The following is a 115,343-nucleotide window of genomic DNA, read 5'->3' on the forward strand; positions in this document are numbered from 1 at the left end:
GAGATTGCGCTGAAATCACTGGACGAAGTAATGGCGAAGCCGTTGGAACGCCCGGAAGGTGCCCAGTTCCTGAGTCGAGAGCGGTTTAGCGGCGACATCGAGTTCAAGAACGTGAGCTTTGCCTATCCCGGCGCGGAGATGGAATCTGTCAGTGGGGTGTCGTTTACGATCAAGGCGGGTGAGCACGTGGCAATACTGGGACGGGTCGGCTCGGGTAAATCGACGCTGCAAAAGCTGGCAATGGGGCTCTACCAGCCCACCGAAGGCGCCATTCTCGTCGACGGCATAGACCTTAGGCAGCTGGATCCTTCCGAGTTACGCTCGCGGGTGGGGTACGTGCCGCAGGACGTAACGCTGTTCTATGGCAGTTTGCGCGACAATATTTTGCTAGGCAGCCCGCAATCGGGTGACGCCGCGCTGGTGCGCGCAGCAGAGATAGCGGGTCTGGCTGGCTTTGTTAATCGTCATCCCCAGGGTTTTGACATGGTGGTCAGCGAGCGGGGCGACTCTCTGTCGGGTGGGCAGCGTAAATGCGTAGCGCTGGCCCGCGCGGTGGTAAGCGAGCCGCCCATTCTGCTCATGGATGAACCCACAGGATCAATGGATCACTCCACTGAGAGCAACGTGAAAACGCAGTTAGCTGACTACGTAAAAGGTCGCACTTGGTTGGTGGTGACGCACCGGAACTCGCTGCTGTCACTGGTTGACCGCATCATAGTCATTGATAACGGCAAACTGGTAGCGGACGGGCCGCGAGAGAGTGTGATGAAGGCACTGCAGCAGGGTCAGATAGGTAAGGCCTCATGAGCGATTCACAGCAGCCCGACGACAACGTCTTACAGGTGGAAAGGACCATCACGCTTGGGCAGGGCGAGTCCGCAAATCCGAGCCTCGGGCGACGCATTGTGGACAGGCTGTTCGCACCCTGGATGGCGGATATTAATACGACACCTTACGACTGGCAGCAGGACGCGCACCGGGCATTTGTCGAGCAGCAGCCGCTGCGTGCACGCGCGATGCTTTACGGGGTGGCGATCACCGTTGTTGTTTTGGTGGTGTGGAGTGCGCTGGCAGAGATCGACGAAGTGACCCGAGGGCAGGGCAAAGTCATACCCTCGCAGCAAGTTCAGGTATTGGGATCGCAGGACGGCGGTGTGGTCACCGAGATTTTGGTGCGCGAGGGCGACATCGTCGAAAAAGGCCAGTTGCTGGTGCGGTTGGATCAAACGCGCTCTGAGTCGTCTTTCAGAGAGAACAGGGCCGAGTTCCGCGCATTGTCGGTGAAGGCCGCGCGTCTGCGGGCTGTGGTTGAGAAAACGACGTTCGAGCCAGAGGCAGAATGGCAGCAGGAGGCGCCGCGCATTGTTGCACAGGAAACTGCGTTGTACCGATCCAGCCAAGCAGAACTGCTGCTGGAGCAGCAGATTGCGACCGAGCAACTGACGCAGCGCAGGGAAGAATTTGTAGAAGTGACTGCTAGGGAAAGGCAGCTGGCACGTTCACTGGATCTCACCGAGCAGGAACTGCGCGTCACACGCCCTATGGTGAACTCCGGAGCGGTAAGTCAGGTAGAGATACTGCGCCTTGAGCGCGAGGTTAACCAGATGCGCGGCGAACGTGATCAGGCCAGCGCGCAGAAAAAGCGTATTGCGTCTGCGATTCAAGAAGCCGAACGCAAGGTGGAAGAGGTAGAGCTGGAGTTCATCAACGAGGTGCGTGAAGAGCTATCCGACACAATTACTCGAATGAACGCGCTTCAGGAGGCGGGCACTGGCCTGTCGGATCGCGTCAAGCAAACCAATGTCCGATCGCCCGTCAACGGTACCATTAAGCAGCTTTACTACAACACAATCGGCGGCGTTGTGCTGCCAGGTAAGGAGATTGTGGAGGTTGTTCCCTTGGACGATACCTTGTTGCTCGAGGTGCGAATTCGGCCAAAAGACATCGCGTTTCTCGTGCCTGGGCAGGAAGCACTGGTTAAGTTCACCGCCTATGATTTCGTAGTTTATGGCGGGTTAGACGGTATTGTTGAGCACATTGGTGCAGATACGGTAATGGATCAAGAGGGTAATCCATTCTACGAGATTTTGGTGCGTACTCAGGAAGCTGGCCTCGATGCCGACAAGCCCATTATTCCGGGCATGACGGTAGAGACAGATATTTTGACAGGCAAGAAAAGCATATTGGCTTACCTGATGAAGCCGGTATTGCGTGCCAAGCAGTATGCGCTCACGGAACGCTGATGGAGCATATATTTGTCACGGTCTCTGCCCGCTTGCGCGATCGATGGACGAGGGCTTTTCCACAGGCATTGGCTGTCGCTGACACAGCAGCGATACCACACGCCTCTGAATCACCAAGCGGTGTCGTTTGGCTCGATACCAGTAGCATGGGCGGAGATGAGGTGATGAACAGCCTCACGGAAGCTGTCGCCTTTGGTTGGCCCGTTGTCGCGATGACGCCAACCCCAGAGGAGGCGCAAGCCTTCAAGATGTTGAATGCCGGTGCAGTGGGCTATTGTCATGTAAAAGCAGTACCCGAGCAGTTGAGAGAAATCGGAATTGTTGTGCAGCACGGCGGTGTCTGGATGCCCCCCGACCTGATGCAACGGTTTATAAAGCTCTCGACACGCATTGCACCGCCCCCTCCGGTAAACACCCGAGAGCTCAATGAACTCACTTCACGTGAGTTGATGGTGGCTGAGCAAGTCGCGCATGGGGCCAGCAATCGAGAGATAGCCACCAACCTTGAGATCAGCGAACGCACTGTGAAGGCTCACCTCTCAGTCATCTTCGACAAAATGGGAGTGCGTGACAGGGTGCAGCTTGCTCTGGCTATGAACAGCGTCCCGATCTACACATCAGTTAATTGATCCATTCCGACCATAGGGTGCATTGAACCGAGCGATGTGTCCTGCGGGTTTCGGCAGCGCGTCCACCATCAGACATACTCTAATTAGAATGCATGTCCGTAAACTCGGGCACTTCTCAAGTCTCATGCAGTTCATCTGCTGCAAATAAAGCGGGTTGGCTGTTAGCACTCGGTGCTAGGCCCGGAATTTTCACTCTGAACGAATATTTAAGTTATTGATATAAATACAGAAAAATAAAAAGTGTGATCTGAATCACACTTTTCATACGGCGTTCACTCCCTGCCCAAAGGTACGATGTTGACATTCTCTCGGCGGTTTAACGTGTGGGGTGAAAGTTAAAGGAAACAGTGCAGAGATGTATCTGCACTAACGCAAGTAAAGGATGACAATTATGAGCATTGCAACTGTTGCATCAGTAATGGGTACGGCTTACGCCCGTAACGCCGACGGTGAGCTTCGCGAGATCCAACCCGGTGACCAACTTCTGGAGGGTGAAACTGTTGTGACCCCCGACGGCAGTGTTGTCGAACTCACCATGAGTGATGGCACTCCATTGATGGTTGCTGATATGCCGGAGATGACTCTGACTCAGGATCTCATGGCAGAGACAGCAACAACCCGTGAAGAAGCAGAAATCACAGACGAAACAGCACTCGCCGTTCTAGAAGCATTAGAGGGTGAAGGTGACCTTGGGGATGTCCTAGAAGCGACCGCTGCGGGTCTGGGTGGAGCCGGTGGCCCTGGCGGTGGTTCATCCTTTATCCGCCTTGGACGAATTGCAGAGGAGACATCGGAGTTTTCCGGTATCGCAGGCAGTGAAGGCGCAGTCCCAGCGGCCTTCGGTGATCCTGCGCCAGAAGTCATAGACGCAATTGATGATTTCGAGACGACGGAACAAGGTGAGCCGGTAACGATAGTTGTAGAAGCCAATGATGTTGCTCCGAACGGATCAGACGTTATCAGCATCACCCAGCCAAGTAATGGTGTGGCGGTACTCAATGCTGATGACACCGTCACTTACACACCAAATCCGGATTTTGTAGGCACGGATACTCTGACCTACACGATCAGCAGCCCTGAGGGCATCGCCATCGATAGTGCCGTGGTGACTATTGTTATCGATGCTGCGCCCCCTGCACCGGCGCCCGAGCCCGAGCCCGAGCCCGAGCCAACTCCCGTACCAGAGCCGCCAGTCGAAATACGGATAGATGATGTCACTGTAACGGAGGGCGAGATCGCGGTACAGACGGTGTCACTGTCACGGGCTTCAGATGAAGACATCACACTCAATTTCACGACCTTTGACGGCACAGCAACGGTTGACGGCGGCGATTACAACGCAGACGCAGGGGTCTTGTTGATACCTGCCGGCACGACCGAGGTAACAATCAGCACCCAGACCAATGTGGATGCCATTGTTGAAGGCTCGGAGAACTACCTGGTAGAGCTGAGCGACGCCTCTGATGGCGTAATCGTGGATGACACAGGCGTGGTGACCATCGTCGATACGCCGGTTATCACGATTAACGACGTCACCGTCGTGGAGGGTGATACCGCCTCACTGGTGATTTCTTTATCCACCGCATCTGAATCACCCGTTACGGTTGATTTCGAATCAGCCGATGGAACGGCGATCAGCGGTGCTGATTACGATCCTGACAGCGGTACCATCACGTTCGCGCCGGGTGTTACTGAGGCTCAAGTTTCTTTTTCTACTACCGATGATGAAGCGGTTGAGTCAACAGAAGCCTTTGTTGTCAACCTGAGCAACGCATCGGGTGCTGTGATCGGCGATGCACAGGGTGTGGTCACGATCTTAGACAACGATGTACCGCCTCCCCCCCCGCCCCCGCCCGGAGCCCCCGTAGCCGAAGACACTACTGTTGTGGTGAACGAAGCGGCTCTCGATTTGGTCGCCGATGGCGCTGACCTCGCACCCGGTACTGTCGAAGGCAGTAACCCTGAAAGCACAGCAGAGACGTTTACAGGTCAGTTGTCTGCGACAGACCCTGACGGTGATGCACTGACTTATGGTGCCGGCCTGCAGGAGGGCGACTATGGCACTTTACAGATCAATGCCGACGGCAGCTTTGTCTATACCCTGACCGTGCCGTTTACAAATACCCCTGCAAATGACGGAGTGCAGACAATTGAAGGCGTAGAAAGCTTCCAGTTCACGGTATCCGATGGAGCACTCACGGATACCGGCACTATCCGTATCGACGTGATTGATGACGTGCCTACCGCGCGGCTGTTTGAGGGTAACTTCGACGACGAGCGCATCGAGGTTGGTAGTCTCCAATTGATCGTGGATGAAACGCCTGGGCTTGATACTGATAATGATGGGCTAATTGAAGACACTGACGCGCCCCAGGTTTCTAGCGCCGACTTCAGTATCCTATTCGCCAACGATACCGACTCATCAACAGTATCCACCGCTGACGATGTTGATTTTGGTGCAGACGGTCCGGGCAGCGTCCAGTATGCGCTGAGCGTCAGTGCAGGTGGCGGCAATGATGGAGAGAGTGCCGCAGGCATTCCATCGGGCCTTTACGCGGTAGCAGAAGGCGGCGGTAAAGGCGAGCAAATTGGTCTGTTCAATGACGGCGGCAACGTTGTGGGCCGCGCGGGTGGAGACCAGTATTTCACCATATCGGTTGACGCTGATACGGGGGTTATCGAACTTGCCCAGACGGGGTTGTCTATCTGGCATCCCATTGGCGCCAATGCAAACGATGACGAAGTCGTCTCACTCACCGGTGTTGGTGTTACTAATGACAGAGAGATCACGGTTGAATTTTCGATTGACCTGACACAGACGGTCACTGATAAGGACGGTGACACCAGCGAAGAATCCTATAACCTAATGGAGCTGCAATCCTCGGAGCAGTTCGGGGACGTTAATGCCTTTAGCTTCAGTGACGACGGTCCGCTCGCGGTGGCGGATGAGGCCTCGGTTGGGCAGATTGGCGGGACGATTGTTATTGATGATGCACAGAGCGGCGTTTTAGCGAACGATGAGGGCGGTGCGGATAAAATTGCAAACATCGTCGGTGTTCGTGCTGCTGGCCAGGACACTACATCTGATGCGAGCGGGGGCGTAGGCGATGCGATTTCTGGTAACTTTGGCACGTTAACACTCGATCCAGACGGTCGTTACACCTATCAGTCAAACACCAATCGTGAATCCGCTGATGTTGAAGATACATTTGTGTACACCATCCAAGATGGAGACGGTGATCTTTCTACCACGACGTTGACCATTGACCTCTCAGGTGACCCTCTTACTGCAGAGACCGGTGAAGTTACTGTCAATGATGCGGGGCTTACTGGCGGCACTGATCCATCAGCTCCTGTGACTGCAAGCGGCACGGTGAGCGTTAGCGGCGGTACTAGTGGCTACACGTATGAGATTCTTTCTCCAGCCGGTGCTGTCAGCAATGGACTTGGCATTGTGAGTGTCGATGACGCCAACGGTAGCTTTGAACTCAATACAAGCAATGGTGATTTCACTTACACCTTGACGAGTGCATTCTCACACGATGCAGATCCTGTGAACGCGCTCGGGGACTTCACTATTGGCGTTACTGACGCCCTTGGTAATACTGTGGAAACCACAGTGACCGTCAACGTTACAGACGATGCACCACAGCTTGCAGCAGATGAAGATAGCGTTGCCTCTGGCTCCGCCGGTCCCGCCGCAGGTAATGTTCTTACCGGTGGCAACGACGGGCGGGATGATAATCTTACGGACGGTGTGGCGGACAACCTTGGAGCCGACGGTGGCGTTGTTGTGGGTGTTGTCGCAGGCGCTGACGCAGCTACAGATACAGAAAATGTAGACTCAGTATCGCCTGACGGCGTGCTTAACCCTGTAGTAGGTGAATTCGGTTCTCTGACGATTCAGGCGGATGGCACGTACACATATACCCGTGACTTAAGTATCAATGCACCGAACAACGAAACGGACACCTTTGTCTACACCGTCAAGGATGGTGATGGTGACTTGGAATCCACTACCCTTACCATCACGATTGCTAATAACTCTGTCGACCTCGATCTGCCAGTGGCAGTGGGTACCAATCAGACCTCGGTTGACGAGGCAGGTCTTGCAGCGACGACGTCGGCACGTGCAAATGAGTCCGAAGGTACAGCGGCGAACGAAAACGGCGAGCTGTCTGAGGGCAATACCTTCATCTATACCGCACCCGATCTGCCGGTCGAGATCACCATCGGTGGCGTTAAGGTGATAGACCTGGATGGCGTCGGTGGTAGCAAGATATCTGCAACCCCGTCAGTTACCACCGCATTAGGTGTGCTGACAGTGACTGGTTTTACAGCGGGCACTGTTAACTACAGCTATGAGCTGCTGGACAATGCTGACCACAGTGGCGGTGCTGTTTCTGATAGTTTCGAGGTTGTGGTTACGGATGTTGATGGTGATTCAGACACCGGATTCCTGGATGTGGGCATCATCAATGACGCTCCACTGGCGGGAGATGTCCTTACGTCGGTTGATGAAGACGAAAGCGTAGACATAGCAGCTGATGTGACGGCTGGCGCGGATGACGCTGAGGTTACCGCGATTAATGGTGAAACGCTGGTCTTCGCGGGTGATATCAGCGAAGCCATTGAGACGGGCGACGGCGACTCTACGCCCGATGGAAGCGTTGTTTACAATCGCTCTACTGGATTGTTTACCTACACACCCGTCCCGCAATTCCCAGAGGCGGGTGATGCGCAGGACTCCTTCACCTATACGGTGACGGATGGTGATGGCGACACTGACACAGGTGACGTCATAATCGATGTAACAGCGGTCCCTGACGCACCGACCGGAGACCTTAACGTCACAGCTAATTCGGTTCGAAACACCAATACGCAACCTTTGGAGCTTCCTCAGAATAACTTCCCTGGAATAGGTGCTTCTCAAGGCGATAACGTTATCAACGGCTCACCAGGCGTCACTTACAATGAAGAATTCACTCTAAGAATTGAAGACCTTCCAGAGACCTTCGCAAATCAGGTTGTTATTCTAAACCTCACAGCGCAGGTCGAAGGGACTTGGAACTATGACGCAGAGGGCGCCTACTTTGACGATCGCTGGTCAATTCAGGTCAACGGCGAAGATGTGGCGCGCTTCTTTTATAACGCGACACTCAACGAAAGCGATGCGACTCAGCAGATTGTTATTCCGGCAAACGCTCCAGTAGAGGAGTTCATTTTTGGCACTGCAGCAAACCCGCAGAATGACTCAATTCCCGAGATCACGCAGACTATTCAGCTGGCGGTCCAGCTGGACGAAAACTCGTCCGCTGAGGTTAGATTTGGTGCGGCAACAACACAAACTAGCGAGGCCGTTCAATTAAGTGTTGACGGATTAGCACCGTTACCGGATACACTTGAGTACACACTCGATCTCAATGCTGCCCTCCAAGGCGATACTTTCGATGGCAGTGAGAGTCTTGAGATTAGGATACAGGGCGTTCCTTCAGATGCTATTTTGTCAAGCGCCGATAGCCGGCTAACGGTATTTAAAGACTCTGATGAAAATGATGGAACCTCTATCTGGACGCTGCAGTCTTCAGAAGCACCCCTTGAAGGCGGAGAGTTAATTCTCGAAATCAATCAGGAGGCGCAGGGCAACGGCGACTTTGCCGACCCAGAATTTACTCTTGAGCTCTTCACTGTCGCAAGAGAAGAAAGCAACAATGATACAGCCGAGGCAGGCCCTTACATTGTTAGAGTCTCGGGTCAGGACGTAGATCCAGTAGGGCTACAGCCTTCGTCCGCACCTATGACCAAGTTCACGGCCGCAGCAGAGGACTCTTTACTCGGTACCGACGGTGACGATGTCTTTGCCTTCAGTCTCAGCGACGGGGGTGACGCTCCGGCGAATGTCACCATTTCCGACTTTGGCGAGAGCGGCACGGACTCACTGGATCTCCGAGACCTACTTGTGGGCGAGGAAGCGACGGATGATCTCAGCGCGTACCTGAACATCAGTCTCAGTGAAGATGGTGCTGATACCGTGATCGAAGTGAGCACCAGCGGTGCTTTCCAAGGCGGTGACAGTGACTCTGCACTGGTCGATCAAACCATCACCCTTGAGGGTGTTGATCTCGTCAGCGGTGCCGATGATGTTAATACAATCATTCAAACGATGATTGATAGCGGTACACTGACTATCGATTCCTGACTTAAGTTGGCTATGATGAATCCCCGGTGTCGTGAGGCAGCGGGGATTTTTTTAGCGACAGGGAGGCGATATGCCCTTTGTAAAACGTAATGATGTTGGTGAAATTGAGGCGATAGCAACACACGCCAGCACAGATTTCTCAGAGCAACTTCAAAGCGATGATCCTGAAGTGATTGCCTTTACGAGTGCGGTGACGCAAGATTCGCAGTCGCTAAGCGACACCGATCTGGATTTCGTGCGGGTTTTGGAAGATGTCGTTGAGCTGCTGATTGCTAAGGGCGTCATACTCTTCACCGATCTGCCGGAGTCCGCACAAGCGAAAATGCTGCACCGTCAAAAGCTGCGGGCTGAGGCGAGTAGACGCCTCAATCTTATAGGCGACGATTAACCATCAAGGTCGGATGCATCGGGCGCGACTTTCCCCACGCTGACGGCTGGACCTGCGACACCATCGACGCCTAGCTGACGCATAAAGGCTAGCTCCCTCTCTGTTCGAACGCCCTCCGCAAATACTTTGAGGCCTATCGAGTGACCTACCGTGCACAGGGTCGTCAGCAGTGTTTGGTTCGCAGTATTTTGATCGACGTCTCTTAAGAAACTCGCATCAATTTTTAAATAATCGAGTCCCAAATCGCTAATGCGGCCCAGTTCGGCCAGGTGATGTCCAACATGCTCAATACCCACTTTTGACCGATGTGAGCGCGCACATTCGACTACCGAACGGAATTTATCCATGTGCCTGAATGCCATGGACTCGGGCACCTCCAGCCATAACTTGTCAGCCAGCGTCGAGTTGATGCTCAGTGTCTTGTCGAGCCAACCGACAAAATCTGGCTCGAATACAGCAGCTACAGACAAGTTAACGCCCACAGGTTGGTCATGCTCTTTCACATGTTGCAAGGCAAGACTGACAACTTCTTTGTCCAGCAAGTAAGACATTTCTAAGCGATTAATCCATGGTAAAAAGCGTCCGGCTGACAATATCTCGCCCTCATGCTGAAGGCGCACTGGGGTCTCCATATGAATGAGGTTCCCGTCTAGGTCGGTAACCGGGTAGGTGGTCAAAGTGAATCGATGCTCGTCAAAGGAGCGATCCAGTATTTCACGCCATTCATCGAGCTGCTCTTTCAGCGAGCGCAGCTGAACATCGCCCTTCTGCACATCGATGATCTGTGATTCTCCACCTTCAGCCGAGGCAAGCAGCGATCGATCTAATCGAGTCATAATCTCGCCAATCGTTTCGCCATGCTCGTAGATGGTGCTTGCACCAGGTAGTGATCCTGCATCGTGCATATCCTGATTCTCAAGAACTTGGGCGATCGCGTTTTGGATTTCGCGTGCCGCAGCGGTGTCAGGCGCGCGAGGCGCCAGTAATGCAAAGTCAGAACCGTTCAGCCGGCACGCGACCCACCGGCTATGACCGCTTGCAATGGTATTCAGCGCCTTACCGATTTCATGCAGTACCTTGTCAATCGCGCGGCGACCGTAAGTTTGGTTTAAGTTTGCAAGACCGGAGAACCGGATAAGGCTGAGGCTGCCGGTAGAATTGACATCATCGCTTTCTAATGAGGCCTCTAGTGCCTTCATGAATGGCTCCCGGTTCATTAACTGGGTGACCTTGTCTACGTGTGCATCTCTTTGCCACTTCTCTAGGCGCCGTGCCTCTTGCTCGAGCATGGCCTTGATACGACCTGATAGGCGGTTCATTGCAGAGACGACCTGCTTAAACTCTTTGGTGTAAGGCTCAGGAATCGTGATGAAGCGCCGGTTGCCTATTGCCTCAGCTTGATCAACCACGTCATCCAAGGGGCGTAGGATGCGAGACAGCACATAACTCCCCAAAGCGCCGGCAGCCAACATTGCAACGAAAAACACGAGCGCCATCTTGATGGTGCCTTCCCATAGCTGGCGATACGCAAATTTGGAGTGACTGCGCAGTGTGATCACGCCCACCTGCTGCCAACCCTGGGCGACGGATGCAATGCCGGGTTCTACTTGAATAGGGAAAAGCGAAACAAACCAGTTGGGTGCATCGGTGATTGGTTGCGTGTCCTCTCGAAAAATCGGCACGGTACCGTCGGGTGCCTCTAGTTGGATTAACTCGTAGAATCCCGTGTCGAACTGAGCAGCCAGCGTCAATTCGAGCAAGATAAGGTCTGCACCTTGCTGCGTGAGTGATAGCGCCAAAGCATTGGCATTATCAGCGTTTTTCATGCTGAGCTGCTGCTCAAGATACGCTTTTGCTGACAAGCTACTTACAATGAAGCTGCCACCAAAGACCAGCGTCAGCAATATTACGATGGCGAGCCAGAGCTGTTTGAAGAGCGACATGCTATTTCTCCGTGAAGCGTTTATCCGAGTCCTTCGGCAGACGCGCGTGCAAGTAGGTCACGCCAACGCGATAATTTGGCCCCGGGATCTTTGGTCGCCGGTGTAGCGGCGCCCCCTACCCAGAGACCGTTACTGTTAAATCCGAACACCGGGGTAAGATCTGGTCTCAAAGACGCGGGTTGTATGCGCATCACCAGGTTGTCGAGAATTTGCGGATCAGCGTTGGGTGTTGGGTAGTACGCGAGGACCATGTGTGCAGCATGAACTTTACTGTAGGCGCCACCGATCTTCGCCTTGACGTAAGTAATGCGAAGCTTGCTCATATCCACACCGGCCAACAGCAGGGTCGTGTACTTGGCGATGCTGAAATCCTCGCAGTCGCCTTTTCGGAATGCCATCACTTCAAGCGGTGTGGCCCAGTAGTCCTTTTCTCCCCACGCCTGCGGATCCTCCATGAATCGGATACGTGTATTAAAAAAATCGTTGATGAGTACGATTTTTTCCGAGTCGCTTAGGTCCTTTGCCTGTGTGATGGTGTTGCGCCACTCGGCAACGGTATTGGCTGCGTCTTGACCATATCGCTGCGCTGCCACCGATTGCATCTTGTCAAGATCGGTGACGGCAAGTGCACACACCGTAGCCAACGCTACAGCAAGAAGCGGCATGCATAGCGCGCGCCCGATCGTTTGGCGTGATCGGAAAAGGTCTGCGAGGCTGTTTCCGGTCATTCCTTTGTACACGGACATTATCGACAGTCAATAAAGAGTGAATTGCTGAGGGAGTTTAGTCTACAAGTCCAATGTGCGCAGATTTTTATTTGCCCAAAGGAGAGTGTAATTATTTTACACACACGGTGCGTCAAAATTATCGCGGGCGACTAGTTTGGTCTATACTCAGCCAGCCTAGAGGCGGAATGCTCTCGGCTGTTGTAATCACACGCCGCAGGAGTGGCGTGTTCAGTATCAAGAAAGGGAATTTCACAATGAAGCTAAAATTTGGCGTTGTAGGCGCTCTATTCACCGTCGCTTCTGCGATATCAATACATTCATCCGCTCAAATCGCTTCGTTTGAAGAGGCGGTTAAAGAGGCTGTTGTTTATAGCCCGCGAGTGAATGCCGCGTGGTACAACCTTATGGCGACCAGCGAAGCGCGTCGAGCCGCGCAGGGCGGTTACCTACCTAGCGTTGACGTGTTTGCTGATTACGGCCGGGAGGAACGGGAGACACCGCTGATCGACTTCGGTGATTACTCTCGCGATGCAGTCAGACTTAGCGTCACGCAGATGCTGTTCGATGGCTTTGAGACCCGAGATCAAGTGCAGGCACTTGGTTTTGATCGGCTCTCGCAGTACTACCAGTTGCAAGGTGCCTCTCAAGAGGCTGCCTTGGAGGCCGCTGAGGCGTATCTTGATACGGCTCGATTCCAGCAGCTGGTTGAGTACGCGAAAGAAAATTACATTGTCCACCGGCAGGTTTACGACAAAATCGCAGAGCGCACCGGCGGTGGTGTCAGTCAAGGTGTTGACCTGGAGCAGGCGGCCGCGCGTATCGCTCTGGCAGAGTCAAATCTTTTGACTGAACTCACCAATTTGCATGACGTTTCGGCCCGCTTTCAGCGGGTTGTGGGCCAAGCGCCTGCAGACGCGCTAACGATTCCAACGGTGCCAGTTGGGATGATACCCGAAATGCGAGAAGCGGCGCTTCTGATGGCTTATGATAAAAGCCCAGAGATTGATGCGGCCATTGAAAACCTACGTTCGGCGCAATCACAACTGAATCGTACAAACGCTCCCTTCATGCCGCGACTTGATTTGCGTTATCGCAATGAGGTGGAGCACGACACCGATGGCATCGACGGACGTTTTGATATCGAAGCGATCGAGCTGGTACTGAACTACAATCTGTTCCGCGGCGGGGCCGACAGCGCGCGAAAGCGTGAGTTCTATAACCTCTACAATGCAGCGATAGAAGAGCGGAAGCAGGCGTGTATCAATGTTCGCCAGAATACCATGATCGCCTTCAACGATATTCAGGCTTTGGAAGACCAGGTTATCTTCCTTAATAATCAACTGTTGTCGCAGGATAAAACCCGTCGTGCCTATAACGACCAGTTCGATCTCGGCCAGCGCACGTTACTCGATCTCTTGGACTCACAAAATGAGTACTTCGATGCACAGCGCGCCGCAATGACGGCACGCACAAACCTCATGTCCGCCCAGGCTCGAACATTGGCCAATATTGGTATCCTAACGCAGGCGATGAGTGTGGATGGGTTTAACCAAGATAAAATCGAGGAGTTAGGGCTAGAGTATGATCGTGGCGACGACCCCAACGGCGAAGCGCTATGCCCACCAGAGCCGACTGCTGAGATGTACATTGATAAGGAAAGCCTCTTTGCCGAGCTTTACGGAGACGATAGTGGCACTGGCGCTGTAGCAGCAACGGGTGCTGTTGGTGCTCTCGCAGCTGGCAGCACTCGCTATCGTGAGGCGGGTGAAAACATTGTTGGCGTTGATCTCAATGTTTTGTTCGAGCTGAATTCTTCTGTAATAAGAAGCGCCTTCGACGAGGAGATAGCGCGTATTGCAGAGGCGATGCGCGCGAATCCCGGCGTTCAAGCTGTGGTTGAGGGACACACCGATAGCACTGGAACGGCGGAATACAACATGTGGTTGTCAGACAGGCGTGCGAACGCTGTTAAGAGTATGTTGGTTGACAAATACGGTGTTCCGGAAGCGCAGTTAAAGTCTGTGGGTTACGGACAGACTCAGCCGCGCGCCGACAACGCCACGCGAGAGGGCCGTGAAGAGAACCGCCGCGTGGAAATGTACATCCGCGACGACGGATAGAAGCACAAAGCGCCTATGCACAGAGGGCGGCCTGAGGCCGCCCTTTTTTTTGACAAAGACGTTTGAATAAACGTTAGTCGTCGACGGACATTGCAGCGATACGGCTTAGGTGACTGTAAGGTAGCCCGCTGTCTGCATGCCACCGGTTGAAGGCTGCCTGAATGAGTTTTTGCTCGCGCTGTGTGTTAGGCGACATCGTGATGTCGACGTTTGCCAAACGCAAACAACGAATCACATCGCCCGTCACGATAAACGTGTCTTTGCCCATCGTTCTCAGTAAGCGTTGTCCCGTCATTCCGCCCAAGCGAGCACCGTTACGTTTCATGTGCTTAAACAAGCCAATTAAGTCGCTTTCTGGCCAACGGCTGACGAACCTGCCAAAGCTGCCGAAATCTTTGCTTACAGACTGGATATATTGTGCGTTATTCTGAACGGTGAGGACTTTCTGTCGATTTCTAACAATACGAGGATTCTTGGCGATCTTGTCGATTTGATCCGGGGACAGCATCAGAATACGGTCCGGTGGAAATCCAAAGAACACGTCTTCAAAGTCATCCCATTTGTGGTTGATCACACGATAAACGAATCCCGCCTGGAATACGCATCGCGTCATTTCTGCTAACCAGCGGTCGTTCTGAGTCTTGGAGAGCGCTCGCTGACTTTTGAACGACGGCATTGACGCTGCCAAAGCCTTACTGCCGCCATGTCGCTGTTCGGCACGCGCTAGAATATTGTCGAATCTGTCCATGCATATCTATCGTCTATTGCTGTCATTGAGGACGCAGACTGCTGGCCTGCACCGCATGTGCAACACTAACCCGTAACTGCGGACAAAAAAAACCCGCGCCGGGGCGCGGGTTTCCAGTCTGAACTGTTAATCAGAAGATGTACTTCAGTCTGGCGCCCCAGACCTGACCCTCATCCTGATAGTTAGAGTGAGAACCGGCTAAGATGGGGGTGTCGTAGCCCTGCTGTAACGCGGCTTCGTCGAAGATATTGCGTCCGTAAGCCATAAGTTCCCAGCTATCTCCTCGGATACCTAGACGCAGATTCACCTTGGTATAGGCATCAATCACATCCAAAGGATCGTTGTCTCCCGCCGAATTGAATTCATCACGGTAGTTAACGTCACCGCTGAGGAAAAATTCCATATCATTGGTAATGGGAAGCACATAATCCGCAAAGGCAGCCGCGCTGTAATCAGATGCGTACAAAGTGGGTTCGCCAGATAAGTCATTGAAAGAGACGCCGTTGGGGGTACCACATAGGCGGTCAGCATCCAGTTGGAAGGCGTTACACGGGCCATCTCTAAAATCATCATAGGTGGCGTCTAGGTAAGCAAAATTAGCGCCGATGCGAAGGTTGTCAGTGGCTTGCCAAAGCGTATCAACCTCGATGCCGTAGATTTCGGAGTTCGCAGCATTTTTGACCGAAAAACCAATGCCTTTAAAGATCGCTGTTTGTAGATCTGAGTACTCTGTGTAGAACACAGCCCAGTTCAGTGTCATTCCACCGTCTAGCAACGTGTGTTTTCCGCCAATCTCGAAAGCATCGACCTCTTCATCGTCAAACTCAAAGTCTTCATTTGGATTCGTAGGGTCGTAACAATCCTCTATATTGAAGCTGAAGTCGGGGTTAGGGGCGCATGGAAAAGTTCCCTGCACTAGATCGCCGGGTTCACCATCGTCGGCCGCAGTGAAGCCGCCGCTTTTGAAACCTTGAGAGAAACTGACGTAAAGCATGCTGTCGTCAGTCATATCCCACTGCACAATTGCGGAAGGAGTAAGCGCGTCGGTGCTGCGATCATCTTTATAGTCATATGCGTAGGCGTTGAAGCTCGCGGCTTGAGTTGCAGCGAGGAAGAAGCTGTCGCTGGGTACACCGATGCCACTGATGCTGTCGCTCAAGAACTGCGTGCTGACGACTTCTTTCTCTTCCTCCGTATACCTGACTCCCAGAGTCAGTCGAAGAGTGTCACTGAGATTGAACGTACCCTGAGCGAATAAGGCGTAAGACTCGGAGTCCAGAGAATAAAAATGGTCACGTCCAAGTTGGTTGGGGCCGTAAAGGCCACCCAAACTCGGGTCGGCTGCTAACAGGTTCTGAGGCAACACTTCTGGTGGAGGGTTGCCAGGTGTGACCAAAGATAAGAACTCAGGGAACAGCCCATCGAAATTCGTGTCAATCATAACGCGGCTGTCAAACTCTAGATCACTTGTGTCGTAGTAAAAGCCCGCCACATAATCAAAGAATTCGCCGCCGGGAGAAGTGATCCTGATTTCCTGACTCCATTGTTCGAAGTCCTGATCATCATCACGCGAAATGAACTGAATTGGCAGCCAGTCGACATCTGCACCGTCAACGTATGTATAAGCCGAGTAACCCGTTACGGAAGTTAAAGTAACGTCGCCCACGTCCCAGTTTGCTGTTAATACGGCATTGTCGATGTCGTTGTCACTGCTGTCCGGGTTGATGCCAATTCCAATACCATCCGCTTCGGACTTACCAAACCCATTATCCTTGTAGACAGTAAAGTCATCTCCTGCACGTTCACCGAAATCCGGGAAGAACGTATCCATGATGGCATATGCGGTGCTTGCGAAGGCAGAAGCGTTTGGTACGAGTTCGGTACGCTCTGCGAGTGTGAGATACGAGCTTGTACCTGAGGCTGCGCCTATGCGCTCATAATCAGAGTTGCTGTACTTGAAGTTGAAATCAAGGACGTCACTCGGCGCCCAAGTCAACGTTAAGCGGTAACTTAACTCATCGATCGCTCCGTCGGTGTCTCCCGTAAATACATTATCAACGTATCCATCGGTCTCTCGCGAGCGGAAAGCGAGCCTTGCACCGACAGATTCGCCAATGCTGCCCCCTACATAGCCCTCAAAAATCTGGCCGCCGTTTTCCTCAAAAGAGGCAGCAATTTCTCCATTGAAGTCTTCGCCAGCGTTGGTCGAGGCTGTGGTTATATTCACTGCACCCGCAACAGTATTCCGACCGAACAGGGTCCCCTGCGGTCCGCGTAAAACTTCAATTCGCTCAACATCGACGAAGCCTGCTCGGTACTGACGACCGCGGCCCATGTAGACCCCATCGATGTACATACCGACTGATTGCTCGAAGCCCCTGTTGTTGCCAGAGCCGACACCGCGCATGTAAATATTGGTATTAACGGGCGCATCTGCTATGTGCAAATTAGGCACGTAGTCTGCAAGAGCAGCCATATTGGGGATGTTAGCATCCTGAATCTTATCGCCTTGAATCGCTGATACAGAAATAGGAACGTCCTGCAGACTTTCTGCGCGTTTTTGCGCAGTTACGATGACTTCTTCGAGCTGTTGAGCATGAATGACTGGACTGGCGGTGGCTAACGCAATAGCGGCCACCAGGGGAGCTTTCCGGTGAAACATTGACATCTTCATTCCTCGAGTTTCTTTTATAGTTATGCTGGCCAGGCGTAGAGGTTATTTCCTAGCTTTGTGCATGGTAGTTCATTGGCGTGCAGAGTAACACCCTCCGTATTTCAGGCGGATTGGCTGACTCCCACAGCGCAGGCTTCCACAGCGTGCTATTCTGATGAGGATAGTAACGAGTAGAACCTGGAACGATAATGCAACAATCGCCGGCAGGTGGTGGGAATTCTGGTGCAGGAACAGACAGCAGTGTCAGTCTGGCTGATGTCACTGCTGACCGGGCTGAAGATATATCTGCGTTGCTTGGATTTTTCCATCAGCTTGATGGAGAGGAGCCACTCGCAAGACTGATGATAGCCGGATCAGTGATTGCTGTTTCACTGATATCACTGGTGGTCACGCGCTTGCTAATCGGACGCCGTGTCAGGCATCTCGAATCTCTCATACCCAGTAAGTTCAAACCGCTACGTTGGCAGGCTCAGGACTTGGTGTCCAGCGAGGACATGAAGAACTTGTGGTGCTCCCTTTGGCGGGCCATCAATTGGGGCATCACCGCAATCTTCAGTTTGGTGGCGTTGATTGGGGTTTTAATGATTTCACCCTGGACGCTATCGATAGCCGTTAGCATGATCGTCACGGTGGTCGGCGTTCTAAATTACCTTTGGCTTGGTCTAGTCGGTTATCTCCCCAACCTTTTCACAATCCTCGTTATTCTGGTGGTGATGCGCTACTTGGTGCATCTGATAGGTTTAGTTTTTGAGGGAATTCGAACACGCCGTATTCATATCCATAATTTCTATCCAGAGTGGGCTGAGACTAGCTTCAGTCTCATTAAGCTGATGATCTTTATGCTAACAGCGGTCATCATCTTCCCTTACTTGCCCGGTTCAAGCTCTCCTGCATTTCAGGGTATTTCGATCTTCATAGGCGTACTAGTATCACTGGGCTCGACAACGGCGGTCGCGAACGTCGTAGCCGGAGTTGTTATAACTTACACCAGAGCCTTTCAGGTGGGCGATCAGGTTGAAGTGGCCGAAGTGAGAGGGCGCATTGTTGAGCGGAGCACTTTCGTTACCCGCATTCAAACGCTTAAGAACGTGATTGTCTCGATCCCAAATTCGATGGTTCTTAGTAATAACGTTATAAATTACAGCAAGAATATGGGTCAGTCAGGGCTACTCGTCCACACCACGATTACGATTGGTTATGATGTGCCATGGCAAACAGTGAACGATTTGTTGATAGCCGCTGCTGGAAAAACTGAACATGTGGGAAGTCACCCTGAACCATTCGTTCTGCAGACGTCGCTGGATGATAACTACGTAAGCTATGAACTCAATGGCTGGACCCGCAAGCCTGAGGAGCTTCCAAGAATTTACTCTAACCTACATGCCAACATTTTGGACGAGTTTCACGGGCATAACGTGGAGATCACCTCGCCGGCATTTCGTGCAATGCGTGATGGCAATGCGTCAACTGTTGCGCCGGTGATTGAACGACCCGAGCCGACGGAGGGCGATGATGCGAAAGAGCCGGCGGGCTGAAGCAGACGAGGATCGTATAGGCCGTCCGTCAGTGTTCAATAAGTTCTTTGCCGCGTAGCGCCTTGAAAAGTGGTGTGGCCTCATAATTGGGGTCTTCACCGCGCAGCTTTTGGCGCAACACTTCAAGCACCAGCTCCGTGATGGAAGCCAGCGGGTATTGGTGCACGTCATCGAGGTTCACCCAACGTAAATCTTCCAGCTCGCCGTTACCACGCAGTTCGCCGTGAAGATACTTGGAGTCCACAGTAAAAAAGCGTGCATCAAAGCGGCGCACCCGGTTCGGGGGCGTGATAGCACGGGCGAAGTAATCCAGCCTGGCAAGGTCAGGCACAAAGCCCGTGTTGTAAAACGGTGCCCAGCCTTCCGAGCGGGTTCTTATAGCCTCTGAACTGGGTTTTCCGAGAATCAGACCGGTTTCTTCGAAGGTTTCTCGCACAGCGGCCATTGCCAGGGCCCGCGCCCGAGCCGGCGATACAGACCGGGCGAGCTTATCCTCGACCTGGGGCCTGAGCGTGATCGGGGATGGCACTCGGGCATCGCCCGCATCCACCCTGCCACCGGGAAAGACATAACGCTGTGGCATGAACACGTGGTGTGAGCTGCGCATACCGAGCAAGACCTCGCGTTCTTCACGCAGGATGATGAGTGTGGCCGCATCCCGCGGTCTCAGATAGGCGTGTTTCTCTGACATCGCCTTACTCCGCGTAGCCCGGCGGTGGCAAGAAGGCGCGGTGGTGGGTTTCCAATAATCTGGCGACGGCCAAGCAGGTTTTGTCACCTAGATAAGGAGCGGCGATCTGGGCGCCAATGGGTAAGCCCTCGCTGGACAGCCCCACCGGCACTGCAGTGGCGGGAAGATAGGCATTGAGGGTTAAGCCCGACCAGCGCAGGATGTCGGTATACCGCCGCTCTTCACCGTTTACGGTCAGTCGGCGGTTGTGCATGTCTGGTGTGTGATCGTGGGCAAAGGCAGTCACGTGAGCGCAGGGACATATCACCACATCATAAGCCTCAAAGAATTGATCCCAGGCTCGTCGAGTACGCAGGCGGCGCTCGTGCTGGCGCAGCCAGTCTGCATGGCGCAATGCCACGCCACGCATCTGCAGCAGGGGTTCACTCATATCATCCGCATCAGCGGCTGTCACCGCAGCGGCAGCGGCGTCGCGCACGGCTTGGGGCATTCCTGCACCCACCGCAGCCGACAACAATTGTGTGTAGTTGTGATGGTTATGCTCGGGATCAAAGTCTGGCCTGGCGGCGAAGTCTACGTGAGCCCCCAAGTCGGCCAGTGTGTTGCCCGCGGCCTCAATGGCGGCGCGAATATCATGATCGACCGGACAGAATTCGTCGTCTGCCCAGATGGCAACGCGCAGTTGTTCCGACGCAGTGAAACTTGCTTCGGATAATTGCGCGTCCCAGGCGCGTGAATCTTCGGGTGCTGCACCCTTCATCAACTCCAGTGCTTGCTCGATGTCATCGACACAGTGGCCGATGGGGCCCACCACCGACAAATCGGATTCTGACAAAGTGTGCTCCCCGGGAGGTAGATGACCGCGTTGTGACACCAGACCGTAACTGCTTTTGTGCCCGTAAACGCCGTTGAAGTGGCTGGGTGTTCTGATAGAGCCACCAATATCGCTACCAATCTCAAGCGGGGTTAGACCGGCAGCGATGGCCGCCGCCGCGCCTCCCGAAGAGCCCCCGCAGGTGCGCGCGGTATTCCACGGGTTATTGCTGATCCCGTACACCTCATTAAAACTTTGGAGGTCCGCGCTCATAAAGGGCACGTTGGTTTTACCAAACACAATCGCCCCCGCGTCGACATAGCGCTGTACGGCGATCGCGTTGCTCCGCGGTATGTGATTAGCGCAGTCGGGAATGCCGCCAACGGTGATCAGCCCTGAAGTGCAAAAGGCGTCCTTGATCGTCACAGGAACGCCGTGCAGTGGCCCCCAATCTTCACCGCGTTGTGCGGCGACATCAGCAGCCTGTGCACGCTCCCGCGCCCCGTCTTCATCAAGCGCCACAACCACATTCAGTGATGGGTTGTGCGTCCGAATCCGGTGCAGGAAAAATTCCAGGGTTTCCTCGGCACTGCGCTGGCCAGATCGAATCTCCCTGGCAAGCGCAAAAGCGCTTTTGTAAAGTGGTGTCACCGAGCTCTCCCCATCTGTGAGTAGCAGCGAATCATACTCCAAGCAGTGGGGTGCTGCAGCGCCCTGGGGTGTGACAGGCGATAGACAGTGAAGTAGTGTCTGCAATGTCGCTGCTCCTTATGGCCCGCAGCGAGAGAGGGTTAAAGTCTTGCAATCGTTGACACAGGAGACGTCTCTGTTGAGCGTAGAGGGTGGCGGTGTATTTATACTGGGCATGGTGAGCTACCTGTCGACCAGTCTCGATAACCTTGTTCTAACTGTCGTCCTTCTGGGCACTGGCGCAGCGCGCAGACTGCGCGTGCTACTCGGTGTTTGGCTCAGCGCCCTGGCATTGCTCGCGATACTGTCACTGAGTCTTTACATTCGAAATATTGTCAACGCCGGCCTTATGGGCTACGTAGGCCTGCTGCCACTGAGCTTGGGTCTCTGGTATCTGTTGAGTGGCGCTACCCCGTCGGCGCCGAGCCATAGGGTGGACGGCGCAGCTGGCTGGGGAATGACCTTCAGTACTGGCGCACTGTTGCTGGCCAACAGCGGTGACTCGCTGGCGCTGCTACTGCCGCTAGCAGCGGAAACACGACGGGATTTTCTGCCGCTTTTGGCGATTGCCGTGATGACCGCTGCAGTGGCTTTTTCATTTCTGGCCCTGCGGTTGGCAACCTTGCCTGGCCTGTCGGCACGCGCAGAGCGCTATGGCATGCGCCTGCTGCCCTGGATCATGATAGCGGTGGGGCTGTATGTACTGTCCGATACCGCGACAGACTCGTTGCTGTGAATCCCTAAGCGAAAAAACCCACCGGTGCGGCCTGCACCGGTGGGTACCCAGGGGAGCGGGTTTTTTCGGTTTACGCTGCGGCGCTGGTCCGTGAGTCCCGGTAGAACTCCAAACGGTGGGAGAAGCGCTCGTTATCGGCGGCCAGTCGATTCAGCAGGTCCTGATGGCCACTGCGCTCCAACTGCCAAAATACGGTATCGGTCAACACATCTGCGCGTACGGATAATATGTCGAGCCCGTGCTGACGACCGCAGTCCTGTGCAAGGCGGCACAGCCACTCGCTGGCACCGCTGGACAAGTTGAGCTCGTGGCGCAGACTGTCTTCGAGGCCAGCCATACGCAGCTTTTTTCTGAATCGCTTCATCATGCTTCATCTCCCTACCGCTGTTGGCGTTTGTCTATGTGTGCATAGTACGGAGACACGCACTTTCCCCACATGGCAGGGCGCGCCAAATGCATGGCGCCAAGCGCCATCGATAATGCGCTCTTGGCAGGCATTCTGTGCAGTGCTGTTCTACACTTGCGGGCGTCTTGTCCCGATGGAGTACTACGAATGACTACAACTCGCCGTGAATTCAACCTGTCTGCCCTAGCGATGATGGGCGCCGCTGCGACCCCCGGCGTACTCGCCGCCAGCCCGGAACTGAATCGTCGCTGGGTGCTGGCATCACGCCCAGCCGGAAAACCCCAGATGGATAACTTTCGGCTGGAGGAGGCGCCCGTTCCGGAGCCGCAGGATGGTCAGGTACTGGTGCAGACGCTGTATCTGTCTCTGGACCCCTACATGCGCGGGCGTATGAGCGCTGCCGACAGCTACGCAGACAGCGTGGGTATTGGCGAGGTAATGGTGGGGGGCACCGTTGGACGCGTTGTGGCATCCAAACACAGTGATTTTGCCCCAGGCGATCTGGTGTCGGCATTCTCGGGCTGGCAAGAATACGCCGCGCTGCCAGGGGCAACCCTTAGCAAACTGGATGCGCGCATCAAGCCTCTTTCTTATGCCTTGGGTGTGCTGGGTATGCCCGGCTTGACGGCCTATGTGGGGCTGCTGGATATCGGTGAGCCTAAACCCGGTGAAACTGTGGTGCTGGCGGCGTCGACGGGTGCCGTGGGCTCGGTCGTGGGTCAGATCGCCAAGTTGAAGGGGTGTCGCGTTGTGGGCATTGCAGGTGCCCAGGAGAAGTGTCGCTACGCCGTAGAGGAGTTGGGTTATGACGCCTGCGTCTCACACTACGATGATGATATGGCGGAACAACTCGCGGCACAGTGCCCCGATGGTATCGATGTGTACTTCGAGAATGTCGGTGGCAGTTCATGGGAGGCGGTTATGCCGCTGTTGAACACCTTTGCCCGGATTCCCGTCTGTGGACTGATCGCCCATTACAATCAGACGGAACTGCCCCCGGGGCCTGACCGCATGAGCGTGCTGCAGAGTCAGATTCTGGTTAATCGCTGGAAGATGCAGGGCTTCATTATCGGTGACCATTTGGATCGTTCCGGCGATTTTGTGCGCGATGTGGGCACCTGGTTGGCACAGGGTAAGATCAAGTATCGCGAAGACGTGGTGGATGGGTTGGAAAATGCCCCCGAGGCGTTCTTCGGCCTGTTCCAGGGCGCCAACTTTGGCAAGCTGGTGGTGAAAGTCGCCAGCTGATCTGTCTGCGCCTGCGCTGGTATTCAACCGGGCAGGCGCTACAATGCTCCCCTCACCAATATTGAGACAGTTTCGTGGAAACCCTGATTGAACGCACCCTTTATGCCGCGCGCTGGCTGCTTGCGCCTGTTTACCTGGGCCTGAGCCTGGCGCTACTGCTGCTGGCGATTAAGTTTTTCCAGGAGCTGGTTCATGTGTTTCCCATTATCCTCGAGGTATCAGAGGCCCAGTTGGTGCTGGTTATACTGAGCTTGGTGGATCTTGCCCTGGTCGGCGGTTTGTTGGTGATGGTGATGTTTTCGGGCTACGAGAACTTCGTATCTCGTATCGAAGCGGCGGCAAAAGACGAAGACCTGGCCTGGCTGGGTACCATGGACGCCTCCAACCTGAAGAACAAAGTCGCCGCATCGATTGTGGCGATCTCCTCCATTCACCTGCTTCAGGTGTTTATGGAGGTGAAGACAACACCCAACGACAAGATTCTCTGGTACATCGTCTTGCACCTCACCTTTGTGGTGTCGGCGTTCCTTATGGGCTATCTGGATCGTGTAACCCGAAAGTCCTGATAAGCACCCCATCTCATTGCGTTAACGGCTTGGGCGAAGGTTCTGCCGATCAGCGCGAAAGCTACACTCCGCTTACTCAGCCCGACGATAACAGGTAGTCCAGCGCGGCCTGTATCGCCGTGACCTGAGCCCGGATGCAGTTCGCCGCATCGACCCGGGGGCTGTCCGGATAGACTTCTGTCGTTGTATTCAGTGGCGCACCCGTCACACCTGCACAAAGGCTGAGCGCGGCTACCTCGTAGTTGATCACGCCATGCTGCGCCAATGGCTCGCCGATGATGTCGCCGTTTGCATCTGGCGGCGCAATGGCGGTGACTTGTTCTACTGCCTGAATGATGTGCCGTTGAAACGCCGGCTCCGGGTTTCGGGCATCACCCACGAGATAGAAGCCATCAGGAATGTCCTCCCAGCTGGGTAAAGGCTTCCCGTCACGGGCCGCCAGTGCAGGGCGAAACTCCGTGGCATCAGTATCGGTGGTTTCGTGCAGGTCGATATGGCCATCAACTTGCCGGTTGAGATCCGCCAGGAACGCCATCAGAGCGGCGGACTCCTCAGCGGGTGAGTCCGCATAAAACGAGCGATTGGGATCTATCGCTGCGGGATTCCAGCGATTGACCGTCTCAAATCCCCAAGGGCTAATGCAGGGCGCCACAATCAGGTTCATACGCGAGAGATACGGCTGGGCGTGCTCAGTCAGGAAGCGCACAGCCCCCATAACCCCGCTGGTTTCGTAGCCATGCACGCCGCCTGTGATCAGGGCGCAGGGTGCACCGTCTCGCCAGTCCTCCGAGGTAAACGCCAGCAGCGGGTAGCGTTCCGGATCAACAGAGAGTGACCCGTACTGGTGCCGGGCAAAGCCGGGTATGCCCTCAAGCAGGCGAGCGAGCACAAGATCGCGATAGCTACGCTGTATCTGTTGTTGGGCCAACCAGGTCTTTCGCTCTTGTTCGCCCCAGGCCTGTCCGGCAGTGCCGATAGGGTAGTGTTCGGTCATCGTCTGTACTCTGGGTGGCCTCTGGTCACCGCGCCTTTTGTTCAACAAGGCGGTAATGCTAGCACCCGGGCTTTCTCATCGCGCGCCAAACTATTGACACCCAAACTGCCACATTAGTAAGGTGGAGAGCTGACTCGATAATCTCTCTGGGAAACAGTTGCCATGAAAACTCGCATTACGGAACTACTCGGTATCGAAACACCCATTGTCTGCGGAGGCATGATGCGTGTTGGCACAGCCGACCTTGCTGCAGCCGCCTCCAATGCGGGTGCGCTGGGTGTCATGACTGCGCTCAGTCAGCCCACGGTAGAGGGGCTGGAAGCCGAGATTGAGCGCTGTCGCTCAAAGACCGACAAGCCTTTCGGCGTCAACCTGACGGTAGGGGTCGTCGCCAGTGAGATCAACTATGACGATTATGTCAGCGCTATCATCAACTCCGGCGTCAAGATCGTTGAAACAGCGGGTCGTAGCCCCGAGCCCTTCATGGAGCGGTTTAAAGCGGCCGGCATCAAGGTGATTCACAAGTGCGTGGCTGTTCGCCATGCCCTGGCTGCACAGCGCATCGGCGTGGATGTGGTTAGCATCGATGGTTTCGAATGTGCGGGGCACCCCGGTGAGCAAGACGTGGGCGGACTGGTGCTGTTTCCCGCCGCTACGCAGGCTTTGGACATTCCTGTTTTGGCCTCCGGAGGTATCGCAGACGGCCGTGGTCTCGCTGCAGCATTGTCGCTGGGATGCGAGGGTATCAACATGGGCACCCGATTCCTGGTGACCCAGGAAGCGCCCATTCACGAGGGCATCAAGCAGAAAGTGGTAGAGATGGACGAGAACCAGACTCGCCTGATTTTCCGAAGCTTCCGTAACACTGCGCGCGTTTATAAGAATACAGTGGCCGATGAGGTTGCCGCTTTGGAGGCGAGCGGTGCGGAGTTTGGTGAAATCCATCATCTGGTTTCCGGCGCCAACCAGGAAAAAGCCTGGAGCACGGGTGACATCGATGCTGGCATGGTGACCGTGGGCATGTGCGGCGGTCTGATCAATGACATCCCGACCTGCGAAGAACTGGTGCGCAATGTTATGCGCGATGCAGAAGAGATCATCTCGGCACGGCTGGCCGGCATGTTGGCAGGCAGCGCAGCCAGCGCGAGTGTCGCTTAACTGTAGTGTTGCTCAGGCGCTGAAAAGCGGGTCATCGAGTACGGGGAAACGGGCGCATAGCGCCCGTTTCTCGTTATCCGGTAGCTGTGTCCACGCTCCGCACAGGTCCCGCCAGACCCGCACCTGAAATGTTTTCACCACAGCTTTAAAGGGATGGCCCAGCAGTTCACCGTTGTACAGGGCTTCCCCGACATCGAAGGCGGCTTCGTTAAATAGTCTTTGCCCCGCCGAATGAAGTTCTTTGTAGGCCGACCGGTTCTGTTGCATTAAGGGGATAAATGTTTCTGCGATAAATCCTATCAGCGGTGTAATGACGCCGGTGATTACGGGGCTGTTGTCACTGCTTTTGTACTCGCCCGCCTGTATCTGTTGCAGCCAGGCATAGGTATGCGGTGCCAATGCCGCCAGGCGCTCGGCGGTGGCACCATCGACGAGGTTCATTGCCAGTTGTCCGTAAACGCTGGCGTCTGCCAGGGTGAAGCGCTGGCCCAATAGGAACGGCTGCTGGATTAGCACTTCCTCCAGTGCTGCCAGGCATCGTTCCCAGGCCGTATCCAGCAGTTCATGGGTAGGCGGGAAACCATCCAGCGCCGGTGGTGTTAACTCTGGCGGCATGCCGCATTGAAAATCACGCGGAGATACACTGAACAGGTAGGGGCAGCGGCGCACTTGTCGCCGTGGGAGCCGCTTCGCCATTCGCTCTCTGATCGGCCCTGGTAGTAGGCCACTGAATTCCTGCGCGGTCATCTTTCCCATGGTATTGGTGCGCGCAGAATTCACCCAGCGATTGTGGTGCACCATGTAAAGTCCAAATTCATCGAAGGCCTCATCGATCAGTCGACAGATAAATGCCTCGGCTTGGGTATCGGGCACCAGGGGAGGGTGCTCGCCGGACGCATCCAGATGACTGGCAAAGTCGGTAGAGTCATAGAGGAAGCGGCGCCCATCGAAGCTATAGAAAGGCACCGATGGGTACTCATCCAATGCCGGGTCCATTCCGCGGAAACGGGGGATGTTGCCCCCACGGCTTTCTAGGGTAATGCGTGTTAAAGCCGCCAGGTTCTCTAGCCGCCCGCCTTGTGCCGGCAGGCGTCGCCAGGGCAATCCGTTCGCATCGGCCAGTGCCTGGAGCTTTAGCTGGAAAGGCGATGCCCATACGCCCCAGAAAAGCAGGGGATTATCCATCGTTGGCCCGCACCTCTGTCGTCAGGCTTAGTTCGCGTTCTTGGGCTTCACGGCCTTGGGTTTAGCCCTGTTGACCTTCGCACGAGCCGCTTTCTTGACGCTTGCTCTTTTTGTCTTGGGCTTTGTTTTCGGCTTCGATGATGCCGCCTTGCTGGCAGCGGTCTTTTTGGTGGCTGTGCCCGTGGCCGCTTTGCGCTTGGTTTTTGCATTGGCCTTGGTTTTAGGCTTGAGTTTGGCCTTGGGTGCTGGCTTGGCCTTGGCGACGGGCTTGCGAGCGGTTGCTTTCTTCTTGACCACTTTTGGCTTTGCACCCGACTTCGGCGTTTTCACAGCGAAACCCGCCGCGTCTTCCAGTTCCTGCAGCGAGTCTTCCATGTAATCGATCAGTCGCTGCATGGCCGGCATGGACCGCCGGCAGGCGATGATGCCGAAGTCGACATTCTTATCGTAGGTGACCAGGGTGATGTTCAGTGCCATCCCGTCGGTCACAATCGACAGGGGGTAGGTGCCATCCAGTCGTGCGCCATTCCAGTACATGGGCTGGCGAATGCCGGGCACATTGGAGATCGCCAGGTTGTACGGGGGCAGCCTTGAAATCAGTCCCAGCGGCAGCAATACCAGTGTTGGGAAGGCCATCGCCAGGCTGTAGAGTTCAATTTCAGCATTGCTCATGCCGCGGAAGTAATCTTTGCCCGCGCGAACAGACGCCTGAATAGCGGCAATGCGCGCTGCCGGGTCGCCGATATCGGTTGCCAGGTCAGCACTGATGGCCGCAATGGCGTTCCCGGCGTCCAGGTCGCTCTCCTGACGCAGTGAAACCGGCACCATGGCCTTGAGTGAGTCGGCGGGCAGCTCGCTGTGCAGCATCATGTACTTGCGCATAGCGCCGGAGCACATGGCGAGCACAGCATCGTTAAAGGTGCCGTCGAAGGCCGCGGCCACGCGCTTGATCCGATCGAAGGACCAGGATTGGGCGACGAAGCGACGTGCGCCGTCGATTTTGCCGTTGATGGGGCTTCGTGGCACGTGCAGGTGGGGCACAGCCAATTCGCTGGAACTGTCTGTCCAGGCGCGTCCCAGTTCCCGCAAGGCATTGATAGCATTCACGCCGCTGCCAAAGCTGGACTTAATAATGTCGTTTACAGTGCGCAGCTCGGATTCGCTGTAGGGTTGCTTCTTGCCCTCGCGCAGGTTGGCTTTGTAGGCTTCCCAGGAGGCAAGCGACAGGGGCGAGTCTGTGCGCACGTGGTTGGGGTCTGGTGACAGCATATTGCGTGACACATGGATAGAGCGTGCGCCGTCGATAGCGGCGTGGTGTGTTTTGGTATACACCGCAAACTGCCGGTTTTGCAGGCCTTCGATCAGATGCATTTCCCAGAGTGGGCGGCTGCGCTCCAGCAGGGTGCCGTGCAGTCGGGAGACCAGGTTGAAGAGTTCTCTGTAGCGGCCAGGTTTGGGTAGAGCGGAGTGGCGGATATGGTAGTCCATATCCATGGACGGGTCCGGTTCCCAATATATGTTGCCCAGTGTTCCCAACCTGCCTGTTTTCAGGCGATCACCAAACGGCGGCAGCAAAGCCTCAGCATCCCGCATGTTCTGCGCAAGGCCTTCGAGAAAACTCTGTTCGTCGGCACCTTCGGGAAGCGTGTACAGATTCAGCCCCCCCACATGCATGGGTTGCTCACGGCTTTCGCCGATGAGAAAGCCTTTGTCCACCATGGAAAGCTTTTTCATGATCCCAATCGTCCTGGCTGCAGTGGCACCGGCAAAAAGCCGGCCCGCCAGAATCGCAGTTCGTTGCTGTGAGTGCAACTGTGCGCGCATCTCGGGTTGCGCGCGAGGCTGAGGCGCAATCCGTATCCATGAGATGACGGGTTTAGTCGGGGGAGCGAACCGGGTGGGGGATTCGGGACAGAGCCTTCAACCCCTTTTGAGAGCATTCAGCTCTGAATAAGAGCCTTCAGCCCCAGATGAAGGCCTAAGGCTATAGACCAGCGTGTCGCTTGATAATCTCGTCGCTGCCCGCCGGCAGGCTAAAGCGTACGCCGTCTTGACCGATGGTGTAATCAGGGAAAATATCCTGTGCGCCGTCCAGGAACAGTACATCCTGTCCCGGTAACACCATGGGCGGAACGATATGGTAGTAAAGCAGATGGCCCACGCCCGCGTCCCTGGCTGTTTCAGCGGCTTCCACCGGGCTGGCATGGTAGTCCAGAATATCGTAGGTGATCTTTTGCATGATGGGGTTGCCGATCTTGCGAGCACCCTCATTCATCATGTTCACAAGGTTAGGTGCTAGCGCTTCGTGCACCAGGATATCAACGCCCTGGGCGAAGTGAGTGATGTTGTCGAACTTGTCCGTGTCGCCTGTGACCAGCACTGAGCGTCCTTTATAGCTAAAGCGATAGCCCACGGCAGGTCGCACCGGGTCGTGCTCTACCTGAAGTGCCTCCACTTTGAGACCGTCTTTGTCCACAACGGTGTGCAGCACTCCAACCTCCGGTAGGGCAAATGGGAAGGCAACCATGCCTGCGCCGGAGGTCGGAGCTACGGTGTCACCGTGATGTTCGTGACGGTAGACGAAGTCCTGAGCGTAGGTTTCGTTGAAACCATTGACCACACGCTCTACACCAGTCGGGCCGTACACCGGCAGGGGGCTGGTGTTCGCACCGGCTGCCCAGCGCAGTGTGGCGGTTTCGCCCAGGCCGTCGATATGATCGGAGTGAAAGTGGGTCACGAATACGCCATCCAATTGGCCGACCGGGTAATTCATGCGGCCGAGGTTTCTCACGCCGTCTGTACCCGCATCTACCATGTAGAACTGATCGCCTGCGACAATGGCCACGCAGGGTCCGGATGCTTTCGGTGCCGGCATTGGGCCACCGGCGCCACAGAGTGCCAGGTGCAAGCCATCTTCAAGGTCTGCCATAGCGTTTAGATTCATTTGCGCGACAATGCCGCGGGCCATGACGGCGCCCAGGATGGGTCCGCGCTGGGTGTAGACCCCCACGCCTACCAGCGCGATGACTGCAACCAAGATACCCAGTTTTTTCATTTTTTCCCCCGATTCTTATTATCGCTATGACCACAATAGTTCGGAGTCGTCACGGCTGCGAAAATTATGGCATATACTATGCCAGATGATAAGGCCTCGGCCATCGGCATTAAGGACTAAATGATGAACCAAACCCACACCCTGTATGCAATTACGCACTCCTTGTTTTCTGGCCGTGCGCGCGCTTACCTGATCAAGCAAGGTATTCCCTTTGTTGAGCGGTCTACTGGCCACGAAAGCTTCAAGGCAGAGGTGCTGCCAAAGGCAAAGGTGCCCACCATTCCTACCCTGGTAACCCCAGACGGTGCGGTTGTCAGGGACGGGGCAGAGATTATTGCGCACTTTGAGGATGCCACGGGCAATCCCTGCCAGCCTCCTGGATTGCAGCAGCGCTTTCTCAGCGCCTTGTTCGACGTGATCGGTCCCGAGGGACTGCTGCGACCGGCCATGCATTTTCGCTGGAACTTTCAGGCCGATAACTTGCACTTTGAGCGTTATCACTTTTACCACTCGCAGCGAGATCACCCGGCGCGGGATGACAAAACCGACAACATGATGGGCCGTATGCAACAGGTGGCGCGTATTTGGGGGGTTAACGAAGAATCAATACCGCTGGTGGAGGCGCTGTACATGGAACTGCTGGCGGCGCTGAACGCTCACTTTGAGCAGCAGCCCTATCTGTTCGGATGGCGGCCCAGCATAGGAGACTTTGGCATGCTGGCGCCGTTATACGCGCACTTGGGCAGAGACCCTTATCCGGCCCGATTGATGCAACAAAACGCCGTGAGTGTCTACCGCTGGGTAGAGCGGATGAACCGCGCAGACCAGGATGCCCCCGAGTTTTATAACGCCGGTGACGACTTCCTTGAGGATGACCAGATACCTGAAACTCTGTGTGCAGTGCTGCGGGTATTGGCGCAGGACTTCTTGGCTGAGACGCAAGCTTCCGCCGGGGCGATTAACGGGTGGATCGATGAAAACGGCGCCAAGGCGGGTGACAACGCACCGCGTATGGCCGGCACTTGTACGTTTGATGTCCGGGAACAAACTATCACCAGTGCAGCCCAGCCCTACCGGTTCTATGGTTTGCAGAAATGTCATGCTATCTATGATGCGGCAGACGAGACGGACAGGGCGGAACTGGATGCTCTGATGACCCGCTGTGATCTTGGCGGCCTGATGGATCACAGACTCGCATGGAAGGTCGTATTCGAGGATAACCAGGAGACTTGGCAGGCCCACGGCTGAGTGTTTCTGCAACCATAAAAAATCCGCTGCGGTTGCCCGCAGCGGGTTGCAAATGTCGGGCACGAGACCCGCTCCCAAACTGGTTCTTTAAAAGTCGTAACGGAGAGTTGCACCGTAGGTTCGCGGTGGTGCCAGGAAGAAGGCATCCATGCCGCTAAACGAAAACGTTTCAGCGCCCAGCGATACGTACTCGTCGTCCGTCAGGTTTTTGCCCCAGACCGAGATGTTCCAGTTGTCATTGCGCCAGCCAAGGCGGCCATTAACAACCTCGCGATCCTCCGGGAATACGCCGCTTTTGTGGTCATCCATGTACATGTAGTCGGCGCGTGCAAAGATGCCACCGTTGGACAGAGGGAATACCACTGTCGCACCTAGGTTGGCTGTGAGGTCAGCGGTGAAGTCCAGATCCTGGCCTTCGTTGACGCCTTCTGTGATCTCGTAGTCATGCATGTAGAGCAGACCGGCAGTCAACGTCAGGTTTGGCAGTGGTTGCGCGGCGATATCCAAATCGATGCCTGAGACTTCGATTTCTGCTTCATTGCTTACGAAGGTACCGGCACCGGAAGGGTTCTGTTCCTGCTGCTGGTAGTCCTCAACCACGGTGTAAAACGCCGTCGCATTGATCCGCAATCGGTTGTCCAACACGGTGGACTTGATGCCCAGCTCATAGTTGGTGGTTTCTTCATCGTCGAACTCGCGATCTTCAGGACCATCGGGTCCACCGCTGACGCCGTTGAAGCCGCCCGACTTGGTGCCGGTGCTGGCGCTGGCAAAGACCATGGTGCTGTCGCCGATGTCATGACTCAGGCGCAGCAGCCAGTCCACGTTGTCCGTGCTCCGCTCGAAGTCGGCATCAACCGGGGCTGCCACGCTGTCCAGCAGTGAAACGCCGAGAATACCCGCTGAGGCTGCGGTAGAGGTGGTTTCTGTGAAAAGAGAGGCTTCTTTTTCCTCATCGGTCCAGCGCAGTCCACCGGTCAGGTGCCAGCTGTCACCAATGTGCCAGGTGGCTTGGCCGAATACGGCGATGGTCTCGGTATCCCATACGTTATCCGCGACTGTGAAATCACCCGGGGCTACCAGGAACGGCAGTGGTACCGGGAAGTCCAGATCCTGCTGTGTCGCCACAGCCAGGAAGTCGTCCCCGACGAAGATGGAAGGCTTGCCTTCGCCGCGTTCAGTCGTCTGATCGAGGTAGAACAGGCCTAATTGATACTCCATTTTATCGCCGAGTTCGGAATTAAGACGGAATTCCTGCGAAATACTGTCACCCGAATACCTCTCATCGATGATGGAGAGGATATCCAGCTGTGAGCGATCGACGTCTGTGCTTTGGCAGTAGTCGTATTCGTTCCATGCGGTAATCGACGTAATCGAGCCCCAGTCGACATCGTAGTTGATGGTCATCGATACCAGATCGGACTCCAGATCGAACTGGCTGTCGACGTCTACCGCCACATCGTAATCAAAGGGGTCATTTTTATCGGTGGGCAGGCCGCGGTCAGCCAGAAGGTTGTTGACGGCATCACTTTGGATAGCGTCCGCGCCACAACAGGTGGTGTCTCGCTCTACGTGCGCGACATTCAGCAAAAAACTCAGCTGGTCAGTGGCTTCCCACAGCAGCTTGCCCTGAACGTTCCAATCGTCCGCATCGTTGAGGTCGTCACCGCCGGCATTATCAAAGTAACCGTCGCGCTGGCGCATGTTGCCAGAGATACGGTAGCCCAGGTTGTCGCTCAAAGGCCCGGAGACGGCGGCGGTGACTTCGCCCATTCCGTAGTTACCCACACCAGCCTCCAGATAGCCTTCGGTCTCCTCGAGGTTGGGCATCTTGGTCACGATGCTGATGGCGCCCGCACTCGTATTCTTGCCGTACAGTGTGCCCTGTGGGCCCTGCAGAACTTCGATCCGCTCAATATCAGTCAGGTCAGATGCACCCAGTCCGGTGCGGCCAAAGAACACGCCGTCTACGAACAAACCTACAGAGGGCTCAAGGGCCGGGTCGTTCTGCGCGGTACCAATGCCGCGAATGGTCATGCGTGCGTTGAATGGACTGAAGTTGGTATTAATGCTTAGCGCCGGTGTCAGCACTGCGAGGTCGTCGGCGTTGATAATGCCGGCCTCCTGGATAGTGTCTGCGGTAAAAGCCGTCACGGTAACCGGCACATCCTGCAAGCTTTCAGCTTGCTTGGTGGCAGTAACGATAACTTCCTCAAGCATGGCTTGCGAAAAGGCCTGCGAACTGGTGGCCAGGGCGATAGCGGCGACCATGGGTCTAATCTTGCGCATAGTGATCTCCAATATAGAGCCATAAAATGGCAGTTATTATGTCTATTTATTATGGCATATAGTATGCTAATAAAATAAAGACGACAAGCTCGCCGGTATCCGCTGCCCTAAACGGGCAATGGCCCCCGTGCGGATAACTAATGAATGCTTTTGGAGCTGCAATCATGGAATTTAAGCGGACCCCCGACGCGTGCTTTGAGAATCTCGCAAATTTTCCCTACGAACCTCACTACCTGCAGGTGGACGATACTGAGGGCGGTAGCCTGCGCCTGGCGTATATCGACGAGGGTCCTGCCGATGCGCCCGTGGTATTACTCATGCATGGGCAGCCCGCCTGGAGCTACCTCTACCGGCATATGATGCCTGCGCTGCTGGAAAACGGCTTCCGTGTCATTGCGCCGGACCTCATCGGTTTTGGCCGATCGGATAAGCCCACACAGGAGGAAGACTATACCTACGCACGGCATGTCGCCTGGATGAGCGACTGGCTGACGCAGCTGGATCTCACCGGTATCACTGTGTTTTTCCAGGACTGGGGCAGCCTGATCGGGCTTCGCCTGGTGGCTGCGTTTCCCGAGCGCTTTGCGGGCGTTGTGCTTTCCAACGGCGGCCTACCTGCAGGTGTCATCCCTGAGGAGTTCAGCCAGGCGATCCGTGATGCCTATGCCTCGCTGCCCGTTGTAAAGACCACCGAGCTGGGAGAGCGCTTCAGGGACACCAGTGGCATTCCCGGAATCTTCTATTGGCGTAAGTACTGCGAACTGAGCGAGGAGCTTGCTGATGTGGGGCACCTGTTCCGAGCCTTCGATGCGCCTGAGAGTATCGTGGACGAAATGGACGGTTTCAGTGTGCCGTTTCCCGATGCGACTTACTTATCCGGTGCCCGCAAATTTCCCCGACTGATACCTTTGCTACAGGACGAAGCCGAGGTGCAGGAGAATAAGGCAGCCTGGAAAGTACTGGCCAACTTTGATAAGCCGTTTATGCTCGCCTTCTCCGACGATGACCCGGTGACTGCCGGGGGCGATGCAGCCTTCCTCAAGGCCGTTCCCGGTTGTGAGGGCATTGCCCATCGCACCATTGGGCCCGCCGGCCATTTTGTGCAGCAGGAACAGCCCGAGCAATGCGTGCAGGCAATATTGGATATCACTGGCCTCTACGATTAAGCCGCGTCTACACTTCGTTATTTTTGCAATCCCGCCGCGCTTATTGGCGCCGTCTCTCTTCGGCTAGGAATAATTTCTGATGTCACAGGTTGATACACTCGACGAAACCGCACTTGCCCAGTACCTGCAGGCACAGGTGCCCGGTTTCAGTGGGCCACTCATCGCCACCAAATTCGCCGGCGGTCAATCAAACCCCACATTCCGCATCGATGCGGATTCGGGCACCTATGTATTAAGGCGTCAGCCGCCGGGTAAGTTGCTGAAATCCGCGCATGCCGTGGACCGTGAGTACCGAGTGCTGGCGGCGCTGGCAGACACGCCCGTGCCGGTTGCCAAGGTACACACCTTGTGTGAGGACCCTGATGTCATAGGCTCTATGTTCTATCTCATGGAGTACTGTGACGGCGTGGTGCATTGGAATCCCGCGCTACCCGATGCACCAAGCCCAGCGCAGCGCACGGCCATGTACCGTGAAATGGTTCGAACCCTGGCGACTATCCACTCCGTTGATGTCAACGCGGTGGGTCTTGGCGACTATGGTCGCCCCGGCAACTACTTTGAGCGTCAACTCAGCCGTTGGACCAAGCAGTACCGCGCCTCAGAGCTAACAACGGTTCCGGAAATGGATACGCTGATTGCTTGGTTGGGAGAGCATTTACCCCCCGATGATGGCACGGTGTCACTGGTGCACGGCGATTTTCGTATCGACAACCTGATGTTCACTGCCGATAACGCTCAAGTCATGGCGGTGTTGGACTGGGAGCTATCTACCCTGGGCCATCCACTGGCAGATTTAGCCTATCAGTGCATGGCCTTGAGGTTGCCAGCCAGCGATGCACCAGGGATGGCGCCAGCGGGGCTTGCCGGGCTAGATCTGGGTGCGCTGGGCTTGCCCAGCGAGGACGAATACGTTGCGCATTACTGTGAAGCCCGAGGCATAGCCGGGATCGATAACTGGGGCTTTTATCTTGCGTTCAGCTTTTTCCGGCTTGCGGCGATTGCCCAGGGTGTCGCCAAGCGCGCAGCCGACGGCAACGCTTCAAACACTCAGGCTCACACGGTGGGGGCGATGGTACCGCCGCTGGCGCAGGCCGCATTGGATATCGTTAGCTAGGCGCCTGGATCATGCCCTGCGTCTGAACAGCAGGGCATCCAGCAGGCCGCACATGGCCAGCAGCAATAGCGCCAAAAGCAACCTGGGGTCGCTGAGGTAGAGCATGGGCTCAATCGGGTAAGCGATGGTTTTGGTGAGCGCTGCAGTCTTGAAGTGATGCCGGCCTGCAAATGCCGGGTTGGTCACTATTTCAATCATGTCTCGACGGCTGCGATACCTGAACAACGCACCCTGATCCCAGTGCTGTGCGCCTTCGATGCCGACCACATCAATCGCACCGAATACGGCATTGCCCATAAACGTGGGATGGCACCCCCGCGCTAAAAGAGCGGGGAACATGAACTCCATGTATCGACCCATCAGCGCCGCGCCATCCTCGCCTGCATTTGCTCCCTCGACGGGGCCCGGATTCTCGTTGAGATCGATAGCGTTCAACATCAGAAACTGGCGTCCCGTGTCTCCCTCCGCGAATGCCTTGATCATCTCAATGGATTCCGGGTCGCTGTTATTCGCTTCCATGCGCGCAACGAAGGCATCGATCTCCTCGCTGGTCAGCGGGCCCTCAAGATTGGTGTACCACAGGGTGAAAGCGCTGTAGAGCAACGCCGGGAGAAGCCAGAGCAAGGTGCGTTTTGACATGGTGTGTTTGTCATCCAGAAGTATTTTTTGGCGCTGGGAGCGCTACTGTGCGACTTCAGCGTGTCATAATGGCAGTAAATATGTCAATATAAACCGAGTGCGCTGGTCCAGTCGCAGAGTCGGCGTGCCGTTAACCCTTCGTATCACAAACAGGAGCACCACCCATGGTCGTGCAGGACAGGATTCATTTATTGGGTAATACGCCCTCGCCCTACACCCAAAAGATGGTGTCGCTGCTGCGGTATCGCCGCTTGCCTTACAAGGTTACCTGGACTGATGTGCGGCAGTATCTGGAAGCGAACGGCATTGAAGCGCCGCGCCCTGTGCTTCTTCCCACCTTTCTGTATGAGGAAGATGGCGACACAAAGGCCCGCTGCGACTCCACGCCCATCATTGCCGATCTGGATGCCCTCTACCCAGAGCGCAAAGTGCTGCCATCGGACCCTGCTTTGGCTTTCATTGATTTCTTGCTCGAGGATTTTGCCGACGAGTGGGTCACCAAGTACATGTTCCATTACCGTTGGTATCCCGAGGCGGATGCGGACAACGCCGGCTCGATATTGCCTGTGGGCATGGATGTCACCTTGGCCGATAAGGACTGGCAGCATTTCAAGGCGTTCTTTACTGAACGCCAGGTAAGCCGTCTCTATGTGGTCGGATCGAACGACACGACGGCGCCCGTAATTGATGCAAGTTATCGTCGCTTTCTTAGCGCCATGGAAACGCATTTGTCGCAGCAGCCTTTCATGCTTGGGCGGCGGCCGGGGAGTAGCGACTTCGGCTTGTTCGGACAACTAACGCAGCTGGTGGGTTTTGATCCAACACCCAGGGCCATTGCCCACGAGATATCGCCGAGAACGGTGGCCTGGGTAGACCTGGTTCGTGACTTGAGCGGCCTGGAACCTACTGACAGCGACTGGATCGCACTGGAAGAGCAGCCGGATTCGCTGAAAGGCTTGTTGGCAGAGATCGGCAGAGTGTATGTGCCCGCACAGTTGGCGAATGCCAAGGCGCTGGCCGCCGGTGAGAAAAGCTGGGACGCCGAGATCGACGGGCAGCCCTGGACGCAGCCGGCATTTCCTTACCAGGGCAAATGCCTGCGATGGACCAACGAACGTTATCAGGCCCTGTCCACTGCTGATCGCGAGCGCGTCGATGCAGTACTGGCGGGCACCGGCGTGGAAGCTATGCTGAGCGCTGATTGATTGACCAACGACTTCTGGGAGTAACAACTTGAAACCTGCACCTATCAAAAACCGTGTGACGGCCATGACCGGCACGGATTACCCGATTATCCAAGCTCCTATGGGATGGATTGCCCGAGCACAGCTGGCCTCTGCCGTCAGCAACGCGGGTGGATTGGGTGTGATCGAAACCGCCTCCGGCGAGTTCGACAATATCCGCAATGAGGTGGCGAAAATGCGCGATCTCACTGACCAACCCTTTGGTATGAACGTTGCGTTGTCCTATGTAAAAGGGACAGACATCGTCGATTTTGTGATCAAGCAGAACATTAAGTTTGTCACCACCTCCTCGGGTAGCCCCAGTGTTTGCACTCAGGCTTTCCAAGAGGCGGGCATCAAAGTGTTTCATGTCGTGCCGACGCTGGATATGGCCCTGAAGGCAATTGACTGCGGTGTTGATGGCCTGGTGGTCGAAGGCGGTGAGGGTGGGGGTTTCAAGAACCCCAGCCCGGTATCCAGCATGGTGTTGCTGCCCCTGATTCGCTCGCGCACAGACCTACCCATCATTGCCGCTGGAGGCATGTGTGATGGTCTGTCGATGGCGGGTGCGTTTGCCATGGGCGCCGAGGGTGTGCAAATGGGAACCCGGATGCTCAGCTGCGCTGATTCACCAGTCCACGACAACTGGAAGCGGGCGGTGGTTAACGCCAAAGAGACCGATACAGTGTTTCTCAATCAGCAGTCTCGCCCGGCGCTGCGTGCACTGCGCACTGAACGCACCGCCGAGTTATTGCCCCTGGGGGCCTTTAATGCCATGGAGCACCTCGCGGGTATTCCGGAGCTTTACTTTGGCGGAGACATGGAAGCGGCTATCCCTTTGTCCGGCCAGGTTGTGGGTCGCATAGATGAAGTGAAAAGTGCAGAAGCGATTGTTCACGAGACGGTGAGCGGATTTTATGAAGCGGTGAGCGGACTCACCCAAGCGTACAACCAGTGAGAGATTGATCATGGGATTTGAAGCCAGTGAAAAGGTAGTGGAGCTAAACGCCAGGTTGCAGGCGTTTATGGAAGAGCATATCTATCCGCGGGAGCACGATTGGGATGAGTGGTGTCTGGATCAGGATAACCTCTGGCAGGTGCCACCCTGGTACGACGGTATCCGCGAGAAAGCCAGGGAAGCCGGGCTCTGGAACCTGTTTCTGCCCCATGAGTACGCGCCCTGGAGTCCCGGTCTGACCAATGTAGAGATCGCGCCGCTGTTCGAAACGATGAGTAAGGTTACCTGGGCGCAGGCGGTGTTTAATTGCAACGCACCTGACCGTGGCAATATGGAGGTGCTGGCCAAGTACGGTACCGAAGAACAGCAGGAGCAGTGGTTAAACCCGCTGTTGGCCGGTGAGATTCGCAGTGCCTATGCGATGACTGAGCCGCAGGTAGCCTCCTCTGATGCCACCAACATGGAGCTGGAGATTCGCCGCGACGGTGACGAATACGTGCTCAATGGTCGCAAGTGGTGGACCACCGGCGCAGTTAGCCCCCGCTGCAAGATCATGTTGGTCATGGGGAAGTCCAATCCTGATGCGGAGCGGCACCGCCAGCACTCTACGATTCTGGTGCCCCGGGATACTCCTGGAATTAAACTGGTCCGTACTCTTCGTGTTTTCGACAGTCTGCACTCACCCGGCGGTGAAGCTGAATTGCTGTTTGACGACGTGCGCGTTCCCGCCAGCAATATGATCAAAGGTGAGGGATGTGGCTTCGAGATTGCGCAAGGCCGTCTCGGTCCCGGTCGCTTCCAGTACGCCATGGGTCTGGTGGGCCTTGCCCAGCGCTGTTTGGAGCTGATGTGCGCTCGAGCAGATGAGCGTGTGGCTTTCGGTGAGAAGCTGATCAAGAAAACCAGTGTTCAGCACGAAATCGCCCGTTGTCGTTGCGACATTGAGCAGGCACGCTTGTTGACCCTTCAGGCGGCTCACGTGATGGATACTCAGGGTATGAAAGCGGCGATTCCATACATTTCGATGGTGAAGATTGTTGCGCCCAACATGGCACAGCAGGTGGCCGACAGGGCTATGCAAGTGTTTGGTGGCGCCGGCGTCTCACAGGACACCCTGATTCCTCACGTGTTTGCTTTGGCGCGTTTCTCGCGTATTGCCGATGGCCCTGATGAGGTGCACATGTCGCAGCTAGGGAAGCTCACTGCACGCGATCTCAACGGCATTAGCCGTTGAGATCATGCTGTCGCAAACGCAGCTTATGGTCGCGGGAAGTTGACTTTAACCGAGAATTGGGCGCGCACGTCGGAGAAACTTGCCCCATCGATATCCTCACGTTCACCCCATATAAGTTCGCCGCCCATCAAGACGCCCTCTGTTGGGTAGTGCAGTAAGTTGATCTGCGCGATCTGGCCATTTTTGAACTCGTTGTCTGCCTGTCCCGCTGTGGTGTCTAGCCGCGTAGTACTCCATCCTACAGAGCTGGACCACTTGTCGTTCCAATAGTGGTCATAGTAGGCCACTATGCCCAGAAGCGGGACCGCCACTGCCTCGTTACCTTCGACAGTGGCAAGACGGGGTGCTAGGTCGACTCCTCCATCGTTGAGGTAGTTGCCGATTCCCTCGCCGTAAACGAGCTGCAGTTTTAACTGATCACGTTCTGTGGTCCGCACTACCGTGCTGGCGTTCAGCCCCCAGCCTAGCTCATAATCTCGGTCTTGGGTGTCACGGCGCTCGAATCCCAGCTTTCTACCTATTCCCGCTAATTGCCAGTGTCCCCAATCGGTTTCAGCCCGATACCGAATAGATACATCAGGTACATTGTTCCAGCGATTGAATACGTCTCCAAATGTCGATTCGCAGCTCTCACCCACTGGATCGATACACTCGTCGCGAAACTTACCAACATCCAACGCTGTATCAGGATCTTCTAATGCAATTGCGAACTCGCCATTGTCTAGTGGGATCGTGTATCTCGCCTGTTTATTACGGTAGAACACCATCCCAGTTGGACCCCAGTAATCGATGGTATTGGGGAATACATCCGCGTCCATGAAGTTGGACCAGTATTGCCCCATTCCAAAGTTGCCGACTGTGGCCCAGGCATGACGCAACCTGGGAGTTGTTTGACCGGCATCCTCACCAACGCCAAACAACTCGCTTTCCAGCAAGGCAGTAACTTCGCCAAAAGAGGTGTCCCACGAGCTTTTTATACCCAGCCGGGATTGGCGTACGCTGAATACAAAGTTGCCATCCGGGCCAAACTGGCCGTCTGCGGTGGGAATGGTCGATACGCGCAGGGTGTCTTCCCAATCCGGGTCCACCCGTTTCGCGTCATAGATCATGTCTGCCATGGCGAAGCCGTAGATTTCGATGTTCTCTGTCCAGCTCCTCTGGACGGGTTGGGGTTCGACAACCACCGCAGTATCGTTTTCAACGATCAGTACGTCGGTTTGGATGGCAGACTCGTTCGACTGCTGTTGCTTCAAAGCATCTAGCTCACCACGCAACTCCTGCAGCACACGCTGCTGTTCTACGATCAGTTGCTGTTGCTGGTTGAGGCGCTGTTCCAATTCCTCAATGCGCTCTCCCTCGGGCTGGGCCAGCAGTGGCTGGCTTGTCAGCATTAAAAGGCTTGCGAACCCCGCCGCTCGGAATCGATTATTCATGGGGACCCTTGAATAAGCTGAGATCCAGCTCGTTGGCGATGTGCTCGATGGCCAGTAGCGAGCGCACTGAGTTGCCGGCTTCATTCAATCGGGGCGAGAAACCCACAATGGCCATTTCGCCGGGCACAACAGCAACAATGCCGCCGCCCACGCCGGTTTTCGCGGGTAGACCTGCCTGGTAAGCCCAAATCCCGACCTCATCGTAGAAGCCTGCCATCATCATCAGAGCCAGTACTTCATCAACGTAGTTCTTCTGAATAAGTCTTTCACCTGTCTTTGGATTTACGCCCCAGTTCGCCAGCGTTGCACCCATCATGGCCAGCTGTTTAGCCGTGACGCCCAGTGAACCCTGTTTGGTATAAACCTCATTGGCCTCGGTGGGATCGGCATACAGCCGTTCGTAGTTGTACAGCAGGTTGGCTATTGCCCGGTTACGATAATTGGTTTCGGACTCTGACTGGTAGATGTCATCGAGAATCTCCAGACGCTCCGCGGCAAAGCCACTGAACCCGTCTTGAATAAACGCCCATCGTGCGTCAGCATCTTTTGCCTCAATCATGCTCACAGCTGCAATTGCGCCCGCATTAACTAGAGGATTACGCGACCGTTGGTCGTTCAACTCAATGGCCACAATGGAGTTGAAGGGCATGCCTGTGGGTTCTACACCGATTTTGTCGCGAATCGCGTCAACGCCCTGTTGCTCCATGACCAGTGCGGCAGTGAAGGGTTTGGCCACTGACTGAATCGAGAAGCGGTGATCAACGTCACCCGCAGCAAACGTTTCGCCGCTGGCGGTAATTATCACTACACCAAACAGGGAAGAATCCACCTCTGCCAGCACGGGGATGTAGTCGGCGTTTGCTCCATCGTCGTTATCTTTGTAGAGCGCATGCGCCTCGTCGACCAGAGACTGCAGGTCTGTATGGTCCGCGAACGCGCCGATCGGTGAGAGCGAGAGTACGGTGGCAAAAACGATGGCCCACCCTTGGTTCTTAGTTATCACTGACAATCTCCCATCTGTGCTTTTTATGTTGCAGTGAAACGTAGCACAAAACTGTGGATTGCCAAGTGATGCGGCTTTCGGTGGTGCGTTAAAGTACTTCGTGTAAGGCGTCCAGCAAGGCGTTCGGCGCCTCGACCATAATGGTGTGGCCAGCGCCGTCAAGCACGGTCACCTGTGGTGAGATGAACGCGGCTTGCAAAGGTTGTGTGCTGCGTACTGGCGTGAGCCTGTCCTCGGCGCCGAGTATCAGCTGCACCGGACAGCCAACCTGCGCCGCCCGTTCAACCCCGGCGCTGTAGTTGTTGCAGGCGCTCATGTCGGCAAAAAGAACACCGGGGCGTGAGCGTTCGAACAGGCGCAGCGTGCTACCAATCATCCACATCCCTGAATTGCGATTGCCGCCATACTGATGGCGCTTGCTGTAGCCCCACTGGGTGAGCATATCGAAGGCGGCGTGATCATTGGCTTCCGCGGCATTCAAAATGGCGTCGGACACGGGCATGGGTGCGGTTGTGCCTACCATCGCCAGTGCGTGCACACGTGTTGGGTGGCGGGCGGCACAGTCCATGGCGACTAGGCTTCCCAGGCTATGGCCGACCAGTGCGGCCTGTTCGACCGCCAGCGCATCCAGTGCCGCGACGATCCAGTCAGCCATGGACTCAATAGCGGTTAAGGGCTCACCCTCCGAGCGACCATGCCCGGGCAGATCCACGGCAATCACGTTGTTGCCATGGCGCGCGAAGTGGCGTGCGGCCAGCGTGAATACCGTGTGGTCCATGCCCGAGCCATGAATGAACACGATGCTGGGTTTGCCGGGGTCTATTGCCCGCGAGTTGGTGTAGCAATAGCTGCTGTTGCCGTTAACGGTAAAATGCATCAGGCAGCTCCTTTTTTGGCGATCACTTTGCCAGCTGCTCGCAGCCCCTGCTTGAGGTCGGCGATCAGATCCTTGGCATCCTCGAGACCCACCGACAGGCGAATAGTGCCCTCGCCGATGCCACCCGCTGCAAGGGCCTCAGCGTCCATGCGGTGGTGAGTCGTACTGGCGGGATGAATAACCAGCGACTTGGCGTCGCCCACGTTCGCCAGATGCGAGAAAAGATCCAGTGCATCAACGAAGGCGATGCCGGCCTCGCGGCCGCCCGCAAGATCGAAGCTGAAAACAGCACCGCAGCCTCTAGGTAGCAGTTCGGCCGCTAGCGCCTTGTCGGGATGCCCGTCCAACTCCGGGTAGCCCACTCGCTCGACGACGTCCTGTGACAACAGGAAGTCGACGACTGCCCGGGTGTTCTCCACATGCCGACTCATCCGCATGCCCAGCGTCTCCATCCCCTGCAGAATATGGAAAGCTGAGGTCGGGCTCATGCAGGCACCAAAGTCTCGCAGGCCTTCCTTGCGAGCGCGGGTAATGAAGGCGGCGGGACCGAATTCTTCGGTGAATACCAGATTATGAAAGCCGGCATAGGGCTCGGAGAGCGTAGGGAACTTGCCCGACGCATCCCAGTCGAAACGGCCGCCGTCGACCAGTAAGCCGCCGATAACGACGCCATGACCACTGAGGAACTTGGTGGCGGAGTGCTGGATGATATCGGCACCCAGATCGAAGGGCTTAATCAGATAGGGCGTGGTGAAGGTGGAATCCACCATCAGCGGCAAGCCCGCCGCATGGGCCACATCTGCGACCGCAGGGATGTTTAATACATCGAGTCCCGGATTGCCCAGGGTCTCGGCAAACACGAGGCGCGTATTATCCTGAATGGCTTCAGCGAAAGCCTTTGGATCACGGGCATCCACAAACGTCGTTTCAATGCCGAATCTCGGCAACGTATAGGCCAGCAGGTTGTGTGAGCCGCCGTAGAGCGCTGCCGATGCGACAATGTGTGAGCCGGCTCCCATCAATGTGATGATCGCCAGGTGCAGGGCAGCCTGGCCGCTGGCGGTCGCGATGGCCCCCACGCCACCTTCCAGTGCTGCAATGCGCTCCTCCAGTACGGCATTGGTAGGATTACTCAGTCTCGAATAAACGTGACCGGCGCGTTCAATGTTGAATAGCGAAGCCGCGTAGTCTGAATCCGGGAAGCAAAACGAGGCTGATTGATAAATGGGCGTCGCCCGTGCACCGGTGGTTGGGTCCGGTTGTGCGCCCGCGTGCAGGGCCATGGTGTCCAGGCCGGGGTAATCGGGTCCTGCCATAGTGATCTCCTTGGCGTGTATAAAAAGAAGCTTTAGCCCTAGATACTAAAGCCGCCGAGCTTGGTTTCTAGATACTCGTCAATGCCCTCGCGCGCGCCTTCGCGCCCCAGCCCGCTTTCTTTCATGCCGCCAAAGGGGGCAGCAGCGCTGGTGGGGTTGATATCGTTAATGCCGATGATTCCGAAGTTCAGCTGTTCGAAAGTGCGCATCGCGCGTGACAGGTTCTGCGTGTAGATATAGGCGGCCAGGCCGTAATCCGTGTCATTGGCCATAGCCACAACGTCGTCCTCATCGTCAAAGGGCACGACTGCTGCGACGGGGCCAAAGGTTTCTTCCCGGTAGATCAGCATGTCGGGAGCCACATTGCTAATTAAGGTGGCGCCGTAAAAGCAGCCCTTGTCGAGACCGTTATCGGTGAGCCTGCTGCCCCCCGTATGTAGAGTGGCCCCTTTGTCGAGGGCGTCGCGGACCTGCCGATCGACTTTGCTGATGGCGGCTTCATTAATGAGTGGACCGATAGCGTTGGCCGGATCCATACCGTTACCTGCCAGCAGCTTGCCAACGCGCGCCGCCAGTGTCTCCAGAAAGGGTTCCAAAATGCTGCGCTGTACAAAGATGCGGTTGGGGCTGATACAGGCCTGCCCCGTGTTGAGGAACTTCACCAGAGATACACCCTTGGCAGCGTGCACCGGGTCCGCATCGTCAAACACGATAAAGGGCGCATGTCCGCCCAACTCCATCGACACGCGCTTGAGCTGGGGGGCCGCGGCCTGCGCCAGGTGCTTGCCGACAGCGGTTGAGCCCGTAAAGGTCAGTTTGCGCACCAGTTGGTTAGTACAGAACTCTTCGCCGATGGGTTTGGGGTCACTGGCGGTTACCATATTCGCCACACCGGCCGGCACGCCAGCCTCATGTAGTATCTGGAAGACGGCTTTGGCGCACAGGGGAGTGGATTCAGCGGGCTTGAGCACAACGGTACAGCCTGCCGCCAGTGCGGGCGCCAGTTTCCGGGTGAGCATGGAAATCGGATAGTTCCAGGGTGTGACAGCAGCAACGACGCCCACGGGCTGCTTGTGCACCAGAAAGCGCTGGTCGCTTCGCGCCGAGGGAATGGTTTCCCCGTACACCCGTTTGGCTTCTTCGGCGAACCACAACAGAAAGTCGGCGGCGTACTTCACTTCATTGAGTGAGGCTTTGAGGGGCTTACCCTGCTCCTGCGTCATCAGTTCAGCCAATGCCGGCCGCTGGGCCATCATGAGCTCATGCGCTTTGTATAGCAGCGCCGAACGCTCATAGGCACTCTTGGCTGCCCACTCTTTCATTGCCTTATCTGCTGCCGCGATGGCGCTGGCGGCGTGCTCGCGTGTGCCGTCCAGCACGTCGCCCAGGTGTTCACCGGTAGCGGGATTGTAAACAGGAAAACTGGGGCCGTCGCTCAGCCACTGACCGTCGATGTACATGGTTAACTCCTGAACCCAAACGCTTGCCGTTGGGGGATAAAAAAACTCAATAACTCTGCAGAAAAACTCAACTCTGGCAGTCACTTGCAGAGCGGCGGCAAGGGTAGCATGATGCTTGCGAATTCTAAAAATAAAGGCTGTTTCTTGGACGCCAACCTGGATCGCACCAATTTCGGTGCCACGCTTTTGGTCATCGCCCTGGTGTCCGTCCCGCTCATTCTCAACCCCGAAGCCGGTGCCGCTGCGGTGCAGCAAACTTATGCTTTGGTAGCGGCCAACTTCGGGTGGCTTTACGCGCTCGCTGGGATCGCTGCCTTGGTGGTTCTTCTCTGGCTGGCCTTTGGACCTTATGGTCGCGTGGTGCTGGGAAAAGAGGGCGAGCAACCCGAGTACAGCACCTACAGCTGGATTGCCATGCTGTTTTGCGCCGGCGTCGGTGCGGGCCTGATGTATTGGTCGGTGATTGAGTGGGCATCCTACTACGATGCGCCGCCGTTCAATGTCGAGCCGCGGTCCCTGGAGGCGGCCAAGTGGGCTTCGTCTTACGGTCTCTTTCACTGGGGTTTCACGGCGTGGGCCTTCTACTGCCTGCCAACACTGGCCATCGCTTACCCGTTCTATGCCAAGGGCGTTCCCGTACTGAAGTACAGCCTGGGTTGTCACTATTGGCTGGCTGGTAAAGAAGAAAGCGCGCCGGCGCGAGCCATAGATTTTCTGTTCATGATTGCACTGATCGGTGGCGCGGGCTCTTCGCTTGGGTTCTCAACGCCGCTGATTGCGACGCTGATATCGCGGCTGACGGGACTTGAGATGGGTTTTGGTCTGGAGGCAGGGGTGGTGGCACTGTGTGTCTGCACCTTTGCTGTCAGTGTCTACATGGGGCTCGACCGGGGCATCAAACGCCTCAGTGACGTCAATATGGCGCTAGCGCTGTTCCTTCTCGCGTTTGTATTTATTGCAGGGCCCAGTTTGTTCATCCTCAAGACCTCACTGAATGGTGTGGGTACCGTCATTCAGAACTATGTCGCCATGAGCACCTGGACGGACCCGTTCACTGACTCCGGCTTCTTCGAGGACTGGACGGTGTTTTACTGGGCTTGGTGGATTGCTTACGGTCCATTCGTGGGTATGTTCGTCACTCGTATTTCGCGGGGCCGTACCATCCGGCAGGTGATTCTGGGTATGTTGCTCTATGGCACGTTGGGCGGAGCGCTCTTTTACATGGTGCTTGGTAACTTCTCGTTGAGTCTGCAATTGGCTGGCGAGGTGGATGTGCTGGCAGTGATGGCAGCCAGCGATGGTAATCAGGCGATTGTTGCCAGCTTTGAGGCACTACCGATGTCCACATTCGCGATAGCGCTATTCTGTGTGGTGAGCATCATCTTTGCTGCCACCACCTATGATTCAGCGTCCTACACGTTAGCGTCCAGTGCCAGCCATCAGTTACATCCCAGCGAGGACCCCGCGCGTTGGCACCGCAGTTTTTGGGCGGTGGCCCTGGCCATCTTGCCGCTGACGCTGATGTACATCGGCGGTTTGCGAGTGGCGCAGACCTCGGTGCTGATTGCGTCACTGCCCATATTGTTTACGGGGGCCGCGTCCACGGTTGCGCTGATTCTGAGTCTGCGCCGTGACCACGGCTTACACAGGGATTAATCGTTCAAAAAATCAGCAAGAAGCCGCTTAGTTTTGCTCATGGAGCCATTAATGATGCTCATTTGTGGTGTGTGCTTGCCGCTCGTTAGACTGGCATTATACTCTTGCAGCCTGATAAAGGGCGGACGTAAGTATCCGCCCGCTATTATTTTAAGAAGAACTGGAGGGCAACCATGCCGCACCCGCAAGACGTCTCCGGGTCGCTGTGCGCGACTACCGGGCTAAAAAGGCGCCCGATCACCACTCAAGTCAAACGACTCGCTACCGTTTCTGCAGGCGCAATGCTCGCGCTGAGCCAAGCGACGGTCGCTCAAAACTCACCGCAGTTGGAAGAAGTGGTGGTAACCGCCCAGAAGCGTTCTGCCAACTTGCAGGATGTGCCTATCAGCATATCGGTGTTGAGCCAGGACTCGCTGGATAACCTGAATATCAGTGACTTTGGTGACTACGTGCAGCAGATTCCCTCGCTGTCCTTCACCCAGCGGCGCCCGGGGGAAGCCAGCCTGTTTATGCGTGGCATCTCCGAAGGCGGCAATGGTAACCAATCGCTTCAGGGTCCATCCGTAGCGATCTATCTTGACGAGCAACCGGTAACGGCTATCGGCTTTAACCTCGACCCGCACATCTATGACGTTGAACGCATCGAGGTGCTGAAGGGACCGCAGGGTACGCTGTTCGGTGCTGCCTCCCAGGCGGGAACTCTGCGTATCATTACCAACAAGCCCAGCACCGATGCCTTTGATGCCGGCTTTGATTTAACGGCAGAGACGATCTCCGATGGCGGCGACAGCTACATGGCCGAGGGTTTCGTGAACGTGCCCATGGGCGACCGCGCAGCACTGCGCCTGACGGCCTGGTGGGATGATGACGGCGGTTATATCGATGCCGTGGAAGACACCATTACTTACCCCCTCAGCGGAATCACCCGCACTAACGAAGCTTACCGCGAAGACGACTTCAATACGGCCGAGAAAACGGGCCTGCGTGCAGCACTGCGAGTCGATCTCAATGATAGTTGGACAGCTAACGTTGCGGCCACCTATCAGGAAAATGACATCGAGGGCATCTGGGACCACGATCCCGATGAGTTGGGCGATTTCAAAGTGTCGCGCTTCTTCGAAGACAACGCCAAGGATGAGTGGACCCAGTTTGCACTCACGCTGGAAGGGGATCTGGGCTTTGCCGACTTGACCTACGCTGGCTCGTATCTCGACCGTGACTATGAAACTTACAGCGACTATTCAGCATACTCCATTGATGGGTTTGTAGAGCCTTATTACACCTGTTACGTGTCTTACTTCGGGCCCTGTGTTGATCCGAGTATCCAGTATTCCAACCTGTCTGAGATCACCAGCCAGACGCACGAACTGCGCCTCGCTTCCAGTACTGACCGGATTGACTGGATTGTTGGCGCTTTCTACATCGAAACTGAAACCGACTTCGATAGCCGCTGGTCTATCCCGCCGATCAATCCCGGCGCTGCAGTGATCGATGACTTGTACTTCCAGACTGACCAGGTGCGCGAGGACAGCGAGATCGCCATTTTTGGCGAGCTCAACTATCGCTTTACGGATAAGTTGACTGGCACCGTCGGCTACCGCTGGTTTGATGGGGAGACCACCCTGGATGGCTTTGTGGGAACAGTGTTCTTCCCCGAGGGCGGTTTCGCCTTCTCACCTGAGCGCCCCCCGGATAATGTCGACAGCAAGTACAGTGGCGACGATGGCACCCTCAAACTTAGCCTGTCCTATGACGTGTCAGACGACACCATGGTGTACGCCACTTTTGCCGAGGGCTATCGCCCCGGCGGTGTAAACCGTGCGCCTGGCGTGGGTGAGACCTACGACCCTGACTTCCTGGACAGCTATGAGCTGGGCTGGAAGAGCACCCTAATGGACGGTGCCTGGCGCTTTAATGGCGCGCTGTACTTCATGGAGTGGGATGACGTTCAGATTGGTTTCTTCAACCCGGATATTTCCCTGCTGGGCCTCGTGGATAACGTGGGTTCTGCAGAGAGCTACGGTGTGGAAATCGACACCACGTATCTGGTGACGGACAACCTTGAGTTGACCCTGGCCTATGCCTACAACAAGGCAGAGCTGACAGATGACTACTTTGCGCGGTCGGATAACACCGAGCCGGACGCTGTAGACGGTCAGGACCTGCCCTTCACACCGGACAACAAGTTCACGGTGACTGGACGTTACAATTTTGACCTGGGCGCTATGCCGTCGGCGGTGCAGCTGAACTACACCTACACCGACAGCATGTATAACGACATCTTCATTGCAAACCGCGAAGAGATGGACAGCTACGGTTTGCTGAGCGCGTCGTTCACCATAGAAGGTGACGGTTGGCATGCCTCGCTGTTTGGCGACAACCTCACCGATGAGGTGGCCGAGCTGTACATTAACTCGGTGGATATCCGTCGCTTGACCACAGTGAACCAGCCGCGCACCTTCGGTGTGAGCTTCGGCATGCGATTCGACTGATTGCCAATGAAGAGGTCAGCTGGCTGACCACAGACGGCGCTCCTGGGTTACTATCTGGAGCGCCGTTTTTGTTTGCACAGGGCAAACCACACAACACCACGTTTCTTATGACTGATTCCCCAAGAGCACCGCGCAAGGTGCCCACCCGAAAAGATTTTCCGGCGCCATTGATTGAGGCCACTGAGTACATTGCTGCAGGCAGGCTGGCGAAGGCAGAGCCGATACTCAGGCGCTACGTAGAGCAGAACCCGGGTGATGTGAACGGTATTCGGCTGCTCGGCGAGCTGGGCTTGCAGTTGGGCGCCCTGCAGGATGCAGAAAACCTGCTGCAACGGGCTGTAGAACTAGCACCTGACTATCACGCTGCCCGTTACGCTTATGCCAATGCGCTCTATAAACGTCACCGGTATGAGGACGCCATTGCACAACTCGACCAGCTGTTGGCGCAGGAGGCTAACAATCCGGGTTGGCTGACGCTGAAGGCCGCCTGTTTGGTTGAGATCAATGAGCACGCTCAGGCTGTACCGCTGTTCGAGACAATACTGGAGCATTATCCGCAGTTTCGTCAGGCACAGCTCAGCTATGGTCATGCCTTGCGTGCGGTGGGCCGTAGTGAACAATCGGTTGCGGCCTACGAGGCAGCCGCTGAACAAATAGACGGAGCGGGCGAGGCTTTTTGGAGCCTGGCTAACCTCAAAACGTATCGCTTTACCGATGCACAGTTAACGAGCATTGAACAGTTGCTTGGCGACAAGCAGTGTCCTTACCGGGATTACTATCACCTGTTGTTTGCCCTGGGTAAGGCGCGCGAGGACCGTGGCGAGTATGAAGCGGCCATGGCCGCATACGTGAAAGGTAATCAGGTGCGTGGCAAAAGCGTGCCCTGGCAGGCCGAGACCTTCCACCACGATACTCGCGAACTGATGGCATTCTTCGACGAGGCATTGATTGCGCGTCAGCGTGGCAGTGGCTGTGAATCCCCCGACCCCATTTTTGTGGTGGGCTTGCCGCGCGCCGGGTCTACCCTGATCGAGCAGATATTGGCCAGCCATTCACAGGTGGAAGGCACTGCAGAGCTGGCCGATATCATCGCACTGGCACGTAAAATCTCCGGTAAGCGACGCAGAGACGACCCCTCTAAGTATCCCTCGGCACTGGCAGACATGGACGCGCAAACGCTACGAGAGCTGGGCGAGAGTTACATCAGTAGCACCGCCGTTCAGCGCATGACGGATGCGCCTTTCTTCATCGACAAGATGCCCAACAACTTCAGCCACATCGGCTTGATACACCTGATATTACCTAACGCCAAGATTATCGACGCGCGTCGCCATCCTATGGATTGCTGCTTTAGTGGTTATAAGCAGCTGTTCGCCTCGGGGCAGGGCTTCAGTTATGGCATGGACCGCATAGGCAACTACTACCGGGATTATGTCGATCTGATGGATCACTGGGATCGTGTGCTTCCAGGGCGTGTATTGCGAGTTCAATACGAGAAGATGGTAGACGATACCGAAGCGCAGGTTCGCCGGCTTCTGGATTACTGCGGCCTTCCCTTTGAGGAGCAGTGCCTGGCATTTCATGAAACGCAGCGCACGGTGCGAACCGCCAGCTCAGAGCAGGTGCGCCAACCTATCTACCGCAGTGGTATGGGGCAGTGGGAGCCGTTTTCCCGGTGGCTGGACCCACTGCGGCAGGCGCTGGGTCCGGTGCTAGAGCGTTACCCAGAAAAGTAGCGGCGTTTAGCTCGAGGTCGTGATGCTGCTGTCGCTGGCGACCTCTTTAAGTAACCACTCCCGAAACAGCGCGATCTTATGCTGCTCTCGGCGCTCCTTGCGGCAGGCAAGGTACCAGCTGCGCGGGTTTGGGATTGCGTTATCTGGAAACAGCTCGACGAGCGCACCGCTGGCCAGGTCACGTTCAATGTAGGGTTGCTGACCCAGTGCCACTCCAAGCCCTTGTGCAGCGCTTCCCAGGGCCAGATCATAGCTCTCGAGTTGCAAGCCATTTTCGCAGTCAATCTCTTGTAGGGCATGTGCGGCTAGCCAAACCTGCCAGTCCTCTCTAGACGGGTACACCTGTATCAGCTGCGCACTCGCCAGATCGGCAGGCGATGCAAAAGGTCCATGCGTATCTCGGTAGCTTGCACTGCAGACGGGGGTCATCGTCACATTAAATAAGTGTGCGTAGTCCAAGCGTTCATCCGTGGGCTGTGTGATCAGAATCGCCGCGTCAATATCGCCGTAGTCGAAGTTCGCATCGGTCTGTGCTGTGGTGAGTCGTACTTGAACGTCCGTATGTTCCTGCTGAAATCTTGCCAGACGCGGTAACAACCACCTGCTGGTAAACGTGGAATACACCTGCAGCGTCAGGATAGAGACCAGCGAACTGCTAGTGACGGCGCGGGTGCCCTCGGCAATCTGGTCAAAGGCTTCTCGCAGGATGGGGTAATACAACTCCCCCTGCGCAGTGAGCTCAATACCGCGAGCTTGGCGGGCAAATAGGGCCAGGCCCAATTGGTCCTCCAGTCCCTTTATCTGGTGGCTGATGGCTGACTGAGAGACGCTGAGTTCTTCGGCTGCGGCTTTAAAACTCAGGTGTCTGGCTGCGGCCTCAAAGGTACGCAATGCGTTGAGCGAGGGAAGTCGACGGGATTTTGCTGGGTGCATGATGCGGCCAAACGGTTTTTCAGAATTACGAATAGTAGCGACTACAGCCGCTTAAACATAGGCGAGTTGATGGTAGAGTGCGCGCTTACCATTCGCTGCGTGCCGCCATGAAAAACGTCGTCTTATTCTTACGCTTTGCTGTGTCTACTGTGTTGGTTTGCGCAATGCCTGCCTGGGCACAGCCACCCGTGTTGAGCGCAAATGGGGTTAACTATCAGGGACAGTGGTTGCAGGCAGACCAGGTTCAAGCCTTTTACGGTGTGCCGTTTGCCCAGCCGCCAGTCGACGATCTTCGTTGGCAGGCGCCGCGCCCGCTTCATGATGTCGGTCCTACAGCCGGGAGGGTATTGGCGCATGCGACTCAATTCGCAGCCGCCTGCTATCAGGGACCGCATATCGCCAACTGGTATCGCGGGGTGGTTGAAAGCTTTGGTGGTGATCCCGATACGGTGCTGCAGCCGCCGGTCGCCGAGGACTGTCTTTATCTGAATATCTGGGCGCCTGCAGGTGCAGAGCCTGGCAGTTTGCCGGTGATAGTGTATGTCCATGGCGGCAGCAACAAGGGGGGCTTCTCCTTTGAGCCCAATTACCACGGGGAGCACCTCGCCGCGCAGGGTGTTGTGGTTGTCAGCGTTGCCTACCGCTTGGGGATATTCGGATTCTTCAGCCACCCGGAACTGCAGCAGTCAAATTTTGCATTGCTGGATATTGCAGCAGCCCTCAGGTGGGTGAAGGCACATGTGAGTGCGGTCGGTGGAGATGCCGGCAACATCACCCTGGTGGGCGAGTCCGCCGGTGGCAATAACATCATTCACCTCATTGCTAGCGATTCGTCACCTGAGCTATTTCAACGTGCCGTTGTGCAGAGTGCAGGTTGGGCCATGGACAGCAGGGTGACGCGGGCCGCAAGCTTGGTAACGGGAGAGCAGGCGGATGCTGACTTAGCCGGCGGTAAGGGCTTGGCTGCCTTGCGTCAGGTCAGTGCCCAGGCGCTGCTGGAACACGCTGAGCGGATGGCGCTGGAGTTTGATCCCGTTGTAGATGGCGACACAGTGACTGCCCCGGTTGCCGACTGGCTGGTATCTGCTGGACCGCTGCCTGACCTACTGATTGGCAGCAATGCCGATGAGTGGAAAATGTACCTTGATGAATCCGCCAGCCTGACTCAATGGTTCGAAGACAGTGGGCTTACGCCTGATCAGATAGCGGCACTGAGCTACGAGCTGGGCGAAGCGGCGCTTGCCGACGAGCGCAGTGCACTAGACCGGCTGATTACAGCGCAGCAATTTGTCTGCCCTAGTCTGGCGCTGGCACGGCAGACCCGCGCTGCAGGGGCTGCCAGTTACGTGTATTTGTTTGCACGCCAACGCGCCGGTGAGCAGGCGGCGACCATGGGTGCCTATCACGGTGCAGAGTTACCCTATGTCTTCAACACCCACGACAGCTGGCTACCGACGAGTGCGGTGGACCATGCGATCACTGAACGGATGATGCGAGCCTGGCTAAACTTTGCCGCGCAGGGCGACCCCAACCCGGTCAGTGGCGACGGTTTGATGTGGCCTGAATTCGATCAGCGCTCGCTGGCGTATCGGTTAGATACCACCGATGCGGTGCTTCCTCACCGGGACAGCAGGCTCTGCCAATTGCTGCGGCTATAAGCTGCGTTCGTTAGCCATGCTCCGGTAGCTCTAATCAAGTGGCTGGTGCTTAGACGGGTGAGGATTTCTGTATTGTCCTGAAATTAATTTCAGGTGATTCTCGCGGGCGTTTTCTCCAAAATTGCCGCGTTCGTTCCAGAGCGTATGTCCACTATGTCCCGGTTATTGTCGTGTATGGATTCCCTCTATCTGGAGGTGTTTCCCGATGCCAAGATTCATGAACAGCTACTCAGTTTGCCCGCCGGCTCCCACGTTGGTTTGACCTGCTCTCCCAAGAAGGGTCTGCAGACTACATTGGACCTGATGACGCAGTTGCATGGCAGCGGTCTCGAGTTGATTCCACACGTGGCTGCGCGCCAGGTCCGCGACAAAGCACATCTGCAAGATGTCCTCGATCAATTGCATGAGCAGGGTGTGGAGACACTGTTCGTGCCCGGTGGCGATATGGCCAAGCCCGTGGGCAGCTATGACAGTGCTCTGGCGTTGTTGCGTGATGTGGCAGAGCTGGGTCACTCGCTCAGGGACATCGGAATCGCCGCGCATCCGGAGGGTCACCCGGAAGCGTCGAACGAAGCACTGCAGCAGGCCCTTCTGGATAAGCAGCCTCTGGCGACCTACATGGTCACCCAGATGTGCTTCAACGTGCCTCTGATGATCGACTGGCTGAAGGGCATGCGCGCTGCCGGCGTGAGCTTACCAGTGTGGTTTGGATTGCCGGGGGTGATGGACAGGCTAAAGCTGTTCAAGACGGCGCTGCGCATTGGTGTAGGTGAGTCGGCGCGCTTCGCGCGCAAGCAAAAGAGCTTGACCGGTGCGCTGCTGGGCGCTTCCCGCTACACCCCGGACGACATTCTGATGGATGTGGCTCCCGCACTGGAGGATGAGGCCCTGGGTATCGGTGGCTTCTACCTGTTTAGTTTTAATCAACTGGAGGAGACGTTGGCCTGGCGCACCCAGTTACTGCAGGACCTGAAGGCCAAGACAGCCTAGGACATACAATAATGAAACACTATGCAACGCTTTCACCCCAACTCAGCATTGGCCCACGAGTACGCAAGTCTCCGTTCTACGAGGCAACACGTTCGGCTGGAGCTCAGTCCTTTACGATTTACAATCACATGTACATGCCCACCAGTTACGGCGACCCCTTGGCGGAATACTGGGCAATCGTCGGTGGCGTGACGCTGTGGGATGTTTCCAGCGAACGCCAGATCGAAGTATCAGGCCCCGACGCGGTGGCGTTCACCCAGTTGCTAACCCCACGCGACATAGCATCCTGTGGCGTAGAACGTTGCCGCTATGTGGTTTTTACTGATGACAATGGCGGCATCATTAATGACGCTGTCATGTTAAGGCTGGAAGAGGATCGCTTCTGGTTGTCGCCAGGCGACGGTGACGTGCTGCTGTGGATTAAAGGCGTTGCTGCACGTTCTGGTATGAACGTACGCGTGCACGAGCCCGATGCCTCTCCATTGCAATTGCAGGGGCCCCTCGCACCTAAGGTGGCGCGAAAGCTCTTCGGCGATGTGGCCATCGAAATGGGCTACTTCCACTTAAAAACCCTGGAGCTGGATGGCATTCCGTTGGTACTCAGCCGCACGGGTTGGAGTGGCGAGCTGGGTTATGAGCTGTACCTGCAGGATCATAGGCTGGGTACAGAACTGTGGGATAAGGTTATGGCGGCCGGCGAGGAGTTTGGCATTAGCCCTGCCACGCCGTCGGCTATGCGCAGTATCGAAGGCGGCTTGCTGTCGTATTGCTCGGACATCACGCTGGACGACAATCCCTTTACCCTCGGGCTTGAGCGTCTGTTGGATCTTGATAAGCCCCATGATTACATCGGTAAGTCCGCGCTGCAGCGCATCGCAAAGGAAGGGCCACAGCGTCGTCTGGTCGGAGTAAACATCGACGGCGCGGCGCTTGCCGGCAACGAAGAGTTTTGGCGAGTGCTGGCGGATGGCGAAGTCGTGGGCCACCTTACGCGCTGCTGCTTTTCGCCCCGTTTAGAGCACAATATTGGGCTGGTCAACGTAGCTGCGGGCTACGCCGCGCCGGGTTCTAGTGTCCAGATTGAAGTGCCCGGTGAGGGTGTGCGCCAGGCTACCGTGGTCGCGCTGCCCTGGTTTGAATCCGAACGCAAAATTCCGGCTGACATCTAGAACTCGAGCATGTTGCTATTCAAGGCGCCGTGCGGGTAAGTCCTGATCTGGCGCTTGCAGCCAGTCGCACATGGCCAATGCCTCGTTGGTGTAGGTGCGGCGCTCGGCCTGGTCAAGGCCGAGCCAGCGGAGCGTATTCATCAGCCACCGATCCGCAGGGCCGGGCAGCAGGCCTGCGCCAGGCGTGCAGCAAATGTGATGCCAGTGCAGCAGTCCGTTTGCGAAGTGCAGCACCTCTCCGTTGGGCGAAAATGTGTAAGCCAGCTTGGCCGTCTCGGGTAGCGGCGGGCCTGCTGTTATCGAGCGGGCAACCACCACAACAGTGTCGGCGGTGGGTGTGTGCCTCGATACCAGCTGACGGTAATGTCGAGGACTGCCAACACCCAGATCAAATGCCGCCCATGCCAGGCACTGCTTATCGGTTGATGGATGCCTTTCTGCTGTGGCCGTTGTGCCTAGTCCCTCAATGAATTGCGGATACCAGGGGTGATGCGACAAAGATGCCTGCGCATACAGCAGCTCGCCAACTTCCTTCAGTGAGGGTATCGATTGCGCGGGTATGGCGATATGCGTCTCGTAGCAGTAGGTGCCTGCGGAGGGCACCCAGTGCTTTCGGGTATCTGCCTCGGCCACCTTCCTATGTGCATTACGATGCGACGCTGCCAGTTCTGCCAGTATCAGCGCTGTGCCTGGCGCTTCCTTGGCGGCTTCCTGCTCTGTAATTTCCTGAGCCTGCATGGAGAGTTCCTGACTGTGTGACTCAACACTAGCCCAGAGAGGGAATGCACTGTAGGTCAATGGGCACGGACAATTGAACTATCCGCGCATCTGTTGTCGCATACCGGTAGAATTCCACTCGCGTTACGCGTGTTACTCAGGATCGATACCATGCAGGCAATCAAGCAACTGCTGCTTTCTCGAATGTACTGGCTGGGCATAGCTGCAGGCGGCGTCGCCCTGCTGGGCATAGCGCTGTATTACCAGCATGCGCTGGGAGACGAGCCCTGTCAGGTTTGCGTGCATGTGCGGGTGTGGGTGGCGGCCTTCACGCTACTGGCGTTGGTTATGGCGGCCGTGCCACTGAACCGCTGGCTGCAGCTAGCAGGCAATGTAGTGCTGTGTGTCTGCGGGGTCGGTGTGGCCGAGCGCGCGTATTACCTGTACCTCATTGAGAACGGTCGCGGTGAGGGCAGTTGTGAGTTTTTCCTGGGCTATCCGAACTGGTTTGCACTGGATAAGTGGATGCCGGAGGTCTTTGAAGTGCGTAACCTGTGCGGATACACGCCCGAGATGTTCTATGGCCTTTCCATGGCAGAAAGCCTGGTGCTTACCGGTGCCGGCGTCGGGTTGCTGGCGTTGCTAACGGCTTGGTTGTGGGTTTCTCAGCGCTAGTCGCTCACTCGTCGGCGGCCTCAATAACCCTGCGTTCGATGTGACGCGCCAGAATACGCTGTTTCTCGGCCAGTACCTTTTTGTCAGCCCTTAACGCCCAGAGCTTGTCACGCGCCTGCCGGTAACTCTGCTGGGTGTCCACAATGCAGTTTGGGTAGTCCACCGCGTACATCTGCTGCTCCATGGGCGTGAGTGCCCATGGCGTGTGAACAATGGGTGTGGGCAGTTCCTCCAACTCCGGACACCAGCGCTTGATAAACACTGCGTTGGCGTCGTGTTCCTGTGATTGCTTTACCGGATTGTAAATGCGGATGGTATTGATGCCGGTTACGCCTGCTTGCATCTGCATTTGTGCGTAGTGAATGCCTGGCTCGAAGTCTAGGAATAATGAGCCGAGATACGCGGCACCGGTGCGCCAGTCCTGCCACAGGTGGTGACAGAGGAACGAGACCAGCATGGCGCGTGACCGAAAGTTTACGTAGCCGGTAGCTCGAAGGCATCGCATGGAGGCGTCAATCAGTGGGTAACCCGTGTGGCCCGTTTTCCAGGCGTCCAAAAGCTCTGCCTCACGCCCGCGGGAGTGTGCCAGATAGCCGCGGTTGATGTCTTCAAACTCCATACGGCACTCCATTTCAAACTTTTGTATAAAATGACAATGCCAGTGCAGTCTCGACTCGAACGCCGATAAGGCCCGAGGCCATACCCCCAGCGCCTGCCGCTGTAGAAGCGCTTGGTAGACCTGCCTGATGCTGAGATTCCCCCAAGCGATGTAGGGGGAGAGGCGGGAACAGCTCTGGCGACTCGCCTCAGGCTTGGAGATATGTGTGGCGTAATGGCTGGCCCGGTTGCTCAGGAAGCTATCCAGGGTTGCCTGGGCAATGCATTCACCACCCGCCTGAAACGGCGCGCTCTGTGTCCGCCATTTTGCCGGTGGCTCTCTTAAAACGAAGGGTGATAGTGCCAGTGTCTCTGCGCCCATGGCGCGCAGCTGCGATAAATCTACCGTCGCCTGAGGCGCCGACATCGTCTGATGCCATTGCCGGTTCCAGCCTTTACGTGTTCTCAGGCCACGAAGTACGCCGTTAGTTGGAAACTCCCGCCAGCGAACTTGCTGTGTATCGCACCATTGAGCGACATGCCGGTCGCGGGCAAAGGTAATGTCCAGGCCGGTTTCCTCGTGGCTCAAGAGCGCGTTGATGGTGAGAGACTCGTGCAGCGTGCGAAGAATCTCTACCGCGTCACCGCGGCATATCACTAGCGGCAGGTTGAAGGCTGCCAGCTTCTCGCGCATGTCCTCCAGGCTCTGCCAGACAAAGCGCCAATGCCGATCCCGGTAATGCGCGTCACCGAGTAACGCAGGCTCAAAGATATAGAGCAACAGTGTCGGCTTGCCGTCCTGCGCGGCCGCCGCCAGCGGCGCATGATCCTGCAGTCGCAGGTCGCGCTTAAACCAGACAACGTTGATCGACACGTATCAGGATGCTCTGGCAAAGGGGTAGGCGACAGGCGTGTTGTCCTCCACGTGCTCAATACGGCAGTCGGCGCGGTTCATGGCTTGAAGTATCAGTCGGTAGGCGTCGCGATCAAAGTATGCCGCGGTATTGGTATTGCGGTCCTCGGGTGCGGTGTCGGTGAGCCCTGACTCTGCTGCCCTGCGAGCGGCAGCGGCGGTGGCGTAGCAGCCGCGAAACAGCCAATGATCTATCAGGCAATAACTGCAGGCGGGCTTGCCGTTGATGTCGACGCCGTTTTCTACTATCACAACGGGCCCCGAAAACGGCCACGCAAGAATTTGTTCGCTTTCAAGCAAACTCAGCAATCGCTGATTATGTGCCTCCGGCGACTCCTCGCCGACACAGGCGCCGTCGCACCGTCCGATCTGGAACTGGAAGCAGGGCGCACGACTTTTGTCCAGCCCAAGCACCAGCAGGCACAGGCCATGGTCGCGGGCGAGTCGTCTAAGCGTCGACTCTACATGGCGCTTGTTGTGGTAGAGACCAAAGCAGTCTCTGCTGCGCTCGCCGCGGGCGATAAAATCCGTTGCTAATGGCTGCAAAAACCCCTCGCCGTCAGGCTGCAGCTCAATCGTGAGCAGCGTGCGCCGTACGCGCTGCCGGCGGTTGTAGAGTGGGACTTCCATCTTTATCGCGTGGTTCTCAGTTAGGAGCGCTGCCATCTCGCCGACGGTGGGGGTGCAGTCGATGCGTGCCACCTGGCGCATCATGCGCTGCTTACGGCTGGGGATGCGTCCGGAGCGAAGATGCTCGCGGATACGCGACTCCATACTCACGCTCTTGCCTACGTACAGCAGTACCTCCGTATCACTGAAGAACCGGTAAACACCGCAGCAGTCTGGCACGGAGGCTACCCGTCTATCACAAACGGTAATGGTCGGTTCTGTCTGCTCGTCAGTCATGACGGTATGATCTGTCAGATCAGTGACGCTGCACAGCGGTGTACAGGTTGTGTCGTAGGCGAACTAACCGCTGATCGGGCGCATTAGCGTGCCTGAAAGGCCTGGGGGCGAAAATGAAAACAAGCTTCAGCGTGGTAGCGATTATCGTTTTAGTCCTGGTGCTGCTAGGCACTTACCGCGAGGCACAGTTTGGAACGACAGCCTTGTCGCGACCGGAACTGGTCGTCGGCCCCTCGGTAGAAGTGGCCATCGTCGCCAACGCCGTTGGTGGCAACCTGACCTTCATCAACTTGGCCAGTCGGCAAGTGCTGGGCGAGCGCAATGTGATTGCTGATGGCATCCGCCCGGGTGTTTTCAGGGATCCCTTGCAGTGGGCCCTGCAGCCTTTGGTGGAGCGCAGCGGGGGTAAGAACTATGCACAGGATACGGATCTCTCGCCGGACGGTGCTGTGGTGTATGTGTCCCGTGGTTTTCTCGGTGATGTGATCGCGATGGAAATCGCGACCGGTGATGTTCTTTGGCGCACCCCCATCAGTGGCCTGCGCGCTGATCACATGGCCGTCTCGGCCGATGGCAAGCGGCTATATGTGTCTGCGCTGATCTCCAGCGGTAACGTGGTTGATGTGCTTGACGCGCATACCGGCAAACACATTGGCGATTTTCCCGGTGGGAGCTGGCCCCACGATATCCATGAAAATCCCACTGGCGACAAAATCTATGTCGCAAGTCTGGGCGATATGACAGCGCATTTGGCCGAAAGAGGAAACGATCCCGAAGCCTACCTGGTGTCCGTGGTGGATGCAGATGGTTTTCAAACCTTGGCGAAGCACCGGTTCAGGGCGGGTGTGCGACCTTTTGCGGTAACGGCATATGAAGGCAGGGTATACGCCCAGCTTTCCAATGAGCACAGCGTTGTTGTCTATAGCCTTGCGCAGCGAGAGTTGTTGCATGAGCTTGCGTTGCCGGTTGCTGAGGGAGTCACCGAAGCTGACTGGGACTTTGAGTCGCCTCACCACGGATTGGCTCTGTCGGGCGATGAGAGCACATTGTGCCTGGCGGGCCGAGCCTCCGATTATGCGGCCTTAGTCGATGCCGAGTCACTGACCTTGCGCAGCGCTGTGCCAACCGGAGATGCACCGTCATGGGCTGCGATCGATAGCACCGATACTCTCTGTGTGTTGGCAAACAACCGCAGTGACGACGTATCACTGATTGCGCTAGTTGAGGGCATGGAGGTGGCGCGCTTGCCAGCGGGCCGCGGGCCAAAGCACGTGACCATAGGCAAGGTGCCCAAAGCGGTACTCGACTCGCTGGCGCGTGACTAAATAGTGGCTAAAGACAGACTAGAGGGATATCCCGATCACGAGAGCGACATCAGAGCGAGTTCGTGTGTGATTGGTGCTCACCAGCCAGCCATGTGTCGGTGACCGTGTAGTCATCATCGAACAACATCAGGTCGGCACGGTAACCCGGCGCGAGTTTACCCAGCCGGTCCTCTAGTGCGAGGCAGGCCGCCGGATACAGCGACGCCATGCGCAGACACTCATCCAGTGCCAGGCCGACTACTTCGTGCGCGTATTGCACCGCTTCCAGCAAACTGATCGCGCTGCCTGCCAGTGTGCCTTCGCTGTCTGTCAGTTTTCCCTGTTCCAGACGAATGGTCCGTCCATTAAGCGTAAAGGATTGTTGAGGACTGCCCACCGTGCTCATTGAATCCGAGACCAATATCAGCTTGCCTGATGGCTTCATGCGGTGAGCGAGGGCGATGGCGGCCGGGTGCACGTGGTGTCCATCAGCGATGATGCCTGCCCAACTGTCCGGGTGCAGAAGCGCGGCGCCAACGGCGCCTGGCGCGCGCGACTGCAGGGCGCCCATAGCGTTGTACAAGTGGGTAACGCCTACAACGCCCCCATCAAACGCAGCAAGCATCTCTTCGAAGCTGGCGTCGGTATGGCCAGCGCAAATTCGGATGCCGGCCGCAGAGAGGCGAGTGATGTGCTCGGGCTTGCAAGTTTCCGGCGCCAGGGTGAGCAGCACTTTAAGCGGGGACAGGGTTTCAATCCACGCGATATCATCTTCATCCATGCCGCGCAGCATGGTTTGCGAGTGAATGCCGCGCTTATGTGGGTTGAAAAATGGGCCTTCAAGATGGATGCCCAGCACGGCAGACTCGCCTTTTTCGATCATTTGACTGACCGCGGTCACGGCAAGCCGTGCAGTGTCGGAGGTATCGCTGATGAGTGTAGGCATCAGGGAGGTTGTGCCGCATTGCCGATGGGCAGCGACAATGGTGCTGATGCTATCCGTGCATGGCGATTCGTTGAGCAGCACGCCCCCACCTCCGTTCACCTGCAGATCGATCAGCCCCGGTGCCAAGGTGCCGTTTTCAAAAGTAAGGCATTCTTCTCCCGCAGGGACCTCGTCCGCGGGCAGGATGTCACAAACGCTGTCGCCCTCAACATGCAGGGCCATGCCTATGTGAAAGTATTCGCCATCGAATATTTGGGGTGCGGCGATATACATGTTTTGCCTTCCTCTGTGACAGTGGCTTGCATGCGTTATAGCACCGCGCCGCGTCGGGAGTAAGTCAGTCGCAGATTATCCGGACTTATTTCATGCCTAGCGCCTTGGCTTCCTGTTCCAGTATGGCGGACACGGCCGGCAGCGTCTTAACGCGTTCTTGTAAGGCTGCGAACCGGGGCCAGTTATCCGCGTCCACGGTGTAGCCCGCATAGGCTGCATTCACAAAGGGGCTGACCAATGCGAGATCGGCTTGGCTAACGTCGCCGAAGATGAAGCCTTCTTCAGGTGAATGACTTTCCAGGTAGTCCAACATGGGGGGAATTTGCTTGGTGATAATGCGCTCTACCAGTTCTTCATCGGGCTCCTGATTAAATGCCATGGGACGCATGAATCGTTGGAAAAAGATCCCTGCGGCCATCTCGGCGATACGGCCGCAACCAAGGTCTTCATACCAGCGCGCCATCCCTTTGGCTTTTACGTCAGCGGGGTATAGGGCCAGCTCAGGATAGGCATCGTCCAGGTACTGACAGATGACCTTTGAGTCGCCCAAAATAAGGCCGTCGTCGTCCAGCGTGGGTACCTTGCCCAGTGGGTTGATCTTCAGGTACTCCTTATCACCGGAGAAGGGCATCTGGTGCACGATTTCATAGCCCAGTCCCTTCATTTCCAGCGTAACCAGAACGCGTCTTACGAACGGGGAGCCGTGCACGCCGTGTACTTTAATCATATGTCTTATCCTTTTTCTCTAACTGAACTCGATGTGCTGCCGTTCTGCAGACCTCGTCCTGTTTGGTGCCTCAGTGTCGAAGCGAGTGCCGCGAGGCCCTAAGGGCTTGTACAGATTCTAATGTAGCATATACTGGCATAATTACTGTCATATTTTGCTGAAGCCGTGGCTTCAGTTGCACTGAGGAGCTTTTGCGTGGCATCAGCAGCCATTACTGAAAAATTGAACAGCACACTGGCGGGAAATGGATTGGCCGTACGCGGTGAGCGCGACAATTACATTGAAGTGATGGAGGCGGCGACCGCACAGGTGTGGATGTCTCTGCAGCCCGCTACCCGTGCTGATCTCGAAGCGCTGGCATTGCCGGAGGGATTCATTGTCAGTGGCTCTGGCATGGCGGCGATGGATGTGGCCGGCTTCGCAGCGTCTCCCGGCCAGACTCTCGGTGATGTGAATACCATGGTGATCAACGGGCTCGACTTCCTGAATGTTGCACGACCGGGTGATATTCAGCCCGCAGCCGGCCCGGATGAGGCGCTCACAGCAGCAGTTGATAAGACACATATTATTGGTTTTGAGGTGGAGCGTAAGGTCGTGCTGATGGATACGCCGGAAGGCAGCTTCGTCGAAGTGGTAGGTGTCCCTGATCACGACGGTGAGCTCGTGTTGCCGGAAGGCGCGACATTGCGCGAGATAAAGCTGGTAACCCCTTGGGTATTGCAGCTGCCGACACCGACCAAGGCCTACTTCTGGATGCGTTCGCAGGGCATGCGTAGTTTCCAGGGTCCCGTGGATGTGCCTTCAGATGCCGAGACTATTTAACACCCGCTCCGTGTTCGAGCGCTGTTCAACGCAGGGTGAGTGCGGTGAAAACGCCAATAAGGGATGAGAATATGGCCAGTGATGCAAAAGATGAGCAAGTGGACGGACGACGACTACGCAGTGAGCGCAGTCGCACAGCCATCATTGAAGCGGGACTGACTCTGCAGCGCGAGGGGACCATCGTTCCCACTGCCCAACAGATCGCCGACCGGGCCGGGGTCGGTATCCGGTCCTTCTTCCGACACTTCGAAGACATGGAAGCGATGTTCGTTGCAGTCGATGAATACGCGCGCGCCGATTACGAGGCACTGTTTGCCGGCGGCGACAGGGAAGGCAGTTTGGCTGAAAGGATTCGCCATGCGGTTGAACGACACGCCGATGCGTACCAGGATCTCAGGGCCATTATTCTCGGCACTCATGCCCAAATGTGGCGCTACGCGGTACTTCGCGAAAACTATGCACGCAATTGCCGCTTGTTGCGCAAAGACCTTGATGACTGGTTGCCAGAGCTAAGAGCGCTACCCAAATCGAAGCGCGAGGCCGTCGATGCCATTGCGTCTTTCGAGATGTGGCACCGCCTGCGCGAGTTCCAGAATCTCCCACGCAATGCGGCGATAGACATCATTGTCGACCTGCTGAGCGAAGTTATTCCTGCCGATTAACGCAGCCCGGAAGAAGGGAGACAACAATGCTGAAGAAAGTTGGCCTTGTGTTGGTGGTGATGGTGTTTGCCGCTGGCATCCTTGCCTACAACAACCAGATCCCCCTGATGTTAGCTGCCTTGAAGTACCGGTCAGCCACTGAATATCCGATTGGCCCTGAGCGCGAGCTTGTGTGGAACGCGGGCCCCGAGGTCGCTGAGCTTCCCAGCAGCGAACGCTCCCCCAACATCGTGCTCATTGTTGCTGATGACTTGGGCTACAACGATATCTCTACCTTTGGTGGCGGTGTGGGTGGATCCTTGCAGACACCACATATCGATCAGCTAGCCGCCCAGGGCGCAGTGTTCTCGCAGTCCTACTCGGGTGCCAGCACCTGTGCACCCTCCCGAGCGATGATGATGACCGGGCGGTACCCAACGCGCACGGGGTTTGCGTTTACGCCTATGCCCGGCGGCATGGGTTCCATGGTGCAGCGAATTGGCGAGAGCCTGGATAGAAGTCTGCCCCCCGCGTATTACGACGCCGAGCTGGATGCCAGTAAACCGCCCTATGAGCAGCAGGGTTTGCCACCGGAAGAAGTGACTATTGCCGAAGTACTGGGTGATCAGGGCTACGCCACCTTCCACGTGGGCAAATGGCATCTCGGCAGACAAAACGGTATGGCACCCCACGAACAGGGTTTCGACCAGAGTCTGTTGATGGCCAGCGGGCTTTATCTCCCTGAGGACGACCCCGATGTCGTGAATGCCAAGCTGGATTTTGACCCTATTGATCAGTTTCTGTGGGCGCGAATGGTATATGCCGCATCTTTCAATAGCGGCGACGAGGACCGATTCAGGCCCAGTGGATATCTGACGGATTATTGGACAGACGAATCCATCAAAATCATTGAGGCCAATAAAAACCGGCCCTTCTTCCTGTATCTGGCCCATTGGGGTCCTCACACGCCGTTGCAGGCCACTCGTGAGGACTACGAGGCGGTAGGCGATATTCAGCCACACCGCGCTCGCGTGTACGCGGGAATGGTTCGCGCTGTAGACCGCAGCGTGGGTCGTGTGATGGCGGCATTGGAAGCCAACGGAATTGCTGACAACACCATTGTGGTATTCACCAGTGACAACGGTGGCGCCGGTTACATCGGCTTGCCCGAGGTGAATAAGCCGTTCCGGGGCTGGAAGATCACCCAGTTTGAGGGTGGCCTTCGGGTGCCCATGCTTGTGAAATGGCCAGCGAAGATCCCCGCCGGCACGGTGTCTGAGGTGCCGGTGGCGCACATTGACGTAATGCCCACACTAGCGGGCGCGGCGGGTGCCGCGCTGCCTGAGGGCGTAGCGATCGACGGGCGCAACGTGATTCCGCTGGCAAGTTCCGATGAGGCTGCGGCGGCTTGGGACAGAGATACCCTGTTCTGGGAGAGCGGTCATTACCGCGTAGTCCGTCATAAAGACTGGAAGCTGCAGGTGGCAGCTCGCCCGGATAAGCAGTGGTTATTCAATCTGGCTGAGGATCCCACAGAGCAAGTGAACCTGGCGGAATCCCGGCCGGAGAAGCTGGCTGAGCTGATGGCCCTGCTCGATGCGCATCGCGCGAACGCGCGTCCACCACTGTACCCTGCTGCGATTGAAGCCGCGGTGGCGATTGATAAGACGCTGGCGGAGCCCTTCGAAGACGGAGACGAGTACATCTACTCGCCAAACTAATCGTGGGATAGTTCGTGCGGTTAATCCCGCCACGGTGTGACCCGTGCTAGGTGGGTGCTGGGATTATCTCAACGAGGCCGCTGTTACCGTCCAACCGCACGCGGTCGCCAGATTGAATCACTTTGGTGCCTACACGGCTGTTCACAACGCAGGGCAGGCCATATTCCCTGGCGATTACCGCACCGTGTGACACCGCGCTGCCCAGGTCGGTAACCAGCCCGGCGATCATGCTGAAGTAGGGTGTCCAGCCGATATCGGTGATTGGGGTGACCAGAATCTCCCCGGGCTGCAGCGCCGCTGCCTCTGCCAGGGTGTGGGCAACGCGTGCAGTGCCTTCAACAACGCCATTGGATGCAGGGCGGCCTAAAATCTTCCCATCATCACTGCTGACCTTGGGCGCGCCCAAGGGCTGCGACGCGCCCACGCTAATCTCTGGAAACTCGAAGCGCTGTTGAAAGGCCAGAGCCTCTCGACGTTTTTCCGCAAGTGCGGTGTTCGCCGCAGACGGTGATGCAACCACATCGGGTAACTCATCGAATGCGAAAAAATAGACGAGGTCGGCATCCGGCAGTATATCTTCTGCGAACATCAACTGGCCCAGCTGTTGGAATGCGATCTTGAAGTGATGTGCCACGGTCACCAGGTGCGACTTGGTGTGCTCCCGGCGCCGCACAGCGTTGTGAGCCTTTGGCAGTATCCACCGCAGACCGCGCGACAGTTGCTGCGTATCTATTGGTTGGTGACTGGCGCTGTGGGTGTCCGCACCGCCGATGCGCGCCCTCGTACCTGCCTGCATGCTCTGGATCAGTGGGATGGGATCTTCGCGCCAGGCCGGATCTCGCATACACAGCTCGCGATAGCCTCTATGGCCATGCTGCGCCAGGAAGTTGGAAAATGCCTCACTCACGGCCGGCGCAGATTGCACCCAAGAGAGTGCGTCGCCGGGGTTCGCCTCACAGAAGTACTGCTGGGCGTCCGGTACGGTGGCAAGATGGTCCATGAGCTTGTCGAGCTGTACGACCATGTCGGCACTTTCTACGCCGCTGGCCCCGGCAAGAAGCCGCATGGCTTCCGCCTGCTCCTGCGCTGTCGCGGCGTTAGACTTGGCCGCGACCATGTTCTCAACAATGGCCGAAAGAAAGCCGGACAGGGCGGAGGACTGAATGTGCACGGCCATCGCATGTTCATAGAAACTGGCTTTGTCTTGCAGTTCGCGCACCAGCGCCTGTGCTGTCTGCTTGGGTGCAATCTCAAAGGCGGCGACTTCGTCGTCAAACTTGTCGACAACCTTGGGCGCCGATAGCGCGTAGTGAAGCAGCTTGACGGTATTGATTAACTGACGCCACTTCGGTTGCGACGGTAGTGCTTTCAGCTCAGGCACCGGTCTGCCACACAGCGTTTGAGCAGTTTGCTCGGGGGTGCTCCCCAGTACCCCGGCACTCATTACGATATTGCCGGTCAGGTTAAGGAATAGGTGGCCGAAGCCCCAGGCCGTCACTTGCCATTCGGGACTGATAGATTCCCGTGCGCCCACGGTTACCTGCATGTGTTGCAGGCCATAATCGATACTCCACCCCGTTAAAGACCCCGTTAGCGGTGAAACGGCCCCCGGCATCATTTCGCTCACGTTGCTAATCGTGAGCACGTCGTCTGGTCGCGGCAGCGGTGTATCAAATTCGTTGAGGTCTGCGGGTAAGGTGGTAATAGGGCGAGCCTGCAGCCAGAACAGTTGGCCGTCGGCATCGATTGCCCACTCGAGGTCTAGGGGCTGGCCTTCGTGAGTCTCTGCCTGACGCGCTTCACGCGCGATCTGTGCAATTTGCGCGTCAGTTAACAATGGCTGGTCGCCTGTGAGTGCGTGCTCATCGACTGTGCCTGAGGTGTTTACCACAAAGTGGTCTGGTGTGGCCTCACCACTTACCAATGCCTCACCCAGTCCTGCCACGGCATCTATGACCAGTAGGTCGCGTCTGGCACTGACTGGGTCGGCGGTGAACACCACGCCAGCAACAGCCGCATCCACCATTTGCTGCACAACGACATTCATGTACCGCGCCTCATCGCCGGAACGCTGCACGTAGTCCTTGGCGCGCTGACTATCCAGCGAGGCAACGCAGGCATTGATAGCCGCGTGCAATTCGCTAAGCCCGGTTACATTCAGCACGGTGTCATACTGACCGGCGAAGGAGTCATCGGCACTGTCTTCGCCCAGGGCAGAGGAGCGTACCGCTACCGGCTTATCGCCCAGTGCTTGCCACGCGCTCTGCAGTTCGTCTGGGTGCGCGTCAATACGTGCACCGCGAATAACGAAGGCGGGTGGCACTGTCAGGCCCATGGTGACCAGGCGTGACAGGCCATAGGCCTTCCCGCCGGCGGAGGCATCCTGAATGTCGGCCAGCTGCAGTAGCTCTGCCGCAGGTGCGTCGGTGCTAGGCGCTACCGCCGTTTCGCTCATCGTGGAATCGTTCACGCAATCACTGTATCCCGTGTCCAAGAGTGTGGTGTACAGCCTGCTGAGCAGGCCAGTAACCAAGTCCAAGGACTATAAGTCAGCGGTTGATTTTTGCTCAAGGCAGCGATGCGATTAGTGGTCGGTGGACTGCTATTTCAGTATCACCACTGCACTGGTGCTGTTATGCACCGACAAGTAGTACCTCGCTCTCACTAGCTGGGAGACGAGGGAGGGCTGCGCTATGTACGCTGAACTATCAGAATCCTTCGTTCCCTTGATGCTGCAACGGAGCAGGGTCTAGCCTGTGTCCTACCGGGCTGTAATATGGCACAATCAATGCCATATTGTGATGCCGGCAATGGATGTGATTGCGCCTGTTGCCGGTGGAAACGTACCTGGCCATAAGCGGCGTTGCAGGTGAATTGCCATGCACCGCAACGTCGGCGGCAGCGAAGTCTTGGTCATTCTCTGACGATAACTGCAGTTAGCAAAGAGGGTTTATCGATGAACAAAATTTTGACGGTGCTGCTAGCCCTGCCTGCCATACTTTTCTTAACCCTGGGCCTGCGCTGGCTGGTGGCACCCGAGGGTGTAGCCGTTGAGTTCGGTATGGCGCTGGACAGTGGTCTGGGCCTCTCCACACAGATTGGTGATCTCTCGGCGTTCTTCCTGACTTTGGGTTTGAGTATGTTGCTGGCGCTTCTCAGCCGGCAACGGATCTGGTTCTACCCGCCGATCATGCTGCTGGGTTTTGCAGCACTGGGCCGTGTACTGGCCTGGCTGTTTCATGATGCCGCACTGGCACCGCAGATCGCTATTGAAGTGATCGTCGCTGCCTTGTTGTTCCTGGCATCCCGCCGTCTGGCTGAGGCAGCCTGAGATGCTTCCAGCGCTCATATCTAAGCCGGCGCGCGGCATCGTCTGGCTCTGTGCACTGTGGCTGGCATGGGCGCAGACTGCAGCCCAAGCCCAGAGTGATGAAGGGGTCAATCGCCCTAACATCCTGTTGGTGCTAGCGGACGATCTCGGGTTCAGTGATCTCGGCGCCTATGGCAGTGAGATCAGTACCCCCACCTTGGACAGGCTGGCAGAGCAGGGCGTGCGTTTCACCAACTACCATACGGCGGCCAATTGTGCGCCTGCGCGTGCCATGCTGTTAACCGGGGTTGATGCCCATCTAGCGGGCGTGCCCAATATTCCTGAGATGCTAGCGCCAGAGCAGATGCGCTTTGATCATTACCAGGGCGTGCTGGGCAACAACGTTGTGACCGTGGCGTCGTTGTTGGAGAACGCGGGTTTTAACACGTACATGGCCGGCAAATGGCATTTGGGAACGGGGCCGGGCAAATTGCCCAGCGCACGCGGGTTCATGCGCACGGTGGCACTGGCTGACTCGGGGGCAGACAACTGGGAGCAGAAGCCCTATCTGCCAATTTACGACAAAGCCAACTGGTATGCCGATGGCAAGCCATTCGATCTGCCGCAGGACTTCTACTCATCGCGATTTCTCGTAGACAAGACCATCGAGTTTATCGACAGCAATCTGGATGACGGCAAGCCGTTTTTTGCCTACCTGCCGTTTCAGGCGGTACACATCCCGGTTCAGGCGCCCCAGTCATTCATTGATCGATACATGGGCGTTTACGACGGCGGTTGGGATGTGCTGCGCCAGCAGCGTCTGGAGCGCGCGTCAGCGTTGGGCATTGTGCCTGAACACACGGCCATGGTGACGATGAGCACCACGGATGACTGGTCTTCCCTAACTGCCGAACAGCAGCGCTACGAGGCCAAGCGTATGGCCGTGTATGCGGCCATGGTCGAGGCCATGGATTTCCATTTGGGGCGTTTGCTGAAGTACCTCGAGCTGCAAGGCAGACTGGAGAACACCCTGGTGGTATTTACCTCGGACAATGGCGCCGAGGCGAGTGGGCCGCCTCGGCAAAATGCGCCGATCAATCAGCGTCTGCTGGCGAGTATGGATTACAACACGGACTACGAGACCCTGGGGCTAAAGGGCAGCTACAACACCATCAGTCCCAGTTTTGCGAGTGCAGTGGCCAGTCCATTGGCCTATTACAAATTTTATGCGGGAGAGGGCGGAATGCGGGTGCCGCTGATTGTTGCGGGCCCGGGCGTTGTGGCTGGCGAAATTGATCGCGCCTTCACTTTCGTGACCGATATTACCCCCACGCTGCTGTCTTATGCGGGTGTTGCAGCACCCGGCCAGCGCTTTGCCGGGCGCCCCATTGAGCCGATGTCAGGCCGATCGTTAATGCCGCTGCTGACGGGCGCTGCGGATCGGGTCTATGGGCCTGAGGATGCCGTTGGATATGAGCTTGCAGGACACGCTGCACTGTTTCAGGGCGATTACAAGTTAGTGCGCAACCGTCCGCCGGTGGGCGACGGTGTCTGGCGACTGTTCAACCTGGCTGATGACCCCGGTGAAACCGAGGACCTGTCGCAGCGCGAACCACGAAGGTTTGAAGCGATGAAGCAGTCTTACGCGAACTACGCCATTGAGAACAAAGTGCTGGCGCCGCCAGCGGGGTACACGCACACCGGTCAGCTGATTATCAACACATTGCATGGGCGCCTGCGAGAGCCCATTCTGGTTGGCCTGCTGTTGGTGTTGTTGCTGATTCCACTGTGGGTGACTTATCGACGCAGGCTCTGACGCAGCTGCTTATAGCTAGACCACCGCTACGAAATCTGTCCGCGCTCTACGTTGGCACCACGTTCAAAGGCGATGACGGCTGCAATCGCTGCTCCTCTATCAAACCTATCGCCCTGGCAACTTGTACCTGGCGTTGCGCCGAGAGTAGTTGGCGAAACCTGTCCAGCATGTGAATGCGCATGGCCTGAAACAAGCTGGCCGGCAGCAACAGCCCAAGTAGCGTAAACGACAGCACCAGTAGCGGGGCGGTGAGGCCAGTATTGGCCACCGTGTTGATCAGCATCTGCACGGATATGGGTTTGGGCAGCGTCAGTATGCTGATGCCGTTTCCCTATACCACGGCAAGAATGTAGAACTCGCTATCGAGCCCGATATTAGTGACGAAGTAATGAAAGCGCTCGCCGAGCATGTGGGTGTTTTTCAGTGCTAGATACGCCATCCAGAGTTTCTTGCTACCGCGTTCATGACCGCCTCAATGGTGTTTTTTTAAAGGAGCGCAGCGACTCTGACACTCGATAGAGCTATTCATTGACCTAAAGGCCTTATGGGCGAGAGGGTGTATCAGGGCGTGTATAGATAAAACGTGTACGCAGCTGTGGAGCTCGCTGGATAAAAGCGGGAGTGCGCCAGCCCGAAGTTAAATTGAGCGCACAAGTCTGAGGGCCGGTTTTTCCCTTGAGGTTGTTCCGATCAGGTAATGCGTTGTTTTCGGCTTTGATGCACTTGATATTCATTCTCATTTGCAATATCATTCCCGAAAAATTACCCCCATTACACGATTTTGGAACCCTCGCTATGTCCCGCAAACCCATATTTACCGCCGTCACTGCTGCTGTAGCCCTGTCTCTTTCTGTTGTTTCCGCTCAAACGGCGGCGCAGGATGCCAATGGTCAGGAGGAGGTGATTGTTCGCGGTCAGTACCTCTACAGTGACACCATCAACGCCTTGAAATCGCCCACTCCTATCCTTGACGTGCCTCAGAGCCTCTCGATTGTGACGGCCGATGACATCATCAAGCAGGGCTTTACCGGCGTGGGTGACATCATTAACTACACGCCGGGTGTGAATAACTCACAAGGCGAGGGCCACAGGGATTCCGTTGTCTTTCGCGGCATCCGCTCAACGGCAGATTTCTTTATCGATGGCAATCGGGATGATGTTCAGTACTACCGTTCCCTGTATAACCTCGAGCAGGTGGAAATTCTGAGGGGCCCGAATGCGCTTCTGTTCGGTCGAGGCGGTACTGGCGGTATCCTCAACCGGGTCACCAAGAAAGGTGCGCTGGGGGAGACCTTCGTGGGTTATCAGGCCGGTGTTGATTCATTCGGTGGCTATAACTTGCAGTTCGATGGCAACCTCGCGATCAATGATGATGTGGCCTTTCGCCTCAACGCGTACTACGAGGAGCTGGAAAATCACCGCGATTTTTATGACGGTGAGCGTGTCGGTATCAACCCTACCCTCAAGATGAGCCTGGGCGATGAGACGGTATTGGACCTGTCCTATGAGTACATCGACAATCAACGATTTATTGACCGCGGAATTCCCACCGGGGCGGACGGCAAGCCCGTCGATGACTTCGACAAAATCGTTTTCGGTGACCCCAAACTGAACAATACAGAGCTGGAGGCGCATTTGGTCCGTGCCATCCTGCAACATGATTTCTCAGATTCGTTGAAGGGTAACGTCAGTGCCTTTTATGGCGATTACGACAAGCTGTATGAAAACTTTTATGCCTCCGGTTATGACGAGGTAAACACACCTGATCAGGTCACCCTCGATGGCTACGTGGATACCACCCAGCGTGAAAACCTGATTTTGGCGGCTAACCTGGTTGGTCAGTTTGCCACAGGCAGCATTGAGCATACGGTGGTCACCGGGATCGAGTACATCGATACATCTTCCGATCAAGATCGCTTCAATGCATTCTGGGATACAACGGAGGACGATAACGAAATCTTCAATATTGAGCGTCCGCTGAATCTGCGCAATGGTGTGGGCGTAAACGCGTTTGGTGAAGTGACGACCAACAACTACACCGTCGACATCAACGACGACACCCGTGTAGATCTCGAGACTCAGTCCCTTTTTATTCAGGACGAAATCGCGTTGTCTGAGCGCTTCGATTTGGTGCTCGGTGCTCGCTACGATAGCTTCGATATCGATGTGTTCAATGTGGTGGCCGACGAGCGTCGCAGCCGCAAAGATGAAGAAGTATCACCGCGGGCGGGCGTGATCTACAAGCCCGCAGAGAACATCTCGCTCTACGCCAGCTACAGCGAAACCTTCTTGCCGCGCAGCGGTGAGCAGTACGCGAACATTAACGGTGATGCGGATGATCTGGCTCCGGATGAGTTTGAAAATCGCGAAGTGGGCCTGAAGTGGGACTTCGCCAATGGCATTCGACTCACAGCAGCTTACTTCCAGAACGAGCAGACGCGTTCAGATCGTGACAATGACACCGGTGAGTCGTTTGAAATCCGTGGCCTTGAAGTCGACGGTTTCGAGGTGCAACTGGAAGGCCAGATTGGCGATAACTTCTCATTCCGCGGCGGCTACAGCTACTTGGACGGTGACACCGGCGATGGCAAAGAGCCTCGAGAGTTGCCGCAGAACATGGCATCTATCTGGGGTAACTACCAGCTGTCGTCTCGTATGGGACTGGGCTTGGGGGCAACTTATCAGGATGAGTCTCTGATCAAGGACGGCAGCGATGCCTACCTGCCCAGCTATACCCGGGTGGATGCAGCCGCTTACTACGACTTAAGTGATAAAATGCGTGTGCAATTGAACGTAGAAAACCTCTTCGATGAAGATTACTACCCGAACTCCCACAGCACGCACCAGGTAACAGTGGGCGCACCTCTGAATGCTCGTATTTCCTTGATCGGGCGCTTCTAGACCAGCATCAGCAAACCTGGAAACCGCAGGCTTCGACCTGCGGTTTTTTTTGGGTCAGGAAAAAGTAGATGGGGTTTGCTTTGAACTTATCGTTCTTGAGACAAAGCAATAGCGTTACTGGCTTTTTCGGCACGCCATTGACTCTCTTTGCTGATCTGAGGATATTCACCACTCAGTTGGACATGGATATCCTGCGGAGCAGAATTACCGATGAGTAGACTCACAACGACTTTGCGCGATGTTTTGACCGTGCAGATTCTGTTGGCGGCGTCCTGCAGCCTTCCTTTTCTGTTTATCGATTATCAAATGTTCTTCGGTTTCTGGGGCGTGCTGCTGTGCTATGTGTTGTTTCGGCTCTTCACTGGATCCGCAGAGAGTAGCGCCCGTGCAATTGTCGAGCGCGATAACGATCGCTTCGGCGAGTACGACGCACACTTGGTTGAGCGCAAAAAGGTTAAGCGCCAGGCTGTCTACGAGGGCGAAAGCAATTATCGCTCAGCCCGTGAGAGTGCGCTTGAGGCAAAGCGAGAAGCCGCTGAACGCCAAGGTGTGATCGCCTTTCCCCAAGCAGAGGCTGATGAAAAACCCTGACCGGTTTGCCAGGTGAAGGTAGAGTAATCACCAACTAGCTGTTATCGGACGAGTTTGCTTTACCACTCCGTAACTGACGCACAATGGCGAAAACAGACATCACTGCCGCAGCCACAAAAATACCCTCCGCGGAAACCGGGCGTGGATCAAATGCCCACTCGATAATCAGGTTGATCACAACAGCCATTGCAATATACGCAGCAATGGTGAGTGCCGTGTGGACAGTAGGCCTTTGTGGTTTTTTGGTCTGCATCCCGGCTCCTATGTGACGGATGTAAGTGAGTGAACGGTGATCTGGGAATGTTCTTTCGACTAACTGAACGTCACTAATGTCATCGCCACGGCATTAAGTACTATGTGTGGGACGAGTGCGGCTAAAAATCCGCCGTACTTTAATCCATTGCGCCATGTGAAGTAGTTCAACGAGAACAAGTAAAAGCTCGAGAACATAGGCAAGAACCGCAGAGGATCCATCAGTGAATGGAGGGTAGCCGCCAAGGCTGCCATTACAATGCACGCTATTTGCACGCTTCGGCCTAGTCTCTCTATTGCTCCGAGGCACGCGGTAAGCAGCAGTGTCTCAATCACTGGCGCAGCAAGGATGTAGCCGGCAATATCAATCAGGCTTAAGGTGACAGCTTCTGTTGGGGCGGCCACGCGATCAGATACGAGTTGCGAAAAGCCGAAGCAAATGAGAGCCAGCAGCGTGGCTATTGCGGAGATCGCTACACCAAGCCATATTCCCGAGAGCATGCACTGCTGGTAGCTCTGGGCCTTGGGTTTGGCAAAAAACTCAATCAGGGCTAGCATTTGTAAGTTGGTGGGAAGCAGCCGGGGCAATTTCCGCCCCGACTGCGCCTCAACTTCCGTTCACGGGCGATGTGGTGCAATGCGCCTCTCCCTATTCATTTGCCCTCCGGAGCTATATGGTAATCCATCCCCAGCCATTGCGGCTGACGCGATCAGCTTGAAACCATCGTAAACAACGCCTCCCACGATCATTAGTCCTAAAGCCTGTGCAAGCGGATTGCCCCCACCGACTTGATCGATCTCTGTTTGTGTTAAACATCTCATAATTGCGACTCCATTCGCGGCGCCACAGTAAACGCCACTCTCATCCATGATCTCACCCAAGCTCGGCGAGCGCGTAAATGATCCATACCTGTTGCTGGATCAAATCTAAATTACTCAACAACTACTCGTCTCCCTTCTGGATGTGCGTCTTACAGTGATGTTGCGCGATGGTAGAAACGGCAGTTAAAGGCTTCACCTTTAGTAAACGATTTCAGCTCCACTTGAACTATGGAGCTAGCTAGGTAATGACTTGAGTATAGGTAAGAATTTTGCTTTTTTGGGTTTCCGCGGGCTGTATCGATGTATCCAGACAGATATTGATGGTACACGTTGCAGTCGCTACTCAACCCTGAGGCTATAACTAAGAAAAATAAGTTCTCGAGTGCCCCGGCATCACGTTGAAATGCACTGTAGCGGTCTGCATAGCCTTCCTTGTTATGCCATGTTTGCAAGTCTTTCCAGTCGATGGTGTTACGTTTGGCCACTTCCAGCGTCAGCTCTCGGCATTGAGCGTCTGCCTCCAAAGACCACCACAGTAGACGATCCTTCACACAATCAGTCGGGCTAAGTAGGCGCACGGGGCCTAGCGCAGTCTTAAACTCCCGCGTGCGCTCCGTGGTGATCTGCTCTTTGCAAATCGCCAATGGTGCAGATGGAAACTCCAGTGACCAACGACAGCCCTCCCTCTCGAAATATCGGCTGGATGCCTTGGCAACGAAACCAATGCTGTTGAGAGCTGATGCGATCTTGCTCTTCCTGGCGTAAGTCAGGTCGATGAAGTCGAGGTCCAGCGAGCCGAAACGTTCGTTCGTATAAAGACAAACACAAGACCCGCCGACCAGAACCACATCAATGCCAGCGTCTAGAAGAGCTTATGCAATCAATGCGGCCAGTTCAGCACGGCTTAGCGCATTGATTTCCGTCACAAGGGTTTGCCTTTGCGGCGAGGTCTACGGCGATTGAGGATTAGGGTTTCACGTATTTCCTTTGGGGCGAGGTCTAGCGCTTTGGTGAGTAATGCTATGACTTCAACTTTAAACGCGTAGCGTTCATTGAAAGCAAAAACCCGAGTACGGCCGACCATGTTGCTAACGAGAAGACCGTCTCTCTCCATGCGCTCGAGGTGCTTCTGCACATTACTAACATTCATCTGAAATGTTTTTGCAATGTCCAGTGCGTAGCCCTCACCTCTGGCCACCAAAAACAACAGCACCCTTTCGGCTCCCTCTGAACCAACTACTGCTTCGAGCACGCTGTTCTCCCTGTCCTTTATAAACCTCTAAAGGTGGTTATACTGCCACTAAAAGCGGTTTATGTAGCAGGCAAATTTCGCCTGCAGTCCGGGTCTGTTGACATGGGGTGAGTCGAGGGTTTCGATCCTGTTATCTATACCGGCGCAAAGTACTACTCGAAGATAAAGGCGTTGAGTTTGTTGCCTTCGGGGTCGCGGAAGTATGCCGCATAGAAACCCTCTATGCGCAGTCCCGGGCCGCCTTCGCAGGTTGCGCCCAGCTCGATAGCTTTGGCATAGAAGGCATCGACCTGCTCTCGTGACTCCATATTCATAGCCGCCATTACGCCATTACCCACGGTGGCGGGCTCGCCGTTGAACGGCGGGGTGATCGCGAGTGCTGGCTCTTCCAGTGAGATGCCCCAGGCGATAAAACCGTTTTCGTCTTGAAAGATGCGGGTATGCCCCAGTGTGCCCAGCAGCTCATCATAGAAAGCTGCCGCCTTTTCCAGCTCATTGGTGCCCAGCGTAACGTATCCCAGTCGTGCCATGATGATTGCTCCTCTTGTTCAGGTTGTACTGATCACAGCATAACTTCGGGGTTGTGCCAGTGTGTTACACGTGTGAGTGGCGGCGGGTGTGGGTAGGGTGAGCTCACGTAGTTACGCGGCGATGCATTAGTAAAGCGATGTTCCGTCATAAGTTGGGATGTTTTCTTTGACATAGTTGCACAACTATGCAAATATTGCCGCCCATGGCAACGACAACTCAAGAACTGGCGGATCTGCTCAAGGCGTTAGGAGAGTTCAACCGGCTCTCCTTGGTTTACGAGCTGTGCGAGTGCAAGGCGCCCCGCAATGCCATGTGTCTGTGCTCCTGCTGCAGCGTGGATGCCTCCGTGGCATCGCGTCATCTGCGAGTACTGGCTCAGGAGGGTGTTGTTGAAATGGAGAAGCAGGGTCGTGAGCGTATCTACTCGCTTAACCGCGAGGAAGTAGCTCACAAACTAAGGGCACTGGCCGATCGCATCGAGGGTGCCGGTACCGAATTGTCGAAGGAGACAGAGCTATGAGCGACAAATGTGAGTGTGTATGCAGCGGTGGTAGCTGTTGCAAAGAGAAGTCTTGTGAATGCTGCAGCCAGAGCTGTTGCTGCTAGGAAACGAAAAAGCCCGCTGAGAAGCGGGCTTTTTTTGTGGCGTGAGTAACGATGATCTCCATAGACGTTCTCACAAGGTATCAGCCTATGGTTACCCAGCCCGCATGAGTCTCGAAACGTTAACTGTGTGCGCCCAGATGCGTTAAAACTCGTACGTTGCGCCTACACCCAAGGTGCGAGGGTTCGAGCGAAACGTGTTGTACCCGATAAAGCCGAAACCGGAAACAGCATAATCTTCGTCCAAAAGATTACGGCCAAATACGGATAGCTCTAGCCCATTCAGGGGCGTTCGCAGTGTCGCTTCTGCTGACACGGTGGTGTATCCGCTCTGTTCCCGCTCTTCGAGACCCTCCGCATCCAGATAGAAGTCACTGCGGTATTTTGCGCTCATCCTCAGATTGCCAGCGTAGCCAGTGGCAACTTGCCAGGCGTAGTCTGCTGAAAGTGTTGCCGATACATCAGACGCGAAGGGGAGCGAGTTCCCGTCAAACAGCGCTGCGTTGCCCGCGAGGTCGCTGCTCTGATCGATCTCCGTGTCCAGAAGTGTGATTCCACCATTGAAGCGCAACTGTTCAGTGGCCTGCCACTGCACGGTGCTTTCCAGCCCATAGCTGTAGGCGGTATCCAGGTTGGATAGCGAGTTGGAGACAATGTTGGAGCCATCGGGCAATTCGAAATCTACGAATATCCTCGCCTGCGGTGCATCGTAGTATTGGTAGAACAGTGCGGCGGTCCAATTAAAACCGCCCACGTCAACGGACTTGAAGCCCAGCTCCAGGGCGGTAACGGTTTCTGTATCGAATAGACCCTCATCGGAATAGTGCAGCGCATTGTTGGCAACTTCGCCATTGAAACCACCCGACTTAAAGCTCTGGGCCAATGATGCGTAGGCCATGCCGGCATTGGTTGCGTATTGCAGGGCCAGGTCGCCGCTGAAGCGCAGGTCATTGATGCTATTCGATCCGATGGCCGGTCCCACATCACCGCGGTTGTTAAAGGCAACCACACCGTCCTCAAAAATATGCCGACCGTTGCCTTCACCTTCGATGCGCTCGTAGGCAAGCCGGGCCCCCAGTGTTAACTCCCACTGGCTGTTTAGCTCCACCGTATTACGAGAGAAAATGGCGGCTGTTTCGCGGGTTTGATCGATGTCTGTAATCAGCGTGCTGGCAGCGGTATCCGAAGCGGGGTTTGATCCGGTGCGCCCCGGCGCACCCACATAGGGGCAGGTTCCCAAGAGCGTGTCAGGGTCCTGTTTGCCACACCAGATGGTGTAGGTCTGCTCGAAATCGTCGTAGCTGAGTGCCAACCCAACGAGTGCTCTGCCCCAGTCATAGGTGTTCTGTGCCCGGAACTCCTGGCTGAACTGCAGGTAGTCACGATCGTAGGAGAGATTGGCGTTCAGCGTGGGATCGTCGAAGGGTGCCGGCGTGCCGTCGAAATCAAAGCCGTATTGCTGGTTGTAGCCCTCGACGGCCGTGATCGACGTCAGCTGCCAGGCGTTCCAGCTGCCCTCCCATTCTGCTGCCAGGCCGAAGAACTCGTTATCGGTTGTTTGTTGACCATCACCTGCCACAGATAGCTCGAAGTCCTTCAGCGCTAAGCTGCTGTTGCGTGGACTGGTGTTGATGCCGTTATCTTCTTCGTAGTGCGCGCGAAGCAGCAGTGTGCTGTTTTTGAACTCAGCGCCGATTGCCGCTCTTAATCCGAACTCATCCAGTTCGCCGGCGGACTCGGACGGGGCGGTTGGAAACAGTTCGCTGCTCACGACGTTATCTAGCGCAGCATCTTGTTGTAGGCTGCGGGCGGCAATCCGGTAGTGAGTAGCTTCGCCCGCTGCGCCGCCGATGGCCGCACGCAGATCGAATCGGCCGTCCTTGGCGGCACTGGCATAGAGGTAGTTCTGCTGATCCGGGCCAGGGCGAGCACTCATGAAGTTAATTGCACCGGAGGATGCGTTTCTGCCGTACAGAGTCCCCTGTGGCCCCTTCAGTACTTCGACGCGATCCAGATCGTAGAGTAGGGCGCTGGTTTGTACGTTGGTGGCGAGGAAAACGCCGTCCGAATAGACGGCGGCTGATCCTGGCGTCAGCGCCTGGTGGTCAACGGCGCCTATGCCGCGAATTTGGAAAACCACTTGCGTGCCGTTGGCGACGGCTGTCTGAACACCGTTTAAGTATTCCGTAATGTCTTCGGCACCGTTAAGCGCAGCGCTGGCGGCAATTTCATCGAAAGCCAGTACCTGCAGCGACAAGGGAATCTCTGCTGCTGGTTGCTCCCGGTGGTTTGCGGTGACGACCACCTCTTCCATGGTTTGGGCAGTGGCGATGTTCGCTGCGCCGCCGGCAGTGGCTAGCAGGCACAGAGTGGCTGTCGAGAGGTGTCGACGTCGAGATAATGGGGATTTCATGTTGAGGTGTACTTCTCTTGCGGAGGGCAACGCGCGTTGCCGTTGTTAACTCATAAATTAGGTAAAGGTTAACATAAGTTGCGGCGTTAGGGGCGTCTCCTCACACAAAATCGAGGCTCTATCGCCCTGTATTTGCTCCGGACGGCCTGAACTTTACCGAAAAAGAAACGTAGCTGTTGCTGGAGAACTCGAGGTCAGGCTGCTCCAGTGAGCCATCCGTATAGCTCAGGCCCCGCAAACCACTGACACCTACTTCCGCACTCACCCAGAAGTCCCCGGCGAAGCGGTATTCCACACCCAGCCCGAAATCCCATGCATCGATATCCAGTGAGACTGTGTCATCACTGGTATCCAGCGCCCATGAGGCACCGGATGGTGCAGCGCCTAGGCGCATCATCCACTGCTTTGAAGGGGAATAGATGAGGGCTGGCCAAGGCATGATCGCACTCAGCGTCCACGCCTCGTTGATTGCCCATGAGGCACCCAAGTAAGGCAGGAAAAGGTCGTCGCCGCTTCCGACATCCATGTAGGCACCGAAGGCCCACCACAGTTCATCGCTCTGGATATAGCGCGCAAAGGCGCCGCCCAGGTATTGCCAGCTCCAGTCGGCGTTGTCACTGTCAGCTTTGTGACCGAGGGGCATGAGAAATGCTGCTGCCTGCCAGTTCTCTGAGGTCTGATGTAGCCAGCCTATCGGGACGCCGACAGACAGCACGTCAAAGTCGTCGGCCGCATCATCGGCAAAATCAAACGCTGACTGACTCGCATAGAGCCCACCAAACAGCGCGTCGTTCTCGCCTAACAATATCGGCAGCACGCCCATTGCAGAAAACTGGTGCACATCGTATTCGATATTCTCGCCGGTCTCGGTGGTGACCTCCACATCGCCGTAGTGAGTAGAGTCGGCGAACGCGAGGGGCAAGAAGGGCGCATTAGTCTTGGTGCGCTGAAACTCGATGTTACTGCTTTTGAAAGCACTGGCGGTCGTCGCGAAAAAAGACTCGGCCTCGGCTGGCGCGCTTAAAAGAGTCCAGCAACACAGAATATGGGTCAGACCAGGAAGTTCTCGTGATGCGTTCATGTTGCCCTAGTCTACTCCGTCCCCCAGTAATGTAGGCTGACCGTCGGAGATATCTCTATGTCTGCGACAGAAAGTCGTGACCATACACGATTGTTTTACGGGGGGGCATTGTTATCTTCGCAACGCTGTATGCAGGCGATACCTGCGATGTGACTCGACTTTGATTCCGTTCTGGGCAAGCAATGAGCGCAGCGTGATTGATCTGAGGGGTGAGCCGCAGTCATATCACAGGCGGGTGCTCACTCAGGCATCATTGAAGAATGATGCTCGACGATTTTCCAGTCTCCACCATGGCAACGGTATACGAACGTGAAGCGGGCCTGAACGGAAGAGCCGTCGTTGAAAGAAAAGGTGTAGACACCCGAGTTGATGGCTAAGTCACCGAAAAGGCGAACATTAGATTCATCGATCACGCCATGTGGACCTTTGGCGCAAAACATCTTGAAGTAGTCCTCAATTTCCGCGTGATTGTGCCGGACTTCGTTGGATACAGTAGGGAGCAAGATGCCCCCGTTCTCATACAGTGCCGTGACGAGTGCCGGGTCCCCTGTTTGAAGTGCATCGTTCCAGTCAGTGAAAAGAGAAAGGATTTCAGGTTCGCTCATGAACTTTCCTTCTGTGTGTTTGCGCTAATGAGTCTGCAAAGCGAGGCTGCAAAGAATTTCTCAATATTGTAATGCAGGTGCGCCCACCGTTGGTACCGGTAGATTTGGACGCTAATGGCGACCAATGCCTACTTAGGAACGGCAGGGTTTGCACATGTACCAAGCGCATCTATAAATAATGCGCTGGGAAACCCGCGCGCGGTGGTTATGCCATTGCGCCAAATGTCAGTGCAGGACGATTGCGCCAGTGAAAGGGTTTCGTGGGCGTTCCCGTGTAGCCATGGCCGAGACGTCTGCAACAAGTTCTGCTCTTTGATCCATTATTCGGTCTAATTCATCGATGTCCTCATCTTTCTTCGCTTGCTTTTCGAGATTGTCGAGTCTTCGCATGGATCTATTGATAGCTTCATCAACGAATTCCGAGTAGTTCATGATGGTGTCCAGTTCTAGCTCAATACTGAACTCGCCCAGTGAATAAAAAAGCACCTTCTCTCCTTGAATCCGTTTGTCTTGTGTATCTTTAGGCTCAGGAATCAGTCCTCATCCCCATAAGTCGCCTGATAGACCTCAGTGAGCAGCTCCCCGTTGAATGACCAGCGAGGCCCAGGTCTCACATCGTAGTCGTTGTTGAGGAGCTTTCGCGTAACTGCCGTCAGGTTAGTGACCTCGCCCTCATGGAGTACGTTGCGATTACTACAAACCTCTACGGTAGATACGTTGTCCTCAAAGTTGAGCGTGCTGCCGTCAGGTATCCCCATCTCGTGGAAGTCCATCCTCGGACGACGTTGTTTCTTGACCTTCTCCGCCGAAGCCTTTTCAGACGAGGTTACACCCTTGTTCAGATCTGCCGCGATCTCAGGGGTAACGTCCTCAAGCTTCAGGAGTTTTAGGACGGCGATAGCCTGCTCGGCTTCGATCTCGAAGAACTCCCGTTTGGGATTGATTCGATAGGGGCCGAATGCAGTGTGGAGCGCTGACTCCACCTTCTGGCAGTCGTCCACCATGGCTGCGTATTCGCAGTCGAAGGGGAGGGGAACGCCGGTGCTGTAGAGCTGGCTCATCCGATCCTCGACGCCCTTCTGGGTGGTTCTCCCAATCTTGAGGATGCCGGGCATAGCCGCATTGCTCAAAACGTAGACTATCTCATTACTTTCCATCACAGACTCCTCGTGGGCTACATCCATATCGCCCTGGCTCGCTCCAAGTATGCCGTTACTGACCCCCGCTCGACTACCTTCTGGAAAGTCGGGACATACCGCTCTCGCCGCTCTTCGTATTCGCACACGCGGGGTATCTGCTCCCGAGGCACAACAACGGGGTGCTCCAGCTCATAGTCCGGTGAAAACACCAGAAACGCCACCTGATCGAAGGGGGTATCTTTAGGTATCCAGTTGAATCGGGGCGGTCGGAACCGCCGAAGATATGCGCGACTATGCCGACTTGCTGGATCAGGCCGGTAATGCGCTCGCCAATATCTATATGAAGAAAACCGGGCTCTCTCTTGAGGAGGTAACCGCCTTGCTATCCGCCGAAACGTGGATGGATGGGCCTGAGTGCGTCCAAAAGGGATTCGCCGATAAGTTGGCCGAGCCGGTCAAAATGGCGGCGACCCTAAACCCGGCAATGTTCGACGTTTACGCCGCTCTCCCTGCCAAAGCCAAAAAACTGATCCGGAAGATCGAGCCGACAGCGGAGGCGAAACAAGTCGAAGCTGTGCTAGCCGCGAAAAAGCACCGTGAGGAGATCGACCTGCTCGTCGGCGACTTCGCGGACAACGAATATGTAGCCCCGCTTATCGCGAGTGGCGAAATTTACAAACTGACGCCTGAACAGGCCGGAGATTTTATTTTGGACGCAATTGGCAAAAACTGTGCCCCCTCAGCCCCTCAGCCCCTCAGCCCCTCAGCCCCTCAGCCCCTCAGCCCCTCAGCCCCTCAGCCCCTCAGCCCCTCAGCCCCTCAGCCCCTCCCAGCCACGCTATTCATGCCGGTAACGGCGCGATTGTTCGCGATGTAATGCAAGACGCCCTACAGGCGCGCGCGGGCGTTGCCGCACTGCAAGATAGGACAAACCCCTATCAGCAGTCGACTTTGCTCGAGATGGCGAAAGCATCGCTCACACAAAACGGCATGGGTATAGCCACTCTGGCACCCATGCAAGCGATCTCAGCCGCGTTTAGCCACGCGTCGGGCGACTTCTCCGCCGTATTGGGTAACGTCGCCGAGAACATTATGAATGCTCAAAAATAACGGTACGTTAATTCGCGCAAAAGTATTTTGATCGCCTCTAGAATGCAGGGGGTGCTGGAATTTATATCTAATAAAAATGCCTTACAGTATCAAGTGTGGGGCTTTTTTTGGGCCCGAAGTTGTTGGTCTAAGTAGGAGGAAATTTTTCCCCCGATTTGACTCGTATAAGTCGTGGGATCAATTTAAACCGATTACGTTTTGTAAAAGGAAACTCAACTTCTAAAAATATTATCACGCCTTTGATGAAGCCCAAATCGCCCGCAAGAATCGCCGGCTGGTGAAAAGCGGCTACGAGGTAAACCAGGCGAAAGAGTAGTCTGACAGTGGCCGCCAACGTGGACCAGACCGTGCAAAACCTGTCCTACAAATTCATCTCAGCGAAAAACGAATCCGCCGGAATCGATGAGGCCGGTAGCTGCGCGAAGTAGCGGAATACATCGTTGAACCACATTATGAAGCGATCCGCGTGCTTACCGCTGCCGATGGGATACTGGCGCATCTTCCAGCGATTATTGATGCCGCGGTTTTCATAGACCCCCCCCGCATTATAGGCGCAGGCCACTTTGGGAGGATCATAGCGGGTAATAAACTGCTGCCGCTTGATGTAGGCCGTGCCGGCCCGGATAGAATTCTGCGGCTGTAGCAGCCAGGATCGATCAATGGCGGTATCACCCAGCGCCTCGCGCGCCGTGCTGATCAGGGTTTGCAACATGCCCGCCGATACCCGAGACGGTGTCTCCCGGTCGTTCACGTAGCCTGGCTCCTCGCGGGTGGCCGCCGGATTGCCACCGGACTCCGTGCAGAGGCAGGCGATAATCAGCTCCGCCGGCACCGAAAACTCCCGTGCCGCCTGCCGGATAGCGGGCCCGAACTGCTGCCACACCCTTGGAACGGTCTGCAGTGCGCCGGGAGTACCGTTCACTGCGCCCTCCACTTCGAGGCCTGATGCTGTTAAACGCCAGGGCACCGAACCGAACACGCTGTGCAGGCCCGTTAATGCCGCCGTTGCGTAGGTGCCGTCTGCCACTGGCGCAGGCGCCACCGGCGGCGTTGCCGCCGGAGCCGCGCCGTGCGCGCCATCGCGACTGGCCAGGTCAACCTGAAAGTAGTCGAATATCGGCCGAATCGGCGAGAAGATGCTGCGTTGGCTCGAACCGCCAATGTGCAGGCCGATTACCTGGCGCCGCTCGTTCAGAATCGCCGCACCGCTGTCACCTGGGTCGCCATAGGGCGAACACAGCACCTGTGCTCCGAACCGGTAGCGCCAGCGTGCCCCGCCCGGGCCAGAGTGCACCAATTCGGTATAGAAGTCGGTATCCATGATCACGCCACTATCGAGCTCTGACGTGCGGCCGTGCAAGAGCACAAAGCCGTCTTCATTAATCTGGTCGGTCCAACCACTCGGCTCGCCAATCATCGGCAACTCGCTGTACCAGTCAATGCCCGGTTTCAGTTCGGCCAGCGCAGCGTCCGCGATATTGGGGTAACCCACGGCGTCGTTGAATAATGGGAAGGAATACAGGTAGTGAGCCACGTTGTAATAATCGCTGGCGCCGCCATCGTCGGGCGCAGGATGCCGGATAGCTGTAGAGCGATCATCCGGATCCAGCGGGGCAAGCACGTGATGACAGCTCAACAGGTAACGCTCTGGCCCATTATCCCGCGGCTGCACGACCATACCCAGGGTGCCCGCCGAACGCGTTTTATGGGCGACGCTGGCGCCGGGATAGACCGGGCCGGCGTGCAATCGAAGCTGGCCGATCTCCTCAACATCGACAGGAATCTGCCCACCACCACTCAGGGCGGGTAGTTCCACCGGTGCCGGATCACGCAGCCGACTCTTGCTACGCTTGGACGCCACATACACCTTCAGGCAAGGCACGCCCGTATTTCGGTTAGCCGAGCGCTTATAGCCAATGCCCAGGCCCTGTATACCCTTGTAGCGCAGCCAAGTTCGGGATTGCTGTTGCAACTCTGCCGCCTGGGGTTGCAGCTTCTTCGATATCGTACTCGCTGCACCGCCCTGCGTGACCGCCCCCAATAGCTGAGCTATGGGGCGTTTGTCTCGCGCCTTCATTCTGGCGGCGCCAACACCGCGTCTATGTCTTCCTGGGCGACTGGATCGGTCTCGGGCTTGCGCTTGGGAGCATCGCCACTGGCGCGAAACGTTAGCAGCGCTTTGCGGGTGCTGGGGCCATAGAAACCGTCATTACACAAATTCGTTTTCTGGTCACCGTCAGGCAACTTGCCTTTCAACGTCACCTGCAGGATCAGCGTCTTGCCGGCGTCAGTGCACAGCCCTTCTTCAGCGGTGCTGAGCTTTACAGTCGAGGGAAAACGGCCTTTGCACTTATCTAGGGTCACTTCCCCCGGCATACCGCCAGCCTTGTTCGCTGTGCATTCGGCCTGCTCTGCACCGGGCGTGGTATCGCCACCTGAACCCTTGGCTTTTGCATCAACCACAACCTGAACCACGCCACTGTTACCAGAGGCATCGCTTACAGTTATCAAATACCGGCCCGCAGCGCCCGCTTTCGGCTTAACCTGCAGGCTCCTGCCAAAGGCAGGTACTTGTTTAATACCCAGGGCCGATTCATCCGCGGAGTACATGTAGCTGCCCGCACCGCCGGATATCTGCACGGAAAGCACATTAGCGTCTTCACTGCCAAAGGTAAGTTCCGCTGGATTTACCGAGATAGCTTGCTTCACGCCAGTTAAATCCACTCCGCACTCCTCGGCGGCTTCCTCAGGCAACTTTGGGGTGAGCATGCCGATATCGATTTCAACCCGCGCCAAGCTGTTCTGCAGCTCAGTAGCGGCGGTGCGAAGAGCGTCGGTTTTCGCGACTATCTCGGCGGAGGGTGCATCGTCTCTCGATTTAGCCGACTGCGCTTCAATAACCTCTTGCGTATCCTCCGGGGCCGGGCTGTAGCCGTAGCCACCAAAGTCTTCCAGCAAGCCGCCATACATGCCCAACATACTGCTAAGCGCTCCAGGCAGGGTGGCCAATGATTGCACTGTAGAGTTGAGGCCAAGGTTTACCGAGGCATTGATACTGTGAACGGAGGCTACCAGTGCATACGGCGCTTGCTTGTGTGTTTTAAGTAGCGCTGTTCCTGTTTTCACCGAGGTCTCTGCCCGCTCCAGCAACTCCCGGGTAGACTGCACGAGTAACAGAGCGCTCGCAGAACCTCCAACCTTACCTGCAGCATCAAGGTGCCCACTCAACTCACTCAATTTTCCGCGTGTGTTGTTCATATCAGCGCGCAGCTTCACCAGGTGGCTTTCAACGCCTGCTAAATCCCCCGCGGTCTTGAACGGCGTAGCCACATCCACCGCACACTGCAAGGCCTTGGCGCCCAGGCCATAGATTTGTGCGCGCTGAGGTTGAGAGAGCCATTGCGACATAGCAACCAAGGCGGCAGTGCCTAAGGCAAAGTCAGTAACCTTTGTTGTTGAGCCGTCGTTGATGGCGATGCCGGCAGTGTAGGCGGTAAGCGCAATCAGGCTCGCGCCGCCGAGGGAGCTCAGCATGGCTTGATCGCCCATCGCGCCGAAATAGGCCGATTCCACTGCGCGAGCACAATTCATGGCATCCTGCATATCGCCAGGATCAAGCGCGCAGGGATAGATCGTAGCAGCCGACTCACCCCGGGTGCGATCGGCCGCAATAGTTTCAACCATGCTGACATCCATCGGATCCACGTAGGGATCAAACAGGGAGCAGCTTGCAAGAAAACACACACAGAGCAGAACAAAACCGGCACATCGTGCAAGGCGAAAAATCGAATCCACAACAAACCCCCTTTTATTGTTGATAAGGCAGCATTCATGAAAAAACGATCCCGAATTTGTGAGCCGGTGCCGAATGCCCTTCAAACCAACATAGACCATATTTTGAGAATGCCGCAACTTCTATGCCACACAAGCGGCTCACAACAACAGGCTCACGAATAAATGGCCGAACTCATGCGTGAAGTTATATTCTATTCAACTAGTTCTTGAGCTTATCGATAAGAGGAAGGGCGTCGCGTGTCTATCGATACATATCTTCGCGAGACACTGAGAGAGAAGCTACTGGACGTGATGCTGTCTGCAGCTGTGTCTGTTGTTGTGAACGGCGCCTGAAACTATCTCGTTTCCATCCTGCCGGCCGATCTGGAACAGGGCAGCCACCGGCGTTTGATCGATTGGGGTGCTGTGCTACTCACCTCCCTGATCGTGCTATATATTTTCGTTACCAACACTTGGAAACGCTGGTGCCTGAGGAGGGACTCAATTGCGAGATGCGGACGCAATACACGAAGAATAAGCGATCTAACTCTCCGTTATATCCGGAAGCTAAATAGAGCTCTGCTTTGTTCCACGAGAATACGAACGATCAATCGATTGAATGCGTCAAGGAATTCACGGGATGTCACTCAGGCACGCCGAATTTATCATCGTACCTGTGCGAGCGGGTGATAAATGTGCGCGGATACAGCTAGGCATGTTTGCAACGGTGACAAGTATGTATGATGTGACTAAGAATGAGGGCACGTTTGCATTGATATTTTTACGCGAAGCGATCTGTCGCACAGCCCGCCTACTGAAGTTTTACGGTATTCAAAGGCCAGTCAGTCCGCCGGACGAGCGGGCCAAAGCCCTATGAGATTTACCCTCGAACCCAGCCGTTGGTACGCCATGGAGCTCTTTGGCGATGAGTTTGGTCGCGACGTACGGCAATGCAGCCTTATAGAAGTAGTGGCAGTGAATCCTTTTGGTGGGGGAAAGCGTCAAGTTGAGCTTCGGCTTAATGCCGCCAATTACGCGGCTGTGGTTAGAGAAAAAGCTTACGTTATCGAAACCTTTGAGCGCTCTAAGCACTATCTGCTGGGACGAATAAAAGGCGAGAATCGACAGATACTGCTGCATGGCCTCACCGAAAAGTGGCTAAGGCAACACTTCAAACTTGACCACGCGCAAGACTCACATCGAGTATCGATCGAAAGTTCTAAGGAAGAAGCAATTAGCTCGGTTACGTTCGATCATCACTCTGATGAAGATGACACTACTGGGTTTGTGCAGTTCCATTGGGATAGAGACGTACTGTCTGCTCATCGTTTGCCTGATGTTGGTTATCCAGTTCCACTGGCGTCCTTTCAGGACATAATTTCTGGGAGCGTTGAAGCTGATTTCGCACACTTACTGTACTGGCTGCAAATCTACACCTCAGAAGAGGAAGTTGATTGGCTCGCTTACTGTGAAGCGATGCGTCGCCTGACAGAACTTGTGACAACACAACCCGCACAAGAAATCATGACGGTACAGACCGACGACTGGTGGTTAGAGGTAGGACCAGTGGATCTCTCAAAAGGCATCGTTACTGTGCAGCGGCAAGAGAGGCTAGTCGCTGCGTTGCAGCCCCGGGAAGATGGGCGGCTTAGGGTCGCAGTTTATTCTCCATTGGACGGGAGAGCCATCGACTTGCTCGCAGGCATGGGAGTTCGCCCTAGCGACGATGGTAGCGTCTGTATGCGACGCAACAACTGGGAATATGCTCTTGATGGATCAGCAGGTATGGGGCAAGTGTACGCAAGCGAAGCAGGCAGGTGTTACCTCTCCTTGTGGGAGTTCGGATTAGGTGTGTCCAGTGACGGATCACTGATCGATGAATGGCATGTCCAGCGCAATCTACCCCCTATCAGCCAGAATTATGTTGTAAAACAAATGGGAGTCTACGCACTTCTGAAGCTAGCCTATGAATCATCTTGATTGAGACAGGCGCGGTTCTTGAGAATTTTAGGCTCTAGCTTTCATCATCAGCGATATTGACTCTATCTCAAACGGGGCCATACAAATTGCCCACAGCGACCTCTCGTTTAGAAAGTGTGACTTTCGTCGCGTCGTGGATTTTTCACGTGACAATGGAATGATCTAGCTATCCTCTTTGGCGAAAAATCGCATATAGCCTTGTTGCATTTTGAGAATATACGAATAATCGAGACTAGCGATGCTGCATGGAAGCTGCAATATGTCGATAACGTATGCCGAGTTAAAGGCCCGCCAACGAGCAGAACGTGATAACCACTCTGATGGTCTCGCTTTGCGTGTACATAGAGCTCTTAGTTGGCTAGACAGGGCAGAGCAGTGCAAAGATGTGGACGGTCGTACACTCTTCTTGTGGGTGGCACTAAACGCGGCCTATGCCAATGAGATCTCTGGTGGGGAAAGGCCCAATGAGAAGCAGGCGTTCACTAAGTTTCTTGAGAAGTTAGTGCAGCTGGATTCCGGTGATGTGCTGTATGAGCTTATCTGGTCTGAGTTCTCTAGTTCAATTCGAGCGTTATTGAATAACAAGTTTGTATTCGAGCCCTTCTGGGAGTATCAGCGCGGTAACATATCTGAGGAGCGATGGAAGACGAGCTTTGATTCGGCCAAAGTTGCGGCTAATCATGCACTTGCAGAGCACAGAACGGCTGACGCGCTTTCCATCGCCCTGTCCCGAATGTACACCCTACGTAACCAACTCGTCCACGGTGGCGCAACGTGGAATTCAAAGGTGAATCGTGAGCAACTGCGTGATTGCAGCGCCTTTCTGGGCAAGCTTGTACCTCATGTCATCAAGCTGATGCTGGATAACCCTAATACACTGTGGGGAGACGCCATATATCCCGTTGTTGAATCGTGACCTGCATGAAAACAGTACATGTACATGTATACAAGCTATACATGTGCGCGCGGCTAAGTACCATGAGCGCCTATCAGCCTTTCTAATAGGATTCACAGTATGACGCGTATAACCGTGACTATCGTTGCCCTGTGCTCTCTCTCTTTTCCCGCCGCTGCGGATAAGTATCTGGGTAACTACAGCGCAAATAAGTTCAACCCCAGCTCTACGTCCAACCCCTACGGTGCAGGTAGCCGCTACAACGCGAACAGTATTAACAACCCGTATGGCAGGTACGGGAGCCACTACAGCTCAAAGTCAGCCAACAACCCCTACGCTACCGATGCTCCCAAGCTTTATGACAATCAGGGTAACTACCGGGGTAAGTTAAGCAACAACCCCTATGATCCAGAGTCAGTGTCAAATCCTTATGGGCGTTACGGCAGCCGCTACTCACAAGATTCCATAAATAATCCCTATGGGGCTGGAAGCCGCTATCGCAACGACAGTCCGAACAACCCTTACGGTGAAGGGCTGGAAATTTCCGGAGACGATGACTAGGAATGTCGGTCAGTAATAAACCGTCGCTAATAACAAGCGAATTCATAGTGTATGCGCGTAACGAGTTCCGGTTGGACTGGGATGGGATTCATGGTGCTCCGCATTGGGCGCGCGTGCGACATAATGGGCTTTTGCTTGCTGAGCACACCGGTGCAAATCGGCGTGTAGTGGAATACTTCGCGTTCATTCACGACCTCGGTCGGCATAATGATGGCTATGACCCAGAGCATGGACATCGGGCGGTGGATATCGCGCGCCAGATCGCAGGCGATCTCATCGAAATCTCAGGAGAGGAGCTCGACCTATTGGTTGAGGCCTGTTCGGGACACAGCGACGGACACTTGACCGCCGATGTGACTGTAATGACATGTTGGGATGCAGACCGACTCGACCTGGGCAGAGTTGGAATTCGCCCTGACCCCGATCGTTTGTGTACTGCAGCGGCTCGTAAGAGCGGGGTGCTGAATGCTGCTTATGAGCGATCGCTACGTTAATGGCTCGATCGCCTATCTGACGATCTTACGTCAAGTCTCACTAGACACGTTGCAGTGAGTGGTGAGCCAGAATACACAAGGATGTACCGACCTATGACGCAACTGGCGACGACACACTTTCTTCTCGTGCCCGATAGCGGCGCAGCTAGGCGGCTTCGACGGATACTCGCCTCCGAAAAAGCCAGGGCAGGAGTGGTGGTAGGCGTTTGGTCTGAGCTGGTGGTAATGGCAATGGATAGCTATGCGCTGCAATCACCAGAAACCGACTGGAATGGCGCTCTCCATGGCGCCATGTCCAGTCTGTCAGGCGCATTCTGGCAGGAGAGTTACCAGAACTCCGCTGAAGAAACTGTGAGCGAGGTATCGCATGCTTATGTGCAGCTTCTCGAGGAAACTGACCCGCTGTCACCGTTCGGTCCGTTCAGCAGTGTCACTCTCCCAGGGCGTGCAGGTGCTCATCTCTCGGATCTGGCTCGTCTGCATGATGAACTAGGAGGCGCTTTACCTGAAAACCCTGCCCTCATTCAGCTCCTGCTGGGTATGGAGCCCACGGAGGGATTAAGGCGGTTGCATATCTATTCGGTCGATTCGCATCCCAGACTTTCTAACTGGCAACAAGCTCTTATAGCGCGTTTCACTCTTTTTCGTTCCACTTAATCCGCGAAAAACGCATGCCGAAGGCATGGGTTTTTCGCCGCGCGGCGGCGATGCATTTCCGGCACAGATTGAGGTCGATGTCTTTACGGTGGGAAACTGGCGATGGCTGCAGCAGGACCTTTGAGTCAGGGGGGGCGTCCGCTTACTTCTCAGCTACAGTAGTGATGGGCTCAGTTTGGGCCCCAGTTGGGCCCCAGCAGAGAGTGGGCAAAAAACGATCGATCTCGCGCGATCGAAAATCTGCGCTAAGCTTATGAATACTAAAGGGAAAACGGTTCGGTGAGGTGGTAGCTACGGGTGGACTTGAACCACCGACCCCAGCATTATGAATGCTGTGCTCTAACCAGCTGAGCTACGTAGCCACATAAAATCGAAGCAAGAGTGCCCCGAAATGAGGCGCGCATTTTGCTGAATCTGGTTCTTCAAGTCAATACTCGTCTGCGACGAGTTCGTCAACAGTGCAGCCCTTGGGGAATGCAGACTTAATGCGCCTACAGGTGGTTTTCTGCGGACAGTCCGAAAATCGAAACGCTCAATCGGAGCCGGAAGTCAGCCGGTGTATTCTACGCCGCATTATGCGCACAGAGAGGTAGACGAGGCCAAATACTACCGGCGCAGACACCCCCGTCAAAAAATTGCTGTCAAAGCCGGGAGGAAGATGGTCGAGTGCGTCAAATATGTACTTCAGTACGCCAACGGCGTAGTAGCTGATCGCGAAAATAGAAAATCCCTCCACCGCTTGTTGCAGGCGGAGCTGACGCTGTGCGCTATTCGCCAGCGATGCCAGTACGGCTTGATTCTGTCGGGATTGCTCAAAGTCGACCATTGCATTCAAGAGGCTGGCGGAACGGGCAACGCGTTCAGATAACTCATTAACGCGACGTTCGGCAGCGTCGCATGTAGCCATCGCTGGCGCCAGTGCTCTCATCAGAAAGTTCGTATAGCGCTGATGGCCTGCAACGATCTCTTCCCGCACCTCTTCGGTGCGACGCTCAACGACTCTTGCGTAGGCTCGTGCTCCAGAGAAGGCGGATGCGTGTTCCGCAGAGAGCTCTTCTACGCGCGTTGAAAGTTCGGTGATTCTATCGAGGGCTTGCTCGCGCGCCGTCAATGTTCCAGCAGTTTTCAGTCTGCGCATAACTGCACTCAACTGTGGTTCCAGTGTCAGTGCAGCGGACATAACTTGGCGTGCTGCCGGAAGAGCGCGTATGGCCAGCATTCGGTACCCCTCCATATCTAGCAGTCGTTGCACCAGTCTGCCGGCCTGTCGTGCAGTCATTCCCCGATCGAAAACGATTATGCGTATAAAACCGTTGGCATCTGATTTGAACGATGACCAAACGGTTGCGTCGCCGCCTGACATATCTCCACCGTAGAGTGACTCGGCCCCGAGTAGCGAGCGAGCCATTGAATAGCCATTAACGTCCTCGCCGCCCGGGGCGGAAAGAACCTCGACATGCACGCCTACGAAAATATCCGACATGATCTCCACGCGCTTGTCCCTATCAAGAAAATCGAGTGCAGTTTCACCAAAGGGCGGCTGGGCGTTGCCGGGTACAAGGATGGTATGCCCGGTGGCCTCGGTATGGCTTTCCCACTTAAGCTTGCAGTTGTTCGCATTGAGCACGTGGAAGCGACTTTCTCGAGACGGCGTGGGTTGGCCTGTTTCCTCGCAGAAATCGTGAATGCTCTGCCGGGCATCCCCATTTGAGCGGCCGTTCAGTAGTGATAACACATACGAACATCTGAACGGTGGTTGTAAGCCAACAGTAGGGCGCGCATGCCATTCGTTGAAAAGACTGTTGCGCTCAACTGGTGCCACTTCTTCATTCGCTATGGTCGTCTGTAATTGCTGGTCCACCCCGACTGCCTCCAAAATAGTCAGTGTTCTCTGAGAAGGTATTTCAAGTTGGCGCGTATGCGGGGCACCATGCGAGTCTCAGAGAGCGCTGTGTGAAGTGTAAGAATGGGAGAATGCTGAATGAAGCTGAACTAGAGCAATAACCCTGAAGGACTATTGGAGAGCGACGCACCGGCCTTTACTGCCTGTGCGCAGAACAGGTGCCGATAGGCGTTATACAAGCATCGGGAAAGCTGCGTTTGAAACCGATGAGAGCTAAATAACTACAGGTAGTGAAACGCGGCTGGTGGTGCATGCGGACCGCTCTGCGCTTGAATGATTGGGGTCACTATAGTCTGTGGGTAGGGCACAGCCGGCGCGGTTAGTCTCTGTCCCATAGTTGCCGCGACGGCACCGTTAGCCGCAGCACAGCGAACGGTAGGTTCTAACCTCAGGCTGGCCGACAGGCCTCTAGAATGGGCAACATCCAGGCCTTGTGCTCCGTAATTTCGTCGTTGCTCAGGCCCGTCAATTCGTAGGGTAATACCAGCCAGTCTTTGGTCTCGTGCAGATAGTAATCCGGCACTCTGTCGGTTTGGTTGCGTGCCGGCTTGAAGTAGGGTGCGGCTACGCGCACATCAGCTGGCATATTGCGCTTGGTTTTCGACCGGAGCCGGTTGAGTACGGCCTCGATACTGCGACCTGTGCTATAAACGTCGTCGACGATCAACAGCCGGTCATCACTATTGAGATTTTCGAACAGGTACTGCAAGCCATGCACACGGATGTTCTGGGGGCGGTCTATCCGCTTCAAGTAATCTTCCATACCTCGGTAGGAGGTGCGTATGGAAATGTGGTCAGTTTGTACGCCTAGATACTGCAGACACTCCTGCACGTAAATTCCCACCGTGGAGCCGCCGCGCCAAATCCCGACGATGAAATTTGGGCGGAAGCCGCTAGCGTAGACAGCCACCGCCAGTCTGAACGAATCGTTAAGCAGGGCTTCTTCCGTCACAAAGTGTTTGTTCTTGGGCGAGATGTCATTTCTCCACACAGGTGCATTTCAGAGCAGTATACTACTCCTCAAATAGCCCTCGACACTTATACGATGACTAACAAGGTCTACCTGTCAGCCCAGCAGTTACTGGAGGATTCCTTTACCTTGGGTGCCCAGGTTATTGCCAGCGGTTTCCGGCCCACATTTATGATTGCTATTTGGCGCGGCGGCACGCCGATGGGTATCGCCGTGCAGGAACTTCTGGCCTGTAATGGCATCGAGACGGATCACATTGCTATCCGAACCTCTTCCTACTCCGGCATCGATGGGCGCTCATCTGAGATAAGAATCCACGGGATGAATTACCTGGTCAAACACGTCACTCACGAGGATCGATTATTGATAGTTGATGATGTATTCGACACCGGCCACACGATCAGTGCTGTGATTGATCATCTTGCGGAAAAGGCGCGTCGTAACACGCCGGAGGACATACGGGTTGCTGTCCCCTATTACAAGCCCACTCGGAATCAGACCTCGCGCAGCCCCGACTACTATCTGCATGAAACCGAGGGCTGGTTGAAATACCCGCACTCCCTCGAGGGCCTCAGTCGCGATGAGATTCGCGTCAATCGGCCAGTCATTTACGACATTATTGCCCCGTATCTACCCCCGGAGTGAGGCCGCAGCCTTTGAGGATAATGTGTTTCACCGTTCTGGTGATGCGTGCGAAATCCTCTTCCGTATAGTCATCGCGCCCCAGTGCGGTTTTGACCTGTACGTCAAAATCGGCGTAGTGCTGGGTGGTAGCCCAGATCATAAACAGCAGGTTGAGCGGGTCGATGTCGTCCATCTTGCCCTGGGCGATCCACTGCTGGATGACATCCTGCTTGCGCTTAAGCCACGTGCTGTAATTTTCCTGTAGAAATGCCTTCAGCAGTGGCGCGCCGCGCAGAATCTCATTCGCAAAGATCTTGGAGGCATTGGGTTCATTGCGAGAGAAATCCAGCTTGGCACGAATGTATTCGCCCAGCGCCTGGGCGGGGTCATCCTCCGGTGTGATCTCGGGAAAGGAGCGATTCCACGCGTCCAGCACATTGGTTAGCAGGCGCTGGTAAAGCGCCTCTTTGGAGCTAAAGTAGTAGTGTACGTTGCTGCGGGGGACGCCGGCTTCCTGTGCTATGCGACTGATCGATGTGCCGCTGAACCCCACGCGCGCGAATTCTTGCTCGGCTGCCTGTAGGATCAGCGCCTCATTGTCGATTCGAATCTGCCCCACACGATACTGGTTTCTACTCACCGTGTAATTCCCCCGGCGCGCCGGCTGCCAGCCAGCGGGAGACTATGGCGCGCTCTTCGTCGGTCATGTTGGTTTTATTCATAAATGGCATATCAGGTGCATCGATAGTTCGGGCTTGTATCCGCTGGGCCCAACGCTGCATACCCTGAAGATCGTCGAGTATGACGCCACCCGGCGCGACTTGAAATACGTCATCAGTGGGTGTCGCAGAGTGGCAGGTGGCGCAGCGCTGCACGATGATAGCCTCCACTCGGGCGGCGTCGGGAACCGTTGCACTTGCCGTCGCCATTGGGCTCGGTCTGGGCATGATGGCCCAAGCGAGAGCGGCAGTTGCCAGTAACGATACAACGAGGATGATGGGCTTGTTGATCCCGCGATGGCGCAGGTTGAAATAGTGCCGCGCGAAGGCGGAGATGGCGATGATGGCCAGCAGAATAATCCAGTTGTACTTGTGTGCGTACGTCATTGGGTAGTGATTGCTGATCATGATGAACAGCAGCGGTAGCGTCAGATAATTATTGTGGGTGGAGCGAAGCTTCGCCTTCGCCCCCCAAGATGGGTCGGGCTCTGATCCAGATTCAATGGCCGCGACCAGGGCGCGCTGCGAGGGCATGATCACGCGGAATACGTTGCCCGCCATAATTGTCCCGATGATAGCCCCCATGTGGATATAAGCCCCGCGCCCGGAGAAGAGCTGTGTAAGGCCCCAGGAGAATGCCACGGCCAAAACGACCAGCGTGAGCCCCAGCAGATAGCCTTTGCCCGCCAGTGGCGTGGCGCATAGCAATTCATAAAGCAACCAGCCCGCCAGCAGCGACCCGAGACCGATGCCGATAGCCTGCAGTTGGGTCAGCTCTGCTACGCGGGTATCTATCAGGTAAGCGTCGGCGCCAACGTAGAATACGAGCACCAGCAACACCATACCGGTTAGCCAAGTGGAGTAGGCCTCCCACTTGAACCAATGCAGGGTCTCCGGCATTTTTTCTGGCGCCATCTGATACTTGGCGACCTCGTAGATGCCGCCACCGTGTATCGCCCAGAGGTCACCCTTTATCCCCTTGTCCACTTTCCAGCGAGGGGGCGCCTCCAGATGATTGTCCAGCCACACAAAATAGAACGAGGCGCCGATCCAGGCGATGCCTGTGATTACGTGCAACCAGCGGAAAATCAGCTGTAACCAGTCGAGAATGTATGCGTCCATCAGGCCATTGCCTCGTTTGTTTTGTCGCGGTGGTGTATCGCCTTACCGGCGGCATAGGTGGCCAGTACATTGCGATCGTCGCCCAGTGTTGCGAGGACAAATAGCTCCTCGAGCAGGGTATTACAGTGCCGGAAACGGAAGTCCAGAAAGGGGGTTGCCTGCTTGTCCAGAATCACAAAGTCTGCTTCCTTTCCTGGGAGGAAGTTGCCTATGAGATCGTCGCAATCGAGGCTGCGCGCGCCGCCAAGGGTGGCGAGATAGAACGCCTTGAAGGGCGTTAGCTCGTAGCCATTAAGCTGTTGTGTTTTGTAAGCATCAGCCATGTTTTGCAGCATCGAAAACGTATTGCCGCCGCCCACATCTGTGCCCATGCCCACACAGATGTTGTGTTCAACTGCGCGTTTGAGATTGAACAGGCCGCTGCCGAGAAACAAATTTGACGCGGCACAGAATGAAATATTGGAGTGGGTCTCCGCCAACCGCTTCCACTCGGCATCCTCCAGGTGCACGCAGTGGGCAAACACACTGCGCCTGCCCAGCAGTCCTGCCTGATCATAGGTGTCCAGATAGTGCTCGCACTGAGGGAAGAGCTCTTTGACCCAGGCGATCTCGTCGTGGTTTTCAGCGATGTGCGTCTGCATGTACACGTCGGGAAACTCCGCGAGCAATTGGCCAGCCCGTTTGAGTTGCTCTGGGCTGCTGGTGGGCGAGAAACGCGGCGTAACGGCATACCGCAACCTGCCGCGGTTGTGCCACTTCTCAATCAGCGCTCGGCTGTCGTCATAACCGCTATCTGGGGTATCGGTGAGCGCTTCCGGCGCGTTGCGATCCATCAGTACCTTACCCGCGATCATGCGCAGATTACGGCGCTCGCAGGCCGAAAAAAATGCGTCTACTGACTGCGGATGCACTGTGCCAAACACCATAGCGGTGGTCGTGCCACAGGCGGCCAGTTGGTCGAGAAAGCAGTTGGCGATGCCCAGGGCATAGTCGGCGTCTGCAAACTGTTCTTCCACCGGAAAAGTGTAGGTCTCCAGCCACTGCAGTAGCTGCTCACCATAGGCGGCGATCATTTCTGTCTGTGGGTAGTGGATATGAGTATCCACAAAACCCGGTGATATCAGTTTGCCGCAATGGTCCACTAGCGAGACATGCTCCGGGAGTTGCTTCGACAACTCTTTCCAGTGGCCTGCAGCTGCAATGTGGCCGTTCTCCACCAGCAGCAGACCATCCTCGATGTATTCGAAGCTGTCGGTCTCGCCGAGCTTATCCGGGTCGTCCAGGAAGTGTAGCAGTGAGGCGCGGTAGGCTTGCATGACGTATTAATGCTCCCCAAGGGCCAGCATGACGTGCGGCTCTAGGTTGATTTCATCGCAGTTATTACCGGGGCCGTCGCGGTCGGCCACCAGAAAGTCAGAGGTTCTTTCCATGGCCAGGCTGTAGTGATGCCAGGTACCGGCGTGGTAATTGACGCCTTGTGAGCCGCTGGCTAAGAACGCCCGCAGCCCCGCCGCGTCGAAATCCCCCGCCGGTGCCACCACGACCAGATAAGGCGCGCCACTCAGTGGCATGAAGGCTTGGCTCCCCCGTGGATGGCGCTCCATCACCTGCAACTGAAAAGGCAGTGATACCGGTTCGCTGCGGAAAATACTAAGAATAGCGCGGTCGTCCGGCCCTGACGTGGCGACCTCTGCAACGGCATGGTGACGGGTCGTGCGCCCGTAGTTGATCGCCAGTTGCGTGTTGTCGGGATGGACCTCGATCACATTGCCAAAAGGGGCAAAGGCCTCGCGGGTCAGTAAGCTTGGGGTCAGGGTGCGCATGCTAGCTCCCGCGATAAGTCGAGTAGCCGTAGGGAGAGAGTAGCAGCGGGATATGATAGTGCTGCCCATCGCCCTCTATATTGAAGATGACTTCTGCCCAAGGGTAGAAGTTCGCTTGCTTGCGGCTTGCGAAATACTCTCCGATCGCAAACACCATGCGATAGGTGCCGGCGGACAGTGGTGTGCCGTCGCTGCACAGATCGGCGATGCGACCATCGGCGTCGGTTGTGCCGCTGCCCATGGGGGCCCAGCTGTCGCCATCGCGTCGACACAGAGTGATAGCAACACCGTTTGCAGGCGCGCCGGTGGCGGTATCGAGTATGTGTGTGGTGATCTGGCTCATAACAGCGTTTCCAATCTCAACTGAAAGATTTTGCGCTGCTCCTCGGCGGCGTTGCGCATTTCTGTATCACGATCGTTGGGCAGGCGAGCCTGCAGTAGCTCCAGCATTTCCGCCGCGCTCTTGCCCGTGGCGAACACGATAAAAATAAAGCCGAACTTGTCATCATAGGCGCGGTTGCCTTCAGCCAGTGCCGCTAGAACTTCGTCGCTGGCGGTATCGACAGCCGACTGTTCTCCACCAGCGAGTGCCTTGGTATTCGCGTACTTAGCTTTCAGTGAATTCACATCGCCGATTTTTGGGTGGCCGTCAAAGGCTTCCAGATAGTCGATCTCTGCGAGGTCGCGCCAGGCTTTATCGGCGGCTGCGGCGAGGCCTTGTGCGTCTGCGAAGGGGCGCGCCTGCAGAAGCCGGCTGATCCACTTTTCACTGGTGCAACACTGTCTCAGTAGCTGGGCCGCCTCTTGCTGACTGGCCTGGTTCAATGTTGCGACGTTCATGCGCTGCCAACCCAGTGTGGCCGGCCAAAAATGCGCAGGCGGCTAATGCCACCGTCTGGAAAGATATTCAGGCGCACATGGGTGAAGCGCTGGTTACTGTCACACTGCAGCTGTCGGATGAAGGTATGTTCCCGGTGCGCCTCGAGGTCGCTGGGGCCAATCAGTGTCTGCCAGCTGGCGCCTGCGGCCAGGGCATCGTCCTCGGTGCAATCTGTTCCTTCCAGCGTGAAGTGATCGGGATAGTTGCCCTTGAAGTGAGCGGTGTCTATAACCACGCGACTGATATTTCCGGGGACACCGAGACGAACGATACACCAGTCGTGACCGGCGTCGCGACGCCGGCGCGTTTCCCAGCCGTCGCCCATGTTGATGCCCGCGTAGGGCATGAGCAGGTTGCTGGGTGAGCTGTAGAACATATCGCTGCACTGTTGCCCGCGCCCACCGGCCAGTACGCTGGCGAGGTCGATATCTTCGCCTGCTGCAAAGCGACTCGTATCTACCTGGATGTCGCCCCAGGCGCGCAGCCGCGCGATGCCGCCATCGGGGTACATCTTCAGGCGTAGGTGGGTACAGGCCTCCGAGCTGTCCAGGGCGAACAGGTTATCACTGTGCGCCTCGACCGGAGACTTTGCCAGCAGCGTGCGCCACTCGGTCGCAGGGTCTGGCTCCCCTTGGATGTAACAGCCATCGAGACCGGCGTATTCAGGAGCGTTGCCTCGAAAGTGTGTGGTCGCGATGTTGACCGCCCGCAGCATGCCGGGGGCGCCGAGGGCCAGGACACACCAGTCGTGGTCGAGACCGCTTGCCTCGCGCGAGCGTCGACGGAAGCTGCGCCTGGATTCCCAGCCGTCCATCCACTGGCCGGTTTCCACGAAATGTCCCTCGCGAAAGATCGGCTCCGCGTGTTTTACCAGATTGGCTGCGGGGGCAAACCACTCATCGGAGCAAGCCAATGCGCAACCGCCGAGGCGTTCGCTGAGCAGATCCGTATAGCGTTGGTTAAGTTGGTCTTTGTTCATGCGCTAGGGCTGCTTTGGTAGCGGGCGAACCCTGGCGTCGCTAACGATTTTGCCATCGCTGTAAATGTTCTGGCCACGCAGCAATTTGCGCTGGATAACGCCTTTGACGTGGCCACTGCGCAGGGTAAATACTGTCATTATTCGATCTCCTCTTGACGCTGTAGTGCTCGCAGTTGTGCCGGCGCAGGGGAGGGCCCCGGGCGGGCTTGTCCCAGCTGGTGGCGTAGCGACATAACTTCCCCGGCGACAGATACAGCAACTTCTACAGGCAATTTCCCGGGTACTTGCGACAGGCCGATAGGGCAGCGCACGGCCTGGTAGTCCTCGGCGCTGAATCCCTGATGCTCCAGGCGCATCTGGAAGCGCCGCCATTTTGTGGTGGATCCGATCAGACCGATGTAGGCGGCATCCCGACGCGTCAGCGCTTTTGTCAGGATCTCGTAATCATGCTGGTGGTTGTGGGTCATTATGATGTAACAGGTGTCCGGAGGCAGGTCTGCTACTGCATCGGCGGGAGGATCATAGTGCGCCACATTGCCGGTGGCTGACTCGCCCATGCCGGCGAACGCCTCGCGGCTGTCTATCCAGTGCAGGCGACAGGGTAGCTGGGCCAGCAAGGGTGCCAGTGCCTGGCCTACATGGCCGGCGCCGAACAGGGCGATGTTGAATGACTCGCCGTTAAACCGTTCGAACAGCAGGTGTGCGCTGCCGCCGCAGCACTGACCGAGTTTTGGTCCTAGGGGAAAATACTCCAGATGCCTGGCTTCGCCTGTATCGCGCAGCATCCGGGCCGCGCGCGCCGTGGCCTGTAGTTCGAGGTGGCCGCCACCGATGCTGCCATAGCTCGCCTCTTGCCCGATCACCATCTTGCTGCCATCTTCGCGCGGGGTAGATCCTGTCACCGACAGCACGGTAACGATAACGAAATCTTGGCCTTGCTGGCGCAGAGTGGCGACTGCGTCTGCCCAGTGAGTATGTGTTTGTAACTGGGTCACTGCCTTTCCCCCCTGGCCGCACGCACTTGGTCGCAGGCTGCAAGTATTCGCTCGGGGGTGGCTGGTGCGTCCAGCAGGGGCGCCGTTCTGTGCTCTCCGATCGATGCCACGGCATCGCGCAGTGCAGCCCATACCGATATACCCAGCATCAGCGGCGGTTCACCGACAGCCTTGGAGTGGAATATCGTCGCTTCGGTGTTCGGGCTGTCGGGCATCAACTCAACGTTGAATACGGGTGGTGTGTCGCCGATCGTTGGAATTTTGTAGCTCGCTGGATTGTTGGTGAGCAGGCGGCCCTGTTCGTTCCACACCAGCTCTTCTGTGGTCAACCAGCCCATGCCCTGAATAAACCCGCCTTCAATCTGGCCGATATCCAGTACCGGGTTTAGGGATTGGCCGACGTCTTGGCAGATATCGACTCGCAACACGCGGTTCTCGCCGGTCAGCGTGTCGATCAACACCTCAGAGCAGGCCGCGCCGTAGGCGTAATAGAAAAACGGCCGGCCGCTGGCATTGGCGCGATCGTAGTGAATTTTGGGCGTACGGTAGTAGCCGGTTGCGGATAGCGAGATGCGGCCAAGGTAAGCCTGCTGCACCAGCTCTGCAAACGTTATCCTCTGTGCACCGAGGCTGACGTGGTCGTTGGCAAACTGGATGGACTCGGCCGGGACAGCAAACTTCTCCGCGGCGAACTCGGTGAGCCGCTGGCGAATCTTGCGCGCTGCATCCCGGGCGGCCATGCCGTTCAGGTCGCTGCCGGACGAGGCGGCGGTGGGCGAGGTATTGGGCACTTTGTCCGTCCGGGTGGCGGTGCAGGTAATGCTCGACAGGTCTACCCCAAACTCTGAGGCCACTACCTGGGCTACCTTGGTATACAAGCCCTGCCCCATTTCAGTGCCGCCGTGGTTTAATTGTATGCTGCCGTCGGTGTATACGTGCAGCAGAGCGCCAGCCTGGTTCAGGTGCTGCACTGTGAATGAAATACCGAACTTGACCGGTGTCAGAGCAAGGCCCCGTTTGAGGATGGCGTTCTCGCTGTTGAAGGCTCGCACGGCTTCCCGCCGTTGACGATACTCACTGGTTTTTGTCAGTCGTGCTACCAAAGGTGCGATGATGTGTTGCTCGATGGTCTGGCCGTAGTGGGTAACGTTGCGACCGTCCGGTCCGTAAAAATTGCGCTGGCGAATATCCAGTGCGTCCTGTCCGGTGGCTTGGGCAATGTTTTCTATAATCTGCTCGATAGCCAGCATGCCCTGGGGGCCGCCGAAGCCGCGAAAAGCAGTGTTCGAGGCCGTATGGGTTTTCACCCGGTTGCCGATAATACGGGCGGCAGGCAGGAAGTAGCAGTTGTCGGCATGGAACATGGCGCGATCGACAATGGCATCAGAGAGATCGGGCGAATGGCCACAGTTGCCGCTGAGCTTGAGGTTCAGCCCCAGGATTCGGCCCTCATCGTCAAAGCCCACCTCGTAGTCGCTGTGGAACGGGTGTCGCTTACCTGTGGTGGTCATGTCGTCAGCTCGAGCCAGGCGCAACTTGACCGGTCGTCCCGTGCGCCGCGCCAGCAGCGCCGACAAGCATGCCCACTGGTTGGCATTGGTCTCTTTGCCGCCGAAAGCACCGCCCATGCGCCGCACGGTCACTGTGACGAGGCTCATTGGTAAACCCAGCACTTCCGCGACAAGCTTCTGCGTTTCTGCAGGGTGTTGAGTCGAGCTGTGGACCAGCATGCTACCGTCTTCACCGGGAATACTCAGCGCTATCTGCCCCTCCAGGTACATCTGTTCCTGCCCGCCGATCTTGAAGTGGCCACTCAAGCGGTTCGGTGCTGTCGCGATGGCAGTGTCGGCATCGCCACGCCGCTGCGTGTGTGTGGGTCGAACGAAGTGCTCCTGCGCCAGGGCTGACTCGAGGGTCAGGTCAGCCTGTTGTGCCTCGTACTTCACGTCGGCCAGGCGTGCAGCGCGGCGTGCGGCATCTTGGCTGGTGGCGGCCACTGCGAACAGTACCTGACCATGGAAATTGACTTTACCCTCGGCTAACAAATGGTCGCCAGGGAACACCGGCCCAATGTCTGTCAGTGCGGGCAGGTCCTTTGCGGTCACCACATCCATCACTCCGGGCGCAGTGCGCACGGCGTCGAGATTCATTTGTTTGAGCGTCGCATGCGCAATGCTGCTCAGCCCGACGTATCCGTACAGCATGCCTGCAGGTTCCGGTATGTCGTCCACGTACAGGGCATCGCCGCTCACGTGCTTGTGGGCGCTCTCATGGCGCGTTGCGCTCCCGGCTCGACCGCTGATCAAACTGTGTGCGGGGCGTGTGTCGGGCAGCTTACGCATGCGGTGACCCGGCCCTGTATTGGCTGACCCGGAGCTGGCGGCCATCACCTTGCTGGTGCACCAGCAGCAGGCGCTGCAAGAGGTTGCGTGCTACGCGCTGACGGTAGTCCGCGCTGGCGCGGAAGTCCTCTATCGGTGTGAAATCGCGGTCGAGGGCGTTCATAGCATCGGTGATAGCCGCCTGGCTCAATGGCCTGCCGCGCAATGCCGCCTCGGTCTGTGTCGCACGCTGGGGCACAGCAGCCATACCGCCGTAAGCAATGCCCACATCTTCGACAGTACCCGCGCGGTACCTTAGGCGAAAGGCGCCACAGACCGCTGAGATATCATCCTCAAGGCGTTTGCTGACCTTGTAGACCTGGAACCAGTCATCCGAATGGGGCAGTGGGATATGAATTGTGCGGATGAACTCGCCTGCGCCCAAGGCCGTTTGTCGGTACCCGGTGAAAAAGTCCGCCATAGCAACCTGACGCCGGCCAGTCTTGCTTTGCAACTCCACGCGGGCGTCCAGCGCAATCAACACCGGCGGGAAGTCACCAATGGGCGATGCGTTGCCTATGTTGCCGCCGAGCGTACCGCGATTGCGGATCTGCTGAGCGCCCAGTCGCCTGAGCAATTCATCGAGATCCGGCCAATGAGTACACAGTATCTCGGCGCAGTCCTCATAGGTGACGGCGGCGCCGATACTGAGCGTGTCTGCGGACTGCTCTACCTTCTGCAGTTCCGGGGCGCGAGCAGTCGAGATCAGAGTGCTGAACTGTTTCAGCTGTTGGGTAATCTCCAGTGCCAAGTCGGTGCCGCCGGCAATAAGCCTGGCTCCGGGGTTTGCGGCGAGCGCATCGGCCAAGGCCGATGCGCTACTCGGCGCGAGAAAGTTACGTCCGTCTGCTGCACAGCTTGGTGTGCTGGGCTCGGCCCGCAGCCCTTCAAGTGCTCGCAGGGTGGCGAGTGTACCCTTACTGAACGAGTCACTGGCATCGGGCTCATACATCTTTACAGCCGCGTCGACAATGGGACGATAGCCCGTGCAGCGGCAAAGGTTGCCGCCCAGTGCTGTTTCGATAGCGTGTGCATTGAAATGACGGTTCGACTTGCGATAAGCAAACATCGACATCACAAAGCCCGGGGTGCAAAAACCGCATTGGGAGGCGTGGCAGTCCACCATTGCCTGCTGTACCCGATGCAGTTGACCGTCGCGAGCCAGGCTTTCAACGGTAAGCAACTGGCAACCGTCCAATGTGGCCAGTAACGTGATACAGGCATTGATGGCGAGATAGCTCAGTGCGTCACCTTGGGGATACGTAACGACCACTGTGCAGGCGCCACAGTCGCCTGATGCGCAGCCTTCTTTTGTACCAGTAAGGCCAAGGTTCTCGCGCAGGTAGTCGAGCACCGTAGTATTGGGGTCCAGTTGTTCGAGGCGGTGTTCTGTCCCGTCGAGAAGGAATGAGATCACGGCAGGTTGGCCACTTGAAAAGTTAACAGTAGTGGTAGGAAATATAGCAAACCTTCTGTCCGTCGGCCACAAAGGAGTTGATCTTCGTGTCCAGTAGGCCAAAATCTGGCATGTAAATTGCTACGGCACTACTGTAATATTCTTAACAGCGGTGTTAAGAATTGGTTTTGCACGATTATAAGGCAAGAAAAGAGTGCGCCCTCCTATTTTTGCCCTGATTTGGTGCGCGCCCTTCGTGAACAACTCACGGCCTCCGTGCGCGACTTGGGCATAATTTTGAGTTATACACACGTTTTCTAATGAACGAGGAACTACGATGAAACAAGCAAGCCCGTCCCTGCGACCGCTGGCCCTCGCTGTTGCGGTGGCCGCCGCACCTCTGGTGTCAACATATACTATGGCTCAGGACGCCAAACCCGTTTTCGAGGAAGTTCTCGTCACCGCTGAGAAGCGGTCGGAAAGCCTTCAGGATTTGTCCCAAGCGGTTACCGCCTTCAGCTCTGAAGACCTGGACCAGCGCGATCTCACGACGTTTGTCGACCTCAGCGCAGTCGCTCCCGGGGTTAATATTGCAAAGAACGAGGGCTTCAAGACGGTCATCACCATTCGCGGTGTCGGAAATGAGGCCAACCAGAATGCGATTGCCAACCCGTCAGTGTCCTATCACCTTGATGGCATCTATGTGGCTTCGCCTTTCGCGCTGCAGACAGATTTTCTCGACCTTGAGCGCATCGAGGTACTGCGAGGGCCTCAAGGTACACTGTTTGGTCAGAACTCGACCGGTGGTGCTATTAATGTGATTTCTATCGCACCAACCACGGATGAGATCTACGGCACCGCTGATCTGACGTTGGGTAACTATGACCTTGTGCGTGCTCGCGGCGCGATCAACCTTCCACTCGGTGACACCGTAGCAATGCGGGCTTCCGTGGCCAGCAACAAACACGAAGGCTTCACCGACAATATCGTGTTAGATCAAGACTTGGACGACGCTGATAGTGTGTCTGCACGTCTGCGTGTTTTATGGGAGCCAAGCAGCAACTTCCGAGCCAACCTAACCGGGCAGTATTTCAAAGAGGATGCAAATGGTGCAGCGCAGAAGGGTATTCTGGATCCTACGCCCGACGCTCGCGAACTGGCTCAGGACTCGCTTTCTTCGTACGAACTGGAGTCGCAACTCTACTCACTGGTGCTCGAATGGGACTTGGACGCAGTCACGGTGAAGTCTCTCAGCAGCTACCAGGACGACGATATTGCTATCCTACGCGACAATGACCGCAATGATCTGGCGACCCTGCCGCCCTTTACTCTGCTGCCAAGCTATTTTGCACCGGAAGAGAACCGTCAAAAGACGGTCACCCAAGAATTCAATCTGATTTCTGCAGAACCTGCCTTCGGTAAGCTCGACTGGACCGCCGGCGTCTTCTACTTGGATACCGAGGTTGATATCACCATTCGTGAGTTGTTGGACTTTGGCTTTGACGGCACCTTTGACCCGTTCACAGTCGAAGAGGTTGTGTCCTTCGCGCCGACCGACACCGGTTTCATTTCAGACTCCAAGCCGGAACGTGACTCTGTCTCCGTATATGGTCAAGGCACCTGGAACTTCAATGACGACTGGCGTCTTGTAGTCGGTGCCCGTTATACCGAGGATGAGGTTAACTCTGAGGTCACCAACTTTTTCGGCCGCGCCGGTACTGACATCCTTGAAATTGAAAGCGAGAAGTGGACCGGGCGCGTTGTGGTAGAGCACGACTTTGGCGACGCGACGATGGGCTATGTTTCTTACACGCGTGGATTCAAGCCTGGCGGCAGTAACCTGACTTATGGTCGCGAAGAAGAGATCGCGCAGATTTTGGTATTGCCGGTTTTCGAAGAAGAGGTTGTGGACGCGTATGAAGTGGGTTTGAAGACAGACCTGCTGGACGGCCGTGTACGCGTTAACACAGCTGCTTTTTATTACGACTATGACAACCTGCAGTACCAAGCGACCGATCCCGAGGTCTTCGAGGGTGGCGTAGGCAATATCCCAGAGTCTGAGATCTACGGTGCCGAATTGGAGTTTGCTTCGTTCATCACGGACAACCTGATCTTCGACGCTCGCATGGCCTGGCTGGAGACCGAAATTACCTCCTCGCACCTGGCACTTGATAACGTCGACTCGGAGGCCGCGACCAACGCGTTGCTGGCGGATGGCTTCAATCTCTTCAGCCCGGAAATCCAAATGGCTCGAGCGGGGAAGATTACCGACGTGCGTGGTAACGAATTGGCGAAGACGCCTGGCTTCACCGCCAACCTTGCACTGACCTATGACACGGCGCTGGGAGACTGGGGTGAACTCCTCGGCACCCTGAGTTACACCTACCGTGGTGACTTTAGCCACCGTATATTCAACAACCCCACCACCGATCAGGTAGACAGCTACGACATTATCGATCTAGCGGTTCGTTTGTCGCCGAACGATGCGCCCTGGCGTGTTGAGCTGATCGGCAAGAACTTAACCGATGAGGACGGTATTAACGCTCGCTTTACCGACGTGTTCGGTGTGGGCGCGACCGGTGACGAGTTGATTTCACCGCGTCAGTACATGGTGCGAGTGGGTGTCGATTTTTAGGACGACAGTCGCACGGTTCGAAAAGCCCGGCCATATGTGCCGGGCTTTTTTTTGCCGCTGCCTGGCCAAACAGGTTACTCGGTACACACGTTAACGAAACGCGGTTACAGGAAGATAAATCGGCCCAGGAACACAGTTACCATGAACCACGCGCCAAAGCCGATATCCTCACCGCGGCCTGCCACCAGTTTGATCACGGCGTAGCTTATAAAGCCCACTGCTATACCGTTTGCAATAGAAAAGCTCAGCGGCATCATAATGATGGTGAGCAAGGCGGGAATGACCTCGGTGTCGTCCTCCCAGTTCAGTTCCCGCATGCCAGTCAACATTAGCAACGCCACGTAAATAAGTGCACCGGCCGTCGCAAATGCCGGAACCATGCCTGCCAATGGCGCGAAGAAAATAGCGACGAGAAAAAGGGTGCCCACGGTGATTGCGGTCAGACCGGTGCGACCTCCTGCGGCAACCCCTGCGGCGCTCTCCACATAACTGGTAACCGGCGCGCAGCCTAGGAAGGCGCCGGCCACGCTGGCGCTACTGTCGGCTTTGAGTGCACGGTCTACGTTGTGGATATTGCCCCCGTCGTCTATCAGCCGTGCCCTCGTGGCCACGCCCATCAGGGTGCCTGCTGTGTCAAATAAGTTGACGAACAGGATCGCGATGATCACGCTGATCATGCCCACTTCAAATGCGCCGGCGATATCAAGCTCGAACAGCACCGGGGCAATACTCGGTGGGGCAGATACCAGGCCGTTGTACTCAATCTCGCCCACGAATAGGCCTGCGAGAGTGGTCAGTAGTACGCCCAGCATGATCGCGCCATGTACCTGGCGCACCGCCAGAGCCGCGATTAGCAGAAAGCCCAGCGCTGCCAGCAGGGTGGCTGGTTGGGTCAGGTCACCGAGGGCGAGGTAAGTGGCGGGGTGAGCAACGATCAGGCCGCCGCTTTTCAGGCCGATAAAGCCGATAAACAGCCCCACGCCGCAGCCCATGGCGATGCGCATATTCATGGGAATACTATTGAGCATCCAGGCACGTAGTCTGGTGACACTCATGATCACGAACAGAACTCCTGCGAGGAACACAGCGCCCAGTGCAACCTGCCAGCTATAGCCCATTTCGCCGACCACGGTGTAGGTAAAAAAGGCGTTCAGACCCATGCCCGGTGCAAGACCTACCGGCCAATTAGCGTAAAGGCCCATTGAGAAACAGGCCAGGGCAGCTGCAAGGCACGTCGCAACGAAGCTGGCGCCCTGGTCCATGCCTGCGGCAGCCATCAGCTGCGGATTGACGAAGATGATATAGGCCATCGTGATGAAGGTAGTGGCACCGGCGAGGAGTTCAGTCGAAACCCGCGTGCTATGCGCTTGGAGCTTGAAAATGCGCTCAAGTGAAGAGGTGATCAAGTGCCTATCTCCAGAATAGTTAATTGCGCTGTCACGCACTGTGACGAGCGGTAAGTCGCTTTGCCTGCTCGCGCTGACGTGCGGCGAGCGCATTCAGGTCGATCCCGACAATCTCCCCGTCGGTAACGCGCCATTGTCCGCCGACCAGCACGCGATCCGCGCGCTGGGCGTTGCACAGGAGCAGTGCCGCGAGCGGATCGTGACTGCCGGCGAAGGCCAGATCGTTTAGCTTGTAGAATGCAAGATCGGCCTGCATGCCGGGGGCAAGCTGGCCAATGTCTGATCGCCCGAGCACGGCGGCTGATCCGGAGGTAGCCCAGCGCAGCGCATCGAGGTGGGTTACAGCGGCTGCGCCATACCGCAGCCGCTGTAAATACAGTGCCAAGCGCGTTTCGACGATCATATTGCTCGCATCGTTGGACGCCGAGCCATCCACTGCCAAGCCTATTTTTGCCCCGGCAGCTTCGAGCTCCTGGGTGCGGCATATGCCGGAGGCCAGCATCATATTGGACCCGGGGCAGTGGCTGATGCCGACGCCTGCTGCACCCAGACGCCTTACTTCCTCATCGTCGAAATGAATGCCATGGGCCAGCCAGGTGCTGTCTCGCAACCAGCCCACACGCTCGAGATAGTCTACGGTACGGCAGCCAAAATGCTCGCGGCAGAACATCTCTTCGTCGAGCGTTTCAGCAAGATGTGTATGCAGGCGCACGCCGTGACGGTTGGCGAGCTCTGCGCTATCGCGCATCAGCGATTCGGTAACTGAGAAGGGCGAGCAGGGTGCAAGGGCAAGCTGCACAAAGCTGCCTTCACCACCGTCGTGGTAGCATCCGATGACGCGCTCGGAATCTTTCAGTATGGTCTCTTCTCGCTGTACGGTAGTCCTCGGTGGTAGGCCACCGTCGTCTTCTCCCAGCGACATGGATCCCCGCGTCAGCGTGACTCGACTACCCACGACCTCCCGGGCAGCAACCTGGACGTCGATTGCGTTCTCTAGCCCCTCGGGGAAGAGATAGTGGTGGTCAGCTGCCGTAGTGCAGCCGCTGAGCAGCAATTCTGCCAACGCTACCTGCGTTGCGGTATGCAGCATTTCCTCGTCGAGGCAGGCCCATACTGGGTAAAGGCTCTTCAGCCAGTCGAAGAGCTCTTTGTTCAGTGCGGCGGGTAGCGCGCGGGTCAAGGTTTGGTAAAAATGATGGTGCGTATTGACCAGCCCCGGGAGCACGACGTGGGAACTCGCATCAAAGGCATTGTCTACTGGCTCTCCCGGTGTTTCCCCAGCCGCGAGTATCGCTTCGATTTTCGTGCCGCAGATGACTAGCCCACCGCTGGCGTCAAGACTATTCGCTGTGAATATAGCCATGGGGTTCTTAATCCACGTACGTAGCTCATGACGCACTTGATGCCTCCTGCTCTGGAGAGCTGCGGGGTATAAGAAGTTCGAGAAAAATCGCAAGAAAAGTGGTGCTGGATACGGGGAAACCGAGCAGCATGGCGAGCGTGGGCGACAGGTTGGGCAGCAAGGCTGGAGCCTGGGCGGCGAGGAGGCCACCCGCCATGGCGAGCGAGCAGATCAGCCAGGTGCGCTTGCCGGGCTCTGCGTTGAGGATGATCTGCAGCCCCGACCACGCAACAAGAGCAAACATCAGTCCCGTAGCGCCGTACAGGACACCCTTTGGCAGTGCCATGAACAGGCTGCCCAGTACCGGGAAAAAGCCGAGTAAAACGAGCATCCCGGCTAGCCAGGCGCCTACGTGGCGGCTGGCCACTCCGGTTAGGCGTATCACGCCATTATTCTGACTGAAGGTGGTGTTGGGAAATGTGCAGAAAACGGCTGCCAATAGGGAGTTAAAGCCGTCGCCCAACACGCCATTACGGATGCGGCGCCAGTACGAGTTCCCTGCCACCGGCAAGCGAGACAGGTTTGAGGTGGCGGTCAAGTCGCCAACGGACTCAGCTGCGGTCACCAGGTAGATAGGCACCAGCGACAGGAATACGCCCCAGTGGAACGCGGGGGGGTAAAGGAATGGCACTGGGTAAAATACATCCGATGATCTATCGCCGACAGGTAGGATGAGCTGTCCTGCCACTGCTGCAGCGACACAGCCCAGCCCGAGCCCAATAGCAATGGAAGAGAGGCGCCACCAGGGTGAACGACGCGTGCTCAACAGTGTGATCACCGAAATAACCCCTAGTGCGGAAGCGGCTATCTGCCAAGCGGCTTGCCCCGCCTCGGCGAGACGCTGGTACTCACTGAGTAGATTGTTGATCGTCACCATCACCAGTGACAGACCCAGCATGATCACGGCGGTGCCGGTAACGGTTGTGGTGACAACACGCTGCAGGAAGGTCAGGCAATGGCTTAGCAGCATCAGCATGAGCGCTCCCACCAAAGTGCAGCCGAATATGACGCCCAGAATTTCATCCTGAGTATGCGTGTCAGCAAGGGTCTGCGAAATAAATATGAGCGGACCGACAAAGGTGAAGCTGGTGCCTTGTACCGATAGCAGTCCAGAGCCGATGCGGCCCAGGGTATGTACCTGCACCCAGGTTGCCACGCCGGAAATGATCAGAGCGCTGCTAATCATGTAGCTGGTAGTGGCAGCATCAAGTCCCATTCCAAGGCAAATCAACAAGGGAGCGGTGGCAATGCTAGCGAAAATCGCCAGCAAGTGTTGTGCTGCAGCTAGGAACTTTGCCGGCAGAGGCGGATCTTCGTCCAGCCCATAAAGCAGCGCTTTGTTACCGGGCGCCGGTGACCGAAAGTGTGAAGGCATAAGATGTGGGATGCTAGAGTTTGACGTGAATCACCATCGCATACGGCGTAGGCTCAGGGAAATACAGAGACCGGCTTAGCCATCATCTCTATGCTCAAGCTCGGCAGAGTCCGCGTGGCGAGCTGCGCTAGGGGATACCAGGCGGTCTCCAGACTCCGCATTTGCCGTAAGTGGCAGCTAGAGGGTCTTTCTAGATTTGCCTAGACGCATCACACCCGCCAAAACTGCTATCGCGGCAAGCACAACGAGGCCATGATCGGGAGCAGTAGCAAAGTGCAGCATTTCCAAAAGCACGCCTGCTGCCTCAGGGGAGGCTCCGTGCTCGGAGTGGGCCAGTGCGGAGCCGGTCATTGCCAGATT

At 56.1% G+C, this 115,343-nt stretch carries 97 protein-coding genes and 1 tRNA gene (2 of these 98 running past the window's edge); 42 read left to right on the forward strand and 56 right to left on the reverse strand.

Going from position 1 to position 115,343, the window contains the following annotated elements:
• The 5 genes from IE089_RS00270 to IE089_RS00290 all read left to right on the forward strand — a co-directional run.
• Window positions 1–807: the 3' portion of a type I secretion system permease/ATPase gene (locus tag IE089_RS00270; RefSeq protein WP_189474102.1), read on the forward strand. The gene continues 1,320 nt to the left of window position 1, outside the view; the window shows 807 of its 2,127 coding nt (coding positions 1,321–2,127); its start codon lies off the left edge, out of view; it ends in the stop codon at window positions 805–807.
• Window positions 804–2,243 (forward strand): HlyD family type I secretion periplasmic adaptor subunit, encoded by a 1,440-nt coding sequence (locus IE089_RS00275; RefSeq protein ID WP_189474104.1) that lies wholly within the window; start codon window positions 804–806, stop codon window positions 2,241–2,243. The genes IE089_RS00270 and IE089_RS00275 overlap by 4 nt, the downstream gene beginning before the upstream one ends.
• Window positions 2,243–2,872, forward strand: coding sequence for a response regulator transcription factor (locus tag IE089_RS00280; protein ID WP_189474105.1), 630 nt, complete (start codon window positions 2,243–2,245; stop codon window positions 2,870–2,872). Before IE089_RS00275 ends, IE089_RS00280 begins: the two co-directional genes overlap by 1 nt.
• 391 nt (window positions 2,873–3,263) lie before the next feature.
• Window positions 3,264–9,071, forward strand: a complete 5,808-nt coding sequence (locus tag IE089_RS00285) for a retention module-containing protein (protein WP_189474107.1) — start codon at window positions 3,264–3,266, stop codon at window positions 9,069–9,071.
• A 70-nt stretch (window positions 9,072–9,141) separates the two neighbouring features.
• Complete coding sequence (locus tag IE089_RS00290; RefSeq protein WP_189474110.1) at window positions 9,142–9,459, forward strand: tryptophan synthase subunit beta like protein; 318 nt, start codon at window positions 9,142–9,144, stop codon at window positions 9,457–9,459.
• Here IE089_RS00290 and IE089_RS00295 read toward each other — a convergent pair.
• Together IE089_RS00295 and IE089_RS00300 are read right to left on the reverse strand one after the other, a co-directional pair.
• Window positions 9,456–11,402 carry a bifunctional diguanylate cyclase/phosphodiesterase gene (locus IE089_RS00295; protein ID WP_189474111.1) on the reverse strand — a complete coding sequence of 649 codons (1,947 nt, stop codon included), beginning with the start codon at window positions 11,400–11,402 and terminating at the stop codon, window positions 9,456–9,458. The two genes, IE089_RS00290 and IE089_RS00295, sit on opposite strands and share 4 nt — an antisense overlap.
• 20 nt (window positions 11,403–11,422) lie before the next feature.
• Window positions 11,423–12,067 carry a transglutaminase-like cysteine peptidase gene (locus IE089_RS00300; RefSeq protein WP_229802506.1) on the reverse strand — a complete coding sequence of 215 codons (645 nt, stop codon included), beginning with the start codon at window positions 12,065–12,067 and terminating at the stop codon, window positions 11,423–11,425.
• A 317-nt stretch (window positions 12,068–12,384) separates the two neighbouring features.
• Between IE089_RS00300 and IE089_RS00305 the strand changes: the two genes are divergently transcribed.
• Complete coding sequence (locus IE089_RS00305; RefSeq protein WP_189474113.1) at window positions 12,385–14,250, forward strand: TolC family outer membrane protein; 1,866 nt, start codon at window positions 12,385–12,387, stop codon at window positions 14,248–14,250.
• A 73-nt stretch (window positions 14,251–14,323) separates the two neighbouring features.
• Here IE089_RS00305 and IE089_RS00310 read toward each other — a convergent pair whose 3' ends face one another.
• Together IE089_RS00310 and IE089_RS00315 are read right to left on the reverse strand one after the other, a co-directional pair.
• On the reverse strand, window positions 14,324–14,998 hold the full coding sequence (locus IE089_RS00310) for a DNA-3-methyladenine glycosylase I (RefSeq protein ID WP_189474115.1): 675 nt from the start codon (window positions 14,996–14,998) through the stop codon (window positions 14,324–14,326).
• Window positions 14,999–15,128: 130 nt separating this feature from the next.
• Window positions 15,129–17,666 (reverse strand): TonB-dependent receptor, encoded by a 2,538-nt coding sequence (locus tag IE089_RS00315; protein ID WP_189474117.1) that lies wholly within the window; start codon window positions 17,664–17,666, stop codon window positions 15,129–15,131.
• 194 nt (window positions 17,667–17,860) lie between these two features.
• Between IE089_RS00315 and IE089_RS00320 the strand changes: the two genes are divergently transcribed.
• A complete protein-coding gene (locus tag IE089_RS00320) occupies window positions 17,861–19,207 on the forward strand; it encodes a mechanosensitive ion channel family protein (protein ID WP_189474119.1) in 1,347 nt (448 codons plus the stop codon).
• A 28-nt stretch (window positions 19,208–19,235) separates the two neighbouring features.
• Here the strand turns inward: IE089_RS00320 and IE089_RS00325 are convergent, their stop codons facing one another.
• Window positions 19,236–19,898, reverse strand: coding sequence for an NUDIX hydrolase (locus tag IE089_RS00325; RefSeq protein WP_189474121.1), 663 nt, complete (start codon window positions 19,896–19,898; stop codon window positions 19,236–19,238).
• Between the two features lie 4 nt (window positions 19,899–19,902).
• Window positions 19,903–21,363 carry an amidase gene (locus tag IE089_RS00330; protein WP_189474123.1) on the reverse strand — a complete coding sequence of 487 codons (1,461 nt, stop codon included), beginning with the start codon at window positions 21,361–21,363 and terminating at the stop codon, window positions 19,903–19,905.
• A 178-nt stretch (window positions 21,364–21,541) separates the two neighbouring features.
• Between IE089_RS00330 and IE089_RS00335 the strand changes: the two genes are divergently transcribed.
• The gene (locus IE089_RS00335; RefSeq protein ID WP_189474125.1) at window positions 21,542–22,138 is read left to right on the forward strand and encodes a cadmium resistance transporter; all 597 of its coding nucleotides are present in this window, start codon (window positions 21,542–21,544) and stop codon (window positions 22,136–22,138) included.
• A 70-nt stretch (window positions 22,139–22,208) separates the two neighbouring features.
• Here IE089_RS00335 and IE089_RS00340 read toward each other — a convergent pair whose 3' ends face one another.
• Window positions 22,209–22,505 carry a hypothetical protein gene (locus IE089_RS00340; RefSeq protein WP_189474127.1) on the reverse strand — a complete coding sequence of 99 codons (297 nt, stop codon included), beginning with the start codon at window positions 22,503–22,505 and terminating at the stop codon, window positions 22,209–22,211.
• A gap of 186 nt (window positions 22,506–22,691) precedes the next feature.
• On the opposite strand from IE089_RS00340, the gene IE089_RS00345 reads away from it, so the two are divergent.
• Both IE089_RS00345 and IE089_RS00350 read left to right on the forward strand, forming a co-directional pair.
• Window positions 22,692–23,792 carry an NADPH-dependent curcumin/dihydrocurcumin reductase gene (locus IE089_RS00345; protein ID WP_189474129.1) on the forward strand — a complete coding sequence of 367 codons (1,101 nt, stop codon included), beginning with the start codon at window positions 22,692–22,694 and terminating at the stop codon, window positions 23,790–23,792.
• 74 nt (window positions 23,793–23,866) lie between these two features.
• Window positions 23,867–24,358, forward strand: coding sequence for a TIGR00645 family protein (locus IE089_RS00350; protein ID WP_189474132.1), 492 nt, complete (start codon window positions 23,867–23,869; stop codon window positions 24,356–24,358).
• Window positions 24,359–24,434: 76 nt separating this feature from the next.
• Here the strand turns inward: IE089_RS00350 and IE089_RS00355 are convergent, their stop codons facing one another.
• Window positions 24,435–25,352: a M14 family metallopeptidase gene (locus tag IE089_RS00355; RefSeq protein ID WP_189474133.1), complete on the reverse strand. Its 918-nt coding sequence runs from the start codon at window positions 25,350–25,352 to the stop codon at window positions 24,435–24,437.
• 162 nt (window positions 25,353–25,514) lie between these two features.
• Between IE089_RS00355 and IE089_RS00360 the strand changes: the two genes are divergently transcribed.
• The gene (locus IE089_RS00360) at window positions 25,515–26,510 is read left to right on the forward strand and encodes an NAD(P)H-dependent flavin oxidoreductase (RefSeq protein WP_189474135.1); all 996 of its coding nucleotides are present in this window, start codon (window positions 25,515–25,517) and stop codon (window positions 26,508–26,510) included.
• A gap of 12 nt (window positions 26,511–26,522) precedes the next feature.
• Here IE089_RS00360 and IE089_RS00365 read toward each other — a convergent pair whose 3' ends face one another.
• From IE089_RS00365 to IE089_RS00375, 3 genes are all read right to left on the reverse strand, one after another.
• Entirely contained in the window at window positions 26,523–27,695 is a 1,173-nt protein-coding gene (locus IE089_RS00365; protein ID WP_189474137.1) for a glutathione S-transferase C-terminal domain-containing protein, read from the reverse strand.
• A 27-nt stretch (window positions 27,696–27,722) separates the two neighbouring features.
• Complete coding sequence (locus IE089_RS00370) at window positions 27,723–29,429, reverse strand: WS/DGAT/MGAT family O-acyltransferase (RefSeq protein WP_189474139.1); 1,707 nt, start codon at window positions 29,427–29,429, stop codon at window positions 27,723–27,725.
• A gap of 250 nt (window positions 29,430–29,679) precedes the next feature.
• Entirely contained in the window at window positions 29,680–30,750 is a 1,071-nt protein-coding gene (locus IE089_RS00375; protein ID WP_189474141.1) for an MBL fold metallo-hydrolase, read from the reverse strand.
• Between the two features lie 123 nt (window positions 30,751–30,873).
• Between IE089_RS00375 and IE089_RS00380 the strand changes: the two genes are divergently transcribed.
• Window positions 30,874–31,998: a glutathione S-transferase family protein gene (locus tag IE089_RS00380; protein ID WP_189474143.1), complete on the forward strand. Its 1,125-nt coding sequence runs from the start codon at window positions 30,874–30,876 to the stop codon at window positions 31,996–31,998.
• Between the two features lie 87 nt (window positions 31,999–32,085).
• On the opposite strand, the gene IE089_RS00385 is transcribed toward IE089_RS00380, so the two are convergent.
• Window positions 32,086–34,287, reverse strand: a complete 2,202-nt coding sequence (locus IE089_RS00385; RefSeq protein ID WP_189474145.1) for a TonB-dependent receptor — start codon at window positions 34,285–34,287, stop codon at window positions 32,086–32,088.
• Between the two features lie 164 nt (window positions 34,288–34,451).
• On the opposite strand from IE089_RS00385, the gene IE089_RS00390 reads away from it, so the two are divergent.
• Both IE089_RS00390 and IE089_RS00395 read left to right on the forward strand, forming a co-directional pair.
• Entirely contained in the window at window positions 34,452–35,453 is a 1,002-nt protein-coding gene (locus IE089_RS00390) for a haloalkane dehalogenase (RefSeq protein WP_189474147.1), read from the forward strand.
• Between the two features lie 79 nt (window positions 35,454–35,532).
• On the forward strand, window positions 35,533–36,567 hold the full coding sequence (locus tag IE089_RS00395) for a phosphotransferase (RefSeq protein WP_189474149.1): 1,035 nt from the start codon (window positions 35,533–35,535) through the stop codon (window positions 36,565–36,567).
• 9 nt (window positions 36,568–36,576) lie between these two features.
• Here the strand turns inward: IE089_RS00395 and IE089_RS00400 are convergent, their stop codons facing one another.
• Window positions 36,577–37,206, reverse strand: a complete 630-nt coding sequence (locus IE089_RS00400) for a hypothetical protein (protein ID WP_189474151.1) — start codon at window positions 37,204–37,206, stop codon at window positions 36,577–36,579.
• Between the two features lie 164 nt (window positions 37,207–37,370).
• Here IE089_RS00400 and IE089_RS00405 point away from each other — a divergent pair, with 164 nt between their 5' ends.
• Genes IE089_RS00405 through IE089_RS00415 form a run of 3 tightly spaced genes read left to right on the forward strand, consistent with a single transcriptional unit; the run spans window position 37,371 to window position 40,621 of the window.
• Window positions 37,371–38,411, forward strand: coding sequence for a glutathione S-transferase N-terminal domain-containing protein (locus IE089_RS00405; RefSeq protein WP_189474153.1), 1,041 nt, complete (start codon window positions 37,371–37,373; stop codon window positions 38,409–38,411).
• Between the two features lie 28 nt (window positions 38,412–38,439).
• A complete protein-coding gene (locus tag IE089_RS00410) occupies window positions 38,440–39,387 on the forward strand; it encodes an NAD(P)H-dependent flavin oxidoreductase (protein ID WP_189474155.1) in 948 nt (315 codons plus the stop codon).
• Between the two features lie 10 nt (window positions 39,388–39,397).
• Window positions 39,398–40,621, forward strand: coding sequence for an acyl-CoA dehydrogenase family protein (locus IE089_RS00415; protein WP_189474157.1), 1,224 nt, complete (start codon window positions 39,398–39,400; stop codon window positions 40,619–40,621).
• Between the two features lie 23 nt (window positions 40,622–40,644).
• Here IE089_RS00415 and IE089_RS00420 read toward each other — a convergent pair whose 3' ends face one another.
• From IE089_RS00420 to IE089_RS00440, 5 genes are all read right to left on the reverse strand, one after another.
• The gene (locus tag IE089_RS00420; protein ID WP_189474159.1) at window positions 40,645–42,054 is read right to left on the reverse strand and encodes a DcaP family trimeric outer membrane transporter; all 1,410 of its coding nucleotides are present in this window, start codon (window positions 42,052–42,054) and stop codon (window positions 40,645–40,647) included.
• Window positions 42,047–43,057 (reverse strand): glutaminase A, encoded by a 1,011-nt coding sequence (gene glsA, locus IE089_RS00425; RefSeq protein WP_229802507.1) that lies wholly within the window; start codon window positions 43,055–43,057, stop codon window positions 42,047–42,049. The genes IE089_RS00420 and glsA overlap by 8 nt, the downstream gene beginning before the upstream one ends.
• 88 nt (window positions 43,058–43,145) lie before the next feature.
• Window positions 43,146–43,934, reverse strand: coding sequence for an alpha/beta fold hydrolase (locus IE089_RS00430; protein WP_189474161.1), 789 nt, complete (start codon window positions 43,932–43,934; stop codon window positions 43,146–43,148).
• Window positions 43,934–45,250, reverse strand: coding sequence for an O-acetylhomoserine aminocarboxypropyltransferase (locus tag IE089_RS00435; RefSeq protein WP_189474163.1), 1,317 nt, complete (start codon window positions 45,248–45,250; stop codon window positions 43,934–43,936). Before IE089_RS00435 ends, IE089_RS00430 begins: the two co-directional genes overlap by 1 nt.
• A 38-nt stretch (window positions 45,251–45,288) precedes the next feature.
• Window positions 45,289–46,710 carry an NAD-dependent succinate-semialdehyde dehydrogenase gene (locus IE089_RS00440; protein WP_189474165.1) on the reverse strand — a complete coding sequence of 474 codons (1,422 nt, stop codon included), beginning with the start codon at window positions 46,708–46,710 and terminating at the stop codon, window positions 45,289–45,291.
• Window positions 46,711–46,854: 144 nt separating this feature from the next.
• Here IE089_RS00440 and IE089_RS00445 point away from each other — a divergent pair, with 144 nt between their 5' ends.
• The 3 genes from IE089_RS00445 (at window position 46,855) to IE089_RS00455 (ending at window position 52,594) form a co-directional block, all read left to right on the forward strand.
• Complete coding sequence (locus IE089_RS00445) at window positions 46,855–48,366, forward strand: BCCT family transporter (protein WP_189474167.1); 1,512 nt, start codon at window positions 46,855–46,857, stop codon at window positions 48,364–48,366.
• A gap of 281 nt (window positions 48,367–48,647) precedes the next feature.
• Window positions 48,648–50,858: a TonB-dependent receptor gene (locus IE089_RS00450; RefSeq protein ID WP_189474169.1), complete on the forward strand. Its 2,211-nt coding sequence runs from the start codon at window positions 48,648–48,650 to the stop codon at window positions 50,856–50,858.
• Between the two features lie 137 nt (window positions 50,859–50,995).
• Window positions 50,996–52,594: a tetratricopeptide repeat-containing sulfotransferase family protein gene (locus IE089_RS00455; RefSeq protein ID WP_229802508.1), complete on the forward strand. Its 1,599-nt coding sequence runs from the start codon at window positions 50,996–50,998 to the stop codon at window positions 52,592–52,594.
• 6 nt (window positions 52,595–52,600) lie between these two features.
• Here IE089_RS00455 and gcvA read toward each other — a convergent pair whose 3' ends face one another.
• Window positions 52,601–53,527 (reverse strand): transcriptional regulator GcvA, encoded by a 927-nt coding sequence (gcvA, locus tag IE089_RS00460; protein WP_189474173.1) that lies wholly within the window; start codon window positions 53,525–53,527, stop codon window positions 52,601–52,603.
• A gap of 164 nt (window positions 53,528–53,691) precedes the next feature.
• On the opposite strand from gcvA, the gene IE089_RS00465 reads away from it, so the two are divergent.
• The 3 genes from IE089_RS00465 (at window position 53,692) to IE089_RS00475 (ending at window position 57,344) form a co-directional block, all read left to right on the forward strand.
• A complete protein-coding gene (locus IE089_RS00465; protein WP_189474174.1) occupies window positions 53,692–55,185 on the forward strand; it encodes a carboxylesterase/lipase family protein in 1,494 nt (497 codons plus the stop codon).
• 174 nt (window positions 55,186–55,359) lie between these two features.
• Entirely contained in the window at window positions 55,360–56,175 is an 816-nt protein-coding gene (locus tag IE089_RS00470; protein ID WP_189474176.1) for a methylenetetrahydrofolate reductase, read from the forward strand.
• 11 nt (window positions 56,176–56,186) lie between these two features.
• On the forward strand, window positions 56,187–57,344 hold the full coding sequence (locus IE089_RS00475) for a glycine cleavage T C-terminal barrel domain-containing protein (protein ID WP_189474178.1): 1,158 nt from the start codon (window positions 56,187–56,189) through the stop codon (window positions 57,342–57,344).
• Window positions 57,345–57,359: 15 nt separating this feature from the next.
• On the opposite strand, the gene IE089_RS00480 is transcribed toward IE089_RS00475, so the two are convergent.
• Complete coding sequence (locus IE089_RS00480) at window positions 57,360–58,082, reverse strand: hypothetical protein (RefSeq protein ID WP_189474180.1); 723 nt, start codon at window positions 58,080–58,082, stop codon at window positions 57,360–57,362.
• A 150-nt stretch (window positions 58,083–58,232) separates the two neighbouring features.
• On the opposite strand from IE089_RS00480, the gene IE089_RS00485 reads away from it, so the two are divergent.
• Window positions 58,233–58,736 carry a disulfide bond formation protein B gene (locus IE089_RS00485; RefSeq protein ID WP_189474181.1) on the forward strand — a complete coding sequence of 168 codons (504 nt, stop codon included), beginning with the start codon at window positions 58,233–58,235 and terminating at the stop codon, window positions 58,734–58,736.
• Between the two features lie 4 nt (window positions 58,737–58,740).
• Here IE089_RS00485 and IE089_RS00490 read toward each other — a convergent pair whose 3' ends face one another.
• Together IE089_RS00490 and IE089_RS00495 are read right to left on the reverse strand one after the other, a co-directional pair.
• Window positions 58,741–60,207 (reverse strand): FAD-binding domain-containing protein, encoded by a 1,467-nt coding sequence (locus tag IE089_RS00490; RefSeq protein WP_189474183.1) that lies wholly within the window; start codon window positions 60,205–60,207, stop codon window positions 58,741–58,743.
• Window positions 60,208–60,210: 3 nt separating this feature from the next.
• Window positions 60,211–61,152, reverse strand: a complete 942-nt coding sequence (locus IE089_RS00495) for a GIY-YIG nuclease family protein (protein WP_189474186.1) — start codon at window positions 61,150–61,152, stop codon at window positions 60,211–60,213.
• Between the two features lie 113 nt (window positions 61,153–61,265).
• On the opposite strand from IE089_RS00495, the gene IE089_RS00500 reads away from it, so the two are divergent.
• Window positions 61,266–62,477 (forward strand): YncE family protein, encoded by a 1,212-nt coding sequence (locus IE089_RS00500; protein WP_189474188.1) that lies wholly within the window; start codon window positions 61,266–61,268, stop codon window positions 62,475–62,477.
• Between the two features lie 49 nt (window positions 62,478–62,526).
• Here the strand turns inward: IE089_RS00500 and nagA are convergent, their stop codons facing one another.
• Both nagA and IE089_RS00510 read right to left on the reverse strand, forming a co-directional pair.
• The gene (gene nagA, locus IE089_RS00505) at window positions 62,527–63,675 is read right to left on the reverse strand and encodes an N-acetylglucosamine-6-phosphate deacetylase (protein ID WP_189474190.1); all 1,149 of its coding nucleotides are present in this window, start codon (window positions 63,673–63,675) and stop codon (window positions 62,527–62,529) included.
• Window positions 63,676–63,760: 85 nt separating this feature from the next.
• Window positions 63,761–64,402, reverse strand: coding sequence for a glutathione S-transferase family protein (locus IE089_RS00510; protein ID WP_189474192.1), 642 nt, complete (start codon window positions 64,400–64,402; stop codon window positions 63,761–63,763).
• 195 nt (window positions 64,403–64,597) lie between these two features.
• Between IE089_RS00510 and IE089_RS00515 the strand changes: the two genes are divergently transcribed.
• From IE089_RS00515 to IE089_RS00525, 3 genes are read left to right on the forward strand one after another with little or no spacing between them, the layout of a single operon-like run.
• The gene (locus tag IE089_RS00515) at window positions 64,598–65,224 is read left to right on the forward strand and encodes a hypothetical protein (protein ID WP_189474194.1); all 627 of its coding nucleotides are present in this window, start codon (window positions 64,598–64,600) and stop codon (window positions 65,222–65,224) included.
• Window positions 65,225–65,268: 44 nt separating this feature from the next.
• Window positions 65,269–65,886, forward strand: coding sequence for a TetR/AcrR family transcriptional regulator (locus IE089_RS00520; RefSeq protein WP_308428811.1), 618 nt, complete (start codon window positions 65,269–65,271; stop codon window positions 65,884–65,886).
• Window positions 65,887–65,912: 26 nt separating this feature from the next.
• Window positions 65,913–67,586, forward strand: coding sequence for a sulfatase (locus IE089_RS00525; RefSeq protein WP_189474196.1), 1,674 nt, complete (start codon window positions 65,913–65,915; stop codon window positions 67,584–67,586).
• 46 nt (window positions 67,587–67,632) lie between these two features.
• Here the strand turns inward: IE089_RS00525 and IE089_RS00530 are convergent, their stop codons facing one another.
• Complete coding sequence (locus IE089_RS00530) at window positions 67,633–70,056, reverse strand: PEP/pyruvate-binding domain-containing protein (RefSeq protein ID WP_189474198.1); 2,424 nt, start codon at window positions 70,054–70,056, stop codon at window positions 67,633–67,635.
• 486 nt (window positions 70,057–70,542) lie between these two features.
• Between IE089_RS00530 and IE089_RS00535 the strand changes: the two genes are divergently transcribed.
• Window positions 70,543–70,917 carry a hypothetical protein gene (locus IE089_RS00535; protein ID WP_189474199.1) on the forward strand — a complete coding sequence of 125 codons (375 nt, stop codon included), beginning with the start codon at window positions 70,543–70,545 and terminating at the stop codon, window positions 70,915–70,917.
• Between the two features lies 1 nt (window position 70,918).
• A complete protein-coding gene (locus IE089_RS00540; RefSeq protein ID WP_189474201.1) occupies window positions 70,919–72,712 on the forward strand; it encodes an arylsulfatase in 1,794 nt (597 codons plus the stop codon).
• A 46-nt stretch (window positions 72,713–72,758) separates the two neighbouring features.
• On the opposite strand, the gene IE089_RS00545 is transcribed toward IE089_RS00540, so the two are convergent.
• The gene (locus IE089_RS00545) at window positions 72,759–73,001 is read right to left on the reverse strand and encodes a hypothetical protein (protein WP_189474203.1); all 243 of its coding nucleotides are present in this window, start codon (window positions 72,999–73,001) and stop codon (window positions 72,759–72,761) included.
• A gap of 506 nt (window positions 73,002–73,507) precedes the next feature.
• On the opposite strand from IE089_RS00545, the gene IE089_RS00550 reads away from it, so the two are divergent.
• Together IE089_RS00550 and IE089_RS00555 are read left to right on the forward strand one after the other, a co-directional pair.
• Window positions 73,508–75,613 (forward strand): TonB-dependent receptor, encoded by a 2,106-nt coding sequence (locus tag IE089_RS00550; RefSeq protein ID WP_189474205.1) that lies wholly within the window; start codon window positions 73,508–73,510, stop codon window positions 75,611–75,613.
• Window positions 75,614–75,823: 210 nt separating this feature from the next.
• Window positions 75,824–76,204, forward strand: coding sequence for a hypothetical protein (locus IE089_RS00555; RefSeq protein WP_189474206.1), 381 nt, complete (start codon window positions 75,824–75,826; stop codon window positions 76,202–76,204).
• Window positions 76,205–76,238: 34 nt separating this feature from the next.
• Here IE089_RS00555 and IE089_RS00560 read toward each other — a convergent pair whose 3' ends face one another.
• From IE089_RS00560 to IE089_RS00580, 5 genes are all read right to left on the reverse strand, one after another.
• Window positions 76,239–76,457, reverse strand: a complete 219-nt coding sequence (locus tag IE089_RS00560) for a hypothetical protein (RefSeq protein WP_189474208.1) — start codon at window positions 76,455–76,457, stop codon at window positions 76,239–76,241.
• 59 nt (window positions 76,458–76,516) lie between these two features.
• Complete coding sequence (locus IE089_RS00565) at window positions 76,517–77,014, reverse strand: hypothetical protein (RefSeq protein ID WP_189474209.1); 498 nt, start codon at window positions 77,012–77,014, stop codon at window positions 76,517–76,519.
• A gap of 413 nt (window positions 77,015–77,427) precedes the next feature.
• Window positions 77,428–78,126 (reverse strand): hypothetical protein, encoded by a 699-nt coding sequence (locus tag IE089_RS00570; protein ID WP_189474210.1) that lies wholly within the window; start codon window positions 78,124–78,126, stop codon window positions 77,428–77,430.
• A gap of 74 nt (window positions 78,127–78,200) precedes the next feature.
• Window positions 78,201–78,530, reverse strand: coding sequence for a winged helix-turn-helix domain-containing protein (locus tag IE089_RS00575; protein ID WP_189474211.1), 330 nt, complete (start codon window positions 78,528–78,530; stop codon window positions 78,201–78,203).
• 152 nt (window positions 78,531–78,682) lie between these two features.
• Entirely contained in the window at window positions 78,683–79,060 is a 378-nt protein-coding gene (locus tag IE089_RS00580) for a VOC family protein (RefSeq protein WP_189474212.1), read from the reverse strand.
• A gap of 203 nt (window positions 79,061–79,263) precedes the next feature.
• Between IE089_RS00580 and IE089_RS00585 the strand changes: the two genes are divergently transcribed.
• Window positions 79,264–79,581 (forward strand): ArsR/SmtB family transcription factor, encoded by a 318-nt coding sequence (locus IE089_RS00585; RefSeq protein ID WP_189474213.1) that lies wholly within the window; start codon window positions 79,264–79,266, stop codon window positions 79,579–79,581.
• 228 nt (window positions 79,582–79,809) lie between these two features.
• Here IE089_RS00585 and IE089_RS00590 read toward each other — a convergent pair whose 3' ends face one another.
• From IE089_RS00590 to IE089_RS00610, 5 genes are all read right to left on the reverse strand, one after another.
• Complete coding sequence (locus IE089_RS00590) at window positions 79,810–82,077, reverse strand: TonB-dependent receptor (protein WP_189474215.1); 2,268 nt, start codon at window positions 82,075–82,077, stop codon at window positions 79,810–79,812.
• Between the two features lie 118 nt (window positions 82,078–82,195).
• Window positions 82,196–83,158: a DUF6268 family outer membrane beta-barrel protein gene (locus tag IE089_RS00595; RefSeq protein WP_189474216.1), complete on the reverse strand. Its 963-nt coding sequence runs from the start codon at window positions 83,156–83,158 to the stop codon at window positions 82,196–82,198.
• Between the two features lie 239 nt (window positions 83,159–83,397).
• Entirely contained in the window at window positions 83,398–83,763 is a 366-nt protein-coding gene (locus IE089_RS00600) for an SgcJ/EcaC family oxidoreductase (protein WP_189474217.1), read from the reverse strand.
• A 225-nt stretch (window positions 83,764–83,988) separates the two neighbouring features.
• On the reverse strand, window positions 83,989–84,249 hold the full coding sequence (locus tag IE089_RS00605) for a hypothetical protein (protein ID WP_189474218.1): 261 nt from the start codon (window positions 84,247–84,249) through the stop codon (window positions 83,989–83,991).
• Window positions 84,250–84,296: 47 nt separating this feature from the next.
• Window positions 84,297–84,920 carry a GIY-YIG nuclease family protein gene (locus IE089_RS00610; RefSeq protein WP_189474219.1) on the reverse strand — a complete coding sequence of 208 codons (624 nt, stop codon included), beginning with the start codon at window positions 84,918–84,920 and terminating at the stop codon, window positions 84,297–84,299.
• 238 nt (window positions 84,921–85,158) lie between these two features.
• Here IE089_RS00610 and IE089_RS00615 point away from each other — a divergent pair, with 238 nt between their 5' ends.
• Window positions 85,159–85,779 (forward strand): ATP-dependent Clp protease proteolytic subunit, encoded by a 621-nt coding sequence (locus IE089_RS00615; RefSeq protein ID WP_268247987.1) that lies wholly within the window; start codon window positions 85,159–85,161, stop codon window positions 85,777–85,779.
• The gene (locus IE089_RS00620; protein ID WP_189474221.1) at window positions 85,779–86,012 is read left to right on the forward strand and encodes a hypothetical protein; all 234 of its coding nucleotides are present in this window, start codon (window positions 85,779–85,781) and stop codon (window positions 86,010–86,012) included. The genes IE089_RS00615 and IE089_RS00620 overlap by 1 nt, the downstream gene beginning before the upstream one ends.
• Before the next feature lie 361 nt (window positions 86,013–86,373).
• Here IE089_RS00620 and IE089_RS00625 read toward each other — a convergent pair whose 3' ends face one another.
• Entirely contained in the window at window positions 86,374–88,089 is a 1,716-nt protein-coding gene (locus tag IE089_RS00625; RefSeq protein WP_189474222.1) for a transglycosylase SLT domain-containing protein, read from the reverse strand.
• The gene (locus IE089_RS00630; RefSeq protein ID WP_189474223.1) at window positions 88,086–89,807 is read right to left on the reverse strand and encodes a hypothetical protein; all 1,722 of its coding nucleotides are present in this window, start codon (window positions 89,805–89,807) and stop codon (window positions 88,086–88,088) included. Before IE089_RS00630 ends, IE089_RS00625 begins: the two co-directional genes overlap by 4 nt.
• An 852-nt stretch (window positions 89,808–90,659) precedes the next feature.
• Between IE089_RS00630 and IE089_RS00635 the strand changes: the two genes are divergently transcribed.
• The 5 genes from IE089_RS00635 (at window position 90,660) to IE089_RS00655 (ending at window position 94,373) form a co-directional block, all read left to right on the forward strand.
• Window positions 90,660–91,766 carry a hypothetical protein gene (locus IE089_RS00635; RefSeq protein ID WP_189474224.1) on the forward strand — a complete coding sequence of 369 codons (1,107 nt, stop codon included), beginning with the start codon at window positions 90,660–90,662 and terminating at the stop codon, window positions 91,764–91,766.
• A gap of 259 nt (window positions 91,767–92,025) precedes the next feature.
• On the forward strand, window positions 92,026–92,682 hold the full coding sequence (locus tag IE089_RS00640) for a HEPN domain-containing protein (RefSeq protein WP_229802509.1): 657 nt from the start codon (window positions 92,026–92,028) through the stop codon (window positions 92,680–92,682).
• A gap of 99 nt (window positions 92,683–92,781) precedes the next feature.
• Window positions 92,782–93,222 carry a hypothetical protein gene (locus tag IE089_RS00645; protein ID WP_189474225.1) on the forward strand — a complete coding sequence of 147 codons (441 nt, stop codon included), beginning with the start codon at window positions 92,782–92,784 and terminating at the stop codon, window positions 93,220–93,222.
• A gap of 47 nt (window positions 93,223–93,269) precedes the next feature.
• Window positions 93,270–93,716, forward strand: a complete 447-nt coding sequence (locus IE089_RS00650; RefSeq protein ID WP_229802510.1) for an HD domain-containing protein — start codon at window positions 93,270–93,272, stop codon at window positions 93,714–93,716.
• A gap of 93 nt (window positions 93,717–93,809) precedes the next feature.
• Entirely contained in the window at window positions 93,810–94,373 is a 564-nt protein-coding gene (locus tag IE089_RS00655) for a hypothetical protein (RefSeq protein ID WP_189474227.1), read from the forward strand.
• Between the two features lie 285 nt (window positions 94,374–94,658).
• Here the strand turns inward: IE089_RS00655 and IE089_RS00660 are convergent.
• The 3 genes from IE089_RS00660 to IE089_RS00670 all read right to left on the reverse strand — a co-directional run bounded on the left by IE089_RS00660 (window position 94,659) and on the right by IE089_RS00670 (window position 97,267).
• Window positions 94,659–94,735: transfer RNA gene (locus IE089_RS00660), tRNA-Met, on the reverse strand.
• Window positions 94,736–94,905: 170 nt separating this feature from the next.
• Window positions 94,906–96,234: a DUF3422 domain-containing protein gene (locus IE089_RS00665; protein WP_189474228.1), complete on the reverse strand. Its 1,329-nt coding sequence runs from the start codon at window positions 96,232–96,234 to the stop codon at window positions 94,906–94,908.
• Window positions 96,235–96,664: 430 nt separating this feature from the next.
• On the reverse strand, window positions 96,665–97,267 hold the full coding sequence (locus tag IE089_RS00670) for a phosphoribosyltransferase (RefSeq protein ID WP_229802511.1): 603 nt from the start codon (window positions 97,265–97,267) through the stop codon (window positions 96,665–96,667).
• 54 nt (window positions 97,268–97,321) lie between these two features.
• Here IE089_RS00670 and IE089_RS00675 point away from each other — a divergent pair, with 54 nt between their 5' ends.
• Window positions 97,322–97,891: a phosphoribosyltransferase gene (locus IE089_RS00675; protein WP_189474229.1), complete on the forward strand. Its 570-nt coding sequence runs from the start codon at window positions 97,322–97,324 to the stop codon at window positions 97,889–97,891.
• Here IE089_RS00675 and IE089_RS00680 read toward each other — a convergent pair.
• From IE089_RS00680 to xdhA, 11 genes are read right to left on the reverse strand one after another with little or no spacing between them, the layout of a single operon-like run.
• Window positions 97,863–98,510, reverse strand: a complete 648-nt coding sequence (locus IE089_RS00680) for a TetR/AcrR family transcriptional regulator (RefSeq protein ID WP_189474230.1) — start codon at window positions 98,508–98,510, stop codon at window positions 97,863–97,865. The two genes, IE089_RS00675 and IE089_RS00680, sit on opposite strands and share 29 nt — an antisense overlap.
• Window positions 98,503–99,711 (reverse strand): urate hydroxylase PuuD, encoded by a 1,209-nt coding sequence (locus IE089_RS00685; RefSeq protein ID WP_189474232.1) that lies wholly within the window; start codon window positions 99,709–99,711, stop codon window positions 98,503–98,505. Before IE089_RS00685 ends, IE089_RS00680 begins: the two co-directional genes overlap by 8 nt.
• On the reverse strand, window positions 99,711–101,027 hold the full coding sequence (gene guaD / locus IE089_RS00690) for a guanine deaminase (RefSeq protein WP_189474234.1): 1,317 nt from the start codon (window positions 101,025–101,027) through the stop codon (window positions 99,711–99,713). Before guaD ends, IE089_RS00685 begins: the two co-directional genes overlap by 1 nt.
• 6 nt (window positions 101,028–101,033) lie before the next feature.
• Window positions 101,034–101,534 carry an ureidoglycolate lyase gene (locus tag IE089_RS00695; RefSeq protein ID WP_189474236.1) on the reverse strand — a complete coding sequence of 167 codons (501 nt, stop codon included), beginning with the start codon at window positions 101,532–101,534 and terminating at the stop codon, window positions 101,034–101,036.
• A gap of 1 nt (window position 101,535) precedes the next feature.
• Window positions 101,536–101,877: a hydroxyisourate hydrolase gene (gene uraH / locus IE089_RS00700; protein WP_189474237.1), complete on the reverse strand. Its 342-nt coding sequence runs from the start codon at window positions 101,875–101,877 to the stop codon at window positions 101,536–101,538.
• Window positions 101,874–102,374 carry a 2-oxo-4-hydroxy-4-carboxy-5-ureidoimidazoline decarboxylase gene (gene uraD / locus IE089_RS00705; RefSeq protein WP_189474238.1) on the reverse strand — a complete coding sequence of 167 codons (501 nt, stop codon included), beginning with the start codon at window positions 102,372–102,374 and terminating at the stop codon, window positions 101,874–101,876. The genes uraH and uraD overlap by 4 nt, the downstream gene beginning before the upstream one ends.
• Complete coding sequence (alc, locus tag IE089_RS00710) at window positions 102,371–103,393, reverse strand: allantoicase (RefSeq protein ID WP_189474239.1); 1,023 nt, start codon at window positions 103,391–103,393, stop codon at window positions 102,371–102,373. The genes uraD and alc overlap by 4 nt, the downstream gene beginning before the upstream one ends.
• 3 nt (window positions 103,394–103,396) lie before the next feature.
• Window positions 103,397–103,531 (reverse strand): hypothetical protein, encoded by a 135-nt coding sequence (locus tag IE089_RS15745; RefSeq protein ID WP_268247967.1) that lies wholly within the window; start codon window positions 103,529–103,531, stop codon window positions 103,397–103,399.
• Window positions 103,531–104,388 carry a xanthine dehydrogenase accessory protein XdhC gene (xdhC, locus tag IE089_RS00715; RefSeq protein WP_189474240.1) on the reverse strand — a complete coding sequence of 286 codons (858 nt, stop codon included), beginning with the start codon at window positions 104,386–104,388 and terminating at the stop codon, window positions 103,531–103,533. The genes IE089_RS15745 and xdhC overlap by 1 nt, the downstream gene beginning before the upstream one ends.
• Window positions 104,385–106,730: a xanthine dehydrogenase molybdopterin binding subunit gene (gene xdhB, locus IE089_RS00720; protein WP_189474241.1), complete on the reverse strand. Its 2,346-nt coding sequence runs from the start codon at window positions 106,728–106,730 to the stop codon at window positions 104,385–104,387. The genes xdhC and xdhB overlap by 4 nt, the downstream gene beginning before the upstream one ends.
• Entirely contained in the window at window positions 106,723–108,186 is a 1,464-nt protein-coding gene (xdhA, locus tag IE089_RS00725) for a xanthine dehydrogenase small subunit (protein ID WP_189474243.1), read from the reverse strand. Before xdhA ends, xdhB begins: the two co-directional genes overlap by 8 nt.
• A 316-nt stretch (window positions 108,187–108,502) precedes the next feature.
• Here xdhA and IE089_RS00730 point away from each other — a divergent pair, with 316 nt between their 5' ends.
• Complete coding sequence (locus IE089_RS00730) at window positions 108,503–110,800, forward strand: TonB-dependent receptor (protein WP_189474245.1); 2,298 nt, start codon at window positions 108,503–108,505, stop codon at window positions 110,798–110,800.
• A 104-nt stretch (window positions 110,801–110,904) separates the two neighbouring features.
• Here IE089_RS00730 and IE089_RS00735 read toward each other — a convergent pair whose 3' ends face one another.
• The 4 genes from IE089_RS00735 to IE089_RS00750 all read right to left on the reverse strand — a co-directional run.
• Window positions 110,905–112,206: an NCS2 family permease gene (locus IE089_RS00735; RefSeq protein WP_229802512.1), complete on the reverse strand. Its 1,302-nt coding sequence runs from the start codon at window positions 112,204–112,206 to the stop codon at window positions 110,905–110,907.
• A 31-nt stretch (window positions 112,207–112,237) separates the two neighbouring features.
• On the reverse strand, window positions 112,238–113,605 hold the full coding sequence (locus IE089_RS00740) for an 8-oxoguanine deaminase (RefSeq protein ID WP_268247968.1): 1,368 nt from the start codon (window positions 113,603–113,605) through the stop codon (window positions 112,238–112,240).
• Window positions 113,595–114,983 (reverse strand): uracil-xanthine permease family protein, encoded by a 1,389-nt coding sequence (locus IE089_RS00745; protein ID WP_189474248.1) that lies wholly within the window; start codon window positions 114,981–114,983, stop codon window positions 113,595–113,597. Before IE089_RS00745 ends, IE089_RS00740 begins: the two co-directional genes overlap by 11 nt.
• A 177-nt stretch (window positions 114,984–115,160) precedes the next feature.
• Window positions 115,161–115,343, reverse strand: the 3' portion of a protein-coding gene (locus tag IE089_RS00750; RefSeq protein ID WP_189474249.1) for a hypothetical protein. It continues 36 nt past the right edge of the window; only the last 183 of its 219 coding nucleotides appear in the window; its start codon lies beyond the right edge, outside the window; the stop codon is at window positions 115,161–115,163.

It is taken from the genome of Parahalioglobus pacificus (assembly GCF_014652275.1).
Classification (GTDB): domain Bacteria; phylum Pseudomonadota; class Gammaproteobacteria; order Pseudomonadales; family Halieaceae; genus Parahalioglobus; species Parahalioglobus pacificus.

What these genes read in the sequence shown, in the direction of transcription:
- IE089_RS00500 (WP_189474188.1), top strand. Translation starts at nt 61,266, where the DNA reads ATGAAAACAAGCTTCAGCGTGGTAGCGATTATCGTTTTAGTCCTGGTG.
- IE089_RS00275 (WP_189474104.1), top strand. Translation starts at nt 804, where the DNA reads ATGAGCGATTCACAGCAGCCCGACGACAACGTCTTACAGGTGGAAAGG.
- IE089_RS00465 (WP_189474174.1), top strand. Translation starts at nt 53,692, where the DNA reads ATGCCTGCCTGGGCACAGCCACCCGTGTTGAGCGCAAATGGGGTTAAC.
- IE089_RS00415 (WP_189474157.1), top strand. Translation starts at nt 39,398, where the DNA reads ATGGGATTTGAAGCCAGTGAAAAGGTAGTGGAGCTAAACGCCAGGTTG.
- IE089_RS00385 (WP_189474145.1), bottom strand. Translation starts at nt 34,287, where the DNA reads ATGCGCAAGATTAGACCCATGGTCGCCGCTATCGCCCTGGCCACCAGT.
- gcvA (WP_189474173.1), bottom strand. Translation starts at nt 53,527, where the DNA reads ATGCACCCAGCAAAATCCCGTCGACTTCCCTCGCTCAACGCATTGCGT.
- IE089_RS00595 (WP_189474216.1), bottom strand. Translation starts at nt 83,158, where the DNA reads ATGAACGCATCACGAGAACTTCCTGGTCTGACCCATATTCTGTGTTGC.
- uraD (WP_189474238.1), bottom strand. Translation starts at nt 102,374, where the DNA reads ATGAACGTCGCAACATTGAACCAGGCCAGTCAGCAAGAGGCGGCCCAG.
- IE089_RS00695 (WP_189474236.1), bottom strand. Translation starts at nt 101,534, where the DNA reads ATGCGCACCCTGACCCCAAGCTTACTGACCCGCGAGGCCTTTGCCCCT.
- IE089_RS00625 (WP_189474222.1), bottom strand. Translation starts at nt 88,089, where the DNA reads ATGAAGGCGCGAGACAAACGCCCCATAGCTCAGCTATTGGGGGCGGTC.
- IE089_RS00340 (WP_189474127.1), bottom strand. Translation starts at nt 22,505, where the DNA reads ATGATGAAGCGATTCAGAAAAAAGCTGCGTATGGCTGGCCTCGAAGAC.
- uraH (WP_189474237.1), bottom strand. Translation starts at nt 101,877, where the DNA reads ATGAGCCAGATCACCACACACATACTCGATACCGCCACCGGCGCGCCT.
- IE089_RS00370 (WP_189474139.1), bottom strand. Translation starts at nt 29,429, where the DNA reads ATGAAAAAGCTTTCCATGGTGGACAAAGGCTTTCTCATCGGCGAAAGC.
- IE089_RS00525 (WP_189474196.1), top strand. Translation starts at nt 65,913, where the DNA reads ATGCTGAAGAAAGTTGGCCTTGTGTTGGTGGTGATGGTGTTTGCCGCT.
- IE089_RS00535 (WP_189474199.1), top strand. Translation starts at nt 70,543, where the DNA reads ATGAACAAAATTTTGACGGTGCTGCTAGCCCTGCCTGCCATACTTTTC.
- IE089_RS00745 (WP_189474248.1), bottom strand. Translation starts at nt 114,983, where the DNA reads ATGCCTTCACACTTTCGGTCACCGGCGCCCGGTAACAAAGCGCTGCTT.
- IE089_RS00485 (WP_189474181.1), top strand. Translation starts at nt 58,233, where the DNA reads ATGCAGGCAATCAAGCAACTGCTGCTTTCTCGAATGTACTGGCTGGGC.
- IE089_RS00510 (WP_189474192.1), bottom strand. Translation starts at nt 64,402, where the DNA reads ATGATTAAAGTACACGGCGTGCACGGCTCCCCGTTCGTAAGACGCGTT.
- IE089_RS00380 (WP_189474143.1), top strand. Translation starts at nt 30,874, where the DNA reads ATGAACCAAACCCACACCCTGTATGCAATTACGCACTCCTTGTTTTCT.
- IE089_RS00400 (WP_189474151.1), bottom strand. Translation starts at nt 37,206, where the DNA reads ATGTCAAAACGCACCTTGCTCTGGCTTCTCCCGGCGTTGCTCTACAGC.
- alc (WP_189474239.1), bottom strand. Translation starts at nt 103,393, where the DNA reads ATGAACAAAGACCAACTTAACCAACGCTATACGGATCTGCTCAGCGAA.
- IE089_RS15745 (WP_268247967.1), bottom strand. Translation starts at nt 103,531, where the DNA reads ATGACAGTATTTACCCTGCGCAGTGGCCACGTCAAAGGCGTTATCCAG.
- IE089_RS00610 (WP_189474219.1), bottom strand. Translation starts at nt 84,920, where the DNA reads ATGGAAAGTAATGAGATAGTCTACGTTTTGAGCAATGCGGCTATGCCC.
- IE089_RS00320 (WP_189474119.1), top strand. Translation starts at nt 17,861, where the DNA reads ATGCAACAATCGCCGGCAGGTGGTGGGAATTCTGGTGCAGGAACAGAC.
- IE089_RS00315 (WP_189474117.1), bottom strand. Translation starts at nt 17,666, where the DNA reads ATGTCAATGTTTCACCGGAAAGCTCCCCTGGTGGCCGCTATTGCGTTA.
- IE089_RS00655 (WP_189474227.1), top strand. Translation starts at nt 93,810, where the DNA reads ATGACGCAACTGGCGACGACACACTTTCTTCTCGTGCCCGATAGCGGC.
- IE089_RS00325 (WP_189474121.1), bottom strand. Translation starts at nt 19,898, where the DNA reads ATGTCAGAGAAACACGCCTATCTGAGACCGCGGGATGCGGCCACACTC.
- IE089_RS00635 (WP_189474224.1), top strand. Translation starts at nt 90,660, where the DNA reads ATGAGATTTACCCTCGAACCCAGCCGTTGGTACGCCATGGAGCTCTTT.
- IE089_RS00300 (WP_229802506.1), bottom strand. Translation starts at nt 12,067, where the DNA reads ATGCCGCTTCTTGCTGTAGCGTTGGCTACGGTGTGTGCACTTGCCGTC.
- IE089_RS00555 (WP_189474206.1), top strand. Translation starts at nt 75,824, where the DNA reads ATGAGTAGACTCACAACGACTTTGCGCGATGTTTTGACCGTGCAGATT.
- IE089_RS00285 (WP_189474107.1), top strand. Translation starts at nt 3,264, where the DNA reads ATGAGCATTGCAACTGTTGCATCAGTAATGGGTACGGCTTACGCCCGT.
- IE089_RS00620 (WP_189474221.1), top strand. Translation starts at nt 85,779, where the DNA reads ATGCAAGACGCCCTACAGGCGCGCGCGGGCGTTGCCGCACTGCAAGAT.
- IE089_RS00310 (WP_189474115.1), bottom strand. Translation starts at nt 14,998, where the DNA reads ATGGACAGATTCGACAATATTCTAGCGCGTGCCGAACAGCGACATGGC.
- IE089_RS00360 (WP_189474135.1), top strand. Translation starts at nt 25,515, where the DNA reads ATGAAAACTCGCATTACGGAACTACTCGGTATCGAAACACCCATTGTC.
- IE089_RS00585 (WP_189474213.1), top strand. Translation starts at nt 79,264, where the DNA reads ATGGCAACGACAACTCAAGAACTGGCGGATCTGCTCAAGGCGTTAGGA.
- IE089_RS00305 (WP_189474113.1), top strand. Translation starts at nt 12,385, where the DNA reads ATGAAGCTAAAATTTGGCGTTGTAGGCGCTCTATTCACCGTCGCTTCT.
- IE089_RS00730 (WP_189474245.1), top strand. Translation starts at nt 108,503, where the DNA reads ATGAAACAAGCAAGCCCGTCCCTGCGACCGCTGGCCCTCGCTGTTGCG.
- nagA (WP_189474190.1), bottom strand. Translation starts at nt 63,675, where the DNA reads ATGTATATCGCCGCACCCCAAATATTCGATGGCGAATACTTTCACATA.
- IE089_RS00600 (WP_189474217.1), bottom strand. Translation starts at nt 83,763, where the DNA reads ATGAGCGAACCTGAAATCCTTTCTCTTTTCACTGACTGGAACGATGCA.
- IE089_RS00565 (WP_189474209.1), bottom strand. Translation starts at nt 77,014, where the DNA reads ATGCTAGCCCTGATTGAGTTTTTTGCCAAACCCAAGGCCCAGAGCTAC.
- IE089_RS00430 (WP_189474161.1), bottom strand. Translation starts at nt 43,934, where the DNA reads ATGCATTTTACCGTTAACGGCAACAGCAGCTATTGCTACACCAACTCG.
- IE089_RS00645 (WP_189474225.1), top strand. Translation starts at nt 92,782, where the DNA reads ATGACGCGTATAACCGTGACTATCGTTGCCCTGTGCTCTCTCTCTTTT.
- IE089_RS00365 (WP_189474137.1), bottom strand. Translation starts at nt 27,695, where the DNA reads ATGGATAATCCCCTGCTTTTCTGGGGCGTATGGGCATCGCCTTTCCAG.
- IE089_RS00480 (WP_189474180.1), bottom strand. Translation starts at nt 58,082, where the DNA reads ATGCAGGCTCAGGAAATTACAGAGCAGGAAGCCGCCAAGGAAGCGCCA.
- IE089_RS00450 (WP_189474169.1), top strand. Translation starts at nt 48,648, where the DNA reads ATGCTCGCGCTGAGCCAAGCGACGGTCGCTCAAAACTCACCGCAGTTG.
- xdhB (WP_189474241.1), bottom strand. Translation starts at nt 106,730, where the DNA reads ATGCGTAAGCTGCCCGACACACGCCCCGCACACAGTTTGATCAGCGGT.
- IE089_RS00470 (WP_189474176.1), top strand. Translation starts at nt 55,360, where the DNA reads ATGGATTCCCTCTATCTGGAGGTGTTTCCCGATGCCAAGATTCATGAA.
- IE089_RS00395 (WP_189474149.1), top strand. Translation starts at nt 35,533, where the DNA reads ATGTCACAGGTTGATACACTCGACGAAACCGCACTTGCCCAGTACCTG.
- IE089_RS00540 (WP_189474201.1), top strand. Translation starts at nt 70,919, where the DNA reads ATGCTTCCAGCGCTCATATCTAAGCCGGCGCGCGGCATCGTCTGGCTC.
- IE089_RS00685 (WP_189474232.1), bottom strand. Translation starts at nt 99,711, where the DNA reads ATGGACGCATACATTCTCGACTGGTTACAGCTGATTTTCCGCTGGTTG.
- IE089_RS00435 (WP_189474163.1), bottom strand. Translation starts at nt 45,250, where the DNA reads ATGGCAGGACCCGATTACCCCGGCCTGGACACCATGGCCCTGCACGCG.
- IE089_RS00675 (WP_189474229.1), top strand. Translation starts at nt 97,322, where the DNA reads ATGACTAACAAGGTCTACCTGTCAGCCCAGCAGTTACTGGAGGATTCC.
- IE089_RS00295 (WP_189474111.1), bottom strand. Translation starts at nt 11,402, where the DNA reads ATGTCGCTCTTCAAACAGCTCTGGCTCGCCATCGTAATATTGCTGACG.
- IE089_RS00280 (WP_189474105.1), top strand. Translation starts at nt 2,243, where the DNA reads ATGGAGCATATATTTGTCACGGTCTCTGCCCGCTTGCGCGATCGATGG.
- IE089_RS00475 (WP_189474178.1), top strand. Translation starts at nt 56,187, where the DNA reads ATGAAACACTATGCAACGCTTTCACCCCAACTCAGCATTGGCCCACGA.
- IE089_RS00290 (WP_189474110.1), top strand. Translation starts at nt 9,142, where the DNA reads ATGCCCTTTGTAAAACGTAATGATGTTGGTGAAATTGAGGCGATAGCA.
- IE089_RS00440 (WP_189474165.1), bottom strand. Translation starts at nt 46,710, where the DNA reads ATGTACATCGACGGTCAGTGGCTGAGCGACGGCCCCAGTTTTCCTGTT.
- IE089_RS00375 (WP_189474141.1), bottom strand. Translation starts at nt 30,750, where the DNA reads ATGAAAAAACTGGGTATCTTGGTTGCAGTCATCGCGCTGGTAGGCGTG.
- IE089_RS00345 (WP_189474129.1), top strand. Translation starts at nt 22,692, where the DNA reads ATGACTACAACTCGCCGTGAATTCAACCTGTCTGCCCTAGCGATGATG.
- guaD (WP_189474234.1), bottom strand. Translation starts at nt 101,027, where the DNA reads ATGCAAGCCTACCGCGCCTCACTGCTACACTTCCTGGACGACCCGGAT.
- IE089_RS00640 (WP_229802509.1), top strand. Translation starts at nt 92,026, where the DNA reads ATGTCGATAACGTATGCCGAGTTAAAGGCCCGCCAACGAGCAGAACGT.
- IE089_RS00590 (WP_189474215.1), bottom strand. Translation starts at nt 82,077, where the DNA reads ATGAAATCCCCATTATCTCGACGTCGACACCTCTCGACAGCCACTCTG.
- IE089_RS00495 (WP_189474186.1), bottom strand. Translation starts at nt 61,152, where the DNA reads ATGACTGACGAGCAGACAGAACCGACCATTACCGTTTGTGATAGACGG.
- IE089_RS00405 (WP_189474153.1), top strand. Translation starts at nt 37,371, where the DNA reads ATGGTCGTGCAGGACAGGATTCATTTATTGGGTAATACGCCCTCGCCC.
- IE089_RS00580 (WP_189474212.1), bottom strand. Translation starts at nt 79,060, where the DNA reads ATGGCACGACTGGGATACGTTACGCTGGGCACCAATGAGCTGGAAAAG.
- IE089_RS00550 (WP_189474205.1), top strand. Translation starts at nt 73,508, where the DNA reads ATGTCCCGCAAACCCATATTTACCGCCGTCACTGCTGCTGTAGCCCTG.
- IE089_RS00355 (WP_189474133.1), bottom strand. Translation starts at nt 25,352, where the DNA reads ATGACCGAACACTACCCTATCGGCACTGCCGGACAGGCCTGGGGCGAA.
- IE089_RS00420 (WP_189474159.1), bottom strand. Translation starts at nt 42,054, where the DNA reads ATGAATAATCGATTCCGAGCGGCGGGGTTCGCAAGCCTTTTAATGCTG.
- IE089_RS00390 (WP_189474147.1), top strand. Translation starts at nt 34,452, where the DNA reads ATGGAATTTAAGCGGACCCCCGACGCGTGCTTTGAGAATCTCGCAAAT.
- IE089_RS00560 (WP_189474208.1), bottom strand. Translation starts at nt 76,457, where the DNA reads ATGCAGACCAAAAAACCACAAAGGCCTACTGTCCACACGGCACTCACC.